General features: G+C 41.6%; 100 protein-coding genes and 2 tRNA genes (1 of these 102 running past the window's edge). 73 read left to right on the top strand and 29 right to left on the bottom strand.

The annotated features are described in order from the left end of the window. From mnmA to mpl17, 6 genes are all read left to right on the top strand, one after another. On the top strand, positions 1 to 277 hold the final stretch of the coding sequence (gene mnmA / locus EHS15_RS05345; RefSeq protein ID WP_135759517.1) for a tRNA 2-thiouridine(34) synthase MnmA. It extends 875 nt beyond the left edge of the window; 277 of the gene's 1,152 nt are visible here — the last part of the coding sequence; the start codon falls outside the window, past its left edge; the stop codon is at positions 275 to 277. Further along, complete coding sequence (locus EHS15_RS05340; RefSeq protein WP_135759516.1) at positions 274 to 2,526, top strand: alpha-hydroxy-acid oxidizing protein; 2,253 nt, start codon at positions 274 to 276, stop codon at positions 2,524 to 2,526. The genes mnmA and EHS15_RS05340 overlap by 4 nt, the downstream gene beginning before the upstream one ends. A 3-nt stretch (positions 2,527 to 2,529) precedes the next feature. Then, positions 2,530 to 3,741: a PilZ domain-containing protein gene (locus tag EHS15_RS05335; RefSeq protein WP_135759515.1), complete on the top strand. Its 1,212-nt coding sequence runs from the start codon at positions 2,530 to 2,532 to the stop codon at positions 3,739 to 3,741. Beyond that, the gene (locus EHS15_RS05330; RefSeq protein ID WP_246051905.1) at positions 3,742 to 4,716 is read left to right on the top strand and encodes an RluA family pseudouridine synthase; all 975 of its coding nucleotides are present in this window, start codon (positions 3,742 to 3,744) and stop codon (positions 4,714 to 4,716) included. Positions 4,717 to 4,795: 79 nt separating this feature from the next. After that, a complete protein-coding gene (locus EHS15_RS05325) occupies positions 4,796 to 5,953 on the top strand; it encodes a site-specific DNA-methyltransferase (protein WP_135759514.1) in 1,158 nt (385 codons plus the stop codon). An 11-nt stretch (positions 5,954 to 5,964) separates the two neighbouring features. Continuing rightward, positions 5,965 to 6,381, top strand: a complete 417-nt coding sequence (gene mpl17 / locus EHS15_RS05320; RefSeq protein ID WP_135759513.1) for a cell surface protein MPL17 — start codon at positions 5,965 to 5,967, stop codon at positions 6,379 to 6,381. A 1-nt stretch (position 6,382) separates the two neighbouring features. Here mpl17 and EHS15_RS05315 read toward each other — a convergent pair whose 3' ends face one another. Both EHS15_RS05315 and EHS15_RS05310 read right to left on the bottom strand, forming a co-directional pair. After that, a complete protein-coding gene (locus EHS15_RS05315) occupies positions 6,383 to 6,847 on the bottom strand; it encodes a lipoprotein (protein WP_135759512.1) in 465 nt (154 codons plus the stop codon). After that, positions 6,844 to 7,536, bottom strand: coding sequence for a hypothetical protein (locus EHS15_RS05310; RefSeq protein ID WP_135759511.1), 693 nt, complete (start codon positions 7,534 to 7,536; stop codon positions 6,844 to 6,846). Before EHS15_RS05310 ends, EHS15_RS05315 begins: the two co-directional genes overlap by 4 nt. 24 nt (positions 7,537 to 7,560) lie before the next feature. On the opposite strand from EHS15_RS05310, the gene EHS15_RS05305 reads away from it, so the two are divergent. The 7 genes from EHS15_RS05305 (at position 7,561) to EHS15_RS05275 (ending at position 14,981) form a co-directional block, all read left to right on the top strand. Continuing rightward, positions 7,561 to 9,108, top strand: coding sequence for a M16 family metallopeptidase (locus EHS15_RS05305; RefSeq protein WP_135759510.1), 1,548 nt, complete (start codon positions 7,561 to 7,563; stop codon positions 9,106 to 9,108). 1 nt (position 9,109) lies between these two features. Continuing rightward, a complete protein-coding gene (locus EHS15_RS05300; protein ID WP_135759509.1) occupies positions 9,110 to 10,531 on the top strand; it encodes a M16 family metallopeptidase in 1,422 nt (473 codons plus the stop codon). Continuing rightward, the gene (locus EHS15_RS05295; RefSeq protein ID WP_135759508.1) at positions 10,532 to 11,371 is read left to right on the top strand and encodes an MBL fold metallo-hydrolase; all 840 of its coding nucleotides are present in this window, start codon (positions 10,532 to 10,534) and stop codon (positions 11,369 to 11,371) included. A gap of 4 nt (positions 11,372 to 11,375) precedes the next feature. Further along, on the top strand, positions 11,376 to 12,029 hold the full coding sequence (locus EHS15_RS05290) for an O-methyltransferase (protein WP_135759507.1): 654 nt from the start codon (positions 11,376 to 11,378) through the stop codon (positions 12,027 to 12,029). A gap of 67 nt (positions 12,030 to 12,096) precedes the next feature. Beyond that, entirely contained in the window at positions 12,097 to 12,846 is a 750-nt protein-coding gene (locus tag EHS15_RS05285) for a hypothetical protein (RefSeq protein ID WP_135759506.1), read from the top strand. A 45-nt stretch (positions 12,847 to 12,891) separates the two neighbouring features. After that, positions 12,892 to 14,220, top strand: coding sequence for an N-acetylmuramoyl-L-alanine amidase (locus tag EHS15_RS05280; RefSeq protein WP_246051904.1), 1,329 nt, complete (start codon positions 12,892 to 12,894; stop codon positions 14,218 to 14,220). After that, positions 14,217 to 14,981 (top strand): hypothetical protein, encoded by a 765-nt coding sequence (locus tag EHS15_RS05275; RefSeq protein ID WP_135759504.1) that lies wholly within the window; start codon positions 14,217 to 14,219, stop codon positions 14,979 to 14,981. Before EHS15_RS05280 ends, EHS15_RS05275 begins: the two co-directional genes overlap by 4 nt. Before the next feature lie 27 nt (positions 14,982 to 15,008). Here the strand turns inward: EHS15_RS05275 and EHS15_RS05270 are convergent. Then, positions 15,009 to 15,095 (bottom strand) — tRNA-Leu (locus EHS15_RS05270). Between the two features lie 9 nt (positions 15,096 to 15,104). Further along, the gene (locus tag EHS15_RS05265; protein ID WP_135759610.1) at positions 15,105 to 15,509 is read right to left on the bottom strand and encodes a PaaI family thioesterase; all 405 of its coding nucleotides are present in this window, start codon (positions 15,507 to 15,509) and stop codon (positions 15,105 to 15,107) included. 399 nt (positions 15,510 to 15,908) lie between these two features. On the opposite strand from EHS15_RS05265, the gene EHS15_RS05260 reads away from it, so the two are divergent. The 5 genes from EHS15_RS05260 (at position 15,909) to EHS15_RS05240 (ending at position 24,646) form a co-directional block, all read left to right on the top strand. Then, positions 15,909 to 18,674, top strand: coding sequence for a hypothetical protein (locus EHS15_RS05260; RefSeq protein ID WP_135759503.1), 2,766 nt, complete (start codon positions 15,909 to 15,911; stop codon positions 18,672 to 18,674). 171 nt (positions 18,675 to 18,845) lie between these two features. Further along, on the top strand, positions 18,846 to 20,354 hold the full coding sequence (locus tag EHS15_RS05255) for an ATP-binding cassette domain-containing protein (protein WP_135759502.1): 1,509 nt from the start codon (positions 18,846 to 18,848) through the stop codon (positions 20,352 to 20,354). A gap of 34 nt (positions 20,355 to 20,388) precedes the next feature. Further along, positions 20,389 to 20,982, top strand: a complete 594-nt coding sequence (locus tag EHS15_RS05250) for a peroxiredoxin (RefSeq protein ID WP_135759501.1) — start codon at positions 20,389 to 20,391, stop codon at positions 20,980 to 20,982. Positions 20,983 to 21,077: 95 nt separating this feature from the next. Next, entirely contained in the window at positions 21,078 to 22,502 is a 1,425-nt protein-coding gene (sufB, locus tag EHS15_RS05245; protein ID WP_476737712.1) for a Fe-S cluster assembly protein SufB, read from the top strand. Between the two features lie 167 nt (positions 22,503 to 22,669). Continuing rightward, positions 22,670 to 24,646, top strand: coding sequence for an LTA synthase family protein (locus tag EHS15_RS05240; RefSeq protein WP_135759608.1), 1,977 nt, complete (start codon positions 22,670 to 22,672; stop codon positions 24,644 to 24,646). On the opposite strand, the gene EHS15_RS05235 is transcribed toward EHS15_RS05240, so the two are convergent. After that, positions 24,637 to 26,511 (bottom strand): phosphoethanolamine transferase family protein, encoded by a 1,875-nt coding sequence (locus tag EHS15_RS05235; RefSeq protein ID WP_135759500.1) that lies wholly within the window; start codon positions 26,509 to 26,511, stop codon positions 24,637 to 24,639. The two genes, EHS15_RS05240 and EHS15_RS05235, sit on opposite strands and share 10 nt — an antisense overlap. A gap of 143 nt (positions 26,512 to 26,654) precedes the next feature. Between EHS15_RS05235 and rlmN the strand changes: the two genes are divergently transcribed. The 10 genes from rlmN to EHS15_RS05185 all read left to right on the top strand — a co-directional run bounded on the left by rlmN (position 26,655) and on the right by EHS15_RS05185 (position 37,974). Beyond that, positions 26,655 to 27,719: a dual-specificity RNA methyltransferase RlmN gene (rlmN, locus tag EHS15_RS05230; protein WP_135759499.1), complete on the top strand. Its 1,065-nt coding sequence runs from the start codon at positions 26,655 to 26,657 to the stop codon at positions 27,717 to 27,719. Continuing rightward, complete coding sequence (locus tag EHS15_RS05225; RefSeq protein WP_135759498.1) at positions 27,697 to 27,981, top strand: Cys-rich protein; 285 nt, start codon at positions 27,697 to 27,699, stop codon at positions 27,979 to 27,981. The genes rlmN and EHS15_RS05225 overlap by 23 nt, the downstream gene beginning before the upstream one ends. Next, complete coding sequence (locus tag EHS15_RS05220) at positions 27,978 to 29,687, top strand: ArnT family glycosyltransferase (RefSeq protein WP_135759497.1); 1,710 nt, start codon at positions 27,978 to 27,980, stop codon at positions 29,685 to 29,687. The genes EHS15_RS05225 and EHS15_RS05220 overlap by 4 nt, the downstream gene beginning before the upstream one ends. Before the next feature lie 284 nt (positions 29,688 to 29,971). Next, positions 29,972 to 30,484, top strand: coding sequence for a cytochrome c3 family protein (locus EHS15_RS05215; RefSeq protein ID WP_135759496.1), 513 nt, complete (start codon positions 29,972 to 29,974; stop codon positions 30,482 to 30,484). 18 nt (positions 30,485 to 30,502) lie between these two features. Next, positions 30,503 to 33,643, top strand: a complete 3,141-nt coding sequence (locus EHS15_RS05210; protein ID WP_210416302.1) for a Fe-S-cluster-containing hydrogenase — start codon at positions 30,503 to 30,505, stop codon at positions 33,641 to 33,643. Between the two features lie 19 nt (positions 33,644 to 33,662). After that, positions 33,663 to 35,036 (top strand): NrfD/PsrC family molybdoenzyme membrane anchor subunit, encoded by a 1,374-nt coding sequence (gene nrfD, locus EHS15_RS05205; protein ID WP_135759494.1) that lies wholly within the window; start codon positions 33,663 to 33,665, stop codon positions 35,034 to 35,036. A 1-nt stretch (position 35,037) separates the two neighbouring features. After that, positions 35,038 to 35,601 carry a DUF3341 domain-containing protein gene (locus EHS15_RS05200; RefSeq protein WP_135759493.1) on the top strand — a complete coding sequence of 188 codons (564 nt, stop codon included), beginning with the start codon at positions 35,038 to 35,040 and terminating at the stop codon, positions 35,599 to 35,601. Further along, on the top strand, positions 35,601 to 36,188 hold the full coding sequence (locus EHS15_RS05195; RefSeq protein WP_135759492.1) for a c-type cytochrome: 588 nt from the start codon (positions 35,601 to 35,603) through the stop codon (positions 36,186 to 36,188). The genes EHS15_RS05200 and EHS15_RS05195 overlap by 1 nt, the downstream gene beginning before the upstream one ends. 8 nt (positions 36,189 to 36,196) lie before the next feature. Further along, on the top strand, positions 36,197 to 37,447 hold the full coding sequence (locus EHS15_RS05190) for a hypothetical protein (protein ID WP_135759491.1): 1,251 nt from the start codon (positions 36,197 to 36,199) through the stop codon (positions 37,445 to 37,447). Between the two features lie 11 nt (positions 37,448 to 37,458). After that, a complete protein-coding gene (locus EHS15_RS05185; protein ID WP_135759490.1) occupies positions 37,459 to 37,974 on the top strand; it encodes an Lsa16 family lipoprotein adhesin in 516 nt (171 codons plus the stop codon). A gap of 84 nt (positions 37,975 to 38,058) precedes the next feature. Here EHS15_RS05185 and EHS15_RS05180 read toward each other — a convergent pair whose 3' ends face one another. Next, complete coding sequence (locus EHS15_RS05180; RefSeq protein ID WP_135759489.1) at positions 38,059 to 41,067, bottom strand: PAS domain S-box protein; 3,009 nt, start codon at positions 41,065 to 41,067, stop codon at positions 38,059 to 38,061. Positions 41,068 to 41,139: 72 nt separating this feature from the next. On the opposite strand from EHS15_RS05180, the gene EHS15_RS05175 reads away from it, so the two are divergent. Genes EHS15_RS05175 through EHS15_RS05165 form a run of 3 tightly spaced genes read left to right on the top strand, consistent with a single transcriptional unit; the run spans position 41,140 to position 42,419 of the window. Beyond that, on the top strand, positions 41,140 to 41,793 hold the full coding sequence (locus tag EHS15_RS05175; protein WP_135759488.1) for an adenylate/guanylate cyclase domain-containing protein: 654 nt from the start codon (positions 41,140 to 41,142) through the stop codon (positions 41,791 to 41,793). After that, a complete protein-coding gene (locus tag EHS15_RS05170; RefSeq protein ID WP_135759487.1) occupies positions 41,778 to 42,113 on the top strand; it encodes a hypothetical protein in 336 nt (111 codons plus the stop codon). Before EHS15_RS05175 ends, EHS15_RS05170 begins: the two co-directional genes overlap by 16 nt. Before the next feature lie 6 nt (positions 42,114 to 42,119). Beyond that, entirely contained in the window at positions 42,120 to 42,419 is a 300-nt protein-coding gene (locus EHS15_RS05165) for a hypothetical protein (RefSeq protein ID WP_135759486.1), read from the top strand. Here the strand turns inward: EHS15_RS05165 and EHS15_RS05160 are convergent. The 5 genes from EHS15_RS05160 to EHS15_RS05140 form a co-directional block, all read right to left on the bottom strand. Next, positions 42,397 to 44,247, bottom strand: a complete 1,851-nt coding sequence (locus EHS15_RS05160; RefSeq protein ID WP_135759485.1) for an AAA domain-containing protein — start codon at positions 44,245 to 44,247, stop codon at positions 42,397 to 42,399. The genes EHS15_RS05165 and EHS15_RS05160 overlap by 23 nt on opposite strands. Next, a complete protein-coding gene (locus tag EHS15_RS05155) occupies positions 44,244 to 45,095 on the bottom strand; it encodes a tetratricopeptide repeat protein (RefSeq protein WP_135759484.1) in 852 nt (283 codons plus the stop codon). Before EHS15_RS05155 ends, EHS15_RS05160 begins: the two co-directional genes overlap by 4 nt. A 235-nt stretch (positions 45,096 to 45,330) precedes the next feature. Continuing rightward, positions 45,331 to 46,167, bottom strand: a complete 837-nt coding sequence (locus tag EHS15_RS05150; protein WP_135759483.1) for a crotonase/enoyl-CoA hydratase family protein — start codon at positions 46,165 to 46,167, stop codon at positions 45,331 to 45,333. Beyond that, positions 46,164 to 47,096 (bottom strand): prolipoprotein diacylglyceryl transferase, encoded by a 933-nt coding sequence (locus EHS15_RS05145; RefSeq protein WP_135759482.1) that lies wholly within the window; start codon positions 47,094 to 47,096, stop codon positions 46,164 to 46,166. The genes EHS15_RS05150 and EHS15_RS05145 overlap by 4 nt, the downstream gene beginning before the upstream one ends. A 130-nt stretch (positions 47,097 to 47,226) precedes the next feature. Beyond that, a complete protein-coding gene (locus EHS15_RS05140) occupies positions 47,227 to 48,579 on the bottom strand; it encodes a M20/M25/M40 family metallo-hydrolase (protein ID WP_246051903.1) in 1,353 nt (450 codons plus the stop codon). A 738-nt stretch (positions 48,580 to 49,317) separates the two neighbouring features. On the opposite strand from EHS15_RS05140, the gene EHS15_RS05135 reads away from it, so the two are divergent. The 4 genes from EHS15_RS05135 to EHS15_RS05120 all read left to right on the top strand — a co-directional run bounded on the left by EHS15_RS05135 (position 49,318) and on the right by EHS15_RS05120 (position 53,682). After that, the gene (locus EHS15_RS05135) at positions 49,318 to 49,767 is read left to right on the top strand and encodes a DoxX family protein (protein ID WP_135759480.1); all 450 of its coding nucleotides are present in this window, start codon (positions 49,318 to 49,320) and stop codon (positions 49,765 to 49,767) included. A gap of 104 nt (positions 49,768 to 49,871) precedes the next feature. Beyond that, positions 49,872 to 52,349, top strand: coding sequence for a SpoIIE family protein phosphatase (locus EHS15_RS05130; protein WP_135759479.1), 2,478 nt, complete (start codon positions 49,872 to 49,874; stop codon positions 52,347 to 52,349). A 50-nt stretch (positions 52,350 to 52,399) separates the two neighbouring features. Further along, on the top strand, positions 52,400 to 52,921 hold the full coding sequence (locus tag EHS15_RS05125; protein ID WP_167884160.1) for a Crp/Fnr family transcriptional regulator: 522 nt from the start codon (positions 52,400 to 52,402) through the stop codon (positions 52,919 to 52,921). A gap of 35 nt (positions 52,922 to 52,956) precedes the next feature. Continuing rightward, on the top strand, positions 52,957 to 53,682 hold the full coding sequence (locus EHS15_RS05120; protein ID WP_135759477.1) for an SDR family NAD(P)-dependent oxidoreductase: 726 nt from the start codon (positions 52,957 to 52,959) through the stop codon (positions 53,680 to 53,682). A 24-nt stretch (positions 53,683 to 53,706) separates the two neighbouring features. Here the strand turns inward: EHS15_RS05120 and EHS15_RS05115 are convergent, their stop codons facing one another. Next, entirely contained in the window at positions 53,707 to 54,708 is a 1,002-nt protein-coding gene (locus EHS15_RS05115; protein WP_135759476.1) for a M23 family metallopeptidase, read from the bottom strand. Between the two features lie 66 nt (positions 54,709 to 54,774). On the opposite strand from EHS15_RS05115, the gene pcnB reads away from it, so the two are divergent. Both pcnB and EHS15_RS05105 read left to right on the top strand, forming a co-directional pair. Then, complete coding sequence (gene pcnB, locus EHS15_RS05110; RefSeq protein ID WP_135759475.1) at positions 54,775 to 56,286, top strand: polynucleotide adenylyltransferase PcnB; 1,512 nt, start codon at positions 54,775 to 54,777, stop codon at positions 56,284 to 56,286. An 88-nt stretch (positions 56,287 to 56,374) separates the two neighbouring features. After that, positions 56,375 to 57,640 (top strand): ATP-binding response regulator, encoded by a 1,266-nt coding sequence (locus tag EHS15_RS05105; RefSeq protein WP_135759474.1) that lies wholly within the window; start codon positions 56,375 to 56,377, stop codon positions 57,638 to 57,640. On the opposite strand, the gene thiL is transcribed toward EHS15_RS05105, so the two are convergent. After that, positions 57,637 to 58,560: a thiamine-phosphate kinase gene (gene thiL, locus EHS15_RS05100; RefSeq protein WP_135759473.1), complete on the bottom strand. Its 924-nt coding sequence runs from the start codon at positions 58,558 to 58,560 to the stop codon at positions 57,637 to 57,639. The genes EHS15_RS05105 and thiL overlap by 4 nt on opposite strands. A 77-nt stretch (positions 58,561 to 58,637) precedes the next feature. Between thiL and rplM the strand changes: the two genes are divergently transcribed. From rplM to EHS15_RS05075, 5 genes are all read left to right on the top strand, one after another. Next, positions 58,638 to 59,090: a 50S ribosomal protein L13 gene (gene rplM / locus EHS15_RS05095; protein ID WP_135759472.1), complete on the top strand. Its 453-nt coding sequence runs from the start codon at positions 58,638 to 58,640 to the stop codon at positions 59,088 to 59,090. Positions 59,091 to 59,095: 5 nt separating this feature from the next. Next, on the top strand, positions 59,096 to 59,491 hold the full coding sequence (gene rpsI, locus EHS15_RS05090) for a 30S ribosomal protein S9 (protein WP_135759471.1): 396 nt from the start codon (positions 59,096 to 59,098) through the stop codon (positions 59,489 to 59,491). Between the two features lie 124 nt (positions 59,492 to 59,615). Then, positions 59,616 to 60,785: an MFS transporter gene (locus tag EHS15_RS05085; protein ID WP_135759470.1), complete on the top strand. Its 1,170-nt coding sequence runs from the start codon at positions 59,616 to 59,618 to the stop codon at positions 60,783 to 60,785. Between the two features lie 49 nt (positions 60,786 to 60,834). After that, the gene (alaS, locus tag EHS15_RS05080) at positions 60,835 to 63,597 is read left to right on the top strand and encodes an alanine--tRNA ligase (protein WP_135759469.1); all 2,763 of its coding nucleotides are present in this window, start codon (positions 60,835 to 60,837) and stop codon (positions 63,595 to 63,597) included. A 2-nt stretch (positions 63,598 to 63,599) separates the two neighbouring features. Next, on the top strand, positions 63,600 to 64,097 hold the full coding sequence (locus EHS15_RS05075; RefSeq protein WP_135759468.1) for a YajQ family cyclic di-GMP-binding protein: 498 nt from the start codon (positions 63,600 to 63,602) through the stop codon (positions 64,095 to 64,097). Positions 64,098 to 64,101: 4 nt separating this feature from the next. Here the strand turns inward: EHS15_RS05075 and EHS15_RS05070 are convergent, their stop codons facing one another. Then, positions 64,102 to 64,788, bottom strand: a complete 687-nt coding sequence (locus EHS15_RS05070) for a YoaK family protein (RefSeq protein WP_167884159.1) — start codon at positions 64,786 to 64,788, stop codon at positions 64,102 to 64,104. Positions 64,789 to 64,951: 163 nt separating this feature from the next. Here EHS15_RS05070 and EHS15_RS05065 point away from each other — a divergent pair, with 163 nt between their 5' ends. Genes EHS15_RS05065 through EHS15_RS05015 form a run of 11 tightly spaced genes read left to right on the top strand, consistent with a single transcriptional unit; the run spans position 64,952 to position 78,008 of the window. Next, complete coding sequence (locus EHS15_RS05065) at positions 64,952 to 67,840, top strand: DNA translocase FtsK (RefSeq protein ID WP_135759466.1); 2,889 nt, start codon at positions 64,952 to 64,954, stop codon at positions 67,838 to 67,840. 40 nt (positions 67,841 to 67,880) lie between these two features. Next, complete coding sequence (locus EHS15_RS05060; RefSeq protein ID WP_135759465.1) at positions 67,881 to 68,594, top strand: LolA family protein; 714 nt, start codon at positions 67,881 to 67,883, stop codon at positions 68,592 to 68,594. A 23-nt stretch (positions 68,595 to 68,617) separates the two neighbouring features. Next, on the top strand, positions 68,618 to 69,721 hold the full coding sequence (locus tag EHS15_RS05055) for a helix-turn-helix domain-containing protein (RefSeq protein WP_135759464.1): 1,104 nt from the start codon (positions 68,618 to 68,620) through the stop codon (positions 69,719 to 69,721). A 1-nt stretch (position 69,722) separates the two neighbouring features. Further along, positions 69,723 to 71,066 (top strand): MiaB/RimO family radical SAM methylthiotransferase, encoded by a 1,344-nt coding sequence (locus EHS15_RS05050; protein ID WP_135759463.1) that lies wholly within the window; start codon positions 69,723 to 69,725, stop codon positions 71,064 to 71,066. Further along, complete coding sequence (gene pgsA, locus EHS15_RS05045) at positions 71,066 to 71,812, top strand: CDP-diacylglycerol--glycerol-3-phosphate 3-phosphatidyltransferase (RefSeq protein ID WP_135759462.1); 747 nt, start codon at positions 71,066 to 71,068, stop codon at positions 71,810 to 71,812. Before EHS15_RS05050 ends, pgsA begins: the two co-directional genes overlap by 1 nt. Then, positions 71,793 to 72,839, top strand: a complete 1,047-nt coding sequence (gene trpD, locus EHS15_RS05040; protein ID WP_135759461.1) for an anthranilate phosphoribosyltransferase — start codon at positions 71,793 to 71,795, stop codon at positions 72,837 to 72,839. Before pgsA ends, trpD begins: the two co-directional genes overlap by 20 nt. A gap of 6 nt (positions 72,840 to 72,845) precedes the next feature. Further along, positions 72,846 to 73,166, top strand: coding sequence for a preprotein translocase subunit YajC (gene yajC / locus EHS15_RS05035; protein ID WP_135759460.1), 321 nt, complete (start codon positions 72,846 to 72,848; stop codon positions 73,164 to 73,166). Positions 73,167 to 73,171: 5 nt separating this feature from the next. Further along, positions 73,172 to 73,834: an SRP-less Sec system protein gene (locus EHS15_RS05030; protein WP_135759459.1), complete on the top strand. Its 663-nt coding sequence runs from the start codon at positions 73,172 to 73,174 to the stop codon at positions 73,832 to 73,834. 20 nt (positions 73,835 to 73,854) lie between these two features. After that, positions 73,855 to 75,789, top strand: coding sequence for a protein translocase subunit SecD (gene secD, locus EHS15_RS05025; RefSeq protein ID WP_135759458.1), 1,935 nt, complete (start codon positions 73,855 to 73,857; stop codon positions 75,787 to 75,789). After that, positions 75,782 to 76,723, top strand: coding sequence for a protein translocase subunit SecF (gene secF / locus EHS15_RS05020; protein ID WP_135759457.1), 942 nt, complete (start codon positions 75,782 to 75,784; stop codon positions 76,721 to 76,723). Before secD ends, secF begins: the two co-directional genes overlap by 8 nt. A gap of 7 nt (positions 76,724 to 76,730) precedes the next feature. Further along, positions 76,731 to 78,008: a bifunctional diaminohydroxyphosphoribosylaminopyrimidine deaminase/5-amino-6-(5-phosphoribosylamino)uracil reductase RibD gene (locus EHS15_RS05015; RefSeq protein WP_135759456.1), complete on the top strand. Its 1,278-nt coding sequence runs from the start codon at positions 76,731 to 76,733 to the stop codon at positions 78,006 to 78,008. Here EHS15_RS05015 and EHS15_RS05010 read toward each other — a convergent pair. Next, a complete protein-coding gene (locus EHS15_RS05010) occupies positions 77,991 to 78,968 on the bottom strand; it encodes a D-2-hydroxyacid dehydrogenase (protein ID WP_135759455.1) in 978 nt (325 codons plus the stop codon). The genes EHS15_RS05015 and EHS15_RS05010 overlap by 18 nt on opposite strands. Positions 78,969 to 79,199: 231 nt before the next feature. Here EHS15_RS05010 and EHS15_RS05005 point away from each other — a divergent pair, with 231 nt between their 5' ends. After that, positions 79,200 to 79,811, top strand: a complete 612-nt coding sequence (locus tag EHS15_RS05005; RefSeq protein ID WP_135759454.1) for a riboflavin synthase — start codon at positions 79,200 to 79,202, stop codon at positions 79,809 to 79,811. On the opposite strand, the gene EHS15_RS05000 is transcribed toward EHS15_RS05005, so the two are convergent. Continuing rightward, positions 79,794 to 80,171, bottom strand: coding sequence for an STAS domain-containing protein (locus EHS15_RS05000; RefSeq protein WP_135759453.1), 378 nt, complete (start codon positions 80,169 to 80,171; stop codon positions 79,794 to 79,796). The genes EHS15_RS05005 and EHS15_RS05000 overlap by 18 nt on opposite strands. A 120-nt stretch (positions 80,172 to 80,291) precedes the next feature. On the opposite strand from EHS15_RS05000, the gene EHS15_RS04995 reads away from it, so the two are divergent. Beyond that, on the top strand, positions 80,292 to 81,500 hold the full coding sequence (locus tag EHS15_RS04995; protein ID WP_135759452.1) for a bifunctional 3,4-dihydroxy-2-butanone-4-phosphate synthase/GTP cyclohydrolase II: 1,209 nt from the start codon (positions 80,292 to 80,294) through the stop codon (positions 81,498 to 81,500). Positions 81,501 to 81,508: 8 nt separating this feature from the next. Here EHS15_RS04995 and pdxH read toward each other — a convergent pair whose 3' ends face one another. The 3 genes from pdxH to EHS15_RS04980 are packed head-to-tail and all read right to left on the bottom strand — an operon-like array spanning position 81,509 to position 84,061. Beyond that, positions 81,509 to 82,156, bottom strand: coding sequence for a pyridoxamine 5'-phosphate oxidase (pdxH, locus tag EHS15_RS04990; RefSeq protein ID WP_246051902.1), 648 nt, complete (start codon positions 82,154 to 82,156; stop codon positions 81,509 to 81,511). Next, entirely contained in the window at positions 82,143 to 82,961 is an 819-nt protein-coding gene (locus EHS15_RS04985) for a prepilin peptidase (protein WP_135759451.1), read from the bottom strand. The genes pdxH and EHS15_RS04985 overlap by 14 nt, the downstream gene beginning before the upstream one ends. A gap of 2 nt (positions 82,962 to 82,963) precedes the next feature. Further along, positions 82,964 to 84,061 carry a pyridoxal phosphate-dependent aminotransferase gene (locus EHS15_RS04980; RefSeq protein ID WP_210416296.1) on the bottom strand — a complete coding sequence of 366 codons (1,098 nt, stop codon included), beginning with the start codon at positions 84,059 to 84,061 and terminating at the stop codon, positions 82,964 to 82,966. Between the two features lie 84 nt (positions 84,062 to 84,145). Here EHS15_RS04980 and EHS15_RS04975 point away from each other — a divergent pair, with 84 nt between their 5' ends. Genes EHS15_RS04975 through EHS15_RS04955 form a run of 5 tightly spaced genes read left to right on the top strand, consistent with a single transcriptional unit; the run spans position 84,146 to position 90,259 of the window. Then, entirely contained in the window at positions 84,146 to 87,163 is a 3,018-nt protein-coding gene (locus EHS15_RS04975) for an AAA family ATPase (RefSeq protein WP_135759449.1), read from the top strand. Between the two features lie 7 nt (positions 87,164 to 87,170). Next, positions 87,171 to 87,659: an SsrA-binding protein gene (gene smpB, locus EHS15_RS04970; RefSeq protein WP_135759448.1), complete on the top strand. Its 489-nt coding sequence runs from the start codon at positions 87,171 to 87,173 to the stop codon at positions 87,657 to 87,659. Further along, positions 87,656 to 89,011, top strand: a complete 1,356-nt coding sequence (gene der / locus EHS15_RS04965) for a ribosome biogenesis GTPase Der (protein ID WP_135759447.1) — start codon at positions 87,656 to 87,658, stop codon at positions 89,009 to 89,011. Before smpB ends, der begins: the two co-directional genes overlap by 4 nt. Continuing rightward, complete coding sequence (gene plsY / locus EHS15_RS04960; RefSeq protein ID WP_135759446.1) at positions 89,008 to 89,640, top strand: glycerol-3-phosphate 1-O-acyltransferase PlsY; 633 nt, start codon at positions 89,008 to 89,010, stop codon at positions 89,638 to 89,640. The genes der and plsY overlap by 4 nt, the downstream gene beginning before the upstream one ends. Beyond that, the gene (locus EHS15_RS04955) at positions 89,630 to 90,259 is read left to right on the top strand and encodes a hypothetical protein (protein WP_135759445.1); all 630 of its coding nucleotides are present in this window, start codon (positions 89,630 to 89,632) and stop codon (positions 90,257 to 90,259) included. Before plsY ends, EHS15_RS04955 begins: the two co-directional genes overlap by 11 nt. Here the strand turns inward: EHS15_RS04955 and EHS15_RS04950 are convergent. Next, on the bottom strand, positions 90,223 to 92,082 hold the full coding sequence (locus EHS15_RS04950; RefSeq protein ID WP_135759444.1) for a motility associated factor glycosyltransferase family protein: 1,860 nt from the start codon (positions 92,080 to 92,082) through the stop codon (positions 90,223 to 90,225). The genes EHS15_RS04955 and EHS15_RS04950 overlap by 37 nt on opposite strands. A 78-nt stretch (positions 92,083 to 92,160) precedes the next feature. Between EHS15_RS04950 and EHS15_RS04945 the strand changes: the two genes are divergently transcribed. From EHS15_RS04945 to EHS15_RS04935, 3 genes are all read left to right on the top strand, one after another. Then, a complete protein-coding gene (locus EHS15_RS04945; protein WP_135759443.1) occupies positions 92,161 to 94,941 on the top strand; it encodes a chromosome segregation SMC family protein in 2,781 nt (926 codons plus the stop codon). A gap of 76 nt (positions 94,942 to 95,017) precedes the next feature. Next, positions 95,018 to 95,845: a hypothetical protein gene (locus EHS15_RS04940; RefSeq protein WP_135759442.1), complete on the top strand. Its 828-nt coding sequence runs from the start codon at positions 95,018 to 95,020 to the stop codon at positions 95,843 to 95,845. Between the two features lie 122 nt (positions 95,846 to 95,967). Then, the gene (locus EHS15_RS04935) at positions 95,968 to 96,828 is read left to right on the top strand and encodes an ankyrin repeat domain-containing protein (protein WP_135759441.1); all 861 of its coding nucleotides are present in this window, start codon (positions 95,968 to 95,970) and stop codon (positions 96,826 to 96,828) included. Positions 96,829 to 96,991: 163 nt separating this feature from the next. On the opposite strand, the gene EHS15_RS04930 is transcribed toward EHS15_RS04935, so the two are convergent. The 5 genes from EHS15_RS04930 to EHS15_RS04910 all read right to left on the bottom strand — a co-directional run bounded on the left by EHS15_RS04930 (position 96,992) and on the right by EHS15_RS04910 (position 102,524). Next, positions 96,992 to 97,282, bottom strand: coding sequence for a Cys-rich protein (locus tag EHS15_RS04930; protein WP_167884158.1), 291 nt, complete (start codon positions 97,280 to 97,282; stop codon positions 96,992 to 96,994). A 20-nt stretch (positions 97,283 to 97,302) separates the two neighbouring features. Continuing rightward, positions 97,303 to 97,379: transfer RNA gene (locus EHS15_RS04925), tRNA-Met, on the bottom strand. Between the two features lie 169 nt (positions 97,380 to 97,548). Beyond that, positions 97,549 to 99,009 (bottom strand): type I glutamate--ammonia ligase, encoded by a 1,461-nt coding sequence (glnA, locus tag EHS15_RS04920; RefSeq protein WP_135759439.1) that lies wholly within the window; start codon positions 99,007 to 99,009, stop codon positions 97,549 to 97,551. Positions 99,010 to 99,360: 351 nt separating this feature from the next. Beyond that, the gene (locus EHS15_RS04915) at positions 99,361 to 99,783 is read right to left on the bottom strand and encodes a response regulator (protein WP_135759438.1); all 423 of its coding nucleotides are present in this window, start codon (positions 99,781 to 99,783) and stop codon (positions 99,361 to 99,363) included. Then, positions 99,780 to 102,524: a PAS domain S-box protein gene (locus EHS15_RS04910; protein WP_135759437.1), complete on the bottom strand. Its 2,745-nt coding sequence runs from the start codon at positions 102,522 to 102,524 to the stop codon at positions 99,780 to 99,782. Before EHS15_RS04910 ends, EHS15_RS04915 begins: the two co-directional genes overlap by 4 nt. Before the next feature lie 177 nt (positions 102,525 to 102,701). Between EHS15_RS04910 and EHS15_RS04905 the strand changes: the two genes are divergently transcribed. Next, positions 102,702 to 104,447, top strand: a complete 1,746-nt coding sequence (locus tag EHS15_RS04905) for a GAF domain-containing SpoIIE family protein phosphatase (protein WP_135759436.1) — start codon at positions 102,702 to 102,704, stop codon at positions 104,445 to 104,447. Positions 104,448 to 104,501: 54 nt separating this feature from the next. On the opposite strand, the gene EHS15_RS04900 is transcribed toward EHS15_RS04905, so the two are convergent. Continuing rightward, a complete protein-coding gene (locus tag EHS15_RS04900) occupies positions 104,502 to 104,912 on the bottom strand; it encodes a hypothetical protein (RefSeq protein ID WP_135759435.1) in 411 nt (136 codons plus the stop codon). A gap of 89 nt (positions 104,913 to 105,001) precedes the next feature. Then, positions 105,002 to 105,721, bottom strand: coding sequence for a hypothetical protein (locus EHS15_RS04895; RefSeq protein WP_425460625.1), 720 nt, complete (start codon positions 105,719 to 105,721; stop codon positions 105,002 to 105,004). Between the two features lie 328 nt (positions 105,722 to 106,049). Between EHS15_RS04895 and EHS15_RS04890 the strand changes: the two genes are divergently transcribed. The 7 genes from EHS15_RS04890 (at position 106,050) to EHS15_RS04860 (ending at position 110,609) form a co-directional block, all read left to right on the top strand. Further along, positions 106,050 to 106,415 (top strand): ArsR/SmtB family transcription factor, encoded by a 366-nt coding sequence (locus tag EHS15_RS04890; RefSeq protein ID WP_135759434.1) that lies wholly within the window; start codon positions 106,050 to 106,052, stop codon positions 106,413 to 106,415. Next, the gene (locus tag EHS15_RS04885) at positions 106,399 to 106,884 is read left to right on the top strand and encodes an SRPBCC family protein (RefSeq protein WP_135759433.1); all 486 of its coding nucleotides are present in this window, start codon (positions 106,399 to 106,401) and stop codon (positions 106,882 to 106,884) included. Before EHS15_RS04890 ends, EHS15_RS04885 begins: the two co-directional genes overlap by 17 nt. A gap of 62 nt (positions 106,885 to 106,946) precedes the next feature. Continuing rightward, positions 106,947 to 107,348, top strand: coding sequence for a DoxX family protein (locus EHS15_RS04880; RefSeq protein WP_135759432.1), 402 nt, complete (start codon positions 106,947 to 106,949; stop codon positions 107,346 to 107,348). 27 nt (positions 107,349 to 107,375) lie between these two features. Further along, positions 107,376 to 107,882: an SRPBCC family protein gene (locus tag EHS15_RS04875; protein ID WP_135759431.1), complete on the top strand. Its 507-nt coding sequence runs from the start codon at positions 107,376 to 107,378 to the stop codon at positions 107,880 to 107,882. Between the two features lie 16 nt (positions 107,883 to 107,898). After that, positions 107,899 to 108,360 carry an SRPBCC family protein gene (locus EHS15_RS04870; RefSeq protein WP_135759430.1) on the top strand — a complete coding sequence of 154 codons (462 nt, stop codon included), beginning with the start codon at positions 107,899 to 107,901 and terminating at the stop codon, positions 108,358 to 108,360. A 195-nt stretch (positions 108,361 to 108,555) separates the two neighbouring features. Further along, positions 108,556 to 110,076 (top strand): MFS transporter, encoded by a 1,521-nt coding sequence (locus EHS15_RS04865; protein ID WP_135759429.1) that lies wholly within the window; start codon positions 108,556 to 108,558, stop codon positions 110,074 to 110,076. 2 nt (positions 110,077 to 110,078) lie between these two features. Beyond that, entirely contained in the window at positions 110,079 to 110,609 is a 531-nt protein-coding gene (locus EHS15_RS04860; protein ID WP_135759428.1) for an SRPBCC domain-containing protein, read from the top strand. Between the two features lie 41 nt (positions 110,610 to 110,650). On the opposite strand, the gene EHS15_RS04855 is transcribed toward EHS15_RS04860, so the two are convergent. Together EHS15_RS04855 and EHS15_RS04850 are read right to left on the bottom strand one after the other, a co-directional pair. Continuing rightward, on the bottom strand, positions 110,651 to 111,331 hold the full coding sequence (locus EHS15_RS04855) for a response regulator transcription factor (RefSeq protein WP_135759427.1): 681 nt from the start codon (positions 111,329 to 111,331) through the stop codon (positions 110,651 to 110,653). Further along, positions 111,328 to 112,194: a sensor histidine kinase gene (locus EHS15_RS04850; RefSeq protein ID WP_135759426.1), complete on the bottom strand. Its 867-nt coding sequence runs from the start codon at positions 112,192 to 112,194 to the stop codon at positions 111,328 to 111,330. The genes EHS15_RS04855 and EHS15_RS04850 overlap by 4 nt, the downstream gene beginning before the upstream one ends. Before the next feature lie 102 nt (positions 112,195 to 112,296). Between EHS15_RS04850 and EHS15_RS04845 the strand changes: the two genes are divergently transcribed. Both EHS15_RS04845 and EHS15_RS04840 read left to right on the top strand, forming a co-directional pair. Beyond that, positions 112,297 to 113,361, top strand: a complete 1,065-nt coding sequence (locus EHS15_RS04845; protein WP_135759425.1) for a class I fructose-bisphosphate aldolase — start codon at positions 112,297 to 112,299, stop codon at positions 113,359 to 113,361. A gap of 47 nt (positions 113,362 to 113,408) precedes the next feature. Next, entirely contained in the window at positions 113,409 to 115,100 is a 1,692-nt protein-coding gene (locus EHS15_RS04840; protein WP_246051901.1) for a 4-alpha-glucanotransferase, read from the top strand. The last annotated feature ends 243 nt before the right edge of the window (positions 115,101 to 115,343 follow it).

Below are 115,343 nucleotides of genomic sequence, written 5' to 3'. Positions count from 1 at the left end.
AGCTCCTATGGAAATCGGAGAAACTGTAGATATGAAAGTTCAAATTCGTTATCGCAGTAAACCGGTATTATGCTCCGTAACGAACCAAGGAGACACTTGGAGTGTTCGTTTTCTGGAAGACGTAAAAAGCGTCACTCCCGGACAATCCGCCACTTTTTATCCTACCGATGGAGATTATCTTCTTGCTGGAGGAATCATTCGAAAGGGTTCCATTCAATTGAAAAAAAGAATCTTAAATTCCGATCTTGAAAAAATTCCTTTGGAAACTACCGTTTGAAATCTGTCGCAGATAAAACAATACTCATCATCGGCGGGGGACTTTTGCAGGTTCCTATCATTCAAACTGCTAAGACCATGAAGTTGAAAACCTTGGTTGCGGATATGAATCCCAGTTCCATCGGGTTTCAGATTGCGGATGAAAAAATCGTCATGTCTACGAAAGATGTGGAAGGAATGGTTCGGGAGTCTAAAAAATATTCCCAAACAAAACCCATCCATGGAGTGATCACCGCAGGAACGGACGCAAGTATGACTGTCGCCGCAGTGGCTTCCGCACTCGGCCTTCCGGGAATTCGTTTTGTGGATGCGGAAGCTGCATCTAACAAAGTTAAAATGAGACAGCGTTTGAAAGAACACGGTCTTCCTATCCCTCGGTTTGCTCCTGTTTGGTCTTTGCAAGATGCGAAAGATGCTCTCGATTCTTTGACTTTTCCTTTGGTAATGAAGCCTGCGGACAATATGGGTGCCAGAGGAGTGATTAAAGTGAATCATAAAGATGAAATTCCTCATGCGTTTCGCCATGCGAAAAAATTCTGCCCTACTGGAGAATTGATTTTAGAGGAATATATGGAAGGGCCGGAACTTTCCGTAGATGCTTTGGCGTTCCAAGGTCAAATCCGAATGACAGGTATTGCGGATCGCATCATAGAAAGAGAACCTTTTTTTATCGAAGTGGGGCATAATATGCCTTCCGCGTTGTCTCCTCAAGTTTTAGAGGAAGTCGAAAAAGTGATGTCAGGCGGTATGAGAGCGCTTGGAATTCATCTGGGCGCAGGAAAAGGAGACATCAAAGTCACTCCGAAAGGTGTGATGATCGGAGAGATCGCTGCCCGATTGTCGGGCGGTTTTATGTCCGCTTTCACCTATCCGTTGTCAACCGGAGTCAATTTGAATCGTGCTGCGCTTCTCATCGCACTAGGAGAAACTCCGGACAATTTGGAACCTGTTTTAAATCGTATTTCCATAGAAAGGTCTTTACTTTCCAAACCCGGCAAACTCATCCAAATTTCAGGAACGGAAGAAGCCAAAAAGATCGACGGAGTGAGTGAAATTTTCCTCCAATCGAAGCCGGGCGATATCATCAAAGAACCTACAAATAACATCGATAAATCGGGACACGTAATCATCACTGCGGACAATTTGAAAGATGCGGAACTGATTTTCGAAAAAGTAAAACAAGTCGTTCGTTTCGAAGTGGATGAGGTTTTTTCCGTCAGCGAAAAAGAAATCAACGACCAAGCCAGGCAGAGATTCGGAAAAGATATCTGCTGGGTATGTAAAGTTTGTGACGGAGTGAACTGTGCTTCAGGAATCCCTGGAATGGGAGGAGTGGGGCGGATGGAAACTTTCCAAGACAATTATACCTCTCTTCAAGAATACCAAATCGTTCCTAAATATATACGAGATCATGTTCTTCCTAAAGTAGAAACCAACTTTTTGGGTTTGGCTCTTTCCACACCTATCATGTCCGCACCTATGACAGGTGTGGGAACGAATATGAATTTCGTGATGACGGATGCCGATTACGCAAATCAAGTTACTAAATCTTTTGCAGAGAACGGTTCCATTGCTTGGTTAGGCGATGGTGCCAGTCCAGAAAAATATAAAGTGATGATCGAAGCTATCCGCAAATCGGACGGGAGAGGAATCTTAATTTGTAAGCCTAGGTCTGACGAAAAACTTCTGATAGAAAGACTACAAGAAGCGGAAGAAGCAGGGATCTTTGCCGTAGGGATGGATATTGATGCGGTCAATTTCAAAACGATGACGGCAAAAAATCTTTCCAGTATCTCTCGTTCCTTGGAATCCCTCGTAAAAGTACGAGAGAAAGTAAAACTTCCATTCATTCTGAAAGGAATCATGAGTTTAGAAGATGCTAAACTAGCGATGGATGCTAAATTCGATGCAATTGTTGTTTCCAATCATGGAGGAAGAGTTTTAGATGGTATGCCAGGGACGGCGAGAGTGCTTCCTAAAATCGCGGAACTGGCGAAAGGAAAAATTCCTCTCTTGGTAGACGGAGGAATTCGTTCCGGTATGGATGTATTTCGTATGCTTGCGTTAGGTGCCGATGCTGTTTTGGTCGGCAGACCTGTGGCGATCTCCCTTGTGGGAGGAGACAGTTCCGGGATTCGATTTTTATTGAATCGTTACTCGGAAGAATTGCGTCAGACTATGAGTGTTACCGGATCTGCGGTTTTGAAGGACATTCATCGGTCCATGCTGATTCATAAGTATTTTGGTTGATACATGGATAAAGAAATAAACGATTCGGAAGGCGTCTTAAAGGTCATTACGGCTCTCTTCGGAAAGCTGCCTGTGACGATCCAATTTGAAGGGAAAGAAGTTCCCGTCAAAATCATCGCCTTAAAAAACAAAGCTCTTATCATCAATACTGCTCTTAAGTTTCAGGACAAGGTTCGATTACTTTCCGTAATTCACAACGGAAGCAAGTTTCAAGCTCATTTTTTACTCGCGGGAGGAGATGGAAACGGAATCGAAATTTTGGCTCCCGCTAAAATTTCAATCATGGCTGCGACAAGGGAAGGAAACAGGGTGGAACTTTCCAACGGTTCCAGCGCTGTTCTGAAAGTTTCCAATATCATCAACGTGAACGACGTTTCCAAAGCGATCGGCTTCGACGATAAAAAGGTAGATGCCATTCTTCTTGCTTACAGAGCAAAACTGACGAAAGCGTATCCTCAGTCTTCTATCTTTTTTGCGGGAAGGATGGACAACCGTCTGCGATTGATGCATCATTATGAAAAATCCATTTTCATTACGGATCGAAAAAATAAATCCAGTGCGAATCCCATGTATTTTCCTTTCGACGAATATCTCCGTATATTCGAATCTTCTAAAATTGAAGATAAATACATTTCCGAAATTTGCGCTCCCATCAAATACAAAGGTTATACTCATTTAGGTTATGTTCAGGTGCTTTCCGAAACTCCTTTGGAACTTGAAACCTTCAATCAACTTCAGGTGTTTGCCAATGCAGTCGCAAGAGACATCATCAGCACAGGAGTTTTCCAAGAATCGAGAGATACTTGTCAGGTGATGGACTTAAGCCCCGGAGGGATCAGCTTTTTGCATTCTCCTACCCGCTCTTTCAGTAGAAGCGTTACGATGGGAGGAACCATTCTTTTCGACATCGTCTTCAATTCGGAATTGAAAGGAACTTATAGAGGAATCATCAAAAACATCCGCAACCAGGAAACCAACTACAGGGTCGGCTGCCAGTTCTATAACTTGAATCAATCCGATATCGACACTATGGATAAATTTCTGGCGATCGGCAAGCCTGCTCAGGATGAAGTTCCTGTTCCTGTTTCCGAAGAGGAGTCCGAATCCGGCGAGCCTAAGGAAGAGGAAACACTCGTGGAAGCGCAAGCGGAGGAATCTGCTCCCGATACCGATCCGATTGATCCGTTTGCCGAAACAGAAGAACCTTCCCAATAAGTGAAACCTGGACAACCTTACGCTAGTTTTGTGCCTTCTCTTTTCCCGAAGGTGCATCTGGGCGAATATTTATTTCAACGTTTTCCTTATCACAGCAGGGAAGAATGGTCAGAGCTCATTCTTGCAGGAAGAGTGACCGTCAACGGAAACAGGGAAGATCAAACTTTCCCATTGAGTGTGGGAGACCGCATTGAATACCTTCCTTTTGCGGAAAAAATCAAAGAGCCTGAAGTGAATTCCGACTATTCTTTGTTATTTGAGTCCGACGAATATCTCATCGTAGACAAACCTGCCAATCTGCCGGTGCATCCTGCGGGAAGATACAGAACCAGAACCTTACTCACCTTTCTGGAAAAAGAGAGAGGGGAGGGAACTTGTTTTCCTGTCCACCGACTGGATCGGGAAACTTCGGGAGTGATCGTTTTTGCAAAAACCAAGGATATGAGAGGGAAACTCCAAACTTTATGGGAAGCCAGAGAGGTGGAGAAAAAATATCTGGCTTTGGTTTACGGCGCATTTTCCGGTGAAAAGGTCTGTGAAGGTTTTATCGGGAAAGACAAGGAAGCTTCCGTCCGTAAAAAACAGAAATATTCCGAACATCCTTTTGAGGATTCCAAACCCTGCCGCACAGATTTTTCTCCTCTACTTTACGATTCTGAGAAGAATATATCCCTTGTTTTAGCGAAGCCTGTCACTGGCAGAATCCATCAGATCCGAGCGAGTCTCTTAGGGAACGGATTTCCCCTCGTAGGAGACAAATTATATGGCAAAAGAGAGTCCGCATTTTTGGATTTCATTCAGAACGGTGATGCGGACAGATTGAACGTTGAATTAGGGCATCATCGTCAGTGCCTTCATGCCTTTTCCGTTTCCTTTACCGATCCGAATACCCAGAAACGGATGGAATTCGTTTCTTCTTTGGCAAAAGATTTATGTCCCTTTTTTCCTTTTTTCGATTCAAAATATGTCACTTAACATAATTTAAAAAACATCCGGTCTGTTTTTCCGATTGTACCGATCCTTTTTATACATAGAAAGGAGACTTTTGCAACGGATGGCAGGAGCAGAAAGATTATTAAAGGAATCGGATAAGTTTCTCTACGGAGAATTCTGGACCGCAAAACAAAGACAAGGTCACCCGATCCATCATACAGTAAGTTATAGAGCTTCGTTTAAACCCGAATTGCCTTCTTTTTTCATGAATGAATTTCTTAAAAAAAAGAAAAGTGTCGTTTATGATCCGTTCGGTGGCAGAGGAACGACAGCGATTCAGGCAAATATAGAAGGACATGTCGCAATACACAACGATATTCATCCGCTTTCTTTATTTTTGGCGAGCGCCAGACAAAATGTTCCCGGTTTGGAACGATTGATTGCGAAAGTGGAATCCTTGGATCTGTCTACGGAAAATCCGGAAGAAGAAGGGGATCATCTGCTGCTTCCTTTTTTTCACCCTAAAACTTTGAATGAGATCAAAAACTTAAAAAAATACATGCAGGAAGATGATTCTCCTGAAATGAAATTCATCGGCCTGATCGCATTGTCCAGGTTACATGGCCACAGCACCGGTTTTTTCTCCGTTTATACCTTTCCTCAAGTGTCCATTCCTTCGGAAGCACAAAGAAAAAATAACATCAAAAGAAACCAATCTCCTGAATACCGGGAAGTAAAACCAAGAATCATTCAGAAGATGAAAAGAGACATGTCCGTTGCGATGCCTCCTTTTTATCATGAATTTTCCAAAGAGAATATCTATAGTTTGTCTTCCGCCAATTCTGTTCCGAACATCGCTTCCGAATCCGTGGATCTCATCGTAACTTCTCCTCCTTTTTTGGATAAAGTGGACTATGAGGCGGACAATTGGTTGCGCCATTGGTTTTTGGATATTTCCAAAAACTCAGAAAGAAAACTCAGCATCTTCAGCAATCTCCAGGATTGGAATCACTTCATTCGTTCCACTCTGAAAGAATCTTCCCGTGTCCTGAAAAAAGGGGCCTATATGGTGATGGAAGTAGGAGAGGTGAAGAAAGGAAAAGAGATTCTGAATTTGGATGAAGACGTAGTGAATATGGCGCAGGGAACGGGACTTGTCTGGTCAAAAACCTATATTCACACCCAAACGTTTACGAAACTTTCCAATTGCTGGCAAGTTTCCAATAACGAAAAAGGAACAAATTCGAACCGTTGCGTAGTACTTCGCAAAGCGAATTAGGTCTAAAGAGTATGAAACGAATTTTATCCTTATTTTTGATTTTATCCGCGTTGTTTTTTGCGGTAGGAGTCTCTTTTGCTTCTCCGGACGGCGCGGATCCTCCCATCGTTTTGAAGGTAAAGAAAAAAGAAGGAAACAATTACTCTTTGGATCTGGAACTACCACCTAACTATGGATTTCAAAAAGATGCTCCTCATCGGGTTTTGGTATCCGGTTCGGGAGGATTGAAAGTAGAAAAAGCTGATTTGAATTTAAGCGGTCCCGTTCATCCTAAAAAGGCGGAGTATTACGAATATGTAAAACCTCTGAGTCTTCAGTTGAAAGGAAAAGGGGATTTGGAAATCAGTGCGAAATTGTTTTACTGCGATTTTAAGAAAAATATCTGTATCCCCGGAAAGGTATCCCGGAAGATACAGATAGTCGACTAACTTACTCTAATTGAGTCGTTACCAGTCGTTTTAAATCCCTCTTATTGATTTGGTAGAGAAAAAAATATCTTCCCCCGAGGGAGATGTTTTTATCTACCAGCTTGCCTTCTTTGGAAATATCTCTTAATTCTTTTTTGCTCTTTTCCGAGATATTGGCGGGAGCGTAAGTTTTCAGTAGATTGAGCGATTTTTGTTCCGCAATGGATTTTGCTTCCAAAATTCTTCCTTCCGCATCGGGAAGAACGCTAGAGATGGCTACTTGGAAAAGGGAGTCTGTGATGAAACCTTCTTTCGCTTTCGTAAATTCCAAAACCGCAGGGGACTCTTCCGGTTTCTCCGTAGTAACAATTGTTTCTTGCACGATTTTTTCTTCTTTGGCAGGAGCGGATTTACAATTAAAAACAGCTGTTAATCCTGCAGACAGCGCCAACAAAGTTAGTATTTGAGTCGGAACGAAATGGTTCATAATGGTTCTCTCATTGGAATTAGATAAGCCTTCTCGGGCAAGGGAGTCGACTCAACCTTAGTATATAGTTTCTCTTGAATATTTCGAAATAGGAAAGCACATTTTGTTCTGTCCGTGTAATCTTCTTTGTAAAGAGTCAAGGTATCGAAGAACCAAATAAAATTTTGTACATAAGGACGGCTTCCCTCACTCGAAGGAACAAGGGCACCGCTTCCATCCTTTTGTTGTTGGTTTTGGCCGGTGTTTGTGGTACCTGATGCGGTCGTTCCCGTACTATTTGTAGCGGTTTGGGGAGCTGTGCCCGAGGTAATGGCTGCTGCAGGATTGGAATTTAGGGCTTGGCTGGCTTCCTGGGCCTTTCGATCGGAACGTTGTTTTCCCAAAGAAGTGTATTGGTATTCTTCGATCCCTGTTCCGAATCGATACTTATCCCGATGCGCTTGCAGAAGATAGGGGATGGACAGTTCTTCCCGAAGAATGAGAGCTTTCTGTTTGCAATTTTCCCTTCTTTCTTTTCCGGAAGTTTCTAGGGAAGAATAAGGCACTTCTACTTTGATCTGAAAAAACTCTCTGGAAATAAATCCGTTGTCTGTTTCGTTCTGAAGGGCATGTTCCACAAGAAGGGGGTCTGCCGGTTGGAAAGAAGAACAGGAGAGTAGAAAGGGTAAAATTAGAAGTTTACGATTCATTTTCTAGTCTCAAGATAGTAGAAGATGTTCAAAATACGACCCTTTTTCCTGATCATTTTGTTTTCCCTTTCGGCTCTTTCGGCAGACGATCAATTTTTTCCCAAATCCGAGAAACTCTTTCAAGAGAAAATTCGTAAGGTTCGTCTAGACAACGGTCTGACCATGATTCTGATGAAGAGAGGCAATTCTCCTACCTTGGCTCTTTACATCAAATTCAAAGTAGGTGCCGTGGATGAAACTCCGGAGCAAGCCGGGACAGCCCATCTACTGGAACACATGCTCTTTAAGGGGACGAAGGATGTAGGCACTTCCGATTTTAAAAAAGAGGAAAAATACCAGGAACAAATCGAAGTTTGGGGAACCAAACTGGACAATCTAAGACTGGAAGAAAGAAATTTTACTGAGAGTGGGCGTAAGGTTCCCGATTCTTTATCTTCCGAAATTTCCAAACTGGACAAAAGGCTGAAAAATCTGATTCAGCTACAAGATCAATTTATTATAAAAAACGAAGATTCTTATATATATGAGCAGAACGGCGAAGTAGGATTCAACGCTTATACCTCACAAGACGTTACCAACTACCAAATTCAGCTTCCTTCCAATCGTTTGGAGATTTGGGCGAAATTGGAATCCGATCGTTTGAGAGATCCCATCTTAAGGGAATATTATACGGAAAGAGACGTAGTCATAGAAGAGAGAAGAATGAGAACCGAAGACAGCGGGTCGGGGGTTTTGAGAGAAAGATTTTTCTCTGTAGCATTCGAAAGTCATCCGTATAGAAAACCTGTTATAGGTTATGCGACAGGACTTCCTTTTTTGAAAATCGACGAAACTAAGAAATTTTTCAAAGAAAACTATACTCCCAATAGAATGGTAATTGCGATCGTAGGAGAACAGAATTTCGACGAAACGGAAAGAATCGTCCGTAAGTATTTTTCCGATCTGAAAAAAGGAAAAGATCGTTCTCCTTATAAGATCGAAGAGAAACAATACTTAGGTGAAAAAAGAGTGAAGGTGCTTCATCCTTCCAGCCCTCAGATGATGTTAGGGTGGTTGAAACCCGCTTATCCTCATCGGGACAATGCAGGTTTTGATGTATTATCCAACCTTCTCACTACGGGGGCCGGTGCCAGACTCAACCAAAGATTGGTTTTGGGAGATAAATCGGCAACCTCCGTCGGCTCTGCCAACGGGTATCCTGGAGAGAGATATGCGAATTTTTTCACGCTTTTCGTCAAACCCGGCGGGAATGCGGATCTTTCCGGAATTGAAAATTCGATTTGGGAAGAATTGAAAAAAATCGAAGAGAACGGGGTTTCTAAGGAAGAGTTGGAAAAGGTCAAAAATCAGATGATCGCAGACTTTTTGAAAACCATGGATGATAACGCAACGATTGCGGATCTTTTAAGTTATTATGAATTGTTATACGGCAATTGGAATCATATATTCAAACAGTACGAAACCATCCAATCCGTGGATTCGAAAGAGATTCAGGATATCGTAAAAAAATATCTTTCTAAAGACAGAGTAGTGATAGGAGTCTTGGAAGACTCGAGAAAAGCCGGAAAATAAAATGAAAAAGATATATTTAATACTAGTTATGTGTTTTGTCTCTTCCGTTCTCTTTGCCAGGGAAATGGGAGACTTTGTGAAAAATATCAAACTTTCTCCTTTGGTTGTTCATTTCCCCGAAATACAAAAGGAAGTTTTGGAGAACGGAACTGAAATTCAGTTTTTATCTAATCCTGAGTTCCCGATCGTCTATGCCGATTTTCATATCTATCACGGAAGGAAAAATTTGGGAAAACGTCCCGTAGAAATAGTCCGCCTATTGGAAGATAGCTGGGAGTTCTCCGGTTCCAAAACCTATCCCAAAGATTCCTTCCTTCAGGAGTTTGAAAAGTTAGGTGCAGGTTTCTCCTTGGCGATCGATTACGATAAAACATCCATACATCTCAGTTATTTGAAGAAGGACGAGGAAAGGATTTTTTCACTTTTAAAATCTTTTTGGGAAGAGCCGAATCTGAATTCGGAAGTCATCTCAACCATGAGAGGAAGGATCACCGACGAAATCAAAAGAAGAAACGACAATCCCACTCAGTTGGGAGGTAGAAAGGCGAAGGAAGCATTATATAAAAATACGATTTACGGATCTACTTCTCAAATTTCTTCTTTGGAACAGATCCGAGAAGAAGACCTTCTTTCTCTGCAGAAAGAGATCCTTTCCGAAAAGAAAAAAATTCTACTGCTTACGGGAGATGCGAATCTTCAAACTTGGAAGTCTTATCTTTCTCGGTGGAAAAACTACGAAAGCTCCGGACAGAAAACTTCCGAGGAAATCACTTCCGAACTTTTGGCGGAAAATATCAAAAATTCCAAACAGAAGAACATCTTGGTGGAAAAGGAAGTCGCTCAATCCTTCGTGTACATGACAGGAGTGATTCCTAAACACAACGATCCGGATTTTTATGCGATCCAAGTTTTGAATTATATCATCGGAGGCGGTGGATTTAACTCATATTATATGAGAGAAATCCGAAACAACCGGGGACTCGCTTATTCTGCGGGAAGTTCTGCCGACTTTCAGGCGGATTACGGAACCATTAATTTTTTTGCGATGACGAAAACTGAGTCCGTTCCTGAAGTTCTGAGTTTGATGAAGGAACTTATAGAGCCGAAACTCATCGACTCCTTGAAAGAAGAAGAGCTGACCCGAGCGAAGGTCGCCATCAACAACCAATTCGTTTTTTTATTCGAAGATTCCCGCAAAACTCTGACAAACGAGTTGAGATTCAGGGATCATAAAATGCCGAAAGACTATCTCCTTAAATTCAGGGAAAATATAGACAAAGTAAGTTTGGAAGATTTGAGAAGGGTCGGAAAAAAATATTTTTCCTCTAGTGATATGCTGGTAGTGATTGTGGGACCTAAATCGCTTCAGTCTCAGTTAGGTGGAAGTTTTCGATTGGTACAGCCGGAAGAGATTCTCCCTTAAATGGCGATTGCTCATTTCGAACACAAAGGTTGGAAATTCGAAGGAATTTCGGAAGGAGGGATCCGCACTTCTATCGCATTCCCTTCCTTGGATCTTCTATTCGATTTCGGTGCGGTAAATCCCGACAAAATCAATATAGGGAATCTCCTTCTGACTCATGCTCATTTGGATCACTCCGCAGGGATTCCTTATTATGTGTCTCAAAGAAGTTTAAGACAACTTCCTCCTCCCCGCATTTTCGTTCCGAAGGCGATCGAAGAAAATCTAAGACAAATCTTAAAACTCTATTCCGTTATGGAAGACTTCGATTACGACTATCATTTGCAAGGTGTGGAATGGGGAGAAAGAGTCGATTTGAAACCGGGCTTCTTTTTTAAGCCGCTTCCTTCTTTTCATAGAGTTCCTTCTCAAGGTTATACGATTTTCGAATCCAGAAAAAAATTGAAAAAAGAATTCTCTCATTTGAGCCAAACGGAAATCAGAGAGATGAAGGAAAAAAACGCAGATCCCACTACGGAGATCCAAACTCCTCTCGTTTCTTTTTCGGGCGATAGTAAAATAGAATATGTTTTGGAAAACGACGATGTAAGAAAGAGTCAGATCCTTTTTATGGAATGCACTTATTATTGCGACAAAAGAGGAGTCGAACGTGCCAGAGAATGGGGGCACACTCATTTGGATGAAATCGTACAAAATGCGGATGCTTTCGAAAACGAATCTATCGTTTTGATCCATGCTTCCAAACGTTATCGATACAAGGAACTGATAGAGATCGTAGATAAAAAAATCCCTGATTCCTTAAAAGACAGAATCCATCTTTTTATTCCCGTTAAACCTTAGTTTTATGAAACCCAGACCCAGTAATTTTATAGAAGGATTGGAAACTTATATCGAAGAGAATTTTGTTTCCAGACCGAATCCTATTTTTTTGGAAATGGAAGCATTTGCCAAAGAAAAGTCGGTTCCAATCGTTTCCGCGGCTTCCGGAAAAGTTCTTTCCGAACTGGCTCGATTCATTCGGCCGCAACAGATTTGGGAATTGGGAACTGCCATCGGTTATTCCACTCTTTGGCTCTATGAAGGATGGCCTGAGGCCGAGATCATCAGTCTGGATCGAAACGGAGAACAGTCTTCTTTACTCGATTTTTATTTTTCCAAAATGTATCCGAACAGGCAAATTCCGATTAGGCGGGTAACAGCTTGGGTTTTGGACTATATGTACGAGAATATCTCCCAATGGGAGAATGCGGATCTGTTTTTTGTGGACTGCGATAAGGTGACTTATCCCGAACTTTGGGATCTTTTGAGCGCCAAATCGAAACCAGGTGCCCGTATTCTTTTCGATAACGTGCTTTGGCACGGAAGAGTGGCTGTGAAAGAATTTTCCAAACCCTCCGACTTGGCCGTTCGATCCCTTTGGGAAAAGGTAAAATCTTCAGGAATGAATTACACTCTGTATCCGGTAGGGGACGGGCTTCTCTTAATAGAAAAACCATAAAAAATAGTAGTCAGACTTTGTTTATCTGAGATACCTAGTTTGATGTTTTAGGAGACAGTTTCCCCTTATGAAAAAAATTTCACTTCTGTTTTTGGTGTTTTTTACAATCACATCTTTGTGGGCACAGGAATCGGGTGCTTCCGATAAGGGCAAAGAACCTCACGACGAAATCGATAAACTCGACCAAGGTTCCAATTTAGAAAGAAGAAACTATCAACTTATTTCAGAGTCCTATCGTGATCGTATCGTTAGCGGACTTAGAATGCTCACCATCATTTCCTCCAACTTCGGGGAGGATGTTCCCGAATCCAAAGCGGGTCTTGAAAAAATCAAAAAAGACTACCAAGCAGCTCTTCGTTATTACTACAGACGTGCCTATGTCGTTTCCGGAAAAGCGATGGTGCAAGTGGACAAAGACTTGAATGATCTTCTTTCCAAATTCTCTAAAGCATACGATACCAAAACACAAACTCTACTTGCTGAATGTGCGGATGCGATTTCTGCCCAGGAAGAGAAACAATTGGTGAGTGATTCCAAAGAAGGTGGTTCCGCAATCGCTTACCACAGCATTCCTGAGAGCCAACATAAATTGAAAATTGCATACTATCAATTGTCCATGGCGACGGATATGATCCGAGGCAGAAGATACTACGATTCCATCGTTCATTTCAGAATCGCAAAAGATTACGGAATCAGAATCCTAGTCGACTTGAAAGATGCGGAAGCTGATAAAAAAGGGATCTCCGATAAATATGCGAAAGATCTAAGCGACAATCGTAATTTGATTCATGCAGGTGCCGCTGCAGCAGCGAACTAAAAATAAATTTCTGCCGAAGGGACTTCCTTCGGCATTCACTCTCCATTGAACCGTAAACTTTATATCCTTTTTTCTTTTTTCCTTTCCACCCATCTTTTTTCCGTTCCCACCTATCAAATCGTAGTCGATCCGGGTCACGGAGGAGTCGCCAAAGAACCTGTAGGCGTGCATGGAGATAAATACGATTCTCTCACTCAGACCTTTCTGGAAAAATACAAACAAGGAACCGAGTCGGGTTCTTTAACGGAAAGGGAAGTCGTTCTCAAACTTGCTCAAGAAGTTCATTCCGTCTTGAAACTTACGGAAACCGAGGAAGGTTGGGTTCAATTTTCCCGCCATCTGAAGAATTTTTCCAATGAAAAGTCGTTTCCCAGAGTGGTTTTGAAATCGGTTTTGACCAGAAATTCGAATTATGAAAACGATCCTTCTTCGGAAGATCCGAATGCCGCCTATCGTTTGTATGATTTTCCTGATCCTAAAACAGGAGTTCGTCGAAAAGGGAGACTTTCTTTCATCAATGAACAAAAACCTCATTTGGTTTTATCCTTACATTTGAATCCTGCGGGGAAGGGACAAAAGGGAGGAATGGCAGCCGTCCTCACTCCCGGATATAAAACCTTCCATCTCTTAAAGTCCATTTCGGAAGATAAAAAAAAGCCAAAATCTTTTCTTTCCTCTCCTTGGTCGGATTGGATGGTTTTCGTAGCCAATTGGAGCAAACTGGAAAATGCGGTGGCGGATGCTTGGATTTATTTTCATGGATACTGGTCCGATAAGTCGGGTAAAAAGGCGGATCTGGATAAGTTTGAAGGATACCGCCAAAACATGGTTACATGGAAGTATGCCGACGATAAGAATTGGGAAAATAAAGCGAAAGCAGGCGGTAAAGGCCCTTATTCCAAAACCCATTCCGGATTTTCCGCAGAAGGTGCTTTTTGGGAAAGAGAGAAAGGAAAAAAAGAAACCTGGCGTAGAGAAGGGGGACGGGAAGGTTTCGGAGGAGATAATTATTACGCTTCCAGGGAACTGATGCGTTTTGTTCAATTCGGACTTAGGGAACAATTGAAGGATAAAAACGGAAATTATCCTGAAGTGGGGCCCATTCAAAAACCTTATATTTCCACTTACAGTCTTCCTACTTACACGAATGCGATTTGCGCTTTTTTAGAAATAGGATACATCAATCGTTCCAGAGACATGAAGTATCTTACTGAAAACAGAAAAGAGGTCGCCATTTCTTTGGCGGTGGGCATCTATTCCTTGTTTAGTGGTATGGAAATGAGAAAACCTAAAAAAATGCCTGTTGTTCCCAAAGGCAAAAAAATCAACTGGGAAAGATATGAGAATTATTTCAGTGAGGTAACTTCTCCTTGAACGAGAAAAAATCCATATTATCTGATCCTATTTTTCCTAAGGTGATCGAAGCCTATCAAAATTCATTGAAGGAACGTTATTCGGCAGAATCCCTTTCCCGTTTTCCTAAATATTCTTCCATCAAAAGGGAAACGATCGATCTACTCATCGGTTTTTTTACAGAGTTTTTGTATCCGAAATACGAAGAAAGACTGAAATTGGACTCAGCCTTTCAAGCGTTAGCCGGTTTTGTTCATCATCCTGCGAAAGTTTGGGGGATTTTGGGAAATATCGCCGCATCGATTTTCCGTTTCGGAAGGCATTTCCCTTTGGCTCTTAAAGCGGGTTTGGCTGCACTTCATTCCTATGTTACTGCTCATTCCTTCGAAGAAATATTGATCCGAGAAGTGAATTCGGAAGAAAATCCTTCTTTGGCAATTTCATCTAATGAAAGTTTTACGAAGATATTGGGAAGAATTCCTCAGAAAGATGCGGATGCATTTCGTGCGGATATAGGCAAACTCTTTCACACTTTCACGGATGAGGTTTTGGTGAATAAGATCATTCTCATCATGGATGATATACTTCGTAAAATGGAAACGAAAGAGAATCTTTATACGGAAACAGACAAAAGAGGAATCGATTTAGGGATTCAGATTTTAAAGAAGGGGAGATTTATTTTCGATCGGCTTTCAAAACAAGAGATGTTTCTAGTGATTGAGGCGATCGATGAAGTAGAAAGGGAATTTTTTCTAGAGGCAAAGAGAAAATCTAAAAGCTAACACGAATATCACTTAAAAAAAGTTACATGGTACCGATGGCCGGAATCGAACCGGCATGATGTTGCCATCGGTGGATTTTGAATCCACTGCGTCTACCAATTCCACCACATCGGCGAATTAGCTTTAGTCTTCTGCTTCGATATATTTACCTTTTCCGCGGGCCACTATTTTGCCGATCTCATTTTCTATTTCAGCACGATTTTCGATGATTTTTTTGTTCTTCTTTACGAACCAACCGCGAAGGTGGAGAGGCTCGTTCACTTTGGCCGGTTGTAAAAAACGAATGGTCAATTCACCGGTAGTGGTTTCGAAATTCATCGCTTCATTGATCTTCATCATGATCTCGTCCAAAATGGTGGAGATGATGCCAGGGTGGATTTGATCCGGTTGTCCTTGGTATTTGTCGGGGCAGGTATAATCACCGAATGCTGTTTTTGTATCTTCATCGAAGGTGATTTTGAGCTGCAACCCGTCTGCATTGTCTGGACTTGAGGCAAAGCTTAGATTTTTTTTGGCAACGGATTTCATGCCACCATAACATGCAAGAAAAAGTCTGGTGTCAAGCACAAAACATGCCAAATCCCCTAGGGTTGCTCTGAGACGAGAAAAACGGGGTAGATACCACAATTTGTTCGTTTTTGCTGCGCCCCGGATCGCAGCGGAAATCAAACGAAACATCTTTCCCGCTCTCGGCAGCGAAACTTCCTGTATCTACTTCCAAACTCCGGCATCCCTGCCTACGTCACCGAGAGAAATAGGTTTCGCTGTGCAAGAGAGGCTGTTTCGTTTATTGGAGCGGAGAGCCGGAAATGGCGCCCCACTGAATTTAGTAGGAAAAGATTTTCGGATTTTTCGAAGTCGTCTAATCGATGGCTCAATTTCGAGGTCTTACTCCTCGAAAATAGATAATAAGGCTTATTTTTTAGAATGATCACCACTCTTATGATGCTACTTGGACTTTCTGGCGCCGGCGCCGGATTGTACAATGTACTCAAGTCTCCTTCTTCCGGATCCGGGGGAAGTGAAGGTGGTGGTAACAACCGCAGAAGAAGACGCAATCGGAAAGATTCGGAGGAACCTTTCGAGGGAGGCGGAGAAGATCCGAGCCTTCCTCCTCCGAAGTGGGGAGGAAGAGGGAAAGAAGTTCCTTTTCAAACTCCTCATTCCGCATCCAAAGGAGCAGAGCCGAATCTTCCCGAGGGCGGCTTACCTGCGTTAGAGGATTGGGCTTCCAGAGATGACGAAGGGCTTCCTATGCCAGGATCCGGAGGCGGCGGAGGAGGAGGTACTACGCCGGGTGGAAGCGGCGGTGTTCCTTCCAAAAATCCGAGAGGAAGAAATCGAGGAGGCGGTGCAGGGAAACAAAACCAACAGCTTCCTCAATCCTTGGAAGATATTCCTTTGGGAGATTTTGGAGATGAGGAAGATGACGATTTTTCTTCTCCTGATCTCCCCGTTCAAAATCTAAGACCTAAAAAAGAGAAACCGGAAGTTTCTTTTTCCGTAGACGATATCATTTCCAAGAATTCCAAGTATTCGTTTCATCGCAGACCTTTGTTAAATGCGGAAGCATTGATGGAGAAAAATAACGTAGAAGAGGCGATCGAAATTTTTCTGCGGACGGGAGAACGCATTCCCGATCAGGAAATCAAAAACAAGATTCAGAAAAACATTCAGGATCTGGAAGAGTATATGGAAGACCAAGGATCCGGTTCCGCTTACGAACCGGAAAAAGATCTTCCCGGAAAACAATCCGATTCGAATGTTACCGATCCCAAAAGACAAAAAAGAAAAATAGACGGCGCCTCTGCATCAGGTGATGATCCTTCTTCTCAGGGTTCCAAAGATTTAAACGATGCAGGCCTGCAGGATTTTGTTTCCGCAATGAAACAGGTCTCCGAAATCTTCGCTGAATCCATCGCAAAGGCCATTCAATACGCAGGCAGCGGAGGTGGTGCCGGCGGTGCTACTTCTCCTCTTCCTGAGAACTTTTCTCCACCAAGCGGTGGTTTACCGAGTGCCCCTCCCGGCCGTTTTCCTTCTCAAGGAGGATCTTTTCCTCCCCCTTCTTATCCCATACCTCCTTCCGATTCGGGAGTGCAGGCTGCTCAGGAGACCCCTCAAAGACCAGAACAAGCGGAAATAAAAAACTTTGATTCACCCGGAGGAAGCGGGACACCTGGCTCCTATCCTTCTTCTCTGCCTCCTCCGGGCGCAGTCGGTGCGGATTTTTTACATCCTTTGATCTACCAGTTTTTGAAAGATGCTCCGCCGATTCCAGGTTATTCGGGAGCGGATGGAAAGGCTCAGAAAGAAAATTATGAAAATCTTTTAAAATCATTGAACCAAGGTTTGATGGCTCCTCCTACGGGCGCTCCTACTTTTATGCCTCCGATGCAGGGTGGAGGTGCTTCCGGGATTGTTGGGCCGTTTTACCTTCCGAACCCAGAGCAAATTCAGGCGGATTTACAGGGGCTTTCGGATGCACTGAACCAAGCTGCTTCGGGAGCCGCTGCTTTGGGGCAAGCAACGGAAGCAGTTCAATCGAAAGATGTTTCCGAATTGGATCTTCCTGAAGATACTTTTTTCTCCACAGAATGGAAACAGTTCCGGGATCTTCCTCTCGTGGACAGGCGTTCCGGGAAAGAAAGAAGGGTCAGCCCGGACAGAAGAGAAAATAAGGCGGGTCGTAAGGACAGACGTTCCGGAGTGGATCGTAGAAAAGGAGATCGTTTTAAGGAAAGAGAAAACTATCTCAAAGATAAGGCCTTACAAAAGTTAGAGTCTGATGCTAAAAAGGCACAGAAGATCACTCCTTCTTCTCTCAATGATTTACTGAGACCTTATTTTCCCGCTCTTCCTCAAAGATTGGATCTTCCTGAAGGTCTTAATCTCAAACAGGACAAAGAAGAAGAACCTCCTAAAGAGGAAGAATGGATTTCCTCGGACGAAGATTCCGAATGGTTCGATAAAACGAACGATGCCCTGAAAAAAGAGGTACATCTTCCTTCTCCTTCCGAAACGGAAGAAACTCCCATCACTGCTGCACCTAAGATCGGTTTACCGGATGCAATCGATCCTGCTAAAGCGAAATCGGAAACTGTCATCGAAACGGATGAACCGATTCAAGTGGAACTTATGGGGAGATCTCAGCCGGAAGAGATCAAAATCGGTCTTCCGGATGCGGACGAAGTGTACCGAGATAGAAAGGTTAAGGAAGAAGAGGAAGACATTCTCGCTCCGGAAGAACCGGAATTGGATACCGAACCTCCCGAAATCGAAATCGTAGATGGAAACTTGGGAGAGATTCCTGAAGCTCCTGACACTCCGGAGGAGATGGCAAATAAGGTAGAGGAAGAACCTGAAAAAATCATCCACGGGGTTTTGGAACTCAAACCTCCCGAGGCGGACGATGCTCCTTTCCTTACTTTGACTTATGATTTCGGAAAAATTCCGCATGCTTTTCGTTTGTCGAAGAACTATTCCATTATGGAGTATTCTTATTTCAAATACAAACCTATGTTGATGAAGGCTCAGGAATTCGCCCGCCGTAAGATGCTGAAGAATGCCTTGAACTATTATCGAGTCATCAAATCGCAAAATATTCCTCCCGAACTTCGTAAGATGATCAATCGTAACATCAGAGACATCACCGAATTTATGGAAAAATTCCTTATGGCCAAGGGCGGTTAGTCCTTGACAAAATCCTTTCGTATAACATCATTCATTCTAAGAGGTATTCATCCGATGAGATTGCGGCGCCACCAATAGGTAAGCAAAATCCAAAATTCTTAACTGCTCTCACTCCTTTCTTTAGGACGAGACTTGCTTACCTATTTCCTTTTCGAAATTCAGGAGGCGTCTATGTCCGATCATATATCCATTCAAAGTTTAAATTTTATTTACGAGTCTTCTTCGGAATCTTTATTCGAAGATCTAAATCTGCATTTTGCGTCCGGTTGGACAGGAATCGTAGGTAAAAACGGAAGCGGTAAGTCCACACTCGCTAAAATCATCTCAGGCGAGATCTTTCCTTCTTCGGGAATCATCCAAGGAAATACGAATGTCCGTTATGTGTCTCAAGACACTTCCGTTTCCGAAGAAGACCTGGAAAATTTCATCTACGACGATTCCAAGGAAACGGGGAAGTGGAAGAACCTTCTGAAAATTAAAATCCGGCAGCCGGAAGATTATCATCATTTGAGCTTCGGAGAAAGAAGAAGGATTCTTCTCTCTATGGCTCTCTCGGAAGATTCGGAAGTTCTGATCCTAGACGAACCTACGAACCATTTGGATGAAGAGAGCATTCGCCTGATTTTGAATGCGATTCGATTTTATCAGGGAGTTGGGATTCTGATCAGTCACGACAGATATCTGTTAGATGAGGTTGTCTCTTCCTGCGTGTTTTTGGAGAAGAATTTTTATTCCCAAAGGCCGGGAAATTTTTCCCAAGGAAGATCCGAAATGGAAAGGGAAAGAGAAGAAAGGGTAAAGGATTGGGAAGAGATTCGTAAAGAAAGAAAAAGACTGGAAGCGGAGATCAGCCGTAGAAGAGAGGAGGCAAACCTTTCCCATAAACATAGATCCAAAAAAGGTTTGGATCCTCACGATCACGATGGAAGATACCGCAAAAATCTGGCAAGAGTGACAGGAAAAGACGGGCAGGCAGGCAGATTGAAAAATCAATTGGATGCCAGAAAAGAACATTCGGAACGGAAGGAGAAAGAAATTTTTTCAAAACTTCCCGAGAAAGAAAACCTTGGTATTGTTTGGCGAACAAACGTTTCCAGAAGATCGAATTTGTTTTTATGGGAAGAAGAGAAAATGAATTTCGGCTTTTTAACTTTGCGATCGGAATCTCATCTTTCGATTCTTCCCGGTTCCAGGATCGCGATCACAGGAAAAAACGGATCCGGCAAATCCACTTTGATGGGATTTTTAGTGAAGGAGATGGAAAGAAAAGGAATTCCTTATCTGTATCTTCCTCAGGAATTTTCTAAGGAAGATTTGGAGAGTATGCAACAAGAGTTTCGTAATTTCTCTCCCGATAAGAAGGCGAAGATACTTTCAGGGATCCATCGTTTGGGCAGCGATCCGAAACGTTTTTCCGAATCGGAAAGTTTTAGTCCGGGAGAATGGAAAAAACTTTTTTTATCCGTTCATCTGGAGTCTCAGCCCGAAATTCTTTTGTTAGATGAACCTACGAATCATTTGGACATCAAATCTTTGGAAGCCTTGGAATCTTCTTTGGCAGTTTTGCCTTCCGCTTTGGTTTTGGTCAGTCACGACAGAAGGTTTTGGGAATCGTTAGCACAGGAAGAGTGGGGCTTGGAAAACTTTTTTCTCACCCAAAAATATCTAGACAAAATCTAATTAGTTCATTTAGAATAATTCTAAGGAGTGATATATGCCACAAGTAACCTCACATGCACCTGATTTTAAGGCAACTGCCGTCATCGGGGAAACTTTCAAAGAAATTAAATTATCCGATTACAAAGGAAAATGGGTCGTATTGTTTTTCTATCCGCTCGACTTCACTTTCGTATGCCCTACGGAAATCATCGAGTACGATGCTAAATTGGAAGACTTCAAAAAAATCGGCGCGGAAGTTTTGGGCGTTTCCATCGACAGTGAGTTCTCTCACTTGGCTTGGAAAAAAACTCCTAAAAAAGAAGGCGGAATCGGAGCGATCAACTATCCTCTCATCGCAGATAAAACCAAAGAAATCGCAAAATCTTTCGGAGTTCTCATCGAGTCCGGTCCGGATGCGGGAGTGGCTCTCAGAGGAACTTTCATCATCGATCCGAACGGAATCATTCGCCAAGCGACTGTTAATGATCTTCCCGTGGGAAGAAACATCGACGAAGCTCTTCGTTTGATCAAAGCGTTCCAATTCGTAGAAAAACATGGTGAAGTTTGCCCTGCCAACTGGGATGAAGGTAAAAAGACCATGAAAGCGGATCCTACCGGTTCGAAAGCTTACTTTGCTTCTGTAAATTAATCTGATCCGGCCGTTTCCCCGAACTCCGGAATGAAAGAGTTTGGGGAATTTCGGATTCTCTCTCCCGTCTAATCTTTACACCGATACAAAAATATATGATGACCTCCTCAGACAAATTAGACCAAGAAGAAAACCGATTCTACAAGGCAGACGGATTCCCGAAAGGGCTCAGTCGTAAGGTTGTGGAATCCATTTCTCATATCAAAAATGAACCGTCTTGGCTGACTGAATTTCGTCTCAAAGCTTTCTCTGTCTATGAAGAGAAGCCCATGCCGAATTGGGGGTTCATTCCTCAGTTCCGAATCAATATCGACGACTATGTTCATTACGTAGGAACCAACCAAAAAAAGAAAAAATCCTGGGATGAGGTCGATCCTGAAATTTTAAGAAGTTTCGAAAAACTGGGAATCCCGGAACACGAAAGAAAATATTTGGCGGGGATCGAAACGATGAACGATTCCGAAACCATCTACGCCAATGTAAAAAAAGAACTCACCGATTTAGGAATCATCTTCTGCGACATTGACACTGCCATCAAAGAATATCCGGAATTAGTTCGCGAATATTTGGGAACAGTTGTGACTATCGGAGACAATAAATTCTCCGCACTCAACTCATGCGTGTTCAGCGGTGGTTCCTTCGCATACATCCCCAAGGGAGTGAAGACTCCTATGCCTTTGCAGGCTTACTTCAAAGTGACTGCGGCAAGTTCAGGACAATACGAAAGGACTCTTCTCATTGCAGATGAAGATTCTCATCTGGAATACAGCGAAGGCTGCACTTCCGTTCAGGACAAAGGAACTAATTTTCATACCGCCGTTGTAGAGTTAGTCGCTAAAAAAAATGCGAAGATCTTCTACACCACCATCCAAAATTGGAAAAAGAATATGTACAATTGGACCGTGAAGAGAGGGATTTGCCATGAAGCGGCCCACATCACTTGGACCGATTGCAATATAGGTGCCAACACGATCAAATATCCAGGGATCATCCTGCAGGGAGATCATTCTACGGGAGACGTTCTTTCTCTTGCGTTTGCGGGAGGAGGTCAGATACAGGATACAGGCGCCAGAATCATCCATGTGGGAAAAAACACAAGGTCCAATATTCTCGCCAAAGGGGTTGCTCTCGATGGCGGAGTAAACTCTTACAGAGGTTTGGTGAAATTCGAACCTTCCAGCAAAGGTTCTTACAGTCATATCAAATGCGACGGTTTGATGATGGACAGTCGTTCGCAGTCCCACGCCTATCCTTATAATGATGTTTCCGGAGAAGAAGGGACACTCAATTATGAGGCTACTGTTTCCAAAATCGATGAGGATCAATTGTTCTATCTTCAATCCAGAGGATTGGGAGAAGACGATGCGAAGCTACTCATTATCAACGGATTTTGTGAAGGGGTGACCAAACATTTGGATGTGGAATATTCCGTAGAAATGACTAAACTCATCCGTATGATTTTAGAAGACGGACATGTGATTTCCGAAAATGTCCCTACAGGGAAAATTAGCGCAAGTTAGTTTTCTTCCCGGGTTCTGAAATGAGAAAGGGATCTGAGCCGGCATGGCTTGGTTTTCCTTCTCTATGTATCTCTTTAAAATCTTGACTCGGCATTCAGTAAGAACAATTTAGAAATCAGTACGAACAGATGGCTCAGTTAGGCAAGTTTTTCGGTTTTTTCCCTCTCATTCTCAAAAAAATCCCTTCTCACTTGAAGATGATTTTGTTCCTCGCAGCTTATTATTTGGTGATCCTTACTCTCTATCGGTTCGCCTTTTTGTACGTGTATTCTTACCGTTTGGAAGGTGTGAATGTTTATGAAATCTTAAGTGCTCTGGTTCTAGGGCTTAGATTCGATATCTCTACAATCTCCATGCTTTTGGGACTGTTTGCCGTTTTGGCGTCTCTCCCTTTTCTCAATCGTTACAAAACCTATCGTTTTATTTGGGGGTATGTTCCCATCCTCCTGAGTCTTTGGATGATCTCCCATCTTGTAGCGGACATCATCTATTTCGAAAATGCGAACAAACATATCGGTTACGAAGGGTTTGTGTTTTTAGGAAAAGATTTGGGAGTTCTTTTGAAATCCGCATTCGAACAAAACGCTTCCTTATCGATCGGAACAATTCTATTTTTAATCGTATTTTTGCCTCTCAGCACTTGGCTCTTTCTCAAATACAATCCTTTTCATTACGAACCTAAATCGATCTCTTCCGAATCAATCACTTGTTTTGCGGTTCTTGTTTTGGCGGTTTTGGGAGTGAGAGGCGGTTTGCAGGAATCTCCCATCCGTGCTACGAATGCGATCGTGTCCGGAAATAATTTTGTGAATAATCTCGCATTGAACGGAGTTTTCACTTCCATCATGGATGTGAAAAGCCAATCCATTCCCAATTTTTTGAAGATGGATCCCAAACAATACGTTGAGATCGTAAGGGACGAAATCTCTTACGAAGGAGCGGAATTCGTAAGCGAAAAATATCCGCTTCTTAGGGAACAGAAAGAAACCAACCAAGGAACTCCTCCGAATGTCATTTTGATTCTTTTGGAAAATTGGACGGGTGAGTTTATTTCTCCTATCTCCAACGGTTTGGTGGATGGAAAAGAAGTGGCTCCTTATTTCAATCGACTGTTGAAGAAGGGGCGTTTTTTCGATCACTTTATGGCTTCGGGAGGAAGGACCACTAACGGGATGATGTCCATTCTGACGGGAGTTCCGGATCGCCCTGGGTTAACAGTTGTTCGTACGCATCAAGTTCTGGGGAATTTTTCGGGAATAGGGACTCTTTTTTCCAAAATGGGTTATGAAACTTATTTTGTGACCGGAGGGGATTTGAGTTTCGACAATAAAAACACTTTGGCTCCTCATTTCGGTTTTCAGACCGCAGTGGGAGAAAAAGAAATTACGAAACTAGGCAGATACGGTTTGGGAAGCTGGGGATACGATGATGCCGACGTATTAGAACAATTACATGAAAGAGCTTCCTCTGCTACAAAACCGTTTTTCGGAGTGGCACTCACTCTTACGACTCACTATCCTTATCGTTCTCCTAAAGATGAATTGAATATTTTCGGAAAAGAAATCAGAGACGCAGATTTTTTAAATGTGTATCATTATGCGGATTGGGCTGTGAATCAGTTTATGGAGAAAGCGGAAAAATCCAAATACTTCAAGAATACGATTTTCGTATTCGTAGCAGATCACACTCATCATAGATATTTGGATTATTACCAAGACAGAAGAATTCCCTTCCTTGTTTATTCTCCGGGAAGAGTGACCCCCGGGATCGATTCTCAAATAGCTTCCCAGTTGGATGTGATTCCTACAATTTTAGGTTTGGTGGGAAAACAGGCTTTTTTCTCCGCAATGGGAAGGGATCTTTTCGCAAAAAAAAGAACCAACTCTGCCTACTATGCTTATGGAAATCTTTTCGGCTGGCTGGAAGGGGATACTTTTTATGCGCGTTTTTTTGACGGGAAAGAAGACTTTGCTTATAGCACTCTTCCTCCCAGAGAGAAAAAAAATATCTGCGAAGGGAACCATAACCCTTGTGAGATCCCCGGCCTAAAGGCCAGAGCGTTTCTCAATATGAGTTATGATCTTTTGAACCGCAATATGGTGTTTCCTAAAGAATCCGAATTCGAAACAGGAAACTATAAATAGATATTCGCCGAAGAATAGAGGTCTCTGCAAAGGATACAATCCTGCAAAAGACCTCTGATTTGTTTCTTCTCGTCGTCCGCTAAACCTTCCCATAGATTTGTTTTTTCTTCCGGATCATTTCGGAAACGGAACAATTCTTCTTTGGTCGGCACAGAGTTCAATCTCAGTATATAGTGCAGATCACTTTTGATAAAACTGAGCCCCACTCTGTAGAGAGATGTCTCGTTATTATTCGCAATGAAGATGGTTCTGTCTTCTTGAACAGGTGTTAGAAGGGAAGTTCCGGGGAGTCTGTTTAAGTAGTTTGCGATTTCCGGTTCTTTGCTGATTCCCATTAGATCCGTGATCGTGGGGATGAGGTCTATATTGGCCACATTCTTGGATTTGTTTTGGTTCAGATGGTTCGTCCAGGATTGATATTCTTTTGGAAGATATACCATCATAGGAATGGAAACAGTTTCTATATGGTTACTTTCTATATGTCCTATATACCCGTGTTCGAAGATCATTTCTCCGTGATCGGATGTGAACAAAATAATTGTATGACCAGTCAGTCGCTCATTTTCCAAAAAAAGAATCACATCTTTCATGAGTGCATCCAGATGACGAACGGAATTGTCATACGGAGCATTCAGATCTTGTCCTACGGGGAAATGTTCGGAACCTTCCGGGATGAAATAAGGAAAGTGGTTCGTATTGAAATGAAGCACTCCCGCAAAGGAAGAACCTTCTTCTTTGAGTTTCAAAACGTGTTTTTTGAATTCGGATACGGTAAAACGGTCGTCGATCCCTATGTCGTTAAAGGTAGGATTTCCGCTGGTTTCTTTGTTCCAGAGGTAATCGATTCCTGAATTTTTAAAGAAACCGTCGAAGTTGTTCCAACGGAAGCTGTGACTGGAAATAAAGAAAGTGGAATGTCCCAAGGTTTTTCCGTATTCCCAGAAGAGTGGGAAATTATGGGTCATCGCAATGTTTTGATCGGGAGAGATTCCGGATAGAATGCTTGGCACGGAAATGAGAGTGGAACTTGCGTTAGAGAATGCATTTTCGAAAACGGTGACTTTTCCATCCTTCGGTTTTTTTACCCAGCTGCTGAGAAAGGGAGTAGTATCTTTCTGATATCCGTAAAGATTCATGCTCTTTCTTCTCAAACTTTCGGAAACGATAAGAAGTACGTTCGGCTTTTCCTTTCTTTGAATCGGGGCTAGACCGGGTTCGTTTCTGGACTGAAGACCTGCAGAACCCAAACGATCTCCTGTAACTGCATTGTATAGGTTTTGATTGAAGAATACGATTGTGTTTGTATCCGCCACATACAACTGGTCTTGGAATTTAGTGTTGTTGTGAAAGAAAAGAGAAAGTAGAAGGATCAAACTTCCCGCAACGGAAGCGGTTGCAACCAGATACTTTGGTTTCTGAAGGAGAGATACTTGTCTGAGGAAATACACGCAAAGAGAGAATAGGAATATGAATCCTAAAATCGCCTTCGCATTGAGCCCTGCTAGAAATAAAGTCCAGCTGTTGTAAGGCTCCTGAAACATAAAAGAGAATACGAAAAAGTTCGGCATGATTCCCGTATAATGAAAGTAACCATAAGAACCAACAACTGTTAGTGTATAAAACAGGGAAAAGAGAATTACCAAAAATAGATTGAGTTTCTTTCTGTCGTTTGCTTTCGAAGTGATGAGAGAAAAAAGAATCAGAAGATAGATCAAAGCAGAAAAGGCTATAGAAACCAGATATACTCCCCATTTGTTGGAATCCAATTCACTGAGGATGGGAAGGCGAAATCCCAGATCCGTTCCGATGAGTAGGAGGGGAATAAAAAGGACTGCTAATAGGTTTTTGAAGAAGGAAAAAGTCACGAAAATGTACCTCTTTTCCTGTTAGGAAATAACAGTTATTTCAAGTAATTCTCACCCGCAAGCTTGAGCAAGCGCTTAAATAAGAACTTGACCATTTGTTCATAAAGAGAATTTTGAAAGGGGAGAAAGCCGGGAGTTTTTCGATGAAAGAAGATATATTTGTGTTAAAAGGCAAAAGACTGGCGGAACTCCAAGAATTCTGTGCTTCTCTGGGTTTGGAGCCGTATCGCGCCAAACAGATCTACCAAGGAATCTATAAAAATCGTTACAGTTCCTTAGAACAATTTACTACATTTTCCAAAGAGGTTCGGGAGAAATTGAAGGCGAACGCCAGTTTCCCCGAAATCCAATTGGGAAGGGAGCTCATCTCCAAAGACGGTACTAGAAAGTTCACTTTTGAAGTGGAACCTGGAAAGGAAGTGGAAACAGTGTGGATTCCTTCCGGAGACGGGGATAGAAAAACCATCTGTATCTCTTCCCAAGTAGGATGCACCCTCAACTGCGCGTTTTGCGCTACCGGTCTTTTGGAATACAAAGGGAATCTTCAAACTTGGCAGATTTTAGATCAGATCCTGCAAGTGGAAAAGATCGTTCAAGATCGTGCAACTAACATCGTTTTTATGGGAATGGGCGAACCCATGCATAATTATTTTTCCGTCTTAAAGGCCGCTCATATCCTCAATGACAAAGACGGTTTCTGTCTAGGTGCCAAACGAATCACCATTTCCACTGCGGGAGTGACTACAGGCATCAACCGTTTTATCGAAAATAAAGAACCTTTTAATTTTGCCATTTCTCTCAACCATCCCAATCCGAACGCACGTTCTTCCGTGATGGATGTAAACGACAAACATCCTTTGGAAAAACTTCTGGAAACGGCAAGACGATTCACTCAGGAGCTGGATCGTATGATCACCTTCGAATACGTGATGATTCCCGACGTGAATATGGGAAGAGAGAATGCGGAAAGACTTGTGAAAATCGCAAGATCCGTCAACAAGTGCAAAATCAATGTCATCCCGCTAAACACCGATTTTACGAAGTGGAGACGACCTACGGAAGAAGAAGTAGGGGAGTTCGTATCATACTTACGCGCTAAGTCCGGGGTTCCGATTTTAAATCGAAGAAGTCCCGGAAGAGACATCAACGGAGCTTGCGGAATGTTAGCTCTGAAAGGAACCAGAAATGAAAAAATCGTTCAAACTTAGTTTGATCCTGCTTACCCTTTTCCTTTTTTCCTGCCAGGACATAGTAGAGAAAAAATGCAATGCCGCTTGCGACCAGTTCGTATCTTGCACGGAACAAGTGATGAAGATCGAACTTTCTCCGGAAGCGAAACGATCCGGTCACATCTCTTGTTTGAACGGATGTGCCACTCATAACAGTGAAATTTTGCAATGTTACGAACAAGAGCCTACTTCCTGCAAAGGGTTCGGGGAATGTGTTCTTCAGATAGGAAGTTTGGAATGACGCAAACACAAACATTGAATTCTAACGAGCGGCTTTTTTACAGGCTGCTGCTTCTTATCTCTTCTCTTCCCATTTTATTCACTCTTCCTCTGGATGTGATCGATATCGATTCTTCTCAATATGCGGAGATCGGAAGGGAGATGTTGGAAAGGCTCGACTTTTTTACCATCTATGACAACGGAAGAAAGTATCTGGATAAACCGATTTTTACTTTCTGGACCATTACCGCCTCGTTTTCGTTATTCGGTATTGGTAATATCGCTTTCCGCATTCCAGCTTTGATACTGAGTTTTCTTTCCGTTTATTCCGTTTACCGCATCTCCATTCTGATTTGGGGAAAGGAAAGACAGGCGTATTTGACATCCATCGCCTATCTATTGGCTCCAGGATTTTATTCCATGGTGGTGGATCCCAAGATAGATGTGTATCTAACCGCCTATTTGACTTTCACTTACCATTTCTATTATTTGGGGCGTAAAAAAAATCCCAACTATTACCTTCTGATGTATCTAATGATGTCGATCGGGTTTGTGACCAAAGGACCGATCAGCGTTGTGATTCCTGCACTTTCTATCGGAGGAGACATCCTGTTCAGAAGGGATTGGAAACTTCTTTTATCCATGAAGATCGTTCCCGGTTTTTTCATACTAGCTTCTTTGCCTGCTCTTTGGTCTTACCTTCTCTTTTTGGAGTTCAATTCGTACGGCCCCGCTTTTTTCATTTGGATTCAATCCTTCGGTCGTTTTTACAAAGAGATGTACGATGTGAAGTTCGATCCTTTCTATTTTTATAAAAGTTTCTTATGGGCTTTCTTCAGCGGTGTCATCCCTATGGCGGTTTATATCGTCTACAGAGCGTTTCATTACTATCGTTCCGTGGGTTGGAAAGAGATCTTTCGTAAGATCAAATCCAATGAATACTTCCATATCGATTTTGTGATCCCTTTCTGGGTCTTTTTGTTTCTGTTTTTGATCTCCTTTTCCAGATTTCCTCTTCCTCAATATATCTATTGGATTTTGCCGGGAGCTGCTTTGTATTTCGGGAAACTGGCCGAGGAAAGTTTGTTTGCAAGTGCCACCAAAAGGATCCGCCCTTCCTTTATGATTGCCGGAATCGTTTATTATGTGGGCTTTTTTCTTTTGCCCATTTACATCCAGGAAGTAGGGATTCTTTATTATCTTTTCTTTGCCATCGGAGTTCTGTTCATCATCATTTGTGCACAAGTAGTTCCTATCGAACTGCTTGTGACAGTTACTGGTGCTGCCTTGTTTTTGGGCTCCGTCAGTTTGGTGTATTACCCTCTTTTGACAAGTTATCAGCCTTCTCGAGAAATCGGTGCTTTGGTGAAACAGTGGGAGCCGGATGAGCCTGTGCTTTATACTTTCGGAATCTCAAATTCCAAAAGATCTTATGCTTTTTATTCCGGGAGGACCTTCCGTAATATCTACGATCAGGGGAAAATCGAACAGCTTTGGACGGGAAGAGAGAAACGTCTTGTGGTAGTTCCTACAGATTCCATTCCTCAACTTCTTTCCATTGCGGGAGAAGGATACGAAATAGAGACAGTATTTGAGAAAGAATCCTTCAAAGTGGCCACTCCTACGAGGGCTTTCCTAGAAAAAGACACAAGATCCCGAACAACTAAGAAAATTTCTTTGATTTGGTTGAAAAAAATTCAGGGGAAAACCGCAAAAATTACGAAATAATAACTAGGCTAAATTGTGTAAGTCTGGTTTTTAGGGCCCTTGGATGCTGAATCGGGGCCATTTTTTTTGCCCTTGAATATTAGAATATATTGAAGTTCTAAAGTAGGTTGTTATTCGTATTAGACTAATTGAGAATCAGAATCATTTGTATGTTTCTGGAAAATTGCGTAAATTATGTCCCGTATCATGTTTTTTCTCAACAGAAACCCATACATACTTGCTTTTTTTCTGATTTTACCTTTCCTTGTCAGAAGACAGTGTAAAGGGTTCAGGAAATTCTGCGAATGAACATAAAAATACTCAAGATCTCTGTGCCAATCGTTGCTATTGCAGCAGTTGCATATCTGATTTTTTCACCCAGCCGTTATGTGGGCTACTCTCCAGACCAGCCCATCCCTTTTAACCATAAGATTCATGCAGGCGACAATAAGATCGATTGTAAGTATTGCCACATTGGTGTAGAAAACTCTGCCCATGCGACAGTGCCGCCCAGCTCTACTTGTATGAATTGTCATGGTGGTGCCAACGTTGCTGGTAATCAAGAGCATGTTAAATGGTTAAAACAACAGTTCGAAAATAATACTCCGGTTGCTTGGGTTCGTATTCATGATCAACCAGACTTTGTTTATTTCAACCACTCGCGTCACGTACAAAGGGGAGTCGATTGTTCCACTTGTCACGGCAATGTCGCCGAAATGGTAAAAGTAAAACAAGCTAAATCGTTAAACATGGGTTTTTGCGTGGATTGCCACCGTGAAAATAATGCACCTAACGATTGCTCTACTTGTCATAGGTAATCCGGAGAAACATATATGATGAAAGACGACTCTTTCCAAAAAGAAAAAAAAGCCTTATGGCAGTCTTACGAGCTTCGTGGAACTTCCCGCGAGAAACAGCTCCAAAAACAAGAATTCTATACATCACCTGATCCACTGATCTCCAAAATTAAGAAAGGCGACTTCGATCGTAAAACTTTCTTAAAATTTATGGGTGCATCGGTTGCGATGACAACGATCGGTTGTATCCCAAAACCTCAAGAAAAAATCATTCCTTATGTAAACCTCAATCTGAGCAAAACGGAAGGGGAAGGCGAAGTTTACGATTTCGTAAAACACGGTCACTCTTATCACTATGCTTCCGTCTGCGGTGAATGCGGTGCTGGTTGCGGTATTTTGGTAAAAGCAAGAGACGGACGTCCTTTGAAATTGGAAGGAAATCCGAATCACCCAGTTTCTCAAGGAGCTCTTTGTGCTTCTGGACAAGCTTCTATCTTCGATCTTTATGATTCAGACAGAGCGAAAGAGCCAGTGCAAATCATCGAAGGAAAAACAAAATCCTCCGATTGGTTCGTTTTGGACAAGGACGTAAAAGAGAAACTTTCAACAAACAAAGGAAAGACGGTGATCGTAACGAAACCTCTTCCTTCTTCTTCTTCCGAAGAAATCGTGAACGAATTTTTAAAGACTGTCGGCGGTGGAAAACACTACGAAGTTTTAATCGGTAGTTCCGAAGATGCGATCACGATCGCTCAAGAAAAATCTTACGGAAAAGCGGTTCTTCCTAATTATCATTTTGATAAAGCGAAAGTGATTCTTTCCATTGATTGCGACTTCCTTGGGGAGTGGTTGTCTTCGGTTGAATTCCAAAAAGACTTCGCAAAAAGAAGAGATCTTGTAAAACAAAGTTCTAAAGACTTCAATATCTTTGTAGCTGCGGAAACTCATCCTACGATGACAGGTTCCAACGCAGACCAAAGAGTTCCTTTGAAACCGGGTGACCAAAGAAAGTTTGCTCTTGCGATTGCAAAAGCGCTTTCCGACTTGGGAGTAGGCGGAGCCACAGGTGTTGCAGGAATCGACGTAAACAAAGCCGCTTCCGAATTGGGAATTCCAGCGGATCTAATCACTAGAACTGCGACTGCTCTTTCCAAAGCGAAAGGTGAGTCTCTTGTTGTAGCGGGTGGTTCCAGTGCGGAAACTGCGGATGCAGTAGACCTTCAAATCGCAGTGAACATGTTGAACAGCATGCTCGGTAACGACGGTAAGACGGTAGATTCCACTGCTGCCAGAAAACAAGGCAGAACCAATTATCATTCTAATCTTTCTACTCTTGCAAAAGAATTGAAAGAAGGCAAAATCGGAGTTCTATTCCTTTACGGAGTGAATCCTGTTTACAATGCAACGAACGGAGATGAGTGGAAAAAACTTCTGCACCAAGCTGCGCAAGTGGTTTCTCTTACTGATCGTGCAGATGAGACAGCTCTCGCATCCAATTGGTTGGCTCCTACTTCCCACTTCCTTGAGTCTTGGGGAGATGCAGAACCTTACGTAGGAATCGCATCCATCCAACAACCTACCATCCGACCTCTTTTCAGCACTCGTTCCCTTGAGGATTCGTTGATTGCTTGGGCCGGAGGACAGTTGCTAGGTGCTTCTTCTTTCTACGATTACCTAAAAGCAAAATATTCCAAAAAAACAAATTGGGAAGAACTTCTCAGAAGCGGAATTTATTCCACTGCTGGAAACCGCAAAGCGGACAAACCTGCTAGAGGATTTAAAGCTGCAATCGCTCCTTTAACTTCTACTAAGTCCGGTTTGACTCTTTCTCTCTATACAAGCTCCGGAGTAAAAGACGGTGCTAGAGCGAACAACTCCCAATTGCAAGAACTTCCGGATCCAATCTCTAAAGTGACTTGGGACAATTACGTGGCGATCAGCCCGCAATACTCTCGTTCTTCCGGAATCAAACTCAATGACGTAGTGAAAGTGACTGTAGACGGCAAGTCTTTTGAATTGCCTGCACTCGTTCAGCCTGGTCTTCATCCGGAAGCTGTGGGGATTGCACTCGGTTACGGTAGAACTGCCGTAGGAGAAATCGGAAACGGAGTAGGTAAGAATGCCAGCATTCTTGCTTCTTCCAATGCGGACGGAGTGGTGTATTCCGGTCTTTCCGTTGCGATCGAACCTACAGGTAAAAAATACAAATTAGCTACCACTCAGGACCACCACATGATGAGTCCCGGTTTGATGATGGGAATCGAATGGAAAGAAAGACCTCTTATCATTTCCGCTAAAATTCAAGATTACGATAAAAATCCTGCTGCGAACATCCCTGAGCCTGAGATCCCTCAGATTCTGAAAGATGGAAAATTAGTTCGTGCGCAAGGTGCGAATGCTCCTGCAGACGAGCCAGGAAGTCAATTCACATACCACGGTTATAAATGGGGTATGGCAGTTGACCTAACACAGTGTACCGGTTGCGGTTCTTGTGTTGTTGCTTGTAGCGTGGAAAACAACGTTCCTATGGTAGGACGTGACGAAGTAAGAATGGGTCGTGAGATGCATTGGCTTCGTATCGACCGTTACTACATCGGTGATCCTGAAAGACCGGAATCTATTGAAATCGCTCATCAACCTTTGATGTGCCAACATTGTGACAATGCTCCTTGTGAGACTGTTTGTCCGGTTGCGGCTACAATCCACAGTTCCGAAGGAACCAACGACATGGTTTACAACCGTTGCGTGGGAACTCGTTACTGCTCTAACAACTGTCCTTACAAAGTTCGTCGTTTCAACTGGTTGGAACACTGGAACGAGCACAATCTTTTGGGAGAGAGCAACTATACTTTCAAAGCGACTCCTCCTAGAAACTTGGGACTCAATCCGGAAGTTACGGTTCGTTCTCGTGGTGTGATGGAAAAATGTAACTTCTGTGCATCCAGAGTGGCAGAAGCTAAAATCCATGCAAAGAACGAAGGACGCACTTTGAGAGACGGAGAAGCAACTTGCGCATGCGAGCAGTCTTGTCCTTCCGATTCAATCGTATTCGGTAACGTAAACGATCCTGAATCTAAAGTTTCCAAACTTCTAAAAGATCCGAGATCTTATAAACTCTTGGAATACTTAAATATCGGACCTGCGGTTAGTTATATGACACGCGTTCGAAACAACGTTTAACTAGGGAGCAAGAACGTTTATGTCAATAGCACAAGCAGTTCGTGATAAATTGGACATCCCCGACCTGGTCACAGGCGGGAAAAGCATAAAAGATGTAACAGTTGATATTGCAAAACCGAATGAAGACTTTCCTACCAAACTTTGGTGGAACGCTTTCTCGATCGCACTTACGATCACTTTGATCGACGTTGCCATCATCGGATATTTGTTTTATGAAGGTCTTTATCTTCTCGGAATCAACAACCCTGTGGGTTGGGGATTCTTCGTTGTAAACTTCGTATTCTGGATCGGTATCGGTCATGCGGGAACTTTGATTTCCGCAGTCCTTTTCCTTTTCCGTCAAGGTTGGAGAACAGGGATCAACAGAGCTGCAGAAGCGATGACGATCTTCGCCGTTCTTGTAGCCGCTTCGAACCTAATCCTCCACGTAGGTCGTCCTTGGGTGGGATTCTGGCTTTTCCCTTATCCGAATGAAAGAGGACCTCTTTGGGTGAACTTTCGCTCTCCATTGATTTGGGATACTTTTGCGGTTTCCACTTACCTTTCCATCTCGGTGGTGTTTTGGTATCTCGGTTTGATCCCGGATCTTGCTTCCTTAAGAGATAGAGCGACTGAAACTTGGAGAAAGACTCTTTATAGCATTCTTTCTTTCGGATGGGTTGGGTCTGCGAAATCTTGGTCTCACTTAGAGATCGTTTCCATGATCCTTGCGGCTCTTTCCACTCCGCTCGTTCTTTCGGTTCACACAATCGTATCTTTCGACTTCGCGGTTTCCATCCTTCCCGGTTGGCACACTACTATCTTCCCTCCTTACTTCGTTGCCGGTGCGATTTTCTCCGGATTTGCGATGGTGGTCACTCTGATGGTAATTGCCAGAGAAGTATTCAATCTCAAAGACTATATCACCATGAAACACTTGGATAATATGAACAAGATCATGATGGTAACAGGTCTCATCGTAGGTCTTGCTTACGGAACAGAGTTTTTCATCGCTTGGTATTCCGGTAACGAATACGAAGGGTTTGCGTTCTGGAACAGAGCGTTCGGTCCTTACGGTTGGGCATACTTCATTATGATTTCTTGTAACGTTCTTTCTCCTCAGGTATTCTGGTTCAGAAAACTTCGTTACAACATCCCAGTGATGTTCATCGCTTCCCTAGTGGTAAACGTGGGTATGTGGTTCGAACGTTTCGTGATCATGATGACATTGAACAGAGACTTTTTGCCGTCCAGCTGGGCGATGTATACTCCTACACTTTTCGACTACGCTATGTTAATCGGAACGTTCGGTATCTTCTTCACATTGTTCCTACTCTGGTGTAGAATCATGCCTGTGATCGCAATTGCTGAAGTAAAAACGGTAATGCCGGCGAAAGAAGGAGCACATCACTAATATGTATCTTCCTAAACTAGAACAATTTCATAAATATAAAGAAACTGACGAAGGGGTGTTCGGCCTCTTCGACACTCCGGAAGCGATCATTCACGCTGCAGAGAAAACAAAGGAAAAAAACTACGAAGGTTTCGATTGTTTGCTTCCTTACCCTGTGCACGGAATCGATGAAGCGATGGGAACTCCTAGATCCGGCCTTCCTTGGGTGACCTTTTTTGCAGGTCTCTTCGGATGCACGATCGGGATTTCATTCCAATACTTGACTCACGCATACGACTGGCCGATGAACATTGCCGGTAAATCTCTCAATGCTTGGTTCGCTTACGTTCCGATCATTTTCGAGTTAACCGTATTCAGTGCAGGTATTTATACCGTAGCAGCTCTTTGTTTCCTTTCCGGAATTCCAAAAGCTTCTAGAAAAATTCTTCATAAAGACATCACTTCTCACAAATTCGCTCTTTGGATTCCTAAGTCCGCAAAAGGGTACAATGAGTCTGATGTGGTTTCTTTCATTAAGGGACTTGGCGGTTCTGAAGTGACCGTTGTAAAACCGGAGAACAAATAATGAAAAACATCTCTTTACGTTTGTTATTCGCAGTTTCCCTTTTCGGATTCATCAACTGCGACTATAAGACACCTGTTTGGGAATATTTCCCTAACATGTACGACTCCCCTGCTCGTGAATCGCAAGAGGCGGATCCTTTCTCCAAAAACGGAGCTGCGGTTCGAATTCCTCCGAAAGGAGCCATCCCTGTAGGATACTATCCGTACCCTTATAAGGATGTTTTGACGCAAGACAGTCTTCCTGGTCCTGACAAAGGTTTGAAAAACCCTATCACCAAGCCAAACTTAGGTGATATCATGATCGGAGAGAAAAGGTTCCAAACTTATTGTTCTCCTTGCCATGGGGTTCGCGGAGAAGGAAACGGTACCGTAATCGGTCCTGCTCCTCGTTTCTCTACGGTTCCTCCCGTTTTGGTGGGATCGAAGGCAAGTAGTGTGAATTTTACTGACGGTCAAATCTTTCATATCATCACTATGGGACGCGGGGTAATGGGAAGTTATGCTTTCCAAATCGAGCCTGCGGATCGTTGGAAACTCATCGCATACTTGCGTAAACTGCAAGAGCATGAAGCAAAGAAGGCTAACTAGGGGAAAGTATGAGTGCGACAAAAGCAGCTAAACTAGACGAAAAACTTTTACAATTTAAACTTCCCGCTCAATTGCGCAACATTCTGATCGCTATGATCGGAATCGGGGTGGTGAGTCTTCTTGTTTCCTTCTTAGGTTTCGGTCATGAAACATCCCGTCACATGGACGAGGGTGGGCATTTTCATCATACAAACCTAGGATACCATGTTTTACTTGTGGCAACTTATTTCGTGATCGGCCTTGCCATCACCGGGATTTTCTTTACTGCCATTCAGCATTTAACAGGATCTCATTGGTCCGTAACCGTTAGACGTTTGTTCGAAACATACGGACTTTTCACTCCGATTGCTGGTCTCCTTCTTGTGGGAATCGTTTTCGGAATGCACGATCTGTATGAGTGGGCGGATGCAACGGTTCGTGAAAAAGATCATCTGATTCACCATAAAAGCGGTTACTTAAACCCTACAGCTTTCGTGATCAGAGCGGTTCTTTTCATCGTGGTTTGGTCCGGGTTCGCTTATGTGTTCCACGGAAAATCCGTAGGACAAGATAAAGACAAAAACGTAGATACCACAAAGACACTTGCTAAGATTTCCGGAGGATTCATCCTATTCTTCGCACTTTCCTGGTGTTTGATGTCATTCGACCTTTTGATGTCTCTTTCTCCTCACTGGTTCTCTACTATGTTCGGAGTGTATGCATTTGCAGGAGCTTTTCAAACAAGTCTTGCTTCTTATCTGGTAGTGATCGCAATCCTCAAGAAAAACGGTTTTTACGGAGAAGCGGTGAACGAAAACCATTTTCATGATATCGCAAAATTCTTGTTAGGTATGACTACTTTCTGGGCTTATGTGGGATTCTCTCAATTTATGCTCATTTGGTATGCGAACATCCCGGAAGAAACTTTCTTCTACGAGATGAGAATGACAGGCGGATGGGGATACACCACCTTAGCGCTTCCTTTCGTAAAATTCGTAATTCCTTTTTTGTTGTTACTCAATCGTCCGAACAAAAGAAACTTGGATTTCCTTTGGAAATTGGGGATTTGGATCTTCGCGGTTCAGTTCTTTGAACTATTCTGGTTGGTTTTCCCTGCAACTTTCGAAAAACTTTCTTTGGTGCACTTTGCTCTAGCTTTTGGCGGAACCGTAGGAACCATCGGTCTATTCGGACTTTTCGTATTCAAAAAATTGGAAAAACACAGCCTTGTAGCGGTCGGCGATCCACGGTTAGACGAAAGTCTACACCACCACCAATAGGAGTGATGGAAATGAAAAAAGTATTAGTAATTGCTGCTGTTGGTTTCGGTTTCTTAGCGAACTGTTCTAATAATGCACAAGTCACTTGGCATAAACTTTGTGATGCAAAAACGAATAAAGCCACTTTGGACTTTACTGTTCCTCTTTATACGGAAGCGGACGATAAATCTCCTGTAGTGGAATACGTTCCCGTAGGAACCGTTGTGAAGATTTTTGGAAACAGAAACCACAACGTTTGGGAACCTAAAAACTTCATAAAAGTGCAAACTGCGAAAAACGAAGGTTATATGAATCCTAAATGTTTCGTAGTGAACCAAGATCCTGAAAAAAGCGTTTGGCGTTATTCCAAAGGTCTTGTGAAGGAATATAAATATTTTTACGATCCGAACGACAAAGAACACTATCCGAAAGGATACGAGTGGGGTTCTTTGAAGTCTCTTCCTAAAGATAAAATTCCTTTGGAAGAATTGACGAAAGGAATGGAAGAAGGCGAATACATCGATAAAAACCCTTTGAAACAGAACTAAGTTTCAGATCGAATTTAAAGTCTGCGGATGAATGTCTGCAGGCAGCCTTTCTTAAAAAGCTTCCGGGAATCTCGGGAGCTTTTTTTATTTAGGGAGATACACTCTAAATTCAGTTCCTTCTTTCGAAGAAGTGAATCTTACTTCTCCTTCATGTTTCTCTACGATTTTTTTCACTATATCCAAACCTAGACCGCTCCCTTCTCCGGGGTCTTTCGTTGTAAAAAAAGGTTCGAAGATTCTGCCTTGGATCTCAGAAGGAATCCCTGGTCCGTTGTCCGCTATGGCTACAATGATGTGAGAATCGGTATTGATGAGACGGATGGTAAGAATTCCTTTAAAGTTCATCGCCTGGATGGAATTGAAGATCAAATTGGTCCATGCCTGCATAAGATCGTCCGCATAACATAGAATTTCCGGGCAATTGTCGAAATGTTTTACGATCTCAACTCCTTTTTTGATATGGTTTTGATGGATCGTAAGAACCGTTTCTATATTTTTTACGACGTTCGTTCTTACTTTTTTGCCTACGCTATCTATATGAGAAAAGTTCTTTAAGGCATATACGATCTTTGCGATCCGATTGATCGATTCCCGAATCGAGTTTAAATGTTGGAAGGAACGTATATGATACAACCCGAAGACGAATATTTCCTGAAAATTAGGGTAGGAGGATAGGGATTCGATAAATGAAAAACTGTCCTGAATTCCTACGTCTATGATTTCATCCGCAATATAACCTGGATTTGATACACCCAATTTTGTCAGCTCTTCGGCTAACGTTCGTTTTTGTCTTCTAGCTTCCATTCCGTGAAGCATATTGTCCAGTTTGGAAGAGGAGGAGATCCATGACTTTACATCCTGTAAAAGATGAGGAGGATTGTCCCGGAATAGATTCATAAATCGATCCATATTGGATTGCAGGTTTTCCAAACTGTCCTGGATGAGTTCGCTGGATGCCTTCATGGCGCCGATGGGATTGTTGATTTCGTGGGCGATCCCTGCGATGAGTTGTCCCAGAGATGCCATTTTTTCGGAGAGTATCAATTGGTTCTGAGTTTTCTTTAAAGTATCGATCGCAGATTCCAATTCTCCTTTTTGTTCTTGGATCATTCTGTTTCTTTCTTCAATGTCCAAAATCGCTCTTCTTAAGGTTTCCGCTTCCTGTAAATGGCTGAGATCCAATGCGGAGATCAAAAATCTTTCTTGGAGCCCGATGATAAAGAGTCTTCCTGTCACAAGCAGTGGAATTTTTTTTCCTAGTTTCGTTTTACCCTCCAAAGACACAGGGGTAATCGGATCTTTATTGATCGTCTTTAGATCCTGCAGGATGGAACTTCTTGAAAAAAGATCTTCCAAAGAGGAGGAAAGAACTTCTTCTTTGCTCATGTCGAATAACTTTTGTAAGGCAGGATTGGTATCTAAAATGGTTCCGTGCATAGGATCGACGATGAGAACCGCTTCGTTGGAAAGCTGGTAAAAAGTCCTGAACCTTTCTTCGTTGGCTTTCAATTCCTCTTCATAAAGTCTCTTTTGATGGATGTCTTCCATCACTCCGAACATTTTAATCGGTTCACCTAATCTATTTTTTACGAAGATCCCTCTATCTGCGATATAGATATAGTCTCCATTTTTCCTTTTGAATCGATAGGTATCGTTATAAATTCCGCTTCCTAGTTTTGCGGCTTCCAGTGTTTGTAGGGAAGAGATTCTATCCTCTTCATGAATCCATTCGCTGTGGGCTTCCAAATTGACCGACTTGAATTCTTCTTCCGTATAACCGGTTACTTTTTGGATAGCACCTCTCCAGATGATCTCTCCTGACTGAACATCCAGTTCGTAAACCATCTGCCCTGTCTGTTCCGCAACGATTCTGAATCTTTCTTCGTTTTTTTTCGACTCTTCTTTGGTTTTCCTTTTTACGGTTACGTCTTCCAAAACACCGAACATACGAGGTTGACGAAAAGAGTCCCCTTTGATATAAATTCCTCTTTCTTCCACATCTACGTATTTGCCGTGGATCGATCGGATTCTGTAAAAATCATAAAAAGACATTTGGTTTTGGAGGCAGTAGGTCAAATTGTTCAAGACCCTTCCTAAATCGTCCGGATGCACCAAGGTTTCCCATTTGTTGATGTCCACTCGGTTCATTTCCTCTTTAGTATAACCTAATATCTCTTTGATGGCACCTTCCCAGTAAATTTTCCCCGTAGGAATATCATAGTCGTAAACGATCTGTCCGCTTTGTTCCGCAATAGTGATGTAACGATAATCGCTTTCTTTAAGTTTTATCTCCTGTTCTTTAACTTCAGTGATGTCTTGAGCGAATCCTAATAATTCCAGGATGTTTCCTTGGCCGTCGCAGGTGAAAACGGTTTCGATCGTTTTCAGCCAAATGCATTCCCCGCATTTTTTGATGATTCTGAATTGGATCTCTCTCGATTCGTTGATGGAGAGTTTTCTCATTTCACTTACGTGAAAAGCCATGATTTCTTTATCTTCGCTATGTATGTGTTTGGCGACAAACTCGGTCGTCTCCAAATCCTTAGGATCGATCTCTCCGATTTCATATCCTAAGAACTTTCCGAGGTCTCTATTTGTGAATGTATATTTTTGTTTAACAAGATTATGGATGTAGATGAATCCGGGGATTTCTCTAGTGATTTTGGAAATAAATTTTTCCTTCTCAGCGACTTCCTGTTCTAATGCGGCGACTTGGGTTTTGTCTCGGATTACCCCTCTCACCAAAGGAGATCCGTCTGATGCGGGAATGATAATGACCTGTACTTCGCAATGGATGGGCGTTTTGTCTCGATTCCAGTGCAGCCAATCGAATATATGCGCACTTTTCGTGAAAGAAATCGCAATTTCTTCCTGAGCTGCCACTGAGGATTTTTTTCCGTCCGGTTGAAAATCGGGACTTAAATCGGCAGGGGTCATCGTGAGTATTTCTTCTCTAGAGTATCCGAAAAATCTTTCCGCAGCAGGATTGGCTTCTATGAATTTGCCTGTGCTTGGGCTGAATACTACGATGACTTCCGGGTCTCTATCGAAGATCTGCCTAAATGCGGTTTCCTCATGGAATTGGCTGCTCATCTAGGCTCCTATATTCAATTTTAAATAGGTTTTGACAATAGAATTTGGAAGGATTCTATTCTTTTAATCACTATGGGTCAGAAGAGAACAATTGCAACCTCCGCTTCGGAAGAACGCCTGGAAAAACTTTTGGAAGAAAGGTTAAAACCGGGAGCTGATAAAGAATTTATTGATAATCGAATTTGGGATCTTTTCGGTGAATCCTGGTGTGTTATGTTTACCGATTTGTCAGGGTTTTCTAGAGGAGTGGCAAAGTTCGGGATCATTCACTTTTTGCAGACCATTTACGAATCTCAAAGAATTCTCATTCCCGTTCTGGATGAATACGACGGCATTCTATTGAAAGATGAAGGTGACAGTTTTTTGGTTTTGTTTCGAAATACGAATAAGGCCATTCAATGTGCGATCCAAATGCAGAAAACTGTAAAGAAATATAATGAAGGTAAACTGGCAGAGGAACAAATTCTTCTTTGCGTGGGTTTAGGATACGGAAAAATTCTGAAGATAGGGGATACGGATGTGTTCGGATCCGAAGTGAACGCAGCTTCTAAGTTAGGTGAAGATACTGCCAAAGCTTGGGACATTCTAGTGACTAGTTCCGTAAAAGAAAATGCGGAAACCGCCTCCGGTTACGGATTTGCAGAGATCGAAGATGTCCCTCCCGGTTCGGATGGAGCCTATCGATTGTTATATTCTTTGGACGATTCAAAATGGGTGGTGATGTAATGGATACTGCTGTAAACGAAACGAACGCTTTGTTTGGGATTTATCTTCTACTTCCTTACTTTTCATTGACTGTTTTTTTGATTTCTTATTCTCTCATGTATTTCATAGGAAAATTGACTAAGATCAATCCTCCGAATGCATTTCTTCCTAGTTTCGGATTCGCTTTGCCTTTCTCTACGATCGTAGGTTTTTTAGGATTTTTTCTCAGCATCATCCTCCATTTCCAATCTCCGATTGTGTTCTGGACTTTGCTTCTGATTTCTCCCGTCTTGGGAATTCATCTTTCCAGATACGTTTTCCCTTTTATCAAAAAACAGTAAAAATATATGATTCTACTATTTATTCTTTATCATCCCGTTTTCACATTAGCTTGTTTCCCTTTGTATTGGCTGGCGAATTTTCTGATTCAATCCAAGACGGATCAAAAATATGATTTTTTGTTTTTTTACTTTTTGGGATTTGCTTTTTCCGTTTTAGGAATGCCTCTGAGTTTTCTGTTTGTCGCCTTTTCTTCTTCGATCGTCCAGTGGATTCTAGTGATTTTCAGTTATGCGCTACTTATCACTTCAGGACATGTCGCCGCATATATTTATATGAAAAAGTTCAATATAGAAATTCAAAAATAGATTTATGTTCTCCTGCGGCTTCCACCAAATCGTAAAGTCGCCTGTATGTTTTGTCTCCGGTAAGTGTGACGCTGTTTCCAATCAGGATCAAATTCGATTTAGCCCTTGTTAGACCGACGTTCAATCTTCTATAGTCTTTCAGAAATCCCAGTTCCCCTTCGTCGTTCGTTCTGACAAAAGATAAAATGACTGTTTCCGATTCTCTTCCCTGGAAAGAATCTATGGTTTGTATGATGGGCAAAATCTCCGCATCAGGAAATTCTTTGCGAACCTGAGCTTCCAAAACTTCCACCTGCTTGCGATAAGGTGATAAAATCGCAGTTTTGGAAAAGTCCAAATTCGATTTTAGGAGGGATAGAATGAGATCTATCTCCGTTTTGTTGTAAAGAGATTCATCTTCGTCGTTGGATTCTTCTTCCGCATCCGATCCTGCAGTATCGATCCAGATCAATTTTTTATCGGACTGAAATATCGTTTCTACTTCTGGATCTAAAAAAGGGCTTTTTTCGGACTTCGTTTTGAGTTTGGATTCGTAAAATTCCTGATTGGAGAAACGGACGATTTCTTCCGGCATTCTGTACTGAGTGTCCAGGAAGACGGTTCTGGTTCCGTCGTCTCTTTCGATTCCCTTTTCCAAAAAGCTATGAGACAAGATTGAATTTTCATCGGAAAGAGTAGGGGGAAGTTGTTTCGGATCTCCCGCAAATAAAACGGTTTTTCCCAATAGAATCGCCATATAACAAGCGCTTTCCCAAGCCTGTGTCGCTTCGTCCACTATGACGTAATCGAATTTTTTTCCTTCCTCGTAAAGATGCCAAGCGCCTAAAAAAGTAGAAACGATTAGATCCGCATCTCTGAGTATTTTTTCCTTAGTGTTTTTTTGAAGAGTATCTATCGATTTTAGAAGTGATTTTGCTTCGGAATGAAGTTGTTTTCTTTCCTCTCTTTCTTCCGCTCCGAAATTTCTTTTCCAGGCGCCTGCTTTTTTCTTCAGATCTCTCCATTCTCTTCGCCAAACTTGTATTTGTTTGTTTTCAAGGGAGGATTCCAACTGTACATCCAAAAGATATTTTTGAACCGATTCCCTGATCTTGGAAGAGGAACCCAGTCGGATCGGATGTAAACCTTCCTTTGCGGAGGATTCTACCAGATAGTCGCAGGCAAAATTAGTAGGCGCCAATGCAAGTATGCTTTTTTTCTCATTGCTCCATGTTTTTACGGCAGAAACAAGAAGGGTCGTTTTTCCTGTTCCGGGAGGACCGTAGATAAAACCATAATCTCTTAGATTCAGAACCTTTTCCAAAGGAGACGCTTCTTCTTTGTTTTTTGGAGAACTAGGTTTTTCGTTTTGGGCATATCCTAAAATCCAAGAGGAAATGTCCTTCGCATCTCTCTCTTCTTTTTTGCGTAAATTTCGAATCGCTTCCAAATAAGCATCGTAGGTCGATTCGGAATACCATTGAGAAAGAGTGAATGATTCATCTTCAGGAATGTCTTTTTCACCTTTGTATTGTAAGATGATTGTTTTGTCTTTGATTTGATAGACTTGCGAAACAAGGGAAAATTCTCCCGACTCTAGAATCACAGGCGTTCCCTGTCTCATCCATGAGTTTTCCGATAGGGAATGGGTCGCTGTAAGATGTAATTTCCAAACTTCTCCGGAAGAGTAGGTTTGATCTTCCAAACTTAAGGACTTGATTGTTTTTGCGAGTTTTGCATTCTTTTTGGAATTTTGAAACGATTCTCTTTCCAGCTCTCTTTCTTTTAGAACCGCATTTTCGATTGCTGCAATTTCTTCTTCCCATGTCTCGTAACGATATGATGTCATTCATCTTCCCAATCTACATTTTCTAATGTGGTAAAAAAGCCGTTTCTTAAGAGAGGAGCGAAGTCCAAAAAGTCGTGAGGTTTTAAGCTGAGGGAATCTTCGTAAGAATAAGCTTGGATAAGGATTTGAGCCGCTTCGTCTACATAACCTAATCTGCATTTGATGCGGGCAAATATGATCAGATTTTCCGCATCTGCATCCCCTCTGTACTGCATGAAAGTGTTGATGCTTCCCAGTGCGTTTTCATAATCTTCAAATTCCAGATAACAGAGTGCTAATAGATCGTAGTAAAGAAAATCTTCCGCATTGTCCAGCTTCAGTGCTTTTTTCAGACAAGCCAATGCGGAGTTGAAATCCCCTCTGGAGAAATACAAAGATCCTAGTTCCGCCCAAATATCCTTCCTTTCGATTCCTTTTCCCCTGCTTAAATCCTCTCTGGAAAGAGCTAACTTCAATACATCGATCGCTTCCTTCGATCTTTCCATATCTTTCAGCAGGGAAGCGAGGATAAGATAGTTTTCCATATAGGAAGGAAATTGTTCTATCCCCGTCCGCAGAAGTGTCTTGGCACTTTTGAATTTTTTTAATTTGATGAGGTATCTGGAGTAAACTGTGATACTGAGGGGATGGGTATGGAATTGATCCAAGATCCCCATAAACAATGTTTCCGTTTCTTGAGGATTGCCTACGGAATGCAGGCACCATGCCTTTTTTGCTTTGATTTTGATAAGTGCGGATTCGTCCGTAGTGAATTTTTCGCTTTCCGCATATAGATTGAACGCCTTGGTGAACTCTCTATTCTCTTCCTTGGCTTTTGCCTCCCGGATCAATGCAATAAAACGATTCATATTTTTTAGAAAACTCTCAAGGTTTTTCGAATACTGTCGAGATATAGAATGGGGAGTATAGAACCCAAAGGAGAGTTAGCATGGTCACTAATGGAATTAACCTCCAGAATGTAGTCAATTTGCCTAAGGAGATTTTCCGGGCGAATTCGGAATTGCAAGAGAAATTGGTAAAATTAGCAGTAGAGGAGAATGTATCCGCACAAACATCTCCCCAAAGACTACTGGACATCTACTGTTAATTTTCCGTTCTTCTGGTTTCCAAATTGAAGTAGGGGCGTTTTCGCTCCCTGAATCCCTGGATGGCTGCGCGGAAATCTTTGGAATCGAGCATCGATGAATTCCAAACCGCTACATAGTTCAAGCTGTCATCGATCGATTTCCCTACGCCATAATTGAGCACTTGTTTGACGCCTCTTACTACAAGAGTAGGATTTTCTGCGATCTCGTGTGCCGTTTTCAAACCTTCTTGAAATAGTGTTTCGTAATCCGCAGTGACTTTGGTCACAAGTCCCATTCGAAGTGCTTCGTCTGCATCTATGTCTTTGCCGGTAAGAGCCAGCTCTTTTGTGTTTCCTCCTCCGATGATGGAGGGTAGTCTTTGCAGGGAGCCCATATCCGCTACGATTCCAACTTTTGCTTCTCTAAGGGAAAACACTGCATCTTTTGTCGAATAACGAACATCACATGCGGAGATGAGATCTAGTCCTCCTCCGATGCAGTGTTTTTGGATGAGTGCTACGGAAGGTTTCGGAGAGTTGTAAACCGCATTGATTCCTTTTTGCATGGTGAGAATGAGGTGATAGAGTTTTTCTCTACCGTCGCCTAATTCTCCTTGTATGAGACTTCCGAACTCGTTGAAAAAATGATCCAAGTCGAGACCTGTGGAAAAGGATTTTCCACGGGCAGCAATGATATAAGCGTGAATGCTAGGTTCTTGGTTGATGAAATCTATTGCAAGGGGAAGGTCTCTCCAAAAAGACCAATCCATCGCATTTCTTTTCTCCGGCTTATTTAGATAAAGAATCGCTACGTTTTTATCTTGTTCGATTTCAAAAAAGGGAAAAGATTTCATGCAGATTGAACCTCTTTTTGCCAAAGTTTACCTTTTACAAAAACTATAACACCGATTAAAATCAATGCGAGTGAAATATATTGGGATTGGGAAAAACCGTGCCAATAGTATCCGGAAAGAAAGGTGGGATTTCCGTTCGCATCGGGAATGTTAACGATTTCAGGAGGATCGACAAAAGGGAATACCGCTTTGTTCACTCTTAAAAACTCGATGAGTAATCTTGCCGTACCGTGGATCATAAAAAACTGAGCGGATAAGCTCCATTTTTTGAAATTCTGATAACGTGCCCAATATTGAAAATAAGCGAAATATGCGAATGCCATTAGGGACTCCATAACGGGAGTATTCCATACGGGAACTCCGGAAGGATGGGCGCCGTGGAATTCGAAAACGAATAAAGGAATATGTGCGTCTGTAGCGAAACCGTAACATCCGTCCCCGCTGACGAAACATCCCAATCTTCCGATCGCATAACCGATGCTCATTGCTGGGGCGATCGCATCCAAATAACTTCCTGTGTCTAGTTTGAAGTATCTGAAATAAAGAGTGATAAAAAGAAGGCCGAATAACATACCTCCGAAGAAAACGAGGCCGCCTCCGCTGAAAAGAGAACTCCAAAGACCTCTTTGGCCGGGGAAACCGTCCCAATGGGTGAGTGGATAGAGATATTTTCCGTCATAGCCGGGAATGCTAACAAAGATTTGGTCCCAAATCTCGAAAATAAAGAAAATCTTAGCACCGATCAAGGTGCCTAAAATACCTAAAAAAATGAGCCAATCCGAATGGGATGGATCCAACTTTCTTCTTTCGAATTCCTTGGGCAAAAGAAAGGAACCTACCAAGAAGGCAAGCATCATCAGTAAGCTGAAAGTAGAAAGACCGTTCTCAAGAATCACAGGGATACGGATGAATGGAATATAATCTAGCATAGGTTTAGGCTAAAAATGGGGGGAAGATAGGAAAGGAGAATTTGTGAAGAATGGGAAAGGGTTTGGGGACTTTATTCGGAACTGCTTTTCCTTTTCTGCCCGTCCCTCGGGCAAAAAAGGAAAGAAAAACTCAAAGTCCATTTAATTGTAAGATGGTTTCGAACAATATGGTGCTCCCTAGTTTCAAATTTTCGATTTTTATATTTTCGTTTTTTCCGTGCATGGAATCCAAATCGGTAGGCTCCAATACGGCAGGGATCAAACCGTAAGCGTCGATTCCGATTCTGCGGAAACGAGAGTTGTCCGTTTTGCCGGGAGATAAAAACGGCGCCGCCACGCTGTTCTCCACTTTGGAAACGGAAACATTGGCAAGAGTCTGAAATAATACGGAATCGATGGGGGAGGAATCCGGGCTGATTTCATCGAAAATGACCACTTCGATGGAATATTTTTTTGCGATTTTTCGGATGTCTTCTATATATTCTTTTGTATCTGTTCCGGGCAACACTCTGATGTCCAATTTTCCGACCACTTCTCCGTTTAGGACATTATAGCCGGTCGTTTCTTCGTTGGTATGCAAACCGGTGATGGATTTCGTATTGGTTGTCATTGCTGTTAGGTGTCGATTTTTTCGAATCGGTCCGGAAAGTAATGGTTTGAATATGGGATTCGATGCGTTTTTCAAGAAGAAGGAATTCGGAAAGTTGCTGACACTCCCCAGTTGGTAGAAAAAGCCCTTGGTTTCGTCCGTGATTTTTATGCTCGTATCAATACTCAATACTTCTTTGTAGAAGTTCAAAAGATTCAAGGATGCGTATTCGTTAGGAGGAGTGCTTCCGTGGCCGCTTTGGCCTTTTGCGATCAGTTTCAGCCAAATATTTCCTTTTTCCGCATATTGAATGTTAAAGACGGTGGAGTTTCCTGTAATCGCCCCTTTGACAGCGATTCCTCCTTCTCCGATCATCCAACCGTAACCGTCGAATAGGTTTTTGTATTCGGAAATCATATAAGCCGCTCCGTATTTGGAACCGGATTCTTCATCGGCTAACGCAAGAAACATGACTTTTCTCTCCAAAGGGATTTTGGAACGTTTTAATTCCAGGAAGGCCATAAGCTGCATCACCGCCATTCCCTTCATATCGATCGCGCCTCTTCCCCAGATTCTACCGTCCTTGATGATTCCTGAATAAGGAGGTACATCCCATTCTTTCGGATCCGCTTCCACCACATCGATATGGTTTGCTAAAATGAGTCCCTTCTCCTGGGTTTTGTTTGTCGTTTCCAGTACTGCGACTAAGTTTGCATGATCCGGTTTTCCTGGAGGAGAATAGATGCGGGAAGGGATTCCTTCTTTGGCTAAAACGGATTGAAAATATTTCGCAACCAATATCTCGTTTTTACGGTCAGACTGTATCTTCAGAATATCTTGTAATATTTTGACCGCTTCTTTGTTTCTTTTTTCCCAATCTACATTTACCTTCAATGGCTTTAGGTTTATTTTCTGAATGGGAGAAAAAGTGCAGGAATTTGTTCCTAATAAAAAACAAACACCAAATAAGTGTAAAACGATTGATTTTTGAGTCCGGAAAAAAAAGGATTTGTTTGGTTTCATAGTTTATCTAGCCAATAGCCCTGCATCTAAAATAAATTCCGCGCCTGTGATGAAAACTACTTTGTTTTGAAATTCGTTAGTCATGTGATTTGTTTCCTTATAAGTCTCCAGATAACCATCCTATGGTGGAGAAGGGATCGTTTCCTGAGAGAAATCGATTTTGGAAACGTCTACAATTCGAACGGCACAGTAAACGAATACCCAAAGGGAAACCATCACATTTTGCAGAATCAGAACCGGTTTGATTCCGAAAAGATGGATCAGATAAAAAAACTAAGAACAGAAAATGCCCATGTTTCTCTCGAACCGAAAGCAAAAATAATTCTAAGCAGATCTGCGGTAGTTTGAGTGAATCAGGGCATTTGCCCAAGGAAGGGAGTGAGTAGGAAAATCCAGGAAAAGAAATATCTGTTATAACAAATGAATTGATGTTATTTTGGATGGTTTCTTGCTGGCTGAAACTTAAGTTGGATCCACCTAGGACCTACAGTCGCATATAGATAGAGATGGAATGGATTTGATTTCTCGGGCATGGAAACAAAAATAGTTTGACTGTATATAGTTTAATATTGAACTATTGATTATCTAAGTATTAGATAAGGATCATTTATGTTAGAACAACTACTCTCTACTTCCAACGACTGGGTGCCTTTCCTTCTGCGATTGACTTTAGGAATCGTAATTTTCCCTCATGGGGCCCAAAAACTTTTGGGCTGGTTCGGCGGTTACGGTTTTAAAGGAACTTTCGGTTTTTTGACAGGTCAAGTGGGGCTTCCCGGAATCGTCGCTTTTCTTGTGATCATAGGTGAATCTTTCGGATCCGCTGCTTTGATCTTAGGGTTCCTCACCCGTTTTTCCGCCATTTCCATAGCGATCATCATGTTCGGTGCGGCTTTCCTCGCTCACAGACAGAACGGCTTTTTCATCAATTGGTCCGGTGCACAAAAAGGGGAAGGATATGAATTTCATATTCTTGCGATCGGACTAGGCATTGCGCTAGGATTTACCGGCGGTGGTGCTTTCTCTTTGGATTTGTTTCTCAGTCAAATTCTAAGATAATTTAAATTTTGTTAGGTGAGTGGATCGGTCTGATCGAAAGATCGATACATTCACTAATTTGATTTGACCTTTCGTGACAATTTCTTTACGAAGATACAAATCAAATGTTGAAATTTCGTTCTCTTTTCCTTTCCCTGCTTTTTTTTGTTTTTACTTTTACTCTTTCCGCAGAAGAAAGTTTTGATCTTTCGCAAAACTGTTCCGGATCGGTCTGCCAGCCAAAAATTTGGAAATTAAATAATGACTACAAGTCAGAATATCTTTCTCCCACTTATCTTCCTTCGGAAGATTGGAAAGAGGCGAAATCATTTCCCATTTGGCTCAATCAATTTTATAAAATCGACTCTTCCTTCGCCACATTCACTTTAATCGCCGACTTCGATTTATCCACAGAGTTTTTAGCGAAAGAAAAAGAGATAGGAATTCGTTTCGGAGAGATCGGAGAAGTTTTCACCATTTTCATCAACGGGAAAGAAATCGCTTCGGAAGGAAAAATCGAAGGGGAAAGCGTAGTTCATCATAGAACTGTTAGGGGACAAGTCTATCATATCCCGAAACATATTCTAAAACCGGACTCAAATCGTATCGTTCTTAAAATCAGCGGAGATCCTAGATTCGATCACACCGGTTTGTATTTTTCAAGAGGTTACACGATAGGATACTACGATGATCTGAAGTATGCTTCCGGAGACAGAACTTCTCTCGGTTTGATTTTGGTATATGTTGTCATCGGGTTGTATCATCTTTTCCTATTCAGCAAAAGAAAAAAAGAAATTTACAACTTGTATTTCGGAGGCTTTGCGATCGGTTCCGGAATTTATTTTTTCACAAGATCCAACGAGATCTTCGAACTGGGATTGGACAGTGTCATCACACAAAAAGTAGAACTCATCGTTTTATATCTGTTCTTCTCCTTTTTCTTTCAGTTCTTTTCTTTCTTTTATTTCAATTCCATCAATCGCGTTCAGAAATATCTTTTTTACTTCCATTTGGCCATTTCCGCAGTCACTTTATTTTCACCGTTGTATCTTTGTGAGATGGTGCTTCGTGTATGGCAGGGCGCCGCTTTTCTTATAGGATTTCCGATCATCGTTCATTCTTTGTTTCGAGCGGTCAGAGAGAAGATAAAATATTCTAAAAATCTAATGTTCGGTACCATCGTTCTGATCGTATCCGCTATTTTCGACATTTTGGATTCTTTGATATTTAATTCGGGTTTTGCCCTTTCCAAATACACTTTCTGTATTTATATGTTGGGGATTGCTACCATTTTGGCGGACAAATTCAGTGAAATCCACCGCCAAACTGAAATTCTAAATGCGACTTTGGAAAACAAGGTAGTGGAAAGAACGAAAGAACTTTCCATCAGTTTGGAAAATATCAAAGAACTTAAAGCACAGCAGGATGGAGATTATTTTTTGACATCCCTTCTTTTGCGCCCGTTAGGTTCCAATCTTTCCATCAACAAAGATGTTAAGATAGAATTTTGGATCCGCCAGAAAAAGAAATTCCAGTTCAAACAATGGGATTCCGAGATCGGCGGAGACTTGTGTGTCACTCATACCCTTCTTCTGAAGGAGAAAAGTTATACAGTTTTCGTCAATGCGGATGCTATGGGGAAATCCATCCAAGGTGCGGGAGGGGTTCTTGTTTTGGGATCCGTTTTTGCCGCCATTATCGAAAGAACAAAGATGACAAAAGAAGCTTCCGATCTCTATCCGGAGCGTTGGCTGAAAAACGCATTTTTGGAATTACAAAAGGTATTCGAAACTTTCGACGGAAGCATGCTCGTTTCCGTTGTGTTAGGGTTAGTTGACGATAAAACGGGAACCGTTTATTACATCAATGCGGAACATCCCAGCTTGGTATTGTATCGGGATGGTATCGCTGACTTTTTGGACAAAGAGATGCAGCTTCGTAAATTGGGGATTCGCATTACGGAAGGGAATTTAAGCGTGCGTATCTTCTCTATGAAATCGGGAGATATTTTGATTTCCGGTTCCGACGGAAGAGACGATGTTTTGATCGGAACGACTGAAACAACGGAAGGAGAAAACAAAAGGATCATCAATGAGGATGAAACCAAATTCCTTCGGTTTGTGGAAAAAGGAGAGGGCAATCTCGCGAAGATCGCAGAACACATACAAGGCTTCGGTGATTTGACTGACGATTTATCTCTTCTTAGAATCGAATATTCTCCGGAACAAACTCATTCTATGGATTTGAAACCTATGTGGAAGGATGCGATCACTCTTCATAAGAAAAAGTTGTTTAAGGAATCGTTTCTGGTTTGCGAAGAGATCATTCAGTTTTTCCCGGAAGAGACAAGAGTTCTCTTTCTTGCTTCCTTGAATAAATATCATATGGGAGATTGGAAAGATTCCGCAGACATCGCAGAAAGAGTTCGTTTGAGAGAGCCTGAAAATTTGAAAACCCTTCTCAATCTTTCCTTCATTCATATCAAATTGAAGAATTGGAAACGTTCTGCGGATCTGCTTGCGGAAGCAAAAAGGATCGCACCGGATCACAAACGAATCGGCCAGTTGGAAAGAATCTTGGAAAAACTGAATCAGCCTGCATAAAAATGTTCTTAACTCCCTTTTTGAAACGGTTTTCCTTTTCTCAGAAAGAAATGGAAAACCTTCGCTCTTTCTTCTTTAAGAAAGGTTATTCGAAAGGGAAAAGTTTCATCGAAAAAGAAGATAGTTTTAATAAGATCGGTTTCGTCGAATCGGGGCTTTTCAAACTTGTTTATGAAAACTCGGAAAAGGAATACATAAAAGATTTTTGCGGGGAAGGGGACGTCATAGGAGCATACTCTTCTTTGCTCAGGCAAACTCCTCCCGTCTTTCGAATTGTGAGTTTGGAAGACTCCTTCGTTTGGGAAGCGGATTTTTTAGTTTTGGAAGCGAGGTTCGGAAACCAACTTCCTTTCGTTTCTCTCTTGAAGTCGATTTCGGACAATCTGTATCTTAAAAAGGAAAAAAGAGAATCCGACTTTATACTTCTATCTGCAGAACAAAGATACTTAGAATTCGTTCAAACCCGTAAAAGCCTGATCCATAGACTGAAAGATTATGAAATCGCATCCTATTTAGGAATCACAAACGTAGCTTTTAGCAGAATCAAATCCAAATTATTTAACCTAGGTTAATTACTTTTTTTAGAAAGTCCGCTAGATTCATTGATATGAATCTGAAAAAAGATAAAATTCTAATTACCGGAAGCACTAGAGGGATTGGTCTTGCTCTTCTTCGTAAATTCCATTCGGAAGGCTTTACTGTCTATGGGACAGGTACGAACCGAACATCGATCGAATCTGCGCAGAAGGTGATTCCTAATGTTCGTTATTTTGTTTACGATTCTAAGGAAACATCCTTGGAATCTCTCGCAAAAGAAATCGAAATCAATGAGATCAATGTACTCATCAACAATTCAGGAATTCAATACAATGATTCTTTCGAAGAAGAGGGCGATCTATCCGACAGAATGAGGAAAGAACTGGAAATCAATTTTTTGTTTCCTGCTCTTTTGATTCATAGAATCCTTCCCGTGTTCCTAAAAAAAGAAAATTCTAAAATATTGAATCTTACTTCCGCATTGTCCTTCGTTTCCAGAAAGAATGTGCTTATGTATTCCTCATCCAAAGCGGCTCTGAGTAGATTTACCCGTTCTTTGGCACTCCAATTGAAGGAATACAAAAACATACAAGTGGTCGAGGTGATTCCTCCTCTTGTTGCTACTGATATGACAAAAGGAAGAGTTTTAAAAGGAACTATGAGTGCTGAGAAATTTGCTTCCGAATTCTACCGATCCTACCAAAAAGGAAAAAAAGAGTTCTATATAGGAAAAACAGGTTTATTGCATTTGATTTCTAAATTTTCAGGAAAGCTTGCGGAAAGAATTGTTCGATAAGCGAAGATTTGGTGAAAGAGGGATTTAGTCTAGGTTGATGTATTCTTCCGGATCAAGAGGGGAATCCAATCCGATTCTCACTTCGTAGTGAACGTGAGCTCCCGTTGCTTTTCCCGTTTGACCGACTAACGCAATTTTGTCGCCTCGTTTCACTCTGTCTCCCGGATTCACTAAAACCAAAGAGCAGTGTCCGTAAACCGTATGAAAACCGTTTTCATGATTGATCCGAACCGATTTTCCTAGTCCCCCTTGGGCAGTATCCACATCTACGATTCCAGGGCCTGTGGCGTAGATAGGAGTTCCTTCTCCTGCCGCAAAATCGATCCCTGAGTGAGATTCACCTATGGGCAAAATTCCGAACGGGTCGCTTCTGTACCCGAACGTAGAAGTAACGACTCCCACTCCCGGCTTCAGAGGTCTTCCTCTCGGCATAGAGTAGAAGATACTTTCTCTCATGGAAAGATAATCGATTGCATTCTGAAAATTAGGAACCAGGTTTCCCAATCTGACACCAAACTCTGTGTAGGTGGTAACTACCTGTTTATAAAGATTCAAATTGGAATCTAATTGTGTTTTGTCCCTCTCGAATTCCTCTTTGAGAAGATAGTCCTGAGTGATCATTTCCTTTTCCGGAATTTCATCCCAAGCAAGCAGGTTCAATGCTTCCGAAGATTTTTCCAGGTCCCGCACTGAGTCTGTTAGGTCTTGAGAGAGAAGATCGTAAAACAAAAAAGAGATGAGTTGGGTTTCTGTCCTTTTTTCCAGGGAACGATTCGGTTCGAAAAAGAAGGAAAAGTAAACCAGGAAAATTAGGGAAAGTCCTACAAGGGTGGCAGCCAGGGAGGAGAGGAAAAGCAGCATTCCTACGGAAATTTCGATTTGGAAGAGGGCCTTTTCGTTATTGGGAATGAGAACAAAGCTCACTTTGCTTCTTCCTTTTTCGAATAGTCTCAAAATACGCTTTTTCCAGCGCAATTGAGAGATCAGGAGCCTTTCGTATGCCGTTGTGGAGTAAGTTTCTTGCAAAGCGGTCTATTCTACCAATTTTTACTTGCCCATGCCTTTTTTGAGGGGAAAGTGGACGAATCCAATATGTTTAAATTTCTCACTTCTCTTTTCAGAAAGAAAGCCGACTCTGTCGATTCCTTTTTGATGTATCCCGAGGGAAAGAGATACTATAGAGAAACCCACTCCATCCGTCGTACCAACATTGATGAAGATGCTATTAAAATCATCAATCGACTGAATAAATTCCGCTACAAGGCTTATCTTGTGGGTGGAGGAGTGCGTGATCTACTCATGGGCAAACGCCCAAAAGATTTTGATATTGTTACCAGCGCAACTCCCAATCAGATCAAGAGGATCTTCAATAATTGCCGCATCATCGGAAAAAGATTTAAAATTGTTCATATCATTTTTAAAGGCAAAATCATTGAGGTTTCCACTTTTCGTTCCCTGCCGGAACATCGATTGGAAAAACACAAAGCTGACAACGACTATCTGATCAAAAGAGACAACTCTTTCGGGACAGCAAAGGAAGACGCGGCAAGACGCGACTTTACCATCAATTCGTTGTTTTACGATCCCAAGAACGATTCCATTCTGGATTACGTAGGCGGGTTCGACGACATACAAAAGAAAATCGTTCGAGTGATCGGCGATCCGGATATTTCCTTCAAAGAGGATCCTGTCCGCATGTTACGTGCGGTTAAGTTTTCCGTTTTGCTCGGATTGGATATCGAAAAGAAAACCAAACTGGCGATCAAAAAAAACCGTTTGGAAATCGAAAAATCCTCCTCAGCTAGACTTTTGGAAGAATACAATAAAATGTTTCGAACTTGGAAAACTTCTCAGATCTTTCACGGTCTGGCGGAGAATCACCTTTTCGAAGTTTTATTTAAAGAATCCATCGATCGTTTGAAGAAAACCGATCCAGAGTGGAAGGAACATTTCCTTGAAACTCCTCTCGGCAAAAGACTTGCGATCACCGATCAGTTGTTATCTGCCCGCGAGGAGATGACTCCTGCGATTTTTTACTCCCTGATCTTTTACGATATAGTAAGCGACATCTTTCAATCGGACAAAGGCCACATCGCTCATAACATCAAAGAAGCTTTGCAGCCTGTTTTCGAAAGAATGGGAATTCCAAAAAGAGAACAAGACAACCTTGTTAAGATTTTCATCAGCCAGCCTAGGTTCCTAGTGACGGACGATGAAAAGGAAAGACAAAACTCCTTTTTCAAAAAGAAAGACTACTTCTACGATGCCTTTATGGTGTATAAGATCGTGGCTCTTTCCGAGAACAATGAGGCAGCCGTTCAATCCGCATTTTTCTGGGAAATCTCTCTTCGCCAAAGACCGAAACCGGATTCTCATAATTTCGGGCAACAGCAGAACCGAAAAAAGGAAAAGAAACGTCCTCCTAGAAAGAAAATGAGAGGAGGCAGAGGTCCCCATCCAGGTAGACAACAGCAAGGAGGAGAAGGGCAAAATCCCGAACCATCCCCTGAGTCGAACGAAAGAGGAACGAACCGAGAACAAGAATCTCATTTCGAACCTAGGGAACCTAGACCAAACCGCACAGAAGGCGAGGACGAAGCCTAACAAGTTTCATTTCATAAAACGACTGCTAGTTTAAATACTTGCTTTTTTTTCGAATCCCCCTTTTCCTTTTCGTGAAAAGGGGGATCGCATGTTTTCAAGCAGAATCAGTGTTCTTATTTTGGAAGACGATCCGACTACTGCGCTGTTCTATGCAGGGATCTTACGCAGAGAAGGTGCCGATGTAGTCACCGTCTGTGATCTGAAAGTCGCTAGAGAATTTCTGGTCAAACACAGACTTGCCGACCTGGACATTTTGCTTTGCGATCTGATGCTCCCCGACGGAAACGGAATCGATTTCATCCGAGATGTACGCAGCATCAACAAAGGAATTCCCATCTTAGTCATCTCCTCCGAAACGGAAGTCACTTCCATCATCGAAGTGATGAAGGAAAACGTACAAGACTATCTCATCAAACCCATCCATCCCCAGGATATGATCTCCAAAATCAAATACCATCTGTCGAGATCGGAAGCCACTTATCAAAAGACTGTGTATGAAAAAGAAAAACTTCTTTCTTTGGAGAAACTTTTAGATTGGTACAGTTTCAAAAACAAGGCAATGACGGGAGGGGACAACGATCTTCATTCCCTTCATAAAAACTTATTCCATGTACTTCGTGCCAGCCTTTCTCAAGGAGCCGGCTTCGGGATTCTCGTCCAGATCATAGACATCATCAAAGGAATGCAAAGAAACGAATTGGGAAATTATATTTTGGATCAGGAAGTTTTGGGGATTTTGGAAGATAACGCAGGATATGCGAAAAAAATCCTGGATACGTTTACTGAAATCGAAGATATGATTTTCGATCGAGTTTCTATGGAGAAAATCACTTTCGAAGAAGCATGGACGGAGATGGAAAATATCAAAAAAGATCTCACCTGCTTTCTTGAGATTAAAAAACAATCTCTGATTTTGGGAAGACCGGACACAATCATCCACCCTCATTATATGATTCAGGTGAATCGCAATTATTTTAGAAAGGTAGTTTCCGAGCTTCTTTTCAATGCTATGAAATTCTCACCGAACCATTCTAAAATCTTTATTTTGGTTTATGCGGAAAGGGACAAACTCACTCTTTCTTTCATCAATTCCGTAGAAGCAAGTTCTTCTTTGGAAGAAGGAATCCCTAACGAATACAGAGGACTTATTTTCGAACCTTTCTTTCGTTTGAATAAAAACATATACGAATCCCATAAAACCTTGGATTTCGGAATCGGACTCACTTTGGTGAGAGAAACAATCGTTAAATTCGGAGGCACAGTCCAAGTGATGAACTTAAAAGACCACTTGGAATACGGGCCAGGTTCTAAAATCGAATTCAAAGTCAGTATTCCAGTGAATGCTAAGTTTTAACTTTGGAAGTGGAGAAATCCCAATTTTTGAGGTTCATAGACAGAACCATTTAACGAAAACTCTACGACCTTCTTTTTCTTATTTTTCTTTGCAGGCAAAAATCTTCCTATCCTCGTCACGGGAACTCCTCCGATCTTCGAGGGGAGAAGGTTCGGAGACAAAAACAAAAGTTCCAATTCTTCACCGGAAGAAAGGACTTCGTCCCAACTTAGGTTTTCTCTAGCGAATTTGTCTATGGGAAGAAGGTCCATATCGATTTCTAATTTTCCTTTGGAAGCGAGAGCCATTCTACGGCTGTCTTGGATGATTCCATCCGTAAGATCCATACAGGCATGGATTTCGAATTTTTGCAGATGAGAAACCAAAGGAACTCTTGATTTAGGACTTAGGTGTTTGGCGAGGGCCGGTTTGGCGGAGGCTCCTTTTCCCGTTTTGGTTTTGTTTAGGATTTGCAATCCTAATTCCGAGTTTCCCACGGAACCGGTAAGATAGAGGAAGTCTCCTTCTTTCCCCCCAGAACGGAACCAAGGCTGCTTTGTTTTCCCGAAAACAGTCAGTGTGAGGTGGGTGGTTTGGGAGTAAAATGTGTCTCCTCCCACCAAATCCATTTTGTATTCCTTCAGTCGTTTTAAAAAGGATTTAGTAAATTCCTTCACCCATTTCTCTTCTTTGGAAAAAAGAGAAAGCCCTAGATTTAGAAAACAAAGACGGGGTTTCCCTCCTGAGGCAGCGATGTCGGAAACATTGACTTCTATGAGTTTTTCCGCAATTTGGGTAGGACTGGACCATTCATGAAGGAAATGGGTTCCCTCCACTAGGGAATCCGTGGTGACAAGAGTGTCCGGGGAGAGAAAATAACAATCATCTTCCGGAAAACTTTTCCCGGGGAATAGGGTGCGTATGATTTCGGATTCTTGCAAAGGTAAGTTCCAATAAATATGTTTGACCGTCCGTGAAAACCGAAAATCCTGACAGAAAAGAGGAAAATCTCGTACTTATGGAACTATTGTCTAAAGCCCACAAGACCCCTTCTTTGAAAAAAGAAGAAACACAAAAACAGTGGTACGTTGTGGATGCTACTGATAAAACTCTTGGCAGACTTGCTAGCCAAGTTGCGACTCGTCTTCGCGGAAAACACAAACCTACTTTTACACCGAACCAAGACTGTGGTGATAACATCATCATCGTGAATGCTTCTAAAGTAGCTGTTACCGGACGTAAAAGCGAACAAAAGATTTACTACCATCACTCTCGTTACCCAGGTGGTATGACTGCTATTGCTTTTCATAAACTCATCCAAGAAAACCCGGAAAGAATCATTACCGAAGCTGTAAAAGGTATGCTCCCTAAATCCAAGTTAGGGGATCAAATGCTTCGTAATTGTAGAGTTTTCGCTGGCGCAGAACATAACTTAAGCGCTCAAAAACCGTTGAAACTGGAGTTGAAATAATTTATATGGCACAAAAAGCAGTATGGGCGGTAGGCCGTCGTAAAACTTCCGTAGCAAGAGCTAGAATTTCTTCCGGTTCCGGTAAAATCACTGTGAACCAAAAAGATGTTGCTGAATACATCAAAAATGGTGAGCACCTAGTAAGAAGAGCTCTTGAGCCTCTTCTTAGTTTGGATGCAAGAGACAAATACGACATTCTTCTCAACGTAACAGGTGGTGGAGTGGTCGGTCAAGTGGGAGCGATTCGCCATGCAGTTGCTCGTGCACTTGTTGCTTTCAATGAGTCTTTGAAACCTGCTTTGAAGAAAGAAGGTTTTCTTACTCGTGACAATCGTATGGTGGAACGTAAAAAATACGGTCTACACAAAGCGAGAAGAGGAACTCAGTTCTCCAAACGTTAAAATTCATTTTCCCTCTTTTTTTGGAAAGCCTTCCGGTAACGGGAGGCTTTTTTGTTTTTACCGCCTTATCCGAATTCGAATTTATGCTTGGTGTTTTTTTCGTCCCGGGACTATTCTTTGATCCATGAACCTGTTTTTATACTATCTTGCTTTTGCGATCGGAACTCTTGCGGGAAGTTCCTTCTTATATACGGTAGTGATCTTTTGCCAAAGTTTTTCCTTGAACAAAGGATTTTCAGGTCTTGTGTTCTTCTTCTTATTTTTGCCTTTCCCACTTCTCTTTTTAGGGACAGGATATCTGCTCGATCGTTTCAGCAAAAAATGGGTTCTATTTTTATTCCAAGGACTGCATTTCCTTGCGGCGTTCTTTTTGTTTTTATTTCATGATTGGGTTTTGGCTCATCCTTACAGTTTGTTCGCAATCGCTTTCCTGAACGGAATCGGAATGACCACGGTTCTTCCTGGAAGGATGGCGATCCTCAGAGACATTGCTCCTCACAATCGTTTGGTGCTTCATACCATTTCCGGAAATTTACTTTTGATTTTGTTTTTCGGAATCAATCCTCTTCTCATCGGTTTTTTCAGGGAACATGCAGGTTTTTCTACGATCTTTCTTTGGCTGGCCTTGACTCATGCGGTAAGTATGCTTTTGATTTTACTGGTTCGAGTTTCCGAGGCTGTTTCTTCTTCGGAGAGGCCCAAGTTTGATTTAAGAGATGTGGTTCATTTTTTCTTTTCTGACACTGTCTCCAGACAAGTTCTTTATGTAACGATTCTGTCGATGATCGCATTGGGACCTATCCAAGTGTTACTTCCATTGTATGTGAAAGAGATCCTGCATTTGGGGGAGTTGGAGAGAGGCTCCGTTCTTTTTACTTTGGGGCTAGGACTTTTTTTCGGAGGAGTTCTCAGTCTTATACTTCATAAGTCGGAGAGAAAGGGATTGATCCTGCTTTCCATGTGTCTTCTTGCCTCTCTATTTTTCTGGGGTTTTTTCCCTTGGGAAATTCCTTGGGTGACTTCCTTTTTCTTATTTTTGTTCGGGATCACAGGAGGAGTTTTATCCAGCCTTCTTCCTTCCATCTTGCAAAAAAGAGCGGAGGATCGTTTGCGAGGAAGAGTCCTTTCCCTCTATATGGTTTGTTTCCAGTTCACTCCCGCCGTTTCCGGTTTTTTGTCCGCCCTTCTGGGAGAGGCTTTGGGAATCCATGGTGCTTTTTGGGCGTTCGGAGGGTTTTTGGTTTCTGCCAGTCTCATTTCTTTTTTTCTTTATTCCGAATTAAGGCGGACTTAAATCCTAAACTTCTTGCGAAAACAGGCAAAAAGGAAATCCCTGTAAGTGTATGAAATTTAAGTCGGTCAAAGAGATCGGTGATCTCTACCTTAGCTACTTTCAATCGAAAGCCCATTCCATCGTGCCTTCCTCCAGTTTGATCCCTGCAGGAGATCCTACATTATTATTCACAACCGCAGGAATGGTTCAGTTCAAACCCCTCTTTACGGGTGCCGTTGAGCTGCCATATACCAGAGCCGCCTCCATACAAAAATGTTTAAGAACCACAGATTTGGAAGTGGTAGGTAAAACGGAACGCCATTGTACTTTCTTCGAAATGTTGGGAAATTTTTCCTTCGGAGATTATTTCAAAAAAGAAGCCATTGAATTCGCATTAGACTTTTCTCTGCAAAAGTTGGAGATCCCTAAGGACAAAATCTGGGTGACCATCTATTTGGATGACGATGAAGCCAAAGAGATTTGGATGAAAGCGGGGATTCCAGAAGAAAGAATCGTTCGCCTTGGCAAAAAAGACAATTTCTGGGGACCGGCAGGTGACAGCGGAGCTTGCGGACCTTGTTCCGAATTGTATTTGGACAGAGGCCCTGAAAAAGGAGGCCCAGATTGTGGTACCTCCGGCACATGCAAACCCGGATGTGACTGTGATCGTTATTTGGAATATTGGAATTTGGTTTTCAACCAATTCAACCAAACAGTAACAGGGGAACTTCTTCCTCTCAAACAAACAGGAATCGATACAGGTTCCGGTTTGGAAAGAGTCGCTATGCTTCTTCAAGAAGTGGACTCAGTGTACGATACGGATGAATTGAAACATATCATCCAAACGATAGAAACTCTTTCCGGCAAAAAATACGATGAGTCCACTAAGGTGAACTTTAGAGTCATTACGGATCATTCCCGTTCCGTATTTTTCTCCATAGGCGATCGAATTTATCCAGATCGTACAGGCCGTGGTTATGTGATCCGCAGACTCATTCGAAGAGCTTCCTTGTTTGCCAGAAAATTAGGAATCAAAGAACCTTTTCTGTATAAAATCGTAGAAACTCTCACTCAAATTTATTCTTCCCGTTATCCGGAACTGAAAGAAAGAGCTTCCGAAATCCAAAATGTGATTCGCAAAGAGGAGGAGCTTTTCCTCAATACTTTGGAAGTCGGTTTGGAGGAATTGGAAGAACTGCTTGTCCGAATGAAATCCCAAGGACAAACGGACGTTAAGGGTGTCGATAGTTTCCGATTGTATTCCACATTCGGTTTTCCTAAAGAGATGACCAGAGAATTGGTTTTGGAAAGAGGGTTCAGCTTCAACGATTCCGAATTCGATGCGGAATTGGAAAAGGACAGAGATCTTTCCCGTGCCAGTTGGAAGGGTAAAAAAAATACCTATCTTACGGGAATCAGCGATTCATCCGCTCTCAAAACCGAATTTACCGGCTACACTCGGTTAACCGGAAACTCCAAAGTTCTTTATTTATTCAAAGACGGGAAACAAGTAAACTCTCTCAAAGCAGGAGAAGAAGGAGTCGTTCTTCTTGACCAAACTCCTTTTTATGCGGAAGGAGGAGGGCAATTGGGAGATTGGGGTTATTTGAAAAATGCTCAGTTTCAATTCCAAGTGCAGGACACTCAGAAAGAAAACGAATCCCATTTACACCTTGGCCTTGTTCTGCGAGGAGAAATCCGAGTAGGAGATGTTTTGGAAACGGAAGTGGACGCAGGCAGAAGACAAAGACTGGCAGGTCACCACTCAGGAACACACTTACTCAACGGCGCTCTTCGTCGAATCTTAGGAACTCATGTAGCTCAGAAAGGTTCCGTAGTTTCCCCCGATTATTTAAGATTCGACTTTTCTCATCCTTCCGCATTGACCGAGGAAGAAATCAGAAAGATAGAAAAAGATGTAAATGAAGCTGTCGCTAAATCGGTGGCAGTGGAAACGGAAGTGCTTCCTATTGAAAAAGCGAAAACTTCTGGCGCCTTGTCTATGTTTGATGAAAAATACGGAAATTTAGTGAGAGTGGTCACTATGGGAGACAGTTCCAAGGAATTCTGCGGAGGAACTCATGTTTCCAATACGAAAGAAATCGCTTATTTCGCACTTATCAAAGAAGGAAGCCCCGGTGCGGGAAACAGAAGGATCGAAGCGATTTGCGGAGACCCTGTCATAGATTATTTTCAATCCGTATTCCAGTCTCTTGCCGAAAAAATCCAAGACTACAATTTGGGCGCCAAAGAAGTGTATGGCGATCTAAAACAACATGGAATTTTGGATAAAATACCGGCTCCTGAAGAAATTCAATCTATCTTCGAAACAAAAAAGACATTAGCTGTTGAATCTCTGAGAGAGATCAAAAAAGCTTTGGAGTCTTCTCTTGCGGAAAAATCGGCAGCCCTTCATAGGGAAAAGAAGAAAAAAGAAGCACTTTCTTTTCAGCTAAATCCAGAATTAGTGGAAGATATTTTTAACTCCTCACTCAAGGTAAAAGACATTACAATCGCCAAAAGAGTGTTCGATGGAGTAGATGCGAAATCCTTGAAAGATCTAGCGGATTCTTTGAAAGCCAGAGAACCTAAAATCCTCTGCCTTTTCGCTTCCAAAGAAGGAGACAGTTCCACTCTGGTTTTTATGTGCAATAAGGTGTTGAATGATGCGGGAGTCCATTGCGGCAATCTTCTCAAAACATCTTTGGAACTATTGGGAGGAAAAGGCGGCGGCCGTCCCGATATGGCACAAGGCGGAGGTAAAAATCCGGAACAAATCGATTCCGCTTTGGAATCGGCAGTGAATGAAATTAAAAACAAATTCGGAGGTTAATCATGCCAGCAGATCCATCGTTTGATATCGTTTCCAAATTGGAAAGACCGGAATTGCAGAATGCGATTTCCCAAGCCATGACGGAAATATCCACAAGGTTCGATTTTAAAGGTTCTAATTCGGAAATTAAATTACAGGACGAACAAATCGTTCTTACTTCCGAAAATGACATTAAACTGAAGCAAGTGATCGACGTACTCACCACAAAAATGGCGAAAAGAGGAATCAGTCTGAAGGCTTTCGATTTCGAATCGAAGATAGAGCCCGCTACTGGACAATCTGTGCGCCAAAAGGTGAAAATTCAAAACGGTTTGGACAAAGAACAAACCAAACAAATCACGAATTTAATCAAAGACGCAAAATTGAAAGTGCAGGTCGCCATCCAAGGAGACTCAGTAAGAGTGACAGGGAAAAAGAAGGACGATTTGCAAGCGGTGATGCAAGCGATTCGAAATGCGAATTTCAATTTCGACGCAAGCTTCACCAACTTTAAAGGTTGAACGGTTAGAGATTCACCACTTTTCGGAAGTGACCCTGCCAGATGTTATAGGATACACCTAAGCAGAAGCAGGTGATCGCCGGAAGCCAGATCATGATGGTTCCGTATTCCAAAAAGAAAAACGCTCCGAAAAAACTTCCTATAAGAAACCCTACGATTTGGAAGAAATTCATATAGATTCTCCAAAATTCCACGGGAACTCCTCTCGCTTTTTGTCCTAAAAAACTTCCCAAGTCTGTGATGATTCCCGTTAAGTGAGTGGTTCGAATGATGCTTCCTCGGAATGTCATTACCAATGCGTTCTGAAGACCGCAAGCAAAGGAAAATGCGTAGGCTCCTATCTCTACATCGTTAAAATATAGAAAGTCGCCTAATAGAAGTATCATGGATTCTACGATAAGAAGTAGTCCGTATTTGTTTTCCTTTTTGTACTTTGAGGAACCGATGAGGCCTCCCGAAACGAAAGCACCTATAAGGAAGCTGGAAATTAGGAAAACAAGATGGTAAGAAAAGTTTCCATGAGAAAGTTCTATGGCAAAGGAACTGGCATTGCCTGTGGAATGAGCAACTGCAGATCCATGAACTCCCAAAATGACGATGGAATTGATAAGACCGGCTACTGTGATGAGCAGGATCGAATTTGCGATGAATATAAGTTTTTCTAGGTTATCTGACTCTTGATTTTGCTCCAAAAAAATACCCTTCTGAATGATTTGAGTGAGAGTTCGCTATTGGAAAATCTCTCTTTTATTAGTCTCTTCATCGATGGTTTTGGCGGAGCTTTTCTGTTCTTTTTTCCTTTTTTCTGGTCAGTTTTTTCCAGTCTATGTCCCAAAAGCGTCCGATAGTTGCTGTATGGACAAAGAAAAAGCCATACCTAAATGGAATGCGGTTCGCCAGGATTTCGTTCCTTACGTTCTTGTTTTTGCGGGAGTGTTTTTGATTTTATCCCTTTTTTCCTTCTCGGAAGGAGAGGATGGCTCCGGATCGAATTGGTTCGGCAGGATAGGATACTATGTATCCTTTACTTTGTTCTATCTTTTGGGGAAATCTTCTTTTCTTTTGGCAGGTTTTTCTTTGATTTTGGGAGTGGTTTCCTTTAAAAACCCCGACTTCGATAGATTGGGAAAGGCGTTGTTTTTTCCTTTGTTCCTAGTCGCATCCACTGTTTCCCTGAACATACTGGAAGCTCCTATGGGAGTGTTAGGTGACGGAGGAGGGATATTCGGTCAATTTTTTTCTTGGGTATTGAATTATCTTTTCGGTGATACGGGAAGGATGATTGTCGTTTTCTTTTTATTCTTATATTCCGCGATCATCTGGCTGGAAGATTCCGCATGGAACTTCACTTTGGGAAAACTCACTCATTGGACGAATGTGATTTATCGGGAATTAGGTGGAAAGAAGGATCTTTCCCATTTTAAACTTCCTTCTTTTTTTCAAGGTTATGTTTCCGTTCCCCAAGAAAGATCGTATCCTTCCGAAGCGATCGAATCTTCCAAAAAATGGTTCGAAAGAAAAACGGAAAGTTTGTCTCCGGCAAACAACGGCAGACCTCAATGGTTGGATGAAAGTGAACCTTCCTTTTCTTCGGAAGAAGAACCGTCTTCCGTAACAGGCTTTGGTTCCGCAAAAGAAACCGTTCCATCTTTGCCTAAACTTGTGTATAAAAACACTTCTTTGTATGAGGGCTTTTTTGAAGAGTCAGGCAGGATCTTCCGTTTTCACAATGCATCCGTTCGTTTACAGAAAAAATTAAAAACGGAACCTTCTGCACAAGATAGATTTCGTATGAAGGTTTCCGATTTCAGAACGTTGCCTGATTCTGAAATGACTTCCGATATTTCTATTCGTTCGGAAAAAGAGGAAATTTCTTTCGAAGAAGAAAAACGTTCCGAGCGTTCTTCTGAGTTTTCTTACGCAAACTTAATTTCAGAAATCAATCCTGCATCTTCTTTGAAAAAACCTGTTCCTAAATTCGGGTTTGAGGATTTGAATTTATATTCCCGTACAGAGGAAACTTCTTCGGAAGAGGAAGAAGAATTGGAAAGTGAGACCGAGGTGGAAACTTCTCTTTCTTCGGAAGAAGTTTCTTGGGATGAGGAAGCCGAGGAAGAATTCGATTCGAATGATATCGAATCTATTTCCGTAAATTCCGATTTGGAACCGGAAGCACTTTCTGCAGATCTCGAGGAAGAATGGGAAGAGGAGGAGGAAGTTCTTCCTCCTACCAATGTATATTCTCTCAAAGAGAGAAAAGCAAAACCTTCTAAAAAGGAAGAGCAACCTCAATTCGCATTCGGGTCTATGGTTCCTCTTGCCAAATTGAAAAAGGGAAGTTATTATATTTCTCCCAAACTTTTGGTGGATCATAAACCTTCTTCTTCTTATACGGCAAAGTTCGATTCCGAGCTGGAAGTGGTCGGCAAAAAGATCGAAGAGATCATCGGTTATTATGGAATCGAATCGAAGGTGACTTCCAGAGAAAGAGGTCCCATCATCACTCGTTATGAATTGACCATTCCTCATGGAATCAAACTCAGCAGAATCACTTCTCTTTCCGATGAATTGAAACTGCATTTGGCTGTGAAGAACATCAGGATCGTGGCTCCGATTCCAGGCAAATCCTCCATCGGAATCGAAGTTCCTAATATTCATAGAGAGGATGTGTATCTTTCCGAGATCCTAAAAGAATCCATTCTGCAAAACAAAACGAAAGATTTAACCATTTCGATAGGAAAGGATATTTCCGGGAAAACGGTCATCATCGATTTGGCGAAACTCCCTCACTTACTTGTAGCAGGTACTACAGGTTCCGGTAAATCGGTGAGTTTAAACTCCATGATCACAAGTCTGATCTGCACAAGAAGTCCGGAAGAAGTGCGATTTATTATGATCGATCCTAAAATGGTGGAGATGACTTTGTACGAAGACATCCCTCATCTTTTGATGCCTGTGATTACGGATCCTAAAAAGGCGACTAAGGCGCTTTCCTGGGCCATTCAGGAAATGGAATCCCGCTATCAAATCGTCTCTCAATTGAAAAGCCGTGATTTCAAAAGTTACAACGATAAGGTGGAAGAGTTCGCCTCTAAAAAAGGATACCAAAAGTTTCCTTATATCGTGATTTTTATAGACGAGCTTGCGGATTTAATGATGGTTTCCGGAAAGGAATTGGAAGATCAAATCACTCGTATCTCTCAAAAATCGAGAGCCGTGGGAATCCATTTGGTGATGGCGACCCAAAGACCTTCCGTGGATGTAATTACCGGACTCATCAAAGCCAACTGTCCTGCCAGAGTGGCTTTCCATGTGGCGCAAAAAACAGATTCTAGAACCATTCTGGACACGAACGGGGCGGAATCCCTTCTCGGAAAAGGGGACTTTTTGTACAGATCTCCTACATCTTCCGATTTGATGAGAATCCAGGCGCCTTTTATCGAAGAAAAGGAAATCGAAGCCATTGTGGAAGAGTCCAAAAAACAGGGTTCTCCCGCTTATGTGGAGATGAATTGGGATGAGGAAGGAAGTGGAGCGGAATCTGTTTCTGACGAAGACGAAGAGCTATTTGACGAGGCTTGGAATATCGTTGTGACAGAAAAAAAGGCGAGCGCTAGTTACCTGCAAAGAAGGATGCGAATCGGCTATAATAAGGCGGCGAGACTCATGGAACTTATGGAAATGAGAGGATATGTATCCCCTCAAATCGGTTCCAAACCCAGAGAAATCCTTCGTTCAGCGTAAATCATCGACAAGTGAGGCTTTCTTGAAAAATTGGGAATCTATGAAAGCTCTCGTTGGTTCGATTTGTTTGGCAATTGCTTTGGGTTCGCCCGTTTTCAGCCAAACGGCACCTGCACATAATTGGCACTCTCCTTCCGAGGTGGTCAAAAAGATTAAAAAGAAATTTTCCGAGATAGGCTCTTATTCCGCCGACTTCCAAATCCGTACGGAAGAAAATAAAAAAGAGAAAACCATGCGGGGGAAATGTCTCTACAAAAGACCCGGCAAAATCAGATACAATTTCAACGAACCGGAAGGGGACGAAATCGTATCCGACGGTAAAACTCTCTATATCTTCATTAAAAAGTTAGGCGCTGTCGGCAAACAAGACTTGAGTTTGGATAAAAAAAATTCTTCCGGTCCCATTTTCACTACGAATAGTGCGGACGGTTTGGCACGCCTTTTCAGAAAATACCATTATAAATTCGACGCAATCGAACAGCCTCGCCTAGCAATAGATAAAGATCCGACTCAATACTTCGTTTTGGAATTGGATCAAAGGGAAAAAATCGGCGGGTTCGAAAAAATGAAGTTATTCGTGGATTCCCAATCCTACCTAATCAAACGCGCCGTTGCTACGGACGGAAGAGGCAAGGTAACTACGATAGCATTTTCTAATATTAATTTTGAAGAAGAAATCCAGGACGGAGTTTTTAATTTCCACATCAGCGGGAATGCGAAGATAGTGAATAATCCTTTGGTTTCGGAAAACTAATCCCTGTTAAGAGGAAAATCGTTTTGAATACAAAAAGAGTCGGTCAAATCATAAGAGAAGCGAGAGAAGAGAAAAAACTCTCGGTCAAGGATGTGGCGAAAGAAACCAATATCGCCGCAAAATACATCATCGCTTTGGAAACGGAAGATTATTCCCAGTTCCCTGCGGAAACGTTCGCACTCGGGTTTTTGAAGAATTACGCAAGTTATCTCAAGTTGGATACTGCTATGCTTCTCAACCTTTACAGAGGAGAACAAATCGAAGAGTCCCAGGCTCCTTTGGAAGAATTGACGAGACCTACCACATCCAGTTTCACATTGGATCGAAATAAAATCATAACTTTGGTTTCCGCGGCACTCTTTATCGTTTCCGCTTATATCATCTATTTGAGTTTCGAAGAATCCGGCAGTTCCGTAGCTGAAGAAGAAACTTCTACGGAAACGGGAAGTTCTACCGTTCCTGTTTCTTCTTCCGAGATTCCTTCAGGAATCAACTTCGTTTCTCAAAGTGTTCCTGAAAATGCGAGTGTTCCTTTTATCCTAACGGAAGATAGGGGAGTTTCTTTCAGCGTGAACAACCAACAGTGTAAGATGTTCATCAAAGGAGTGCAAGGCGGGAAGGCGATCATCGGCTTTAATATCTTTCCTGAAAAAAATGTATATTCCTTTCAATCTGCGGAAGGAGAAGAAACCATTCTTTCCTATCGCATTACGGAACTTTCCGGTTTGAGAAGAGACATCCGCGTAGTAACCCAAGCAGTGACTGAAAAATCCGCGAAGGTTCTGGTTACTTTGAAGGAAGAAAGAGAAGGCGTTGCCGCTAAACCTCCTGTAGGAGATGTTCCGATTCAAGTCACTTTGTTTTTCTCTAAACCAAGTTATGTGGAATTCGTAATCGACGGTCAAATGGGAGAAAGAGGTCTTGTTTCTGCTGGAGAAGTGAAACATTTAGAGGCCCGTGATCGTTTGGAAATGAAAGTAGGAGACGGCGGTGCGGTTGAGATGGTTCAGAACGGAAAAGAAAGAACTGTTCTCGGCAAACCTGGTAAACTAGTGAAAAAAATCTTCATCCGCAAACAAAATCCTTACGATTCCACCCAGTCCATTATCGGTGAGTTAGGCGAATAAGATGGTCAAATCTTCCTCTACAGAAACGCTTCCTAAGTCTTTTTATATCACAACCTTAGGTTGTCCCAAAAACACTGTAGATTCCATGAGCATGCACCAGTCCCTTTTGAAAGAGGGGCTTCTTCCTGCGAATGATCCGGAAGCGAGCGACTTCCATCTAATCAATACCTGCACTTTCATCCAAGATGCTACGAAGGAAACCATTCAAACGATTTTGGATTCCATCGATTTGAAAAAAAAAAGTAACCAAAAGCTGGTCGTTGTAGGTTGTTTTGCGGAAAGAGCCGGGAAAGAAATTTCAGACGATCTTCCCGAAGTGGATCTTCATTTCGGAACCGGAAAATACGACCAAGCGGGCGATATCCTTAAAAAAACATTTCCTCTCGATTTTAAGGAAGTGAAAGAGTTCAACGAGGATATACTAGAAAGACTTACTTTAAGCAGCGGAATCGAAAACTATTCCAAACCGTATTCTTATGTAAAAATTTCCGACGGGTGCAACAGAGGATGTCACTTCTGTATCATTCCCAACCTAAGAGGAAAGTTCCAAGATTCTTCCGAAGAGTCTGTGTTAAACGAAACTAGAAAAGCGATCGCTGCGGGAGCCAAAGAGATTTGCCTCGTTTCCCAAGACACTGTTTTTTACGGAAAAGATACTGATAAACTTCTGCATCTGATCGAATCCGTGTCCGAAGTGAAGGGTTTGGAAATATTACGTTTGTTATATCTTTATCCCGATAAAAAAACGGAAAAACTTCTGGATCTTTACGGAAAAATCGATAAGATCGCTCCGTATTTGGAATCTCCTTTACAACATGTTTCCAAATCCGTTTTAAAATCCATGAATCGGACGGGTGAATATTCCTACTTCAAATCTCTTTTCGAAAAAGCACGTTCCGTGAAACCCGATTTGGAAATTCGAACTTCTTTTATTTTGGGTTTCCCTGGGGAAACAAAAGATGATGTGGATGAGATCATCCGTTTTATTCAGGATGTGAAACCGGAGAAAGTGAATTTGTTTCCTTATTCTCCTCAAGACGGAACCAAAGGCGCTCTTTTGGAAGGGAAATTGAAAGACAAAGAAATTTCCAAACGAGTGAATTTGGTAAGAGATGCTTATCTGGAAGTTTTGAAAGATGTTCACCAAGCGCGTGTTGGTCGAACTTACGATGCGATCGTGGACGAAGTTACGGAAGAGGGGGCTACTGTAAGAAGACTACAAGATGCTCCCGAAATCGATGAGGTCGTTTTCGTGGAAAACAAATCTCTTCGCGTAGGGCAGAGAGGAAAGGTTCGTGTGGATTCTTTCTTCGAATTGGATATGGCTGGGACTTGGGTGAACTGATGGAAGACTGGAAAACAATTGCGAACTTACCGAACTTACTTACGACTCTCAGGGTGCTTGCCCTTCCTTTTTTTATTTATGCTTTGTTTCAAAAAGAAATAGGGTATCAGATATTTGCGTTCGTTCTTTTTGCTTTGGCGTCTATCACCGATTTGGTGGACGGCTATTTGGCCCGTAAGTGGAACCAACAAACGGAATTCGGTAAATTTTTAGATCCTTTGGCGGATAAGTTTTTGGTCATAGGATGTTTTGTTACTTTTTTATTCATTCACGAACCTATAGAAGTTTGGATGGTGGTTTTAATCATCGGAAGAGATATGCTCATCACATTTCTTCGTTATATTGCAGTTCGCTCCGGAACTTCTCTTAGAACTACTATGATGGGAAAAGTGAAAACTGCATTTCAAATGGGTGCGATCTTAATCATACTCATCATCTTTATGCTGATTTCCGGAAAAAGAAGAACCATGATCAATGATGTGTATTCTGCGGGAAGAGTGTTGGGGATGAGCACGATGGAAATCGCTTCCGAAAATGCGAAAGAATTTTTCAATATGATGAGTTCCGATCAGCCAGTGGATTCTTCTGATTTTTTCAGTTCGATTGCTTCCTTCGTTCCTTATTTCGGTATGTTGTTTACTACCATCATCACTGTGATTTCTGGACTTCGTTATATATTCACAAATTATTCTCTTCTCAGTTTCTCTAATTTAAAAAGGATATTCTATGACAGAATCAAAACTTAGAGATATTCTACAAAAAGCAATTTCTTCCCAAAATCTTTCCAGGGAAGAAGCTGAATTTTTTCTAACGGAAGTTATGTTAGGAAAGGTCTCTGAAGTTTTGCTAGCATCCTTTCTTACCGCTTTGAAGCAAAAAGGGGAAACGGAAGAGGAACTGACAGGTTTCGTTTCTGCGATGAGAAAAAACGCAGAAAAACCTTCTCGTTCTTATTCTTATGAATTCATCGATACATGTGGAACTGGCGGAGATGGAAAAGGTTCTTTTAATATCTCCACTCTTTCTGCATTCACTTTGGCCTCTTTAGGAGTCAAAGTCGCAAAACATGGAAATCGGTCCGTGTCTTCTTTATCCGGCTCTTCCGATATACTCACTCAAATCGGGTATAAATTCGATCGTCCGAAAACAGAAATGGAGGAGGAATTCGATAAAACCGGTTTTATCTTTTTGTTCGCTCCTCATTGGCATCCTTCTATGAAATATGCCGGCCCTGTTCGTAAGGAGTTGGGGTTTCGCACTTTCTTCAATTTGATTGGGCCTCTTTCCAATCCGTTGTCTCCTGCCTACCAAGTGGTAGGTGTGTACGACAAAGCTTTGTTGAAGGTATTGTCCCAGGTGCTTTCTCTTTTGGGCACGAAAAGATGCATCATCTGCCACTCCAGAGATGGATTGGATGAATTTTCCATTTTCCAACCTACGGACTATGTATATTTCGATGGAAAAACCAGTAGGGAATTGGTGTTCGAGCCTAAGACTTTGTCTTTGGGTAGAGAGCCGAACCCAAAAGAAGTTTTTGCAGGATCTCAAGAGGAATCTTCCCGTTTGTTTTATGATGTTCTGAGTGGCAAGGACGGATCCGGTGCGGATATGGTGGCCCTCAATGCGGGAGCGGCACTTTTTGTGGTAGGTAAGGCAGATTCCATCGAATCCGGTTTTTCTCTAGCAAAATCAGCCCTACTTGAGAAAAAAGTTCTAAAATTCGTTCGGGAAACATTGAATTTAAGTTCGGCTGTTCCAGGATTGGACAAATAGATAACTATGTATACACTTCAAAACATTACCTCCTCCCTCCTTATACTCGCTCAAGAGAACGAAGCAGGCTCTCCTCTTCAAACGTTTCTTTTTATTCCGATCATCCTAGTAGCTATGTACTTTCTTGTGATCCTTCCTAACAAAAGAGAAGAGAAAAAGAGAAAAGAAATGATCACCAATCTGCAAAAAGGCGACTCAGTAGTAACAAACAGCGGACTTCACGGCAAGGTTGTGGAATTCAAAGATAACAACGAAACTGTGGTACTAAGCATCGGTGCTAACACGAACGTTACTTTCGAAACTAGCGCCATCTTAAAGAAGAAATAATCATTATGAAGCAATCCTTCCTCATTCTTGCACTTATACTTTCTTTTTCCGGGCAGGTATGGGCACAGGATTCACTAGATTTTTTAGACAAGGTCAACGAAAAACCGAAAACTACGACTCCTGCGACCACGACTAAACCGAAAGAGGAAACAACTCCTGTTGTCGGTAAGAAGTCTAATCAGCAACAGGTGACTACCTCGACTAAGAAAAGAAAGTCGAAGAAGAAAAACGCAAGTGCACTTGTGAATCAAAACGGAACAGGCGTTACGAATCCTTCCGTTACTCCTGCAACGGTGACAACTGTAAATACGATTTCTAATCCTATAACCGCTCCTGAGCCGAAAGTTCCTGTGGAAAATCAAGCGGTTGTGGAAGAGGAAACTACTGTGGCCGGTCTTTGGCTGGATCCGCAAGTAGCTGTCGAGCCTGTCGGTTTACCTGGGTTTGGTGGGGATGTTTCCATCGGAAAGGTGAGCGTTGAAGACGGCAAAGTCGGTACTTCCGCAGGCATTGCAACGACCGTTCCCAGCAAACCTCTATTCAGTTTTTCCGAATTTTTTGATAAATATAAAAAAGCTATGTTGATTCTGGGTGTGATTGTGTTATTTGCCTTCTATCGATTGCGAATGACCAAGTCCAGTTCCGGCAGCCGTCCCTACAGAAGATAAAACATTTAGGAGCATATTGTTTGCGATCGTACAGTTTACTTTTATTTCCGGCGTTGATTATCGCCGTGTCTTTTACCATCCTCTATCCCAATTTTGCGGAAAGAACTTTGAACATTTCTGTGCAGCCGGAAGTTTACAATCTGGATGCGGAATCTCAAAATAAACTGGCTTCCGAATTTTTCGAAAGATGGAAGTCCGATTATAATGCCTCTTCCAAATGGACGATAGAACCTAATTCTGGTTTACCTCCTAAAGAGTCCTCTGTTTACAAAGTGAACGGAAGATTCATCACCTCAGCAAAGATCAATCAAATCTCTCAAGAGAACCAAGGTTTGGTGGTGGAATCTAAGAATAAATTGGAAGCCACTTGGATCGAAGAACTCATTCGGGGAGGAAAGTCGCTTTCCATTAAATTGGGACTCGATTTGCAGGGAGGGATGAGAGTCGTTTTGAAGGGTGACTTCGACGATTACTCAAAAAAACTCAGAGATATTTTTTCCAAAGAGATCGCAGAACAAAAAGCTATTTTAGCGGATCCTTCCAAAAAGGAAGAAGATAAGAAGAAGGCTGCGGACAAGTTGGCAGAAATCGAATCCAACTTCGAACTCTCTCCTATGAGAAAAATCGTGGAATTGGAAAAGGCGAAGATGATCATCGACAATCGCCTCACCAGTCAAAATCTAACAGAGCCTCAGGTGAGAATCCAGAAAGAACAAGATGCCATTGAAGTTTCTCTTCCTGGAGTGACAAACTCCACTGCGATTTTGGAAGTGCTTCAAAATACTGAGACTGTAGAATACCGCATCGAAGAACCAAGTCCTTTTGTTTTAAGATCTAGACTCGATGACAACGAAAGAAAACTGATGGATCTCAACCAAAGAGAAGAAACCGACATATTTAAGTTTCAAGAAATCGTTAAGAATAAAATGGGGAAAAAGATCCAAGACCAGTTCTTAGAGTCTTTGGAGAAAAAATATTCCATCCCTCCTGAATACAAAATTTTTGCTCTTTGGAAAAGAGGAACAGCTGCAAAGTCGGCCCTTCTTCCTCGTAGTTTCGTCGTTTTAGAACGTAAAATTTCCCTTTCCGGAAATGATATGACGAATGCACAACCTTCTTTCAATTCCAATAGTTACGGATGGATGGTGAGTTTCACTTTGACTCCGAACGGAGCTGAAAAATTCTTCGATCTGACTTCTGAAAACAGAGGAAGAAATTTAGCGATTGTTTGGGGAGATAAGGTAGTTTCTAATCCTGTTATCAATGATCCGATTGCAGGAGGACGTGCGGAAATTTCAGGTTCCTTTACGCAAGAAGAAGCCATTCGTTTGGCTAATGTGATTTCAGAAGGAGCTCTTCCTATTCCTTTGTCCGTTTTGGAAATGAGATTCATCGGACCTACTTTGGGGATCGAATCTATCGAAGTGGGGATTCGTGCCGTTGTCATCGGTTTCTTTCTTGTGATGATCTATATGATCCTCTACTATCGATTAGGTGGATTGATTGCGGATATTTCCCTTCTTGTAAACGTAATCATCCTTGCCGCTTTGTTGTCTTTGATGGACTTCACTTTGACTCTTCCCGGTTTTGCAGGTCTCATCCTCACAATGGGTATGGCGGTCGATGCGAACGTTTTGATTTACGAAAGAATTCGTGAAGAAATCGACGCAGGGCGTCCTCTTACCATTGCGGTGACTCAAGGTTTTGAAAACGCATTCTGGACCATTATGGACGCGAACGTAACCACCCTCATTGCTGGGATTTTGATGATTCGTTTAGGAAATGGGCCTATCAAAGGTTTTGCAATCACTCTTTGTTGGGGTATCGTAACGACTTTATTCACTTCCCTTTTCCTTTCCCGTTTGTTTGTCGAACTTTTGGTGAACAGAGTCGGTATCAAACATTTGAATTTAAGGCCGTTCTTCTTCGGTAAAAAGGAGACAACTCATGTTTAATTTAAATTTTACGAAATATAAATATTTCACTCTATCTTTTTCTTTTTTGACCATCTTATTTGGGTTTGTGCTTACTTTCACACAACACGGAGGTTTTGCTCATTCTTTGGATTTTGACGGAGGGCTTCGTTCTGTAGTGGAGCTTCCAATCGGAAAAACGAGAGCCGACTTGGAAACTTTCTTTAAGAAAACGGAAATCGATCCTGTCATCATTCTTTTGGAGAAAGATAAAAACATCTATCAGATTGATATCGGGTTGGATTCCATTCCTAAAGTGGAAGAGATGTTTCAAGCGATTCCTGAAGCAGAAAGAGACCAAGGAACTTCTTCTATCGATAAGTTTGTTCAAATTCTAAGAAGGGAATTTCAACTTCCTAAAGAAAAGGTTCTATCGGCGGATCAAGTAGGAGCCGTAGTGGGAGGGGAATTAACTTCCACAGGGATCACTTTGCTTTTGACTACTCTAGGAATCATCCTGGTTTACTTAAGTTATCGTTCCCAATTCAAATTCGCTTTGGCCTCTGCGATTGCTCTCATTCACGACATTCTGTTCACTTTGGCAATGATCGGTTTTTTACAGATCAAACCGAGTGTTCCTTTGATTGCCGCACTTCTTACCTTGCTCGGTTATTCCATCAATGATAAGATCGTGGTATTCGATAGAATCCGTGAAAATGCACACGGGAAAGAGAATTTAGCACTTTCTAATATTATCAATGTTTCTATTTCTCAAACTTTGGGAAGAACCATCAATACTTCTCTTACGACTCTGATCTCTCTTGTTGCCATCATCATCGGTGGAGCGGTGGAATTGTATGATTTCGCTTTCGTATTGATTTTCGGAGTTGTGATCGGAACATATTCCTCCATATTCATCGCCGCACCTATCTCTGAAATTTACGACAATATCAGAAGGCGAAGAAAGTTAGCCTAAAGTTCTAGTGAGACAGGAGAATCTTAGATCCATTTATGAAGAACTAAGATCTCTGTCTTTTTCTGCGATGGGGAGGACTTCTCCGAATCCTCCCGTTGCCGCCTGTATCACCTCATCCGAAGGTAAAATTCTTTCCCGAGGAAACACTCAAATAACAGGTAAAAATCATGCGGAAAGGGAAGCCTATCTGCATGCCGCAGATTTACCTTCCTATCATCAATTATTTGTTAGCTTGGAACCTTGCACTCATCAGGGAAAAACACCACCTTGCAGGGATTTGGTTTTATCGCAAAAGCCGCAACAACTGCAAATAGGATGGAAAGATCCGAATCCTTTGGTTCATTCCGGGGATTGGGATGTTTATCGAAAAGAGGGAATTACCGTATCCTTAGATCCCAATTTAGCTCGAGTATCGATTCCTTTTCTGTTCGGTTTTTTCCAAAGAATCCGATACGATCGGCCTTGGGTATGGATCAAATCTGCGGTCAATGAAAGAGGAGAGTATTCTCCTTCAGAGGAAAGAAGGGCGCCAGTCAGTTCGAAAGAGAGCGAGTATTATTTACAGATACTACGAGCCAAGTTTGATGCGGTCGTTGTAGGCCCGAAAACGATCACTGTTGATGAGCCTTCTTTGGATTTTAGAATTTCAGAAAGTTCTTTTGCCGAAAAAGGAAATCCTGTCTCACTTGTTTCCGATGAGGCGTCCTCCTTTTTTTCCCCAGGCAAAGGATTTCTAAAATCCTTATTCGAGATTTCGCTAGAAAAGGAGATTTTCGAAAAACATAAGGAGGATATTGTTTCTTATCAGCCTTATCGTGTGTTTGTTTACGGAGAGGGGCAGGTCTTTAGCCGCAGTTTTATCGACAAACAGATTCGACTGAACGAAATGTACGGTAAAAAGTTGTGTTTGTTCTTTCGCATTCGTAAAGAAGGTTCTTCCGTTTTCTTGGAAAAAGAGATTTCCGATACGGATCTTTCCCTTCTCAGTGATTTCCCTGTGGAGGATTTTTTCCCTTCTCAAGGAGATTTGTTTTTACGTTCTCTCTCTTCGAAAGGGATCAATACAGTTCTTTTAGAAGCAGGCTCTTTTTTGTTTCATTTTGTCCGCAATCATCTCATGGAAGAGGATTGTATTTTAACCGTTACCGGCAGCAGACAAGAATCTCTTTGGAAAGAAGGAAAGTTGTTCCCTGGTTGGAAAGAAGGGAAAGAGACCGCAAAATATAAATTAAATGAAGATACTTGGCAGTTGAACAATTTCGTTTCTCTAAAGAACTCTGTCTAATAAATCCTTTTCTTGCACATATCTTTCTAGGTTCTTCAAAAAATGTCGGATGAGAGATTCTTTCTCTTCGGAAAAACCTCCCGCAGTATGGGGTGTGATATAACAATTTTCCAAATCGAAAAGGGGATGGCCTGGAGGAAGCGGTTCTGGATCGGTTACATCCAACCATGCTCCTCTCAGTTTCCCCGATTTTAAAACACGATAAAGCGCTTCCTGGTTCACCGTAGTTCCTCTGCCTATATTATAAAAAACGGAATCTTGTTTGAAGTAGGAGAACATTTTTTCATCGAAGAATTGCGTCGATTCCTCGTTATCCGGTAGGATATTGATGACGTGATCCGCCTTTCCCAAGGTTTGCGGAAGATCTTTTTTTGTGATGATGGGAACCGTTTCTTTTCCTTTCGGGTTTCTTCTCATTCCTATGATATTCATGGAAAACGGTTTTAATAAATCGATTAGGTGCAATGCGATCGCTCCGAATCCCAGAATTAAGACGGTTTGGTTGCGAAGTAATCGGTTCGATTTACGAAGATCCGCCCAGTTTTGAGAAGAACTGGTAATTCTTGTTTTTAAAGAAAAAGGAAGCCGGATGGAGTCCGCCAGCATAAATGCGAAAACATGTTCTGCGCAAGGTTCCGCATACACAGTGGAACTGTTTGTTATTTTTAGATTTTTCTCCGAAGCGGTTTTTCTGAATTCTTCCGTATCGTATCTGGTAAAACTAGCAGATGTAAGTTGAATCCATTTTAAATTTTCTGAACTTAGGATTGATTCCAATCCTGGTTGTCCGAATGCGATGTCCGCTTGTTTGAATTTAGGATCGAATACTCCTGGGGAAAGAACGGATGCTGCAGGATTTTCCGGTAATAAAATCTCATGAGGAGATACTGATTGTTTCAAAAATTCCAATTGATCATCGGAAGACAGTTTTACATCGCAGAAAATTTTGAGAGGTTTCATAGAAGACTCACTTCCATTTTTATCATAGGGAGTTCAGATACGACAAAAAGGTGAAAAGAAATTAAAAAAAAACGATGAAATCGAGAAAACGGGTGCAGCATCAATCGGTTCGTGGTAAAGGGAAAGCATTGGGCGGCGGGTGGATAACCCCACCCTGATATCAGGGCGGGGAGACCAGACCCTCCCACATTTCATTGACGTTTCCCTCCCTTGTTTCATTCTGGAAGTGTTATGTTCACAGGCATCATTGAGACCCAAGGTAAAGTTTTAAAAACGAAGGCGATCGACTCCGGAATTGAGTTTCAAATGGAAGCCGTTTGGGAAAATCCGGATCTGAAAATAGGAGATTCCGTTTCCATCAATGGCGCTTGCATGACCGTCACTCGTTTGGAAAACAAAGGCAATCATTTCGATTTTTATACTTCTTTCAAATCCTTGGAGCTTACAAACCTTTCTCTCTTAAAGGAAGGCGAGTTCGTCAATTTGGAAAGAGCGATGTCTCAAGGGCAAAGATACGGCGGACATATGGTCCAAGGTCATGTGGATGGGGTAGGGAAAGTCGTATCTCGCAAAACGATCGAGGTGAATTCCGTGGAAGAATTTTGGATCGAAGCTCCTGCCGAACTTTCTAAATACTTAGTTAAAAAGGGAAGCATCACCGTCGATGGGATCAGCCTAACGATAGTCGATGTGAATGAGAATTTATTTCAGTTGATATTGATTCCTGAGACGATCCGCAAAACGAATGCGGACAGATGGCATCAAGGAACGGTTGTTAATTTGGAGGTCGATATACTTGCAAAGTACATCGAAAACTTTTTAGAATTACGATTTTCTAAGTAGATCGTCTATATCAGAATCGTCGTCTTCGTCTACGTATTTGTTTTTGAAATCGACATTGCTCAAAATTTCAAAAAACATATCTAATTTTGCTAATTTAAAAACATTCTGAATCATAGGTTTCATTCCTACTAGAATCAGTTTGCCTTTTTTGTTTTTGAGAACGTTCAGGCTTTTGATAAGAGAACCGATTCCGGAGGAATCGATATAATCGAGGCGGCTCATTTCAATGGCGACTAAAGGAGGATTCGGTTCAATCACTTTGGAAAAAATGGACTCAAATTCTTCAGTGGATTCGATATCGAATTTCCCTGCGATTTCTATCGATTTTACCTTTCCCGCCGTGTTTAGCTTGAGTTCCATCTCGCCTCCTGATTTGACAATCTTACGCAAAAACTGACATAAAAATCAATGACTTTCTTCTAGTTTCTACTTTTAATCCGGGGGCTTTTTTCAGTCTTAGTATATAGAGGGCATTTACGCATGATCCGTCCCATTGAAGAAGCAATCGAAGAAATCCGCCAAGGAAAAATGATCATTTTGGTCGATTCGGAAGACCGTGAAAACGAAGGAGATCTGCTGGTTGCCTCTCAATTTGCAGATAAAGATAAAATTAACTTTATGGCGACTTTCGGCAGAGGACTTATCTGTATTCCGATGGAAGCGGATCGCCTGAGAAAGCTGGGTCTAGGCAAGATGGTGGACGATCATACTTTGGGAGACAAACATGGAACCGCATTTACCGTTTCCGTGGATGCGAAGTATGGTACTTCTACTGGGATTTCCGCATTGGACCGAGCCAAGACAGTGGAAGTATTGTTAGATGATAAAAGTTCTTCTTCCGATTTAGTGAAACCAGGCCATCTATTTCCCTTACAAGCGGTTTCCGGCGGAGTTTTAAGAAGAGCAGGGCATACCGAAGCGGCTGTCGATCTTTCCAAACTGGCGGGCCTTTATCCCAGTGGAGTGATCTGTGAAATCATGAACGATGACGGTACAATGGCTCGTCTTCCTGATCTGGAAAAATTCGCCAAACAACATAATTTGAATATATATACCATTGAGGATCTCATTCGTTACAGAAGGACGAAAGAAAAACTCATCCATCTGGAAGCGGAAGCAAACCTTCCTACCGAATACGGCGATTTCAAAATCAAAGCCTATTCCACTCAAATCGACGATAAAATCCACGTAGCTTTGATCAAAGGGGAAATCGACAGCACCTCTCCCGTTTTGGTAAGAGTACATAGCGAGTGTTTAACGGGAGATATTTTCCTTTCTCAAAGATGTGACTGCGGCCCTCAGCTACACAGTGCTCTTAAGATGATCGAAAAGGAAGGAAGAGGGGTTCTTCTTTATATGAGACAGGAAGGAAGAGGGATCGGAATCATCAATAAATTGAAAGCATACTCCTTACAGGAAACCGGCTTGGATACTGTGGAAGCGAACGAAAAACTAGGGTTTGCTCCCGATCTAAGAGACTACGGAATCGGAGCGCAGATTTTAAGGGATATAGGGGTGAACCAAATGAAACTCATTACGAACAATCCTAGAAAGATCGTAGGCTTGGAAGGATACAACCTTCATGTAACGGAAAGGGTTCCGATTGAAATCGATCCTGTAGAGGAAAACGTCCGTTATTTGCAGACCAAAAAGACCAAACTGGGCCATTTACTGAATCTGCACGGTTAGTTTTTAGACTAGGGAGAGAGCCTGTCTCTCTTCCATCTTCCTTCTCGCAAAACAAATTGAATGCGGTCGTGAAGCCTTCCTTTTCTCCCCTGCCAAAATTCGATCAAATTAGGTTCTAAGGAATATCCTCCCCAATTTTCAGGAGTGGGGATTTCTTTTCCTTCGAATTCTTGATCGTATTTTCGATACAAAGATTCCAAATATTCTCTATTAGGGACGATCTCGCTTTGATTGGATATATAAGCGCCTAATTGAGATACTCTAGGTCTTTTGGAAAAATAATCGATAGAGTCTTGCCTGGAAACCGGAGAAACCGTTCCTTCGATGCGAACTTGTCTTTCTAAAGAGGCCCAGAAGAAGGTGAGGGATGCTTTCGGATTCCCGGAAAGATTTTTCCCCTTTCTGGAATCGTAATTTGTAAAAAATAAAAAATTTCCATCCACGACGGATTTCAAAAGTACGACTCTTCCTGAGGGCTGTCCTTCTTTGTTTACTGTTGCCAAATGCATCGCATTCGGTTCTTCCACATTTTCTTGTTTGGCGATTTCGAACCAGCGGTGGAAAAAGGAAATAGGATCATTCCCCGCATCCTCTTCGGAAAGAGTGAACTTTTCATAAGATTTACGCATATCCTGCATATCTTCATTCGATGTCATCGGAAAATACCCCCTCGATTCCCAGTCTGTAATACAATACTTTCGCCATAAAAGTGAAAAAGATTCCCAACGAAAAATAGACTCCCATAGGAATCATCTTCCCTCTTAGGCTTTCTCCTTTTTTACGGGAAAGGATCGTTACGACGGTTGCCAAAACATAAGATGAATTCAAAAACAAAATCCAAAAGGGGTGGCCCGCTATGAATGCGAATGCGGGAGCGAAAATCACGTCCGCAAGTCCCATCCCTTGTTTGACTAGTTTGTACAATAAAAAATAAAATGCTGCAAATCCGATCAGCACATAAAGATCTTCCCATCCGGGAAGTGTTTCCGTAATGAAATAATTGGAGAGGCTTCCGAAGATCAGTAGGAAAGGAAGATTCTCATAATCTAACGAGAAATAGTTTGCATCCGTTTGGATGGAGATGATGAGATGCCCCAAAAAGAATGTGAAAAAAACGGAGAATGCTACTGAATCTGTCGCATAAAAGGAAAGAACAGTGATGGCACCGAAAAGAAATTCTGAGCCTGGATAAATCCAAGGGAGTTTTGTTTTGCAATGAAAACATTTTCCTTTGCTTAAGAAAAAACCTACGACAGGAAGAAGGAGATAGGAAGGAATTTTTTCTTCGCAATGATTGCAATGACTCGGTTTGATGAGAAGGGAAAACATCCTATTCCCGAAACTTCCTTCTTTTCTTTTTTTACCGTAAAAATAAAGAAGAATCCTCTCTGCAGTCGTGATATAAAAACTACCGAGAGAGGCTCCGAATACGAATTGCAGGGAATAAAGGAGAATCAGCATTCTTAGAGCCTGGAAGCTAGCTCTTGTAAAGCGGTCATTCCTCTTTTTAGATTGTCCCATTCCGTTGCGAAGGAAAGTCTTACGAAGTTTTTACTTTCGCAGAAGATATAACCGGGAACTAAAATTAATTTTTTCTCGACTGCTTTTTTGATGAACTCTTCATCTTGGATGGGAATCTTTAGAAAGAAATAAAAAGCTCCTCCCGATTTTTCCAAACTATAGTGATCTTTCAGAGAGTCGTAAACGAAATCCCTTTTTTCTTTGTAGTCCTGGATGTAGGAACTCATATCGGTTTTCAAAGCTTCTATTCCCGCCCATTGAGTTATGGAAGGAGCACAGACCACAGTGTATTGCTGTAAGGTGGTGAGCGCTTGAATGACTTCTTTCTCTGCGAGAATCGTGGCAAGCCTAAGGCCTGTCATATTATAGGTTTTGGAAAAGCCGGTGAGGGTGATCGTTTTTTCGTAATCTTTCCCGATGGAATAGAATTTTTTGTCGTAGTCGAATAGTTCGTAAATTTCGTCAGAGATCAAAAATGCACCGGTTGCTTCCGCCAAATTTGCCAAAGCATGAAGCTGTTCTTTGGAAAGAACTTTCCCTGTCGGATTAGAAGGATTCGAAAAGATAATGAGTTTGATTTTGTTCGTTTTGAATTTTTCCAAATCCGCAGGTCCGAAGGATTCGTCTACGGTTAGAAGTTTCGCTCCGTAAAATTTCAGCATGGCAGGATACATCAGAAAGTAGGGGGATACCACCAAACATTCGTCACCCGGATTTACGAGTGCGTTAAAAAGCAGAAATAATGCGGAAGAGATACCGGAAGTGGAGAGGATACGATCCGGGTGTGCGTATGAAATACCGTTTCCCGAAATGTATTTTTTTGCCATCGCTTCTTTCAGCTCAGGAATTCCTCCCGTCAATGTATAGGCGGTTTTTCCGTCTTTGGCAGCCTGGTTCATCGCCTCGATAATATTAGGTGGACAAGGGAAATGGGGCTGTCCGATGCTTAAATTGATCGGATTCTCGATGCTTCTGGCGAGTTCAAAGGCTTTTCTGATGGGAGAGGAGTCGATCCCATTCATTCTCAATGCAAATTCCATACTTTGAATTGAAAAATGGGAGGCCTTGGGGTCAATAGAATTTGGTTTACAACCTGGAAAACACAGGAAACCTGAAGGAAATATATGGAATTTGTAACGATCGCTTCCGTCAAAGTTCCTGTTCTTCCGAACAAGTCCTCCTTTCCCGTTTTTCCTTCCAGTCTTGTAGAAACCGATTCTGTCCAGAGCACTCTGCAGAAAATCCTCTACCCAATGTTGGAAGGGATTCCCGTCCTTCTCGTAGGAGATGCGGGAGTGGGAAAAAACGCCCTCATCTATTATATCAATTCCAGAAGAAATCAACCCACTCTAAGGTTCAGTTTTAATGAAGATACCTTACCGGAAGATCTAATCGGTTCGTACAGAATCTTATTGGATGGAAAAGGTTTTACCTGGTCGAACGGTCCTTTGACCAATGCATTGGAGGGAGGACTCAGTTTCGTTGCGGATGAAATGAACCTTTGTGCTCCCAATATCATCAAACGATTTTCCTCCGTTTATGAATCGAATTATCTCGATCTTTTGGAAGGGAGCGGCGAAAGAGTCAAATCCAAAACAGGGTTTTGGTTTATAGGAACTCAAAACCCTAGCGAAGGTTTTGAGGGACGTAAACCTCTTCCTTTCGACATCACCAAACATTTTGCAGTCGTTTATGTGGATCCTTATTCTCCGGACGAGATGTTTTATATTTTGAAAAAACTTTACCCTAGTTTGGGAGAAGACGTTCTTCAAAAGATCATCAGAGTTACCCTTGCATCGGAAAATAAAATCAAAAGCGGAGAGATCGGAAAAGGGGATTTGGAAAAATACCACTTTAATTTGAGAACTCTTCAAAAATACTGCAACCGTGTTTTGCAGTTCGGAAAATCCGATACTTCGGTCGCGATCAGAGAAGCATTGTATCTTTTCCAGGAACCTTTCCGAAAAGAGGAGGATAGAAAATCCCAATCCGATCTCATTGAAACAGAGTTTGGCGGTGTTGTCAAAGGCAAATCCATGAAAGGATATGTACAAGGCGGACATATCTTCTGGAACGATAAAGAAATCAAAACCTGGGATGAAAAAAAGACATTAGGTATTTTATCTTCTTATCCTACACCGGAACCTATACTAGGTTTTTTGGATCAGATATTAACAGCGATTCAATGCAAAGAAAATATTTTAGTCGAATTTAGAGAAGACCAGGACCCTCAAGAATTTTTACCTCTATTTACCGAGCTAACGGGAGTGCCGATCGAATCCGTTATGCTTTCGAAAGGGATGCATACTTCCGATGTGGTAGGTGCCTTGAAGCCTACTAAAGACGGAAAGATAGAAAGCGTGGATTGGGTGGACGGGCCTCTCACTCGTGCCATTCGTTCCGGGCAAATCATTCTTATTTCCGGTTTGGAATCCGCAGGCGCGGAGCTTGTCGAAAAAATGAATATGCTTACGGACGACGCTCGTTCTTTGGCTCTTCCTCCCGAATCGGGAGAAGCTGTTCCTATCTCCTTGAAGGAAACCTCCATCGTTTTCGGATTAAAAACTTTCCGCCATTCCAAATCCGTATCTACGATCTCGAGAGCCTTCCGAAATCGTTTTACTCCTGTTATCTTTCCTGAATTGGAAGATCCGAAGGTGATGGAAGAACTGCTGGAATTCTATCTTCCGGAAGGTGTTCTTCCTCGTGCTATGGCTCGTTTCCATACTAAGGTAAAGGAACTTGCGGAAAAAAGATCCATCGGATCCGCCAATCTCCAACCGTATCGTTTCGGAGTTTCCAATCTTTTGAAATGGAAAAATCATATTTATCGTTACAACGAAAAGGACGTAAGAGGAGTCGCTTACAGAGGAGGATGTATCTATTACATCAACCAAATCTCCGATCCCAAGGAGAGAAAAGAGCTTGAGCGATTGTTAGATGGTTATCTTTCTGGTGTGGAAGTCGTTTCTGAACTCTTCGATGAAATCGAAGAGAAAAAAAAAACTTTTACGGTAGAGAGTAGTCTCGAAAAGAAAATCTGGTGGGATCCCGAACTTCATCAAAGGGATCCTTTTACCGGAGAAGCCAAAAAACTCAATTCGGGAAACGAAATGAAGCGGGGGATTGAAATCAATACCCCCGAAACCGGCGGACAGGTCAAAGAGGGAGCTGATGCTTGGTACGGTTCCGAAACCCAAGGAAACAACGGACAAGGGGAACCCGGCGGAGGCGGTGGCGGATGGGGCTACCGTACGGAAGAATTATACAAACAATTCCTTAAAAAAAGAAGATTGTTATGGGATTATTCCATAATGGTGAGTCTGGACGAATTCAAAAAAGTATTCGGAAAGGAACTGGAAGAAGTAGAGCTCAACTTAGAACAGTTATTCGATCCTGAAATCGACATTCATAGAATGTATAGAAATGAAGGATCCAGAGTGGACGCTAGGAAATATATATCCTATAAGAGCGGAAGGGGAGACACTAAAATCTTCGATAAAACCACCATTGAAAAAAACGAAGAGAAACTGAAAGGAGTGGAAGTATCTTTTCTCGTGTCCAAATGCAGACGTGTCTTCAATTTCGAATATTCTGTGGCGATTATGTCTGCTTTGCTAGTAGGTCTTCATATCTTAAACGAACATGATATACCTTCCAGTGTGCATACTTTCTGCGATATCAAAAATACGAAAAATACGATCGATATCTATAACCTAAAAAAGGCGGAAGAAGACTTTACCGAGGAAAAGGAAATAGAGTTGTTTTCCGCATTATCTAAAAACTGGCATGGGGATTCCATCCCGGAATACCAGGTTTTGTCGAATTGCGAGAGATACTTTTCTCCTGATGCGCAAACCAGAATTTTAGTCATTCTTTCCGACTTTAGAGGCCAAAGAGCCAAGCTTCATATGGAAGATGAAATCGCTTCTTTCGAGACAAAAAAACTGAAAGAAGCTGTACTAAAAAACCAGGAAAAAAATTATGTATTTTTAGGGGTGGGACTTGGTCCCCGTTATATTGCGGAACATGTGTTTCATGATTCCTTGCAAATTACCTCGGATAATTTTTTCTCTATGCCCAATTTGATCGGGACCGAGATTGCAAGGCTCATCCAAGTCCACCACTCCTTAAGAACCTGAGATTCCCATGGGTAAAACTGCAAAAGACGATAAACCGAGGTCGACCGATCCTTTAATCAATAAAAAGGCGAAGTTTAACTTCGAACTACTCGATTCGTATGAGGCAGGGATCGTTCTTACCGGCTCGGAAGTGAAATCTCTGAGAGAAAAAAAAGGGAATCTTACGGATTGTTTTGCGAAGGTTAGAAACGGAGAGGTCTTTTTGGAAAACTTCCAAATCCCTCCTTACAAGAACGGTGGTTATGCGAATCATCCGGAAATCAGACCTCGTAAACTTTTGCTAAAGGCGAAAGAAATAGAAAAAATAGAAAGATCCATCAAAGAAAAGGGTTTGGTGCTTGTCGCCACCCGCTGCTTTTTTAAGAACAATCGTTTGGTGAAGATCGATGTTGCTTTGGGAAAACCGAAAAAACTTTACGATAAACGAGACGATATCCAGAAGAAAGAAGCTAAGATAGAAATAGAGAGAGCGGTCAAGGAAAGGCTTCGTAGATGAAAGGACTCCCCGTAGTAACCATTGTCGGTAGACAGAACGTGGGAAAATCCACATTATTCAACGCCTTTTTAAAAGCGCAAAGTGCCATCACTCAAAACGTTCCCGGGGTGACTAGAGACGTATTGCAGAAGTTAGTGGAAAGAGAGGAGTTTAAAATTCCTTTTTATCTTTGCGATACTCCTGGTTTGGATATAGAAAGTTTGGATGAGATTTCCAAGGAAATCATAGAGATCGCATTCGAACATCTTAGAAATTCCGATTTGATTTTGCATATCATGGATCATAAGGATCTTCGTCCTTATGACCACAAACTCATCGACCTTTTGAAAAAAGACGAGACCCTTTCTGAAATTCCGGTTCTTTCCATAGTAAACAAAGTAGATACCGATCAGGACGAATACGATCTGGAGCCATTCTATCAGCTGGGTTTGAACGAAATTGTTCCCATTTCCGCCACAGGCAGAAGAAACTTTTCTTTGTTATTCGATAAAATCAATTTCCTGCTTCCTGCTGCTAAAAAGAAACCGGAAGACCCTTTCTGTAAAATCGCTATCATTGGAAAACCGAATTCGGGAAAGTCCAGTCTTCTCAATACCTTTTTGGGTTTTAAAAGGGCGGTTGTGAGTGAAGTGGCAGGTACCACAAGGGATTCTGTTCACAGCCAGTTTATGTTTCACGAAAAAAAAATCGAGATCATAGATACCGCAGGGATCCGTCGCCAATCCAAAACGGGAGAGAGTTTGGAGTTTTATTCCTACAAAAGAACTCTATTCGCTTTGGGGCAGGCGGACGTAGTGATCCTTCTCATTGATGCATTGAAAGGTTTGGGAGAATTCGATAAAAAGATCTTCGGAGAAATCCAAGAGATGGGAAAACCGATGATTTTGGCGGTGAACAAATGGGATGCTGTTCAGGATAAGGAAACCAATTCTTGGAAAAAATACCAGGATCGTTTGGAGGCTCGTCTTTCCATTTTAAAGGAACGCCCTGTGATTTCCCTTTCCGCTACGGAAAAACTCAGAACTCATAAACTCCTGGAATTGTGTGTCGAACTCTATGAAAAGTCCCAGAAAAAGCTGACTACAAGGGCGCTAAATGACTGGCTCGGGAAATGGGGAGGGAAAAATAAGGTACAGAAGGCGTCGAATCGACCTCCGAAGGTATTTTATGCCACTCAGGTCTCTCAGAGCCCTTTTAAAATTTTATTTTTTGTTAACGATTCTAAACTCTTTCCGTCGAATATTTTATCTTTCTACCGAAAGAGTATAGTGAGCGAGTTCGGGCTAGAAGGTTTATCCGTCGAGATCGAACTTCGAAACAGAAAAGACAACACTAAGGAGAGCAGGGAATGATTCTTGCCGCCTCTATTCTTGCCAGTTACCTATTTGGTGGAATCCCAGTAGGTTACATTCTCGCTAAAAAGATCAAAGGAATTGATCTGAGAGAACACGGAAGTAAAAACATTGGAGCCACCAATGTGGGCCGAGTGATCGGCTGGAAATACGGCATCATCGCTCTTTTTCTGGATGCTCTCAAAGGTGCCATCCCCGTAGCACTTGCAGGTTACGTTGCCTCCACTCAAGATTCTTTTTCTCTCATTACCATCCAAATTCTACTCGGTTCCATTGCGATCCTAGGTCATACATTCACTCCTTTTCTTCATTTTAAGGGAGGCAAGGGAGTTGCCACAGCACTCGGCGTTTATTTGAGTTTGGTGCCGATGGTGACCTTATGTGCCGTAGTCATTTTCTTTCTAGTTTATAAGCTCAGTGGTTTCGTTTCTTTGGGTTCCATATTAGGAACATTGTCCATGCCTGTTTGGTACTGGAGTATGTCCAAATATCTTCCCGAAGCGGAATACTCTCCTTTGGTTTTTCTTGTACTTATCTGCACTTTTTTTCTGATTACCTTCTCTCACAGGGAAAACATTAAACGTATGTTAATCGGTAAAGAACTTAAGGCAGTGAAAGATGCAAATTGAAAAAGAACCTTCCCTTTCTCATAAGGAAAAACTTTTTTTAATCACTAAGTTCGTAGAAGAACATCCTGAAGCTGAAATTCAAGACTACTACAAATGGCTTTATTTCGGAGAGTTCGGAGTGGAAGAATACAACACTCTTCTTGCGGGAAAAAAACAAATCCCCGAATTACATGTCATTCTTTCCGAAATCAAACAAGAATCTTCTTTGGAAAAAGCACCGGAGCAGATCTGGGAGCCTCTAGGATTATCCGCACGATTCATCAAGGTCTATGTTACTCCTTATTACAAAAAAGATTGTCCAGTGAAAAGATTGGTCAATTTGGTGGAACGATCTCCCGCCTTCAGAGGAGTGAGGATGACATTCAAATTGGATTGGAATATGATGAAGGATGTGATCATCGAACTTCGTCCCGATCTAACTAGAAGGGACTTTATCAATTTCGAAGAGAGGATCAATTTTCATCAACTGCCCGAACTTTCCTTTACGGATGCGTTCAATGAGAAGAATCCTTTTTACTACAGGGTGGTGTCTCAGAAATTATTTTTTGATTATTTTCCTGAATTTATCGACGATGCAGTGTTTCATCCTTTTGAGGAAAACATTTCACTCATAGGATAAAGGCTCTTTTTCAAATATCTCAATTCCTTTCGGATCGACTGCATCAGAATTTTATTTTTTCGATCCAAACCCAATTCTTTGTGTCTCACCAGATAAATCTCTGTTTTGCGAACCATCCGCCTTAGATAGGTTTGGTTTTTTAACCATTCCCAAACGGGAGAAGATTGTAAATCCACAGCGTTTAGGTTCTCCTTTTCCCATTTTCCTACTTCTTCTTCCACGAATCTGAGATCTGTTTTGATTTCCAAAAACAATGCTTTCGATTTTTCCGATTGGGATTCGGAGGAGGGTTTAGGTTCTTTTCCTTCCAAAGCCAATTTCCATGCAGGAAATTTTCTCCAAGGATAGTTGTGGTCTGGCCGCGTCAGAAGGTCTTTGATCCCTTGTTCGGGAGATGAATTCTGAAACCCTTCGATGAGGGCTCCGTCTTCATTGAGGTTTGTGAGCTTTAGGTCCACAGTGCGTGCCGACTCTTCGAACCAATGTCTGTAGAGTTCCAAAACATAATCGGTAAGGACAGTTCCCCCGCCGCAGGAAGGAACTTCTTTCGTTTCTCTCTTTCGAATGATGACTTCGTTGATTCTTTCCAAACTTTGTTTTCGATTTACTTGAGTGAGCCATTTTTCGTTGTGATGGGTGCCTGTGGAATGGATCTCTCTTCCTGAGTAAGCTAGATCTTGACCGATAAAATAAAGGTCGGTGAAGCCCATAAAACGAAGCATATCGAACGCTGTGGTAGCTACACTTCCTCCCGATTGGATGTCTCCCAAATCCTTGAAGATGGAGTTTGCCAATTCTCCTCCTGCGGTCACTTCTCTGATGAGACTTCCTTCCGCATCTACTTGGAATTTGGCGGTAACGGAATGGATGACGGAACGAAACATCGGCTCTCGTAGAAGTGTGGGAGAACTCACTAAATCGGCAAATAAGGGAATGGGATGTAGATCCTCTCCCATAAAATGAAAAAATGAATTTGTCTGTGCATCCAAAGTGACCACTCCGTCGGGGATGATTCCTTCTTTGAGAAGCACTTTAAGAGAGGTGTCGCAGGATAATACGAATACTTTATCTCTAATTAGGTGGAGATACTTGAGGTTTTTACGGAGACTGGGGCCGGCAGACACAAGTATGGCGGATAAACCGGAGAACTGATCTTTTAATTCTGAAATTTGAAATCGAAAAGGGGGAGTGTTGGAAACCTGAACCAAATTCCAGATGGAATTTTTGACCCATAGTCTTTCGAATTCGAACTTGGTGAGTAGATCGCTCATCTTTGCTGAGAAAACGGATTGGATTCTCGCCTCCGCTTCCGTATAAAAACTTTCTCTTGTAACATCCATTTGGTTACGAATGATTTTTACTCCGCTGATTCTATCTACGGGGAGAGATTCCAAATAGTTCATACCAACAGGAAAAAATGTTTCTCCGGAAAACACATGTCTTCCTGGAACCTGCATGGTTTCTTTGAGTGCCGCCTCCCAGAGAAGGGGAACTTGGCAAGGATCTTCACCTAATATTACGAAGATTTGCCCCGGTCTTAGTTTTTGGTTGATTCTTCTGATCAAATGAGGATTTCCTAATCCGAATAGAATTACCACATCCGTATCTTTTAAGTTATGTGATTCTAACTGCCTTTCTGCTTGTTTGTCCGGGGAAAATTGAGAGGAGAGCGCTTTGCCGTTATATGAGACATAATACTGTCCAGGGTCTTTCGCAGGAATTATGTCCCATAAGTTTGCCGAATCCCATTTTTGGAAATAATTTCGCAAGTACGGCTTTCTTTCAAAAATTTCACTGGAAATGGTATCCATATTTTGGGACATAATACTATCTAAAGTTTTTTCTTATGTCTCCCTGGAATGTCAACCGGGAAACAAGAGGGAATGATAAGGCAAACATATATGCATCTAAAAAGCCTAAATATTGTTGGATTTAAAACCTTTGCAGACGAAACGGAAATCGCTTTCGACCCAGGCTTCACTGCCGTAGTAGGTCCCAATGGTTCCGGTAAGTCAAATATAGTCGATTCCGTAAAATGGGTTTTCGGCGAAAAAAGTGCCAAGGGACTTCGGGGAGAGAAGATGGACGACGTCATCTTCCACGGAACAGAGAGTAGGCGAGCTGCAGGTTTTTCCGAAGTATCTATTTTATTCGATAATCACGATCATTATTTCTCTGTCGATTTCCCTTCCGTTAAAATCACAAGAAGACTGTATCCGGACGGAGAAAACGAATACTATCTAAACGATGTTCGATCCGCACGTAAGGATATAGAAAAAACATTATTGGATACCGGAATCGGTAAATCCAGTTATTCCATTTTAGAGCAAGGAAGAGTGGATCAAATCCTCAATTCCAAACCGGAAGAGAGACGTGCCATTTTTGAAGAAGCGGCGGGAGTTTCTCGATTCAAATTGGATCGTAAAGAAGCCACCAAAAAACTTGACGATACCAATCAAAACCTTCTCCGCATCCAAGACATCATGAGAGCGATGTTGGGCGAGATGGAGATTAAGGAAAAACAATCCGAAAAAGCAGAAACTTATTTTAAATTAAAACAAGAGTTAGATGAGTCTGATAAAAATCTTCGTTATCTGAAATTGACCGATTTCAAAAAAAGGATGAAAAAATCCGACGAAGAACTCCAGGACATCCGGGACAAAAATAAGAACATTTTGTCCCAAATTCAGGACGAAACGAACTTAATCAGCGAAAAAGAGAAGGTAAAGGAAACTAAAGAGAAGGAAATTGCGGAAATCGACAAAAAACTTTTCGATCATCTTTCCAAAACCCAAATCCAAAAGGAAAAAATCTCTAAAAACAAAACCTTTATCTCCGAATACGATGTGCGTATTTCCGAAATCGTATCTTTATTAGATGAAGAGACTCAGTCCACGATCCGTTTGGAAGTGGAGAAAAAGAACATTGAGTTGGAGAATGAGCGTCAGAAAGAGATTCAATCCAATCTGGCTTCAGAAATTCAAAAACTGGAAAATCATAAGCTCACTTTAGAATCCCAAATCAAATCGGAAGAAGAGTCCATCACTAGAAAAGAGACTCGCATCGGGGAAAACGAAAAAAGACATATCTCTTTAAGAGAAAAACAGAAATTAATCATTCAAGATTTGATTTTGGAATTGGAGAACAAAAAAAAGGAATCCAGAGAAAGCGAAGACAGACGGAACGATGATAAGGCTGTGCTTTTGTCTAAGTTAGACGGCTTTCAAATGAACTTGGAAACTTCTCTTTCTTATCTGAGCGGCGGTCAGTATTCCGATCTGCAAAATGAACTTTCCAAACTCGATCTTTTGGATTATAAAAACAAACTCAGTCAATTTTTGGAGAAAGAAGACAGCTTTAGGAATCTGCTTTTCGACAAAGACGGGGTTCTTTCCAAAAAAGAGTTAGTGGATCAGGAGATCGAAGATCTCCTTTTGGAGAACGAAAATCTAACTAGAAACATTCGAGAAAGCCAAGCGCAGATTTTAGTATTTCGAAACGAATGGGAAGATACTAGAAATATCATTGTAGACTTAGAAAAGAAACTTTTGGAATCCCAAGGTAGAATGGAAAACCAAACCAAACAATTGCTTGGTTTGGAGGAAAGAATCGTCGAAATTCAAAAAAGAATTTCCGCAACCAAAGAACAAGAGGCTTCCATCCGAGAGAAAAGAGAATTCTTGGAAAAAGAAGTGATCAGTTTGGAAAAAGAAATCGAAGATGCTTATCAAGAATTTCTTTCCATGAGTAAAATTTTGGAATCTGAAAAAGAGACTCTGCAGTCTTTGTTGGATGATATTCAAAATCTTAAGGCAAATATCTCCAAAAATCAGGAAGTGTTCCAAACACTTCTTCCTTTGTTGTCCGAGAAAGAAAGAACTTCTTCCGCTTTGAAAGTGCAAATCGACTCTTTGATCGAAGAACTTTATAACGACTTTTCCTTGACAGATTCCGAATTGGAAGTTGAGAAAAGAGAGTTGGTATTGGATCAGAAATCGGAAGAAAAAAGATTGAGATCCGCCAAGTCCGAGATTCAACTTTTGGGTTCCATCAATCCTTTGGCGATTGAGGAATATAGAAACATCAAAGAAGTTTACGAACACAATCTCAAACAAAAAGAAGATATCGAAAGTTCCAAAAAAGATATAGAAGATGTTTTAAAACGAATCAACGAACAATCGGAAAAACTTTTCCAAGAAACATTCGAAAAGATCAAAGCCAATTTTCAGGAAACCTTCTCCACGTTATTCAACGGAGGAAGGGCTACTTTAGAACTCACCGAAAAAGAAGATTCTCTCAATTCGGGAGTGGAAATTATGGCAGAGCCTCCCGGAAAACATGTTCAGAACCTGAGGCTTTTATCCGGAGGAGAAAAGTCTCTTACCGCCATTGCATTGTTATTTGCAATTTACATGGTGAAACCCAGCCCGTTCTGCTTTTTGGATGAGATCGATGCTGCTCTGGACGAAGCCAACAAGTTAAGATTCTGCCAAATTTTGGATCGATTCAAAGATAAAACTCAATTCATTGTGGTATCTCACGCACAGTCTACCATCTCCCGAGCAAATGCAATCTTCGGGGTGACCAATGAAGAGCCTGGAATTTCTAAGATCGTTTCTCTCCGTTTGGATGAAGCTAAAGTCTTTTCGAAGAATCTTCCTAAAACGGGAACGAACGATTAGTTCGGTTTTGTGGAGTTTTTCTTTTTTCGATAAGAAGTAGTTCTGTAATATTTTTAGATTTGATGGTGAGCTGATTTTGTTTAACGCTACAGTTATCGAAGTATTCATTGCTTCCCCTTCCGATGTTATTAAAGAAAGACAAATAGTAAATGAAATCATAGACGAGTGGAATATTGCAAATTCAAACTTATATAACTTGATTCTAAAGTCTTTAAGATGGGAGAAAAATGTTTATGCTAATTTAGCTCAAGGACCTCAGAATGAAATAAATGATCAAATACTAGAAAAAGCAGATTTGCTAATCGCTATTTTTTGGACAAGACTTGGTAGCCCAACGGAAACGTATGAAAGTGGAACTGTTGAAGAAATCACAAAACATATTGAGCTAGGGAAACCTGCAATGGTATATTTTTCCAATGCAGAGATAAAACCGGAAAGAATTAACAATGACCAATATTCAAATTTAAAGACGTTTAAAGAAATAATTAAAAAGCAGGGAATTTTCTTTGAATACGATAATTATCGCGACTTTGAAAATTTGATAAGGAATCAGCTTTCACTAGTTATAAATCAGAATCCATATTTTAAAAATATTTCTAATTTCTATAAAGAAAGTAAAAATTTACTACCAAATCTTTCGGATGAAAATGAGGATCTTTTACTATTTTTAGACAATCTCCCAAATTTTAGAAAAAATAATGACGCAATCGATAATTTTATCGAAGCTCTAGGTGATTATAGGTTTAAGAAATTATTACCAAGTTTGAACAAATTAGAAATCTTGAACGCAAGACAGGGCTCACATGGAATTTTATCTTTATCTATTTTTAATTCCTTTCATTCTTATACTGATAAAGATATAGAAAACATAAAGAATGATATTTTAAAAGGAAAATTTAAATAATCAAAGAGTATTGCATAGCTACTGCTTTGGTTTTAGTTTCTAATGTCATTCCTTTTGTAACCGTACAACGTGTCAGTCTAGCTAACTTCGGTAAGCAAGTTTATACACACTAAGGAGAAAATATGAGACACAGTAAAAATATAATTGTAATAGTGTTATTAATGTTAAGTTGTAGCACAGCAAATAGGAAAAACAAAGAATTTCAAGAGTTCGAATATCTAAAATCTTGTAATTCAACTAACTCGGAAGTCTTATTTCAAGATAATTCTAAAATCAATGTTAAAGTTGATAGTGGAATTCCAATCATTTCCTATTTTGCGAAAATCGGTAATCTTCATTGTATCAACAAGCTGCTGTCCTTAAAAGCGGATATTAATTCAGTCGACTCCAGAGGATTTACTCCTTTTATTTTTTCCGTATATTCAAATCCAAAGGTTATGAAACTTTTATTAGAAAATGGAGCCGATATTTCAGCTGAAACTCCAAATGGAGGAAATGCATTAATTCTAGCGGCAGAAATTGGTAATTTGGATGCATTGAAGTTTCTGATCGAAAGAGGAATGAATATAAACCACCTTACGAAACATAAAGGTACTCCTTTGATGCATGCTGCGATTAGAGGCTATTCTAAAATCATTGAAGAATTACTGATCAATGGCGCAAATCCGAATTTAGCTGACAATCTAAACATTACTCCCATAATGCACGCTGCATCAAATGGACATATCGAAACCGTCACTCTATTATTGAAATTTAAAGCCGATGTAAATATCAAAGATTATAAAGGATACAGTGTAATTTTAGCTCCGTCTGATGCGTCTTACCCAAGTGAAAATCATTTAGTAATAGTTGATTTGTTGGTTAATGCTGGCGCGAATATTAACGATAGAAACAATTTTGGTGATTCGGCCCTCAGTATTGCAAAGAAAAGAAAGTTATTTAGTTTGATAACAAAACTAGAATCTTTAGGTGCAAAAGACTAAATCCTAGTTATTTTAAATTTATCTTTTCCTATCAACAAAGCATCTATCAGACCCTTAATTGGGCCCGATCTATACTAGATTCATCTTCCCTTCTTTTAGAAGGGAAGATTCAAATATTGTGTTTAGTTTGTTTGTGATTTAAGAAAACAAAGAAAGACGGTCTTTATTTGCCGCCCATTTGTTTCATGATGCAGGCACTGAAGGATTGGCATGTATTTCCGGAGGAAGTCAAGCAGCCTGCGATTTGGTTGTAGAACTTGGGTTTGTTGCAATTGAAATCGCAACCTTTTTTAAGCATTTGTTTTTGATCTTCCGTTGCAGTAGGATGAACTTGGATGGAGCAGTTGTAATACTTTTCACAAGCTTCTTTGCATTTTGGGAAATCTGCCGCATTGAGACTCAAGCCTAGGAATAATGATAGGCTCGCAGAAACCAGACAAATCGTTTTTTTCATAACCTTTTTCCTCTCGATCATGGTAGCGAAGACGGGAGTCGAACCCGTGACCTCAGGGTTATGAATCCTGTGCTCTAACCATCTGAGCTACCTCGCCCTTACCTTTAGATCGTTTGGTCGAACTAAATCATTAGTTCTTTTGGACATTTTTTTCAGGATTTCCGTCCGGTAAAGGAAATTTCAAAACAGGATGGGTTCGGATCAGAACTAATTTATCATCCGTACATAAAAAACCCCCGCCATTTGGCAGGGGCTTTTCTTGCAAATTAGCAAGAGTAAGTAGTGAGGAATTCGTATGGGTGAGGGCGACCTTCCCATGGCCAAATTTCTGTCTCAAACTTGTAGTGTTGGTAAGTTTGGATAAACTCTTCCGAGAATACTCCACCTTGTTTGAAAACTTCTTTTTGGCTTAACATTTCTTCTACTGCTTCTCTCAAAGTGTGAGGCATTTGTTTGATGCCTTTTTCTCTGATTTCGTCCAAAGAAAGTTCGAATAGATCTTCTTCTCTCGGTTGACCTGGATCGATTTTTTCTTTGATTCCAGTCAAACCAGCCATAAGCATGGAAGCGAACGCCAAATAAGGGTTAGCTGTTGAGTCAGGGAATCTGAACTCTACTCTGATCGCTTTTTCTCCGGACACGAAAGGAATACGGCAGGATGCCGATCTGTTTTGTGCGGAATAAGCAAGGATAGATGGAGCCTCGAAACCGGGAATCAATCTTTTGTAAGAGTTTGTAGATGCGTTTGTGAACGCAGCGCAAGCTCTAGCGTGCTTTAAAACACCGCCTACATAATTCAATGCGAGTTCGGAAAGACCTTGGTATTTGTCTCCTGCGAAAAGGTTTTTGCCGCCTTTCCAAAGAGATTGGTGGACGTGCATACCGTTTCCGTTGTCACCAAATAATGGTTTTGGCATGAAAGTCGCTGTTTTTCCGTGTTTATGAGCTACCATCTTAACGATGTATTTTAGCTTTTGAACGTTGTCAGCAGCTTCGATTAAGGTTCCGAATTTAACTCCGATTTCCCCTTGTGCTTGCGCTACTTCGTGGTGAACAACGAAAGTTTCCATTCCTACCGCTTCCAAAGTTTTTACAAACTCAGCACGTAGATCTACTTGAGAATCGATCGGAGCTACAGGGAAGTAACCGCCTTTCGTTCCAGGTCTGTGACCGGAGTTGAAGTTGATTTTTCCTGTGTTTGCTGAACCTGGAATTTCAGAGTGAGTGTTCCAGATACCTTCGTTAGAATCCAATTCGTAGTATTGGCAGTTGATTTCATCTCTTACTTTTAAGCTGTCAAAAACGAAAAATTCGTTTTCAGGGCCGAAGTATGCAGTATCAGCTACCCCGGTAGTTTTCATGTATTCTAATGCTTTTTTCGCAATAGAACGAGGGCATTTTTCATAATACTGTTTTTTGTAGATATCCCATACATCGCAGAACATAACAAGAGTTTTGTCTGCTGTGAACGGATCAAGGAATGACGTCGATATTTCAGGGTGTAGCTGCATATCGGAGGCATTGATCGGCTGCCAGCGTGCGATCGAAGATCCGTCGAAAGGGATCCCTTTGAATGTGTCTTCGTTTACGGAATTCACATAGTACGAAACGTGGTGCCACATTCCTTTAATATCAGTAAATCGGAAATCGTAGAATATGACTCCGTTTTTCTTGGCGAACTCAACCACTTCCTTTCCGGAAGTAAATTTTGGGGTTGCGAACTGCATCTTTGTCTCCTTCGTTCAGAGGTTTCGTTTCTGATTCTAATCTGGTTGTTATCTTTAATGCAAGATCTATACCACATCAAATCGATTGAATATTAAGGAAATCGTGGAGTTTCTAAGCAAATCGCCGGATTGTGCCCTGCTTTCGATGTGGGCATTATGCCTAATTATTGTGCAATTTGCTTAAAGATTCGATTCTGTCTTTCTTTTAGTAAAGTGGGAAAAGCTCTCTTGAGATGAATTTCAGAGAGAGGACCCGATTTCCTCAATTCGATCATTCTTGGCGTTTCAAAGCAAGATTGGAAGCAAATTCCTGACGGGGATGGGATTTTTCCTTCTGCTAAAAGGAGGGTCTTATTTCTTTTTTCTTTCTTGGAGGAGAGTTTCCAGGTCTTTGATGAGTTTGACATGGATGGGTTTGGAGATGAATTCCATTATGTTAGGATAAGATTCTGCTTTGATCCTATCCGCTTCATCCACACTGGAAGATAGGATGATGATTTTCGTTTCCGAAAAATAATCGGAAAGGCTGCGGTTGAATTCGTCTAGGAATTCCCATCCGTCCATAATCGGCATATTCAAATCCAAAAAAATCAAATCCGGATACAGGGAATCGTTCGGCATTACTTTGTTAGATTTTAATTCTTTTAGAATTTCAATCGCCTCTTCTCCGTTACTTGCCGTGGAGATGTTTTTCGCAAAATTTGCCTGTAAAATTACGATTCTGCAGAGTGTGAGAGTGACAGGATCGTCATCAATGCAGAATACATGGTTCATTGGCCGATCCTCCCTTCCGGAAATAAAATAGTAAACTTCAGGCCTTGGTTCACATTTCCTTCTACGGAAATATCACCGCCTAATGTTTGTATTTGGGATTTCACTAGATATAGACCTAAACCTTTACTGTCCGGATGATTGTGAAATCTTTGGTACAAACCGAATATCTTATCTTTATGACGAACTAAATCGATTCCTAGCCCATTATCTTGGAATTCTAATACAATATTTTTTCCTAGAGGGTAGGCGGTAATGTCGATTTTCAAAGGAACCTTGGGGTTTTTGTATTTCATCGCATTCGTGAACAGATTGAGTAGAATGCTCTCCAGATACGATTTATTGAAAAAAACTGTTTTTGCTCGAGAAAAATCTACAGATAGATTCGGTTTGTGTTCGTTGAACAGATTCTTGATCTGCTCTTGTATGAGAGATAAAATGTCTTCGAAATGAAGGATTTCTTTTTCAACGGAAGGATTATCTCGAATGATCAAAATCTTGATTAAATCGTCGATGGTTTCAGAAAGTAAGTTCGTAGATTGTTTGAAACCGGAGAGTATTTCTTTTTGTAGCGGGTTTTCTTGGGGAATGTTTTCCATGGCAAGAATCAATCCGGTAAGATTCGAAAGAGGTGCTCTTAAGTTATGTGAGGTGATGTAGGCGAATTGTTTCAGATCGTGATTGTTTCGAGTGAGCTCTCTAATTAGTTTTTCCCTATCTTCTTCGTATTTTTTTCGTTCTCTGATGTCCGTATGAATTCCGTAAATAGCAAGAATTTCATGACTGTCTCCTACGACCGCTCCAGCGCTCAGATATAAATCCAAAAGTTGACCGCTTTTATTTCGCAATTGCACATCTCCGGACCAGTGTTTTCCGGAAAGCAGTGTTTTTTCTACTGTATCGGCAAGATTTTGATCCGAATAAAGAAAACGGAAGGGACCTCCTCTATCTATAATTTCTTCAGCAGTATATTCTAATAACTGAATAAAGTATTTATTTAGATAGAGTTTATTTTCTTTCGTCTCCAGGATTCCTATCCCGTCCTGAGAGTGGTCCAATACGTTTTTGTATTTAAGAAGGTCTTGGTTTGCGAGTTTGATTTCAGTGATATTGGTTCCGAATCCGAATATGATTCCGTCTTGATCCAGAACTTCTGAAGAATGCCAGGAGATATAAACTACGCTTCCATCCTTCTTCAAATATCTGTTCTCGAAAGAATAGGATTTGATCCCGCTCATATTTCTTTTCAGTTCTTGCATGGTTTGATTTCTGTCGTCGGGGTGGATGAACTCGGAGATCGGTCTGGAATAAAACTCCTTTTCCTCGTATCCCAAAAGATCGACAAAAGTGGGATTCACTTTTTTGAAATAACCGTACTTGCCAGTGACACATATCAATTCTGGGGAATGGTTGAAGAATTGATTGAGTTCGTCTACGATTCGTTTTCGTTCCAAATCGATTCCTATCTGATGGGCGACTCTTTTTAAGGAAGAGACAAGTTCCGAAGTTCTTTCGATCGGTTGGTCTCTAAAAAATAGAAAGACTGCGATGGTTTTGTCACTGACTTGTATGGGGAGACCTACTGCGGAAACCATTCCTAAGGAAAGGATATTTTCCCTTCTGATAAAAAAGGGAAGCGATATAAGATCGTTCCAGATTTCTACCGATTGGGTCTGCCAAGTATGTCCGGCAAGTCCTTCTCCGAATTCGAGAGATTTGGGAGTTTCAGGGACCGGAAGAGTGCCGTTCATTTTGAACTCTGCATGCGCTTGGTAATAAAGTCTGTTTTCGTTTCTTCCTACTAACCATGCTTCTCCGAAACGGAAATCGTTATGACTTAAAATCAAATGCAACACGTTCGTTAAGGAATCATCTACAGATTCGTTGTCATTTAAACTTCGTATGATGTGATTGATGAGAGACTGCTCTCTATTCAGGTTATGGGACTCCGTTACGTCTCTGAAGTTTTGAACGATTCCGCCTATAGTCGGTTCGTCGATTAGATTGGTCAATGTGGCGCCGATCCATCTCCAGGATCCGTTTTTATGCCTCATTCTCGCCAGATATCCGGTGATGGGAACTCCCGGATTTTGCATCGAATTTCGAATCATCTCCCTGGAGACTTCTTTGTCTTCGGGATGGATGATGGATACGATTTCCTCATCCAAACATTCTTTTTCCGTATATCCTAAAATTCTTTGGATTGCGGAAGATATATAAATCGGAAGTCCCTTGGGAGAAAGGATGGCGATTCCTTCCGCTCCGTTTTCCACAAGAGCTCTGTATCTTTTTTCACTGGAAAAAAGCAATGCTTGCGATCTTTTTTGTTCCGTCTGGTTGTACGTCGTGACGAAAGCCCCGATGACTTTTCCGTCTTCGTTGTATGCAGGTTTGTATCGTATGGAAAAATAATGAAAGGAACCGTCCTTATAGGGGACTGCGATTTCGGATTGTTCGATATTACCGCTTAATACCCTGTCGTAAATAGCTTTTACGATTTCTCTTCTTTCTTCCTGAGCATAATCGAGTATATTGTCTCCCTCAAAAACATCTCTGTTGAAGTAAAGGATGTATAATCTTTTGAATTGATAATTGAATGTAACGATTTTGAGATTTCTGTCGATGAACACGAAACTTTCTTCCGTGTTGATCATCAACAGTTCCAGAGTTTGTTTGAGGTTCAGTTCAGGATTTGAATTCGGTTCGTTTATCTGCATCGGGATATTTGCTTGGAATCGAATCATTCATGATTTAGGCCATGAACCGAAGCAAAATAATATTTTTTGCCTTATCGCTTGCAAGTAGAAATTTATTTTTACCAGCATTTAGTAAAAAAATTTCCTAGTATTACGCCTAGATCCTGGCTGAATTTGACTTGAGTTTTGGTCTCAATTTTTGAAAGTTTAACATAGTTATTTTAAATGTCCGAAGATTCCGAACAAAGTGTTCGCTTAAGCAGGCTTGAAAGTTATATCCATCTTTCCGAAGACCCGATTTGGTGTTATGAATTGGATGCCCCCATGCCGATTGATCTTCCTCGGGATGAACAACCCAAATATCTATTCGAAAGGTCCATCATTAGAGAGTGTAATCATGCAACAGCCGTTATGTACGGTTGCAAGAATTCTAATGAAATGATCGGCAGATATGTAAAAGACATCATGCCTTTGGTGGATCTTTCTCCTTTGCAAGCATTTGTCAGCTCCGGGTATTTTCTGGAAAATCTGGAATATGTGGAACATCTCTCGGGAAATCAGCCCAGACATTTTCTTTTGACTGTGAAAGGGCAGGTGGAAAAGGGATATTTGATCCGCGCTTGGGGACAACAGAAAGAAATTACCGCCCGGAAAGATTCCGAAAATAAGCTCAATGAACTGTTGAAACTTTCCCGAATTTTAAACGAGATCTCCAGCTCATTTGTTTACTGCAAGGCGGAACGGATTGCGGATGCGATTCATTTCGCTTTGGAAAAAATTGGGGAATATACTTTTGCAGATAAAACTTTCATCAGTGAAATTTCCAAAGATAGGGAATTTTTATCCGTAACTTACGAATGGCTGGCGCCAGGAATTTCTTCCACTATGAAGGACAGGCAGAATATGCCGATTGCTTCTATGAATCAGGAATATTTGAGAGTCATTGCTAACGATGGAATTTTATTTTTTCCCGATGCTTCCGATGTTTCTGATAACTCTCTCAGTAAAAAAGTATTGGAAGAGGCGGGCGTACAATCCATCCTCATCATCGGTTTAAGGGACGAAGGAACTCTGATCGGAATGTTAGGAGTTGTTAAGTTCTTGGAGCAGGAAGATTGGCCGAAAGAATCCCATCATTTTATCTCTTTGGCAGCGGGTCTCATTTCGCAAGGTATGGTGAGATCGCGAAGCGAAATCTCATTGAAGATCAAAGAAAAAAAATTACAAAGTTTTTATTCCGAAATCAAAGAAGATTTGCATTTAGCTAAATCCACTCAGGAAGCTTGGATCGCAAAAGACTTTCCTGCATTTCCGGGAATTTCGTTTTATACCAGGTTCTCCCCTTACGGGGAAATCGGAGGGGATCTCATTTTATACGACTGTCCCAATTCGGATTACATAGATATATTGTTCGGCGATATTTCAGGGCATGGAATTTCTTCCGCTTTGGTCACAGGGATCATCGCTATGAGCTTCAAAAAGTATTCCGACAGCCTATTGTCTCCTTTGGCTCTTTTACAGGCAATGAATGATGAATTGAAACCTGTAGTGGGAAAACATCATTTAAGCTGCTGTCTTTTGCGGATCTTTTCCAAAACGAGAGAGTCTATCTTTTGTTTTGCGGGACATCCTCCGGCTGTCATTTGGAATGAAAAGACGAATAAAGTGCAGGGAACTTTGTTGGGGGAGAGTTATCCTCTGCTTTTGATCGATGACTGGGTAGGGAAAGAAATCAAATGGAAGTTTCAACAAGGAGATCGTCTTCTTCTTTTCTCCGACGGAATTTATGAAGTGGAAAAAGAAGGAGAGGGGTTTTTGGGTTTGGATTTTTTTTTGAATCAATTGGATGGACTGATTGCCTCCGGATTTACTGGACAAAATTTTTTGACGCAGGTATTAAACCAGACTCTTAGAGGAAACAGATATAAGATCCACGATGATATCGCAATCCTTCTGATTGAGTTTTCTTGAGGCAGGTCTGCGTGATTTTTACACAGACCGTTTTCTAATTTGGATTTAATTTTGTTAGTTGGAGCAGTCCCAGCCGGATTCCCAGTTTTTATCCCCTGCGTATCTCCATTTTCCTGTTAAGTGAGTTGGTCTGTCCGTCATACGTCTGATAGAAGTTTCGAATTCGAAATCTCCTTTGTCGCCTGTTTCCGTTTCCGACCACTGACCGATGAATTTTTTGTCTTGGGTGATGGTTCCGCTGACTTTTCCTCCGTGTACAGAATAAGTGCCTGTGACTTTATTTCCTTTTTGAGAAAGCGTGAGAGTTCCAAAATCTCCGCAATTCCATTTGCCGGAGATATCGTTTTTGAAACCTCCATGGGGAACTGCGTATTGTTGTTCGGCTCCTTTTTGAGCAAGTATTGTCGTTGCTGTGATGGATGTTATAAAAAACATCACTGAGATGAAAGTTATTTTCTGTTTCATTCATTCCTCCTGATGTAATAAAGAGGGAAATATAACTCCCATTCTGATTTTGTCAAAGAGAAAATGAAAATGTTTTTGTAGTCGGTCGACTATTCCAAATCCGCTAAGTCCAAGACGGGTTTGTCCGCTTCTGGATATTTTTCCAAATATTCGGATACTATCTTTTGTTTGCCGGAAAGACGTGTGAGATGATTTTGTATGATGTATCCGAAGTCCAACTTACCCGTTACGATTTCGAATCTTTCCGTTTCAATGGTTCCTAGATCCAGATCAACAGGCACTTCATTCGCTCTGTCCGCATATTCTCTCGCTTTCTCCCAATAAGGAATCGCTTCCTTATAAAAACCTTCTGCAATTCCGAAAGAATTTTTCAACTCATGGGCGAAATCCAAATTATAGAAATATACATGTCTTTTGTCGAATTTGGATGCGATCCTCATGTAAGATCTCATGATTCCCAAATTCAAATGCATAAACATTAAATTTCTATATTTATAATATTCTTTTTCCGTTTTGGTTTCACATAATGCATGTTTTGGGTGGCGAAATCTTTTCCCCAATGCGATTTTGAGGAAATAAATATTTTTTCTCAGTTCGTTTTCGTTGTAGTGTTGTTTGAGATTATACAGTTCGTAATAATCTTCCAGGTATTTCGGTTCCCATTTGTGAAGTTTGTAAGGAACCCAGTCGGAAAACTTGGTATATGGGCCGTTTTTTTCGTATTCGTAGTTATAATCTATGTCCGTTTCCCATGCTTGGAGGGTAGGTGTGGTACCTGCAACAATGCAGAGGAAAGATGCGATTAGAATCCGAAATAGTCGCGATTTCACCTTAGAAGTATCGGTAGATTTGGGGATTTAGGTAAGGCCTGTAGGAGGTACTACATTTGATAGCGAGTCAGGATGCTATTTGTAGTAACGAGATCGATCACAGGAATGGATATTTTGGGTCGCAGTGATTTGCCTGTAGTAGGTACTACAAATTTCCGAATAAACCAATGGATTTCCCTAACTTTCCTGCTGCGGCAGATACCACAAACACTCAAATCCCTACTTTCCCCTCATCCATTTTTTTTCATTTTTAGAATTGACCAAAATTCTTTAATTTATTTATTTTACCAAAAGGTTAATTAACCAAATGGTTCAATACGAAACAGAAACAGATCCACTGAGTTTGACTTTTGCCGCTCTTGCCGATCCCACCAGGCGCCAGATTTTGGCGACCTTGAAATCGGGAGAGGTATCCGTAAAAGAATTGGCCGAGCCTTTTGCGATCAGCCTGCCTGCCATCACTAAACATCTAAAAGTTCTGGAAAAAGCCGGACTGATTTCCAGAGGAAGGGAGGCACAGTGGAGACCCGCAAAATTAGAAGTTGGACCGCTCATCGAAGTGGCTGACTGGATCGACAAATACCGCAAACATTGGGAAGACCGATTGGATCGTTTGGATCAGTATCTGAAAGAACTGCAAAGCCAGGAGAAGAAAGATGAACCTAACGCATAATCTTCTTGCATCTTCTCCGAACTGTGAGATTGTCTTTTCTCGCATTTTTCCTGCTTCAAGAGAAACTGTATTTCGACTTTGGACGGAAGGCAGGCATGTGCGAAATTGGATTTGTCCGGATGGTTTTGTTCTATCCGATTTTGAAAGCGATCTTCGCCCTGAAGGAAATTATCGTTTTGTGATCAGTCCTAATTTAGGGACAGATTGTACGATGAAGGGAATATATAAGAGAATCGAATTTCCAGAAACACTCGTTTATACGGATGCAGTCGAATGGGATGACGATTCATTTAAAGAGGCGATTGTAAGTTTGCATTTGGAGGAGTTTCAAGGAAAAACGAAATTCGAGATGGTTGCTCTTTACGAAACGGAAGAAGATAAAAACATTATATTGGATTTAGGTGTAGAAGAAGGCACTTCGGAAATGTTGGATCGATTCGAAAGTTACCTGTTATCTACTTTAAGTTAGGTGATTTTGTTGAATTGAATTTGTTTTAGTAAGAATTAATAAAATATTTAGGAGAATTTAAAATGAGTCAAGATACAACCCCAATTTGGAAAAAAATCAACTGGAAAGTCGCTTTGTATTGGATCGTAACAGTTCCTACTGCAGCCAGTTTCCTTTTCGGAGGATTCGTTTATTTAAGCGGAGATCCTACCGTGGCGGAAGGAATGAAGGAATTAGGTTATCCTTCTTATTTTCCAATAATCATTGGAGTATGGAAATTATTAGGTGGAATTGCAATTTTGGTTCCTCGTTTCGCACTCGTGAAGGAGTGGGCATACGCAGGAATGTTCTTTAACTTGAGCAGTGCTTCCATATCCTGCGCCTATGCGGGATTAGGAATGGAACATATCATTACGCCTCTTGTCGTCCTCGTTTTTGTAGCTGCCTCTTGGGCTCTTCGTCCTGCAAGCAGAAGACTCGTATAGAATTAATGTTAGTGGGAAAAGAGTGAGATGAGTCAAACGAATCAAAAAGAATTTTCAATCTCCAGAGTGTTGGATGCTCCCAGGGAACTTGTATGGAAGGCTTGGACTGAGCCCGCCAGATTGGCTGAATGGTGGGGTCCGAAAGGTTTCGTAATCATGCAATGCACTGTCGATTTTCGCCCGGGAGGAATCTTTCACTACGGGATGCGTTCCCCGGAAGGCTTTGAAATGTGGGGTAAATTCATTTATCAGGAAATCGTTCCTCCGGAAAAAATGACCTATCTTCTTTCTTTTTCAGATAAGGATCAGGGAAGCACTAGACATCCGGGCGCTCTTGATTGGCCTCTAGAGATTTTGAATACTGTGACTCTCAAGGAAGAGAATGGCAAAACGAAACTCACTCTTCAGGCAGTTCCTTACAATGCTACGGAAGAAGAATGCAGAATTTTCGAAGAGGGTCATCCGTCTATGGAAGAAGGATTCGGCGGTACATTCGAACAATTAGTGGAATACTTGAAAAAAGCAGGCAAATAAAAGGAGAATGCTTAGCATGAATGCAAATAACACTTCCGATCGGGAAATTATCGCAGAACGTGTATTTGATGCCCATAGGGAGCTGGTTTGGAAGGTTTGGACCGATCCGAATCATATAGCACATTGGTGGGGACCGAACGGTTTTACAAATACCATTCAAAATATGGATGTGAAACAAGGCGGAATATGGAAGTTCGTTATGCACGGTCCAGACGGAGTGGATTACAATAACGAAATCCAGTATTTGGAAGTGATTCCTCCTGAGAAATTAGTTTACAAACATGGATCAGGCGGTGATGACCATCCTGGATTTCATGTCACTGTTTTGTTTCAGGAAGACGGTAAAAAGACAAAGTTAAGTATGCAGCTGCTTTTCAGAACGGCGGAAGAGAAAAACGAAATCGTCGAAAGATCTGGAGCAGTGGATGGACTTTCTCAAACGTTGGAAAAACTGCGGGGATACTTGGCGAATTTATAATCCGACCTTTTCTGAGTTGGTTGCCTGATCCTGACTGCTCTGATACATTTAACCTAAGGATCGTTTGTATTTTGAGATTTAGTATCCCGAGTTCTCCTCGGGATACTTTTTTCTCTGTTTTGGAAGATAAGCGAAATGAATCTCTCTCGGATCTAGTTTTGATTTTTAATTATATTATACTATAAGAAGTATTTCATGAACGAAACACAATTTCCCCTTGCAGGGAAAAAGGAATGGATCGGTCTTGCTGTCATAGCATTGCCTTGTTTTTTATATGCTATGGATCTGACGGTTCTTTATTTAGCTGTTCCTCATTTGACTGCGGAACTTAAACCTACCAGCTCTCAATTGTTATGGATCGTAGACATCTATGGGTTTTTAGTTTCCGGATTTTTGATTACCATGGGGACTTTAGGCGACCGTATCGGTAGAAGGAAATTATTATTATACGGGGCCTTTGCCTTCGGAATCACCTCCGTTTTGGCCGCATTCTCCACCACACCTGAAATGTTGATTTTCACCAGAGCTCTTTTGGGAATTTCTGCGGCGACTTTGGCGCCTTCGACCCTTTCTTTGATCCGAAATATGTTTCATGATCCTGCAGAAAGAACTATTGCGATCGGAATCTGGGGAACTAGTTTTTCGATAGGAGGAGCCATAGGGCCTTTGTTTGGTGGACTACTTCTACAACATTATTGGTGGGGCTCCGTATTTTTAGCAAGTGTTCCCGTGATGATTCTTCTTTTGATCGTAGGCCCGAAGCTTCTTCCTGAATTCAAGGATCCGAATGCGGGAAAATTGGATATAACTAGCGTTTGTCTTTCTTTGGTTTCTGTTCTGACTGCCATTTACGGAATCAAACAGATGGCAGAAAAAGGTTTCGGAGGAACTTCCGTTTTTTGGATCGCAGTCGGAATTTTACTAGGCGCTTTCTTTGTGAGAAGACAGTTGTCTTTGCAAGATCCTTTGTTGGATATGAAACTTTTTCGCATTCCTGCATTTAGTTCCGCTTTGGTTTCCAATTTTTTAATCATATTTGTGGCTCTGGGAAGTTTTTTGTTCGTTGCCCAATACTTACAATTAGTGCTGGATCTTTCTCCTTTGGAAGCAGGACTTTGGACTTTGCCTAGTGCAATTGGTAATGTGATCGGTTCTATGACTGTGCCTAGGATCGTACGTTTTGTTCGTCCTGCTTATGTGATGGCTTCCGGCATGATTTTAGCAGCGATCGGCTTCGGACTTTATTCGATAATCGAAGGAAATTCCGGACTCTTTCTGATTGTTACCGGATCTTTCATTTTATCTTTAGGAATCTGCGCCGTTGTGATTTTAGGAACGGATATGGTTGTAGGATCCGCTCCTCCCGAAAAAGCAGGTGCTGCAGCTTCTATTTCCGAAACAGCTACCGAATTCGGAGGAGTGCTGGGTATCGCCGTTTTGGGAAGCATAGGAACTGCTGTATACAGAAATCGAATGATGGGTTTCGGTGAGAATGGAGATCCTTCCGTTATGAAATCCGCTTATGATACATTAGGTGCTGCAGCCGAAGTTTCTAGAAAAGTTTCTGAGGAATTTGGATCTGCCTTGCTTATCTTCGCAAAAGATGCGTTTACTGATTCGCTTCGACTGGTTTCAGTCATTTGTGCGGGCATTTCCATCTTCCTTGCCTTTTTAATCTTATTTTTATTAAAGAATCGAAACAGCGGAGCAGAGTGAATATGGATGATTTTTTCAAAACGGTAATTGCGGAAACTCCAGATCGGGAACTTGTGCTTTCCAGAGTATTCGATGCCCCAAAAGTTTTGCTTTGGAAAGTTTGGACAGATCCGAAACATGTGCAAAGCTGGTTCGGGCCGAAAGGATTTACGAATCCTGTTTGTGAGATCGATTTCAAAGTAGGAGGATCTTATAAATATGTCATGCGTTCTCCGGAAGGAATCGATTATCCCGTTCAGGGAAAATTCTTGGAGATTGTAGAACATCAAAAAATCGTTTCTACGGATATCGTCGAAGAACATCCTACGGAATGGTTCGAAACATTGAATGAATATATAGGAAATACGGAAGAGGAGAAATCACCGGATTCCGTTGTGACAGTGTTATTCGAAGAGATTCAAAATCGAACTAAACTTACCATTCGCACTGTATTCGCATCCAACCAAGTCAGAGATGCGATGATGAAGATGGGAATGAGAGAGGGATGGACGGAAAGTCTGGAGCGTTTTCTCGCAGAACTTTCAAGAGCTTAACGTCTAACGGTAGAAAGTTTTGATTTTTCCTTCAAGTCTTTTTACAGGGGTGCTAAAGGAGCCACCCATTGATATCCGACTCCTCTTACGTTTCGGATGGAGGTTTCCCCCACGGCATCTCTCAATCGTACGATGGCATTGTCGATGGTTCTTTGCGTAGGGAATGCATCTTCTCCTACGATCTGATCTAAAATTTGATTTCTACTCCAGACATGCTCCGGTTCGGAAATCAAAAGTTCCAATAGAGCACAGTCTCTTTTAGAAAGAGGAATCGTATTTCCTTTGGAATCTTTTATGGAGAAGGAGTCCAGATGAATTTCGATCTCGTTTAACTTCCATTTTTTGCCGAAGGATTTATTTCCCAGAGAAACGACTCTTTCCAAACGGATCAAAAGTTCTTTGAGATGAAACGGTTTGGGGATAAATTCGACGGCTCCCAATTCGAATCCTCTCAATCTTTCTTGTGCACCAGCCTGTGCGGTTAGAAATAAAAAAGGAGTGTCCTTCGATACTTGTTTGATGTATTCTGCGACCAAAAATCCGTTTTCATCCGGCAGTCTTAGATCTAAAATCACCAAATTGGGTTTATATGCATCGAAGGTGGATTTCGCATCTGCTGCTGTTTTTTCCCAAAGTACCTTATATCTTTCTTTGACCAGTCTTTCCTTTAAAGTTTCTCCCAGACTTTCATCGTCTTCCACTAATAAGATTGTAGGTTTCATGATAAGGACGGTAATTCCAGGGTAGCCATAAAACCGGTGTCTAATGGTTTTAGAATCAGCTTTCCCTTCATTTTCTCCATAAGTTTTTTCGCAATATAAAGACCGATCCCCGTTCCGCTGGTCACCGTATGACGAAGAAAAGGTTCTCCCAGTTGACTCCATTCTCCTTGAAATCCTGTGCCGTTGTCAGTCACTTGAATGTGGGCTTTATTCGTATTTGCATTTAATGATTGTATTGTGATTTGTGTCGCCTTCCCGTGAAGAACCGCATTTTCCACCAGATTTTTTAGAATCGATTCCAAGGCTCTTTTATCTCCTCGGATGGGTCGTTTTGATTCGGATTGAATCTCCATCTGTAGATTAGGGAAGTCCATTTTTAGATGCTCGAATAGTTCTTCAGCCTGGAAAGTTTCCAGATACAAAGGTTCTCCTTGCATGAGGCTCGCCAGATAAAACGCTTTCGCCATTCTGGATTCGATTCTTTTGTTTTCTTTCAGAAGTTTTTCCAATCGTTTGGTGATGGGCAAATTCGGATTGTCGTCGATGAGTCCTTCTATCTGCAGCTGCAAGCTGGCCAAAGGAGTTTTCATTTCATGGGTGACTGTGCTGAAAAAATCGGAGATGAGTTTGGATCTTTTGTGGTCTCTGTAAGAAAGAAAGGCAAGAGTGATTCCTCCTCCTGCGAGCATCGTGAGAAAAAAGGAACCTTCCAGTTTGAGCATCCGGTTCATCCTTTCCAATTCCAATCTGCTTTCTGAGGTTTTGGAAATTTCGGATATGGTTTTGGCCTGCCTCATCCCTAAAACCCACCACCAAATCCCTAAGGAAATGGTGAGACTGAGCCAGGCGAGGGAAAAAATCATCCGAAATTGAGCGCTTCCTTTCAAACAACCGACCTCTACAGCCTAAAAAGGGGTTGTCACCCTTGCTTTCTAGCAGATTTTACATTGTTAAGGAGTACCACTTTGAACTTCGACGATATATCGAAACATCTAGGAAAAGACGCTGAATCTCTTTTGGGATTCAATAAGCCAAAAATCGCAAAAGAACTATTGCATGTCCCAGGAAATGACTGGGTTGATCGAATTTTTTCCCTTACAGACAGACCTATCCCTGTTTTAAGAAGCATTCAATCCCTTTTAGGCAGCGGCCGATTGGGAGGAACAGGTTATGTTTCCATCCTTCCGGTTGATCAAGGAATTGAACACTCTGCAGGTGCTTCCTTTGCAAAAAACCCGATTTACTTTGACGGTGAAAATATCATTAAGTTGGCAATTGAAGGCGGATGTAACGGGGTCGCTACCACATTGGGTGTATTAGGTTCTGTTGCGAGAAAATACGCACATAAAATTCCTTTTATCTTAAAAATCAATCACAACGAACTTCTCACTTATCCGAACAAAAGTGAACAAATTCTTTTCGCTACCGTAAAACAAGCGTATGACCAAGGCTGTGTTGCGATCGGTGCGACCATTTACTTCGGTTCTGCAGACGCAGGAAGAGAAATCGTTGAGATTTCAAAAGTATTCGAAATGGCACATCAATTGGGAATGGCAACCATTCTTTGGTGTTACATCAGAAACAACGCTTTCAAAAAAGACAAAGACTACCATGTTTCTGCCGACTTAACCGGACAAGCGAATCACTTGGGAGTTACCATTCAAGCGGACATCATCAAACAAAAACTTCCTGAAAATAACGGCGGTTATAATGTGTTGAATCAAGAGTCCAGCTACGGAAAAACGGATAAAAGAATTTATTCCGATCTTACATCCGACCACCCGATCGACCTAACTCGTTACCAAGTAGCAAATTGTTATATGGGAAGAGCGGGACTTATCAATTCCGGCGGTGCATCAGGAGAAAACGATCTACAAGATGCTTTGAAAACGGCAGTGATCAACAAACGTGCCGGTGGAATGGGATTGATTTCCGGAAGAAAAGCATTCCAAAAACCGATGAACGAAGGTGTTGCTTTGCTTCATGCAATCCAAGACGTTTATTTATCTAAAGAGATTACCGTAGCGTAATCTCTCTTGTGCAGAATCATCCGATTCTAAAAAGAAGGGGAGGGGTAATGTTACCCCTTTCCTCTCTTCTCACCAAACAGTCATTCGAATGCGGTGATATCCGCAGCTTGTTTGCACTTGGCAAATGGGCAAAAGATGCAGGGTTTTCCATCCTGCAAATTCTTCCTCTCAACGACACTGGATTCGGCCGTTCTCCTTATAGTTCTATTTCCGCTTTCGCGATTGATCCTATTTATATTTCTTTATTCGAGTTGGGATCGAATCTGATTTCCAGAAAAAAAACGATCGCAACCAAAACCATTCATCATGAACGAATCAGAGAATTAAAGTTAGCCGAACTTAAACTGATTTTCGAATCCGACCTGAAGAAAAATACGGAAGCGGCATTGAAGTTTTTATCCGATTTTCCTTGGGCCTATGGATACTGTGCATTCCGAGTTCTTTATAACGAAAACGAAGGAAAAGATTGGAGTTTGTGGCCCGAACAATTCCAGAATCCGGATACGGCGAAAGAATTCGTATTTAAAGAGAAAAGAGAGGAAGCTATCTTTTGGGCCTACCTTCAGTTAGTCGCTTTCAATCAGTTGAAACAAGCCAAAGAAAATCTGGAATCGATCGGAGTTTATTTGAAAGGGGATATGCCTATCCTCACTTCCCGAAATTCCGCTGATGTTTGGGAACATAGAGAGTATTTCGATTTGAACCTGCAAGCGGGAGCTCCTCCCGATGCTTTTTCTTCGGAAGGCCAAAATTGGGGGTTCCCTGTTTTGAACTGGGCGGAATTAAAAAAAACGAATTACAGATGGTGGCAAAGCCGTTTGGAATATTTGAGCCATTTTTTCCATCTGTATCGAATCGATCATGTGATCGGGATGTATCGCATTTGGGCCATTCCATCCAGTGTGCCTAGCGCTAAATTGGGTTGGTTTCATCCGCAAATCGGTTCTTCTAAGGAACAGTTCGCAGAACGAGGATTAAATCCTTCCGAATTTTGTGAACGTAAGTTGATTTATGAATTTAAAAAAGATAGATATATTTTCTATTGGGACTTCTGGAAAAACTCCAAATACCAGGAACTTCCGGAAGAAATCAAAGCTAAGTTTTATCCTCTTTCAGAAATTAACTTAAAGGCGGAGGAAGAGGCTTGGGAGAAGGCAGGAGATGAGATCCTAAATGCTTTCGACGGTTTCTCTGATATGATTCCTTGTGCGGAAGATTTAGGCGCGGTTCCGGGATTCATCCGTTCTTCTTTGAAAAGAAGAGAGACTTTAGGGATCGATGTGATTCGTTGGACCAGATCCCTCGAAAACGGAAGTTATATTCCCCAGGAAGGATATCGTAAAACAGCGATTAGTGTTTTATCCACCCATGATACTTCTTTGGCGTTGGAATGGTGGAAAAGTTTGGAGGGAGATGAGAAAAAGTATGCGGAAAGTTTTTTCTTTTTGCAAAAAGGAAAGGAACTTCCCGTTACTGCTTCGGAAATTTTGGAAGGGCTTCTTGACTTTGCATTTTCTGCAGAAAGTCTTTTTTCCATTCAGATGCTTACTGATTTACTCTACCAAGGCGAATTCGATCATTTAGAGAGGCCTGAGCTACATCGTATCAATATTCCCGGAACTCCAGAAGAACAAAACTGGAATTATCGATTTTCCTTTTTTGCGGAGGATCTCTCCGAAAACAAAGAACTCATTTTCGCACTTAGAAAAAAACTGATCGAAACCCGCCGGATGGCATAAACCGGTTTTCTCGAATAGCTGTCTCCTTTTACCCAGGCAAATGGGCAAAAGGGTGAAAAGAATTTAAAAAAAAATCTTAAAAACGGGAAAGGGAGTGCGCGGGACGGCACTTCATGATAGAGGGAAAGCATTGGGCGGCGGGTGGGATGGAGTTCCTACCAAAAAACGGACAGAAAAATCAAGCAATCCTTTGATCATATATCTTACGAAATTCCATAGGACTTGTAAAGTCCAAAGTAGAAT

Origin of the sequence: Leptospira idonii, from assembly GCF_004770995.1 — a bacterium.
Taxonomy (GTDB): domain Bacteria; phylum Spirochaetota; class Leptospiria; order Leptospirales; family Leptospiraceae; genus Leptospira_A; species Leptospira_A idonii.
Note: the sequence above shows the minus strand (reverse complement) of the source record. Positions and strands in the feature narration are given on the sequence as shown.

Coding starts and splice junctions, on each gene's coding strand:
- EHS15_RS04870 (WP_135759430.1), top strand. CDS start 107,899: ATGAATGCAAATAACACTTCCGATCGGGAAATTATCGCAGAACGTGTA.
- EHS15_RS04840 (WP_246051901.1), top strand. CDS start 113,409: ATGTTACCCCTTTCCTCTCTTCTCACCAAACAGTCATTCGAATGCGGT.
- EHS15_RS04860 (WP_135759428.1), top strand. CDS start 110,079: ATGGATGATTTTTTCAAAACGGTAATTGCGGAAACTCCAGATCGGGAA.
- EHS15_RS04885 (WP_135759433.1), top strand. CDS start 106,399: ATGAACCTAACGCATAATCTTCTTGCATCTTCTCCGAACTGTGAGATT.
- EHS15_RS05120 (WP_135759477.1), top strand. CDS start 52,957: ATGAATCTGAAAAAAGATAAAATTCTAATTACCGGAAGCACTAGAGGG.
- smpB (WP_135759448.1), top strand. CDS start 87,171: ATGGGTAAAACTGCAAAAGACGATAAACCGAGGTCGACCGATCCTTTA.
- EHS15_RS05190 (WP_135759491.1), top strand. CDS start 36,197: ATGAGTGCGACAAAAGCAGCTAAACTAGACGAAAAACTTTTACAATTT.
- EHS15_RS05220 (WP_135759497.1), top strand. CDS start 27,978: ATGACGCAAACACAAACATTGAATTCTAACGAGCGGCTTTTTTACAGG.
- EHS15_RS05170 (WP_135759487.1), top strand. CDS start 41,778: ATGGGTGGTGATGTAATGGATACTGCTGTAAACGAAACGAACGCTTTG.
- EHS15_RS04875 (WP_135759431.1), top strand. CDS start 107,376: ATGAGTCAAACGAATCAAAAAGAATTTTCAATCTCCAGAGTGTTGGAT.
- pdxH (WP_246051902.1), bottom strand. CDS start 82,156: ATGACATCGAATGAAGATATGCAGGATATGCGTAAATCTTATGAAAAG.
- EHS15_RS05150 (WP_135759483.1), bottom strand. CDS start 46,167: ATGAAATCTTTTCCCTTTTTTGAAATCGAACAAGATAAAAACGTAGCG.
- EHS15_RS05215 (WP_135759496.1), top strand. CDS start 29,972: ATGAACATAAAAATACTCAAGATCTCTGTGCCAATCGTTGCTATTGCA.
- EHS15_RS05200 (WP_135759493.1), top strand. CDS start 35,038: ATGTATCTTCCTAAACTAGAACAATTTCATAAATATAAAGAAACTGAC.
- EHS15_RS04890 (WP_135759434.1), top strand. CDS start 106,050: ATGGTTCAATACGAAACAGAAACAGATCCACTGAGTTTGACTTTTGCC.
- mpl17 (WP_135759513.1), top strand. CDS start 5,965: ATGAAACGAATTTTATCCTTATTTTTGATTTTATCCGCGTTGTTTTTT.
- alaS (WP_135759469.1), top strand. CDS start 60,835: ATGAAATTTAAGTCGGTCAAAGAGATCGGTGATCTCTACCTTAGCTAC.
- EHS15_RS05125 (WP_167884160.1), top strand. CDS start 52,400: ATGGAAAACCTTCGCTCTTTCTTCTTTAAGAAAGGTTATTCGAAAGGG.
- EHS15_RS05210 (WP_210416302.1), top strand. CDS start 30,503: ATGAAAGACGACTCTTTCCAAAAAGAAAAAAAAGCCTTATGGCAGTCT.
- rplM (WP_135759472.1), top strand. CDS start 58,638: ATGGAACTATTGTCTAAAGCCCACAAGACCCCTTCTTTGAAAAAAGAA.
- EHS15_RS05000 (WP_135759453.1), bottom strand. CDS start 80,171: ATGGAACTCAAGCTAAACACGGCGGGAAAGGTAAAATCGATAGAAATC.
- rpsI (WP_135759471.1), top strand. CDS start 59,096: ATGGCACAAAAAGCAGTATGGGCGGTAGGCCGTCGTAAAACTTCCGTA.
- EHS15_RS05310 (WP_135759511.1), bottom strand. CDS start 7,536: ATGAATCGTAAACTTCTAATTTTACCCTTTCTACTCTCCTGTTCTTCT.
- EHS15_RS05225 (WP_135759498.1), top strand. CDS start 27,697: ATGAAAAAATCGTTCAAACTTAGTTTGATCCTGCTTACCCTTTTCCTT.
- EHS15_RS04945 (WP_135759443.1), top strand. CDS start 92,161: ATGCATCTAAAAAGCCTAAATATTGTTGGATTTAAAACCTTTGCAGAC.
- EHS15_RS05290 (WP_135759507.1), top strand. CDS start 11,376: ATGAAACCCAGACCCAGTAATTTTATAGAAGGATTGGAAACTTATATC.
- EHS15_RS04950 (WP_135759444.1), bottom strand. CDS start 92,082: ATGTCCCAAAATATGGATACCATTTCCAGTGAAATTTTTGAAAGAAAG.
- glnA (WP_135759439.1), bottom strand. CDS start 99,009: ATGCAGTTCGCAACCCCAAAATTTACTTCCGGAAAGGAAGTGGTTGAG.
- EHS15_RS05250 (WP_135759501.1), top strand. CDS start 20,389: ATGCCACAAGTAACCTCACATGCACCTGATTTTAAGGCAACTGCCGTC.
- EHS15_RS04955 (WP_135759445.1), top strand. CDS start 89,630: ATGCAAATTGAAAAAGAACCTTCCCTTTCTCATAAGGAAAAACTTTTT.
- trpD (WP_135759461.1), top strand. CDS start 71,793: ATGACAGAATCAAAACTTAGAGATATTCTACAAAAAGCAATTTCTTCC.
- EHS15_RS04865 (WP_135759429.1), top strand. CDS start 108,556: ATGAACGAAACACAATTTCCCCTTGCAGGGAAAAAGGAATGGATCGGT.
- EHS15_RS05060 (WP_135759465.1), top strand. CDS start 67,881: ATGAAAGCTCTCGTTGGTTCGATTTGTTTGGCAATTGCTTTGGGTTCG.
- EHS15_RS05335 (WP_135759515.1), top strand. CDS start 2,530: ATGGATAAAGAAATAAACGATTCGGAAGGCGTCTTAAAGGTCATTACG.
- EHS15_RS05160 (WP_135759485.1), bottom strand. CDS start 44,247: ATGACATCATATCGTTACGAGACATGGGAAGAAGAAATTGCAGCAATC.
- pcnB (WP_135759475.1), top strand. CDS start 54,775: ATGTTTAAATTTCTCACTTCTCTTTTCAGAAAGAAAGCCGACTCTGTC.
- EHS15_RS05065 (WP_135759466.1), top strand. CDS start 64,952: ATGGACAAAGAAAAAGCCATACCTAAATGGAATGCGGTTCGCCAGGAT.
- EHS15_RS05135 (WP_135759480.1), top strand. CDS start 49,318: ATGTTAGAACAACTACTCTCTACTTCCAACGACTGGGTGCCTTTCCTT.
- EHS15_RS05305 (WP_135759510.1), top strand. CDS start 7,561: ATGTTCAAAATACGACCCTTTTTCCTGATCATTTTGTTTTCCCTTTCG.
- EHS15_RS05325 (WP_135759514.1), top strand. CDS start 4,796: ATGGCAGGAGCAGAAAGATTATTAAAGGAATCGGATAAGTTTCTCTAC.
- EHS15_RS04880 (WP_135759432.1), top strand. CDS start 106,947: ATGAGTCAAGATACAACCCCAATTTGGAAAAAAATCAACTGGAAAGTC.
- EHS15_RS04935 (WP_135759441.1), top strand. CDS start 95,968: ATGAGACACAGTAAAAATATAATTGTAATAGTGTTATTAATGTTAAGT.
- sufB (WP_476737712.1), top strand. CDS start 21,078: ATGATGACCTCCTCAGACAAATTAGACCAAGAAGAAAACCGATTCTAC.
- EHS15_RS05255 (WP_135759502.1), top strand. CDS start 18,846: ATGTCCGATCATATATCCATTCAAAGTTTAAATTTTATTTACGAGTCT.
- EHS15_RS04915 (WP_135759438.1), bottom strand. CDS start 99,783: ATGAACCATGTATTCTGCATTGATGACGATCCTGTCACTCTCACACTC.
- EHS15_RS05145 (WP_135759482.1), bottom strand. CDS start 47,096: ATGCTAGATTATATTCCATTCATCCGTATCCCTGTGATTCTTGAGAAC.
- EHS15_RS05265 (WP_135759610.1), bottom strand. CDS start 15,509: ATGAAATCCGTTGCCAAAAAAAATCTAAGCTTTGCCTCAAGTCCAGAC.
- EHS15_RS05010 (WP_135759455.1), bottom strand. CDS start 78,968: ATGAAACCTCTCAAAATTTTCTGCGATGTAAAACTGTCTTCCGATGAT.
- EHS15_RS05165 (WP_135759486.1), top strand. CDS start 42,120: ATGATTCTACTATTTATTCTTTATCATCCCGTTTTCACATTAGCTTGT.
- EHS15_RS05185 (WP_135759490.1), top strand. CDS start 37,459: ATGAAAAAAGTATTAGTAATTGCTGCTGTTGGTTTCGGTTTCTTAGCG.
- EHS15_RS05300 (WP_135759509.1), top strand. CDS start 9,110: ATGAAAAAGATATATTTAATACTAGTTATGTGTTTTGTCTCTTCCGTT.
- EHS15_RS04850 (WP_135759426.1), bottom strand. CDS start 112,194: ATGATTTTTTCCCTCGCCTGGCTCAGTCTCACCATTTCCTTAGGGATT.
- EHS15_RS04980 (WP_210416296.1), bottom strand. CDS start 84,061: ATGGAATTTGCATTGAGAATGAATGGGATCGACTCCTCTCCCATCAGA.
- rlmN (WP_135759499.1), top strand. CDS start 26,655: ATGAAAGAAGATATATTTGTGTTAAAAGGCAAAAGACTGGCGGAACTC.
- EHS15_RS05175 (WP_135759488.1), top strand. CDS start 41,140: ATGGGTCAGAAGAGAACAATTGCAACCTCCGCTTCGGAAGAACGCCTG.
- EHS15_RS05315 (WP_135759512.1), bottom strand. CDS start 6,847: ATGAACCATTTCGTTCCGACTCAAATACTAACTTTGTTGGCGCTGTCT.
- EHS15_RS04855 (WP_135759427.1), bottom strand. CDS start 111,331: ATGAAACCTACAATCTTATTAGTGGAAGACGATGAAAGTCTGGGAGAA.
- secF (WP_135759457.1), top strand. CDS start 75,782: ATGTTTAATTTAAATTTTACGAAATATAAATATTTCACTCTATCTTTT.
- EHS15_RS05130 (WP_135759479.1), top strand. CDS start 49,872: ATGTTGAAATTTCGTTCTCTTTTCCTTTCCCTGCTTTTTTTTGTTTTT.
- nrfD (WP_135759494.1), top strand. CDS start 33,663: ATGTCAATAGCACAAGCAGTTCGTGATAAATTGGACATCCCCGACCTG.
- EHS15_RS04905 (WP_135759436.1), top strand. CDS start 102,702: ATGTCCGAAGATTCCGAACAAAGTGTTCGCTTAAGCAGGCTTGAAAGT.
- EHS15_RS05105 (WP_135759474.1), top strand. CDS start 56,375: ATGTTTTCAAGCAGAATCAGTGTTCTTATTTTGGAAGACGATCCGACT.
- EHS15_RS04900 (WP_135759435.1), bottom strand. CDS start 104,912: ATGAAACAGAAAATAACTTTCATCTCAGTGATGTTTTTTATAACATCC.
- EHS15_RS04910 (WP_135759437.1), bottom strand. CDS start 102,524: ATGATTCGATTCCAAGCAAATATCCCGATGCAGATAAACGAACCGAAT.
- EHS15_RS05260 (WP_135759503.1), top strand. CDS start 15,909: ATGATCACCACTCTTATGATGCTACTTGGACTTTCTGGCGCCGGCGCC.
- EHS15_RS05005 (WP_135759454.1), top strand. CDS start 79,200: ATGTTCACAGGCATCATTGAGACCCAAGGTAAAGTTTTAAAAACGAAG.
- yajC (WP_135759460.1), top strand. CDS start 72,846: ATGTATACACTTCAAAACATTACCTCCTCCCTCCTTATACTCGCTCAA.
- EHS15_RS05155 (WP_135759484.1), bottom strand. CDS start 45,095: ATGAATCGTTTTATTGCATTGATCCGGGAGGCAAAAGCCAAGGAAGAG.
- EHS15_RS05030 (WP_135759459.1), top strand. CDS start 73,172: ATGAAGCAATCCTTCCTCATTCTTGCACTTATACTTTCTTTTTCCGGG.
- EHS15_RS05195 (WP_135759492.1), top strand. CDS start 35,601: ATGAAAAACATCTCTTTACGTTTGTTATTCGCAGTTTCCCTTTTCGGA.
- EHS15_RS05180 (WP_135759489.1), bottom strand. CDS start 41,067: ATGAGCAGCCAATTCCATGAGGAAACCGCATTTAGGCAGATCTTCGAT.
- pgsA (WP_135759462.1), top strand. CDS start 71,066: ATGGAAGACTGGAAAACAATTGCGAACTTACCGAACTTACTTACGACT.
- EHS15_RS05285 (WP_135759506.1), top strand. CDS start 12,097: ATGAAAAAAATTTCACTTCTGTTTTTGGTGTTTTTTACAATCACATCT.
- EHS15_RS05295 (WP_135759508.1), top strand. CDS start 10,532: ATGGCGATTGCTCATTTCGAACACAAAGGTTGGAAATTCGAAGGAATT.
- EHS15_RS05085 (WP_135759470.1), top strand. CDS start 59,616: ATGAACCTGTTTTTATACTATCTTGCTTTTGCGATCGGAACTCTTGCG.
- EHS15_RS04995 (WP_135759452.1), top strand. CDS start 80,292: ATGATCCGTCCCATTGAAGAAGCAATCGAAGAAATCCGCCAAGGAAAA.
- EHS15_RS04985 (WP_135759451.1), bottom strand. CDS start 82,961: ATGCTGATTCTCCTTTATTCCCTGCAATTCGTATTCGGAGCCTCTCTC.
- plsY (WP_135759446.1), top strand. CDS start 89,008: ATGATTCTTGCCGCCTCTATTCTTGCCAGTTACCTATTTGGTGGAATC.
- EHS15_RS04930 (WP_167884158.1), bottom strand. CDS start 97,282: ATGAAAAAAACGATTTGTCTGGTTTCTGCGAGCCTATCATTATTCCTA.
- EHS15_RS04975 (WP_135759449.1), top strand. CDS start 84,146: ATGGAATTTGTAACGATCGCTTCCGTCAAAGTTCCTGTTCTTCCGAAC.
- EHS15_RS05050 (WP_135759463.1), top strand. CDS start 69,723: ATGGTCAAATCTTCCTCTACAGAAACGCTTCCTAAGTCTTTTTATATC.
- EHS15_RS05075 (WP_135759468.1), top strand. CDS start 63,600: ATGCCAGCAGATCCATCGTTTGATATCGTTTCCAAATTGGAAAGACCG.
- der (WP_135759447.1), top strand. CDS start 87,656: ATGAAAGGACTCCCCGTAGTAACCATTGTCGGTAGACAGAACGTGGGA.